Source organism: uncultured Tenacibaculum sp. (assembly GCF_947502995.1).
Taxonomy (GTDB): Bacteria; Bacteroidota; Bacteroidia; order Flavobacteriales; family Flavobacteriaceae; genus Polaribacter.
In genome coordinates this window covers 1-115,343 of sequence record NZ_CANNBW010000007.1, presented here as the reverse complement: position 1 = coordinate 115,343, position 115,343 = coordinate 1, and the positions used below count along the sequence as shown (strand labels likewise).

Genomic DNA, 115,343 nt, shown 5'->3' with positions numbered 1-115,343 from the left:
TAGAAGAAGCTAAAGAAATGGCACTTTCTGGATTAAAAGATTTTAATGATGGTTACGTAAATCAGCGTCCTTATGTTGAAAGCATGAGAGAGTTGTATTTAGAAGATTATGAGAACTTAATAAAAGACTTAACAAAATAAATACAGAGTGTAAAACATATGATTTTACACTCACTAAGGTCTAGGTTTAAAAAAATCTAAAAACCTAGTTATTATTAATGGCTTTACTTCTTAATAATTTAACCCCTTCGTGAATTAAGAAAAAAATAAAAGCATAACTGATAAAATTTATTGAAATAAATATCAGTGTTTCAAACTCAAATATGCGATCATTTTCTCCAACTCCAATTATATGGAACATATCCTTAATAATTTCAGGATAAAAAAGTAAAATGCCTGCTAACAAAAACAATATCAAACCGAAAACTTTCCTAAACATATTACAAGTTAAGTTTTTAGTTTTAATTTATAACAATATTTAAGGCAAGTACTATTAAAAGCATAGCTGAATTACAGTTATCTATAACTAAATAACATATAAGAATTCTTGTTTTTACAAAAAGGTAGATTCTCTTATAATTAAATTCGTTTGAATTTCAATGGATTTACTCGTTCCGAAGACTTCATTACTCTCAATTTCTCTTATCATTTGTTGCATGGCTAGCTTTCCAATCCTACCTCCTGGCTGATTTACAGTAGTAAGATTAGGTTCTATAATTGTTGAATGAGATGAGTTACTAAAACCTACAACTGCGATTTCATCTGGTATTTTTATAGCAAACTTTTTTAATGTTTTAATCACACCGATAGCAAAATCATCTGTAATACAGAAAATAGCGTCTGGTTTATCTTTTAAACATATTAGTTCTCTTGCCAATCGTTTTCCTTCATTAATTGATGAATCATCTGTACTTAAAATTAAACTCTCGTCAATTGGCAAATCGTGTTTTTTCAAGGTTTGCTTATAACCTTCAAATCGCTTTTCAGAATTATATGAATCTTCTCGTTCTTTAATAATTGCAATACGCTTCTTACCAATATTAACTAAATGTTCAACCGCATTTGCCGCCGCAGCAATCTCATCAATAACGACTTGAGTACAAGGAATTTTACTCGATACTTTATCAAACAGAATTAAAGGTCGTTTTTTTAGCGCAAGCAACATTGGAGAGATATCTCTAGTATGTTTAGATAAAGCCATCAAAATTCCTTCAACTCCAAATTGAAGCATTGTATTTAAAACGTCTTTTTCTTTCTCAGGATTATTATTTGTTTCCGCAATAATGGTTGTATAATTAGTTTTTTCAGACTCTAATAATATTCCTTTTAAAATTGTGGCTGTAAACGAATGAATAACACTTGGAACTATAATTCCTATAATATTTGTTTTCTGTTTTCGAAAACCTTTTGCAAGAATATTCGGTACATATTGTAATCGTTCTGCCTCTCTTTTTACTTTACGTTTTGTTTCTTCACTAATATCAATATGATCGTTTAAGGCTCTTGACACTGTTGAAATAGAAAGATTTAAACTCGTTGCAATTTGTTTTAATGTTGTCGTTTCTTTTTTCATGACGTAAATTTTAGATTAAATCTTTATGAAATATTCTTTTGCAAACGTTTGCGGTAACGTTTGCGTTAATTTTTCATAAAATTACAGTAAAAAAAATAAACATATAACAATATTTTTACTGTATTAGCAACTAATTCGTAGTTTTATGAAACAAATATTAATAGTATTATTGTCGTTTTATAGTTTTTCAACTTTTGCACAAACAACTATAAAAGGTACAGTAAAAGACAAACAGGGTGAACCAATCCCTGGAGTAAACATCATCTTAGAAGGCACAACTTCTGGTGCTTCTACAGATTTTGATGGAAATTTTACCTTGGTTACTTCTCTTACAGGTAAACAAACATTAAGAGCAAGTTTTGTAGGGTTTAAAGCTTTTACGGAAGTAATACAGTTAGACGGAACAACTATTCAAAAAGATATTATTCTTCAAGAAGGTGGAGATGTACTTGATGAAGTTGTACTTACCGCATCTAGTACTTTTAGATCGCAAAAAAACGCGCCTTTATCTATAACTTCTTTAAAACAAAAAGAAATTACAAAACTATCTGCCAATAGTCAGGCTGATATTATTAGAAGTGTTCCTGGTGTTACTGCCGAAGGTGGTGGTGGTGAAACTGCTACAAATGTATTTGTAAGAGGTTTACCTTCTGGCGGACAATATGTTTTTAATCCGTTACAATACGACGGAATGCCTTTAATGAGTACTTTCGGATTAAACTCATCTGCTCATGATGTTTATGCAAGACCAGATATTGGTTTTAAAGGATTTGAATTTGTTCGTGGTGGAGCAGCTGTATTATACGGTGCTGGATCTGTTGCTGGTATTTTAAATTACACAAGTAAAACAGGAGATACAGATGCAAATAACATCATCAATGTAGAATGGGCTAATAAAGGACGTGTAAAAACTGACTTTTATACTGGTGGTCGTTTAGGTGGAGAAGATTCTGACACATATTATGCTTTTACTGGATTTGTAAGATACGATGACGGTCCGATTGTAACAGGTTTGCCAACAAAAGGAGCGCAATTCAGAGGAAATATTAAAAAGAAATTCGAAAATGGTTCATTAACTGTTCATGGACAATACATCAACGATAATGCCCAATTCTTTTTACCATTACCTTTAGATGGTGCATCTCGATCTAGATTAACAGGAAACGATGGTGAAGAAGTTTTTCAGTTATTATCTGGTGAATTAGCAAATACTTCTTTTAGAACTCCAGGTGGAATTTATAACAGCCCAATTGAAGATGGAGTTTCTACAAAAGGTGGTTATGTACTTACCGATTTCAACTACAATTTTACTGATGATTTAAAATTTAAATCAAAAATAAGATTTGCAGAATATGAGCACAATTTTGCTTTATACATTGGAGGAAATGGCGCGAATAACAATCCTATCACTTTAAATGAATATGTAAATAATGTTGCTCCTGGGAATACTGGTTTTACAGCAACTTATCAAGGAAGTACAGTTCCTGTAAATGGTAACGATTTAGTACTTGACAATTTACATATCGATCGTTTACGTCCGATGACAGATTATGCAGGAGAAGCTGCAATTGTAAAGAAAATTAATACCGATAACGGAAGTCACTCTATTACTTTGGGAACTTTCTTAGCTCGTTCTGAAGCTGAAGATGTAAATTTTCAATATCGTGTTCTATCAGAATTCAATAACAATCCAAGATTAATCAATTTAAGTTATACAGATGGAGGCGGAAATAACGTCGTGTATTCTGAAGGTGGTTTATACAACAGAATTGGTATGACTTCAAATAGATTTTTAACGCAAAATAGAAGTGCGGTTTACATTACAGATGAAATGATATTTGATAGATGGCGTTTCGATGTTGGGTTCCGTTTAGAATCTACAGATGGTGTATTTAGTAATGGAAATATTATTGAAGAACAAGTTTACGACAATCCAGAATTAACTCCTGAACTTGCTAACGTAAGTTATGCAGATGGTAGTTTTACAAGAGCTTCTGTATCTGCTACAGATTGGGCAGTTTCTTTAGCAGGTTTGTATGAATTAAAAGAGAACGTAAACTTATATGCTAACTTCTCTAAAGGATATTTCTTTCCACAATTAAGAGGATTTGCTCCAATTTCAACTGGAGTAACAAACAGTAAGTACGATTCTGAACAAATCATTCAATTTGAAGCAGGAGCAAAATATGGAAGCGAAAAACTTTCTGGTTCTTTTGCTGCGTACTACGTAGGATTAAGTGATCGTATCAGAATTACTCAAGGTTTTAATGCTGGGCAATTAGTAGATTTAACGAGATCTTCTCAGAATACCGCTACGTTTGGTATTGAAGCAAACTGGGACTATAAATTCATTGAAAACTTAAGCTTCAGAGGAACTCTTACGTATCAAGATCATGAGATTACTGAAAATGTAGATGAAGATTTAGTAAATGGAGGAAGTACTTCAATTAATGAAGGTAATAAACTAGCAAGACAACCGAATTTTATTACCGCTTTAGGACTACACTACGATGACAAGAAATTTGATGGAGTATTCTCTTTAAACTATACAGGTAGCAAATTCGCAGCAGATAATAATAACGTTGAATTAGATCCGATTTCTATTGTAAGACTTGGAGCTGGATATACATTCGATTTAAACGAGAAAAGAGATAATTTACGTTTAGGATTCTCTGTATTCAACTTATTCGATACAGACGGAGTAACAGAAGGAGATCCAAGAAACGTTAACCAAGCTGGTGATGCAGAATTTTTCTTTGGTAGACCAATTTTACCAAGAAGATTATTCTTAACAGCAACCTTCAACTTTTAATCACACAATTTGTTAATAGTTTTTTTATAAAGCATTGGCTTAGCAACATCATTACCAACACATAAGCCAATGCTCTTTTACTAATTTTTATGAAAGATCAAAAACTTATCTCGAAAGCTCGAGAGATATTAAATAACAACTATCAGGAAAAAGGATTTACCATTCCTTGTCAGGGTTTATACCCTTTTCAGTGGAATTGGGATTCTGGATTTATAGCTATTGGTTTTGCTCATTTCGACATGGAAAAAGCCAAGAAAGAGATTAAAACACTAATTGATTCGCAATGGTCAAACGGATTTATACCACACATCATTTTTCATAATGAAAGTGACACCTATTTTCCTGGACCAGAATTTCATCAATCTAGTTTAAGTTCACTAGTTATTAATAAAGTTCCGACAACAGGAATGACACAACCACATGTTCTTGGTTTTACTCTAGAACGCATGTATCATATTGCTGAAAACAAAGAAAATATTACTGCATTTATTAAAACTACAATTGATGCCATTTATGATTATAGCTTATATTTTTATAAGCATCGAGATCCTTTAGATGAAGGATTGGTATACATTTATCATAACTGGGAATCAGGAACAGACAATTCTCCTATTTGGGATGATGTTTGGAATACTATGGAATCTCCAGAGTATAAATTTGAACGAAGAGATACAACTCATGTAGATGCTTCTCAAAGACCAAGTAATGAAGAATACAATCATTACTTACACATTATTGAAATAGCAAAAGCACATCATTACAATGATGAGAAAATCGCAGAGTTATCACCTTTCTTAATTCAAGATCCACTTTTTAATACAGTACTTATTGCTTCTAATCAATCTTTAATTCGTTTGTATGAATTAATTGGTGGAAACGAAAATAAAATAGCGACATTAAAACAACTTACAGAAAAATCTATTCAAAATTTTAATGATAAATTATACGATGAAGAACTAAAAGCGTACTGCCATTACGATCTAAGAAATAAAAAGTTATTACGTTATATTTCTTCTTCTTCTTTCGCGCCTTTATTTGCTGAAATTCCAGATCAAAAAAGAGCAGAAGAATTAGTTGGTACACTAATGGATAAATTTGGAAATGAAGATCAGTACATGTGTGCTTCTTTCGATCCAACTCACGAGCGTTATAAACCAAAACAATATTGGAGAGGTCCGGTTTGGATTAATTTAAACTGGTTATTATATCACGGATTGAATAAATACGGATACAATACTATTGCACAACGTGTAAAGGATGATTCTATTGAAATATTAGAGAAAAATGGATTTTACGAATATTTCGATGCAAGAAAAGAAGAACATAAAAACAATACAGCTGGATACGGAGGGAATAACTTTTCTTGGAGTGCAGCACTTTTAATAGATTTATTAAGCGAATAACAACTCTTAATCCCCTAACTTTATATACATGAACTGGCTAGATTATACACTTATTATCGTTTACCTCATTGCTTTTATGAGCATGGGATATTTTTTTAAAGAGAATAAAACCTCTAAAGATTATTTTTTAGGAGGTAAAAGTCTAGGTTGGTTCCCATTAAGCTTATCTACCATGGCTACACAATTATCTGCCATTAGTTTTATTTCAGCACCTGCGTTCGTCGGTTTAAAACAAGGTGGTGGTATGAAATGGCTAACGTTTGAATTTGGTGTGCCATTAGCCATGGTAGGTATTATGTTTTTTGTTATTCCCCCATTATATAAATCTGGAGTTGTTAGTGTTTATGAATATTTAGAAAAACGTTTTTCTGCTTCAACACGAAAACTTATCAGTTTGGTTTTTCAAATCAGTAGAGCCTTAGGTACCGGAGTTATGGTATTTACTATGGCACTAATTATTCAGGCTGTAGTTGGTATTAGTTTTCACCTTACTTTATTAATCATAAGTGTTGTTACACTTATTTATTCTTATCAAGGTGGAATGAAAGCTGTGGTTTGGGGAGATGCAATTCAAATGATTATCTTATTCCTAGGATTAATTATTTGTTTGAGTGTCGGATATTATATGATGAAAGATATTGGTCCGTTTAAAGGTTTTGATGCTTCTAGATTACAAGTTATAGAACTAGATAATTTAGGAATTTACAACAACGAAAATTACGGATTTTGGTCTATGCTTTTAGGTGGATTATTTTTATACTTATCGTATTACGGAACCGATCAAACTCAAGCACAACGTTTACTTTCTGCTAAAGATAGTTCTTCAATTAAAAAACTATTGGTAGCAAATGGTTTACTTCGTTTTCCTGTGGTCTTTGTGTATTGTGTTATGGGATTAATTATTGGTTATTTAGTAAATAACATTCCTGAATTTTATGACAGTATTGTTGCTACTACAAAAACTCATTATCCTGCTGAATACGCAAGAAACGGAATAAAACCTGATTTAATGATTCCTGTATTTATCACTAAATATTTACCAAACGGATTTATTGGAATTTTAATGATCGGAATTATGTCTGCCGCAATGTCTTCGTTAAGTTCTACAATCAATTCTTTAAGCGCTGTAACTATTGAAGATTTTTTCAATAGCAAAGGACAATTATCAGAGAAAAAATATCTTTTCACTTCTAAAATATTAGTTGTTTTTTGGGGCGCTGTTTGTATTCTGGCAGCTTATTTATTTGGGAACAGTCAAAGTACGGTTATTGAAATTATTAATTCCATTTCTTCTTTGTTTTACGGACCTATTTTAGCGGCTTTCATCTTAGCTATTTTCTTCAAAAAAGTAAATCATGTAGGAATGAATGTTGCCATTATAAGTTCAGTAATTATCAATCTAATTTTTAAATATCTTCCTGAAATCACTTACTTTATCTATCAAGGAAAATTCTATAATGGATCAGAAAATATTCATCAAGCATTAGCAAATATTGGTATTCAAAATGTTCCCGATTTATTCTGGATTTGGTATAACTTAACTGGTTTTGTAATTGCTGTAGTTTTAGCTGTACTTGTTAGTAGATTGACTCCAAAAGTACCTGCAAAACAAATGCAAAGTCAAACATACAGTATCAGTTTACAATCTGTATTAACTCGTGAAACAGGAATATTAGTAGGTTTCTTTGTGCTTATCATCATTTTTAGTGTATTTATTCCACAGCTTTTTAGCTAAAACCCTTTGTTATGCGTATTGTTATTGCCCCAGATAAATTTAAAGGTACACTCTCTTCGTTTGAGTTTTGTGATATCTTTAAAAACACATTACAAAACTTTGTTCATCGAGATAATATCAAACTACTTCCTTTAGCAGATGGAGGTGATGGTACTATTGATATTGCACAATATTACTTAGGTGGAAATTTGATGACCAAACAAGTAAAAAGTGCCTATTTGAACGAAATTGAAGCTAGCTATTTATATTCTGAAACTACAAAAACAGCGTTTATAGAAATGGCTGAAGCTTCAGGAATGAAAGCTTTAATTGGGGATGTTTTAAACGTTAAAAAAGCTAGTACATTTGGAACCGGTGAACTGATTATTGATGCTTTAGAAAAAGGAGCAGAAACAATTATTATCGGATTAGGCGGAAGTGCAACTAACGATTGTGGTATTGGAATGGCAACTGCTTTAGGATATGAGTTTTACGATGTAAAAGGAAATCCGGTCCATCCTATTGGAGAAAATCTTAATGAAATTGAAAAGGTTTCTTCCAAAAATATACATCCTAAATTACAAAACACCACATTTAAAATAGCTTGCGATGTTACCAATCCGTTATACGGACCTAATGGTGCTTCTCACGTGTATGCAAAACAAAAAGGAGCTTCAGAAAGTGATATTATACTCTTAGAAAACGGTATGATTCATTTATCAAAAGTTTTAGATGATCATTTTAATACTCAAACCCAAAAAATTGTAGGTGGCGGTGCGGCTGGTGGAATGGGTGTTGGGTGTCATATTTTTCTGAAAGGTGAGCTTATTTCTGGTATTAACCTGATCAAAGAACTAGCGAATTTTAATGAAGTAATTCAAGATGCTGATTGGATTATCACTGGTGAAGGAAAACTAGACGAACAGACTAAAAATGGAAAAACAATTCAAGGTATTTTACAAGCTAGAAACCTTTTAACCAAAGTCGCTGTATTCTGTGGTGAAATTTCATTGACTTCAGAGGAATTAAAACATTTCAAAATTGATTATGCGAAAGATATTATCAACATTGCCACAGATGTTAACGATGCTTTCGATCGTACAAAATTCTATCTAAAAGAATTAGCTGAAAAGTTTGTAGAAGATCAATTGTAAATAGTTAATAAACGTATACATTCTTCAAAAAACAGTACATTAGTTCAATAAATCTAATGTACTATGTATCGACTATCGCTTCTTTTAAGTTTACTATTCTCTTTTAACTTATTGGTAAACGCTCAAAATATTTCAGGAAAAAAACTATTAGAAAAAGCTATTAAATACCACGATCCAAACGGAAATTGGGAAACCTTTAAAGGAACGCTGCATATTACTATGACAACTCCTAATAATCCGAAAAGAGATAGTAAAATAGAAATAAATCTACCGAATCAGTTTTTTTCTGTAGAAGCAAAACGAGGCGAAAACACAACTAAATATACTGTAGAAAAGGAAAATTGTAAAATTGCTTTTAATGGTAATGAAAATCCTTCTGAAGCAATTCTTAAAGAACACAAATTGAGTTGTGACAGAGCAAATTTGTTTAAAAATTACTACACGTATTTATATGGTTTACCAATGAAGTTAAAAGATAATGGAACTATCATCGATGATAAAGTAGAAAAGAAAACCTTTAAAGGAAAAGAATATTTGGTTTTAAAAGCCACTTATGATGCTAACGTAGGAAAAGATACTTGGTATTTTTATTTCAATCCGAAAACCTATGCTATGGAAGTTTATCAGTTCTTTAAAGCGACTAAAGATAGTGGCGAATATATTTTACTTTCTGAAGAAGAGACTATTAATGGTATAAAAATGCCAAAAGTAAGAGCTTGGTACTACAATAAAAACGATGGTTATTTAGGAACAGATACTTTAATAAAGTAAATCTAACTTCTAAAAAAATAAATGAAGAGATTCTAAATGTTTTTTAAACATTTAGAATCTCTTTTTTATAGTTCCCTCCATTTATTATGATATATAAATCTAAAACGAACTATATATTTAATTCAAATTTAATCGCCATTAAATGTTTAACATTAACTTTTTCTCCGTCTAATTCCCCTGGAGAAAACTTAGGTAAAGCTTTTAATAATCGTTCTGCTTCTTGTTCTAACAATTTACCTCCAATAGGTCCTAAAGTCACAATGTTTTTCACTTCCCCTTTAGTATCAATAACAAAGCTACTCCATACAATTCCTTCAACATTATTATCTTTTAATGATTCTGGATATACTAAATTATCACTAACATAACTCTCTAAAGTCTCTGTAAAATCTCCTCTGTTTTGATTCGCTGATAATAAAACAGGTTCTAAAGTTGCTTCTCCAAGATAAATCTCTTTCGCTTTTACTTCTTTAACAGGTTCTTTCTTAGTTTTTAAATCACGTATATTCTTTCTTAAATTAGCATAGTATCTGTTATTTCTAATTCTTAAATATCTATTTCTTTTTGGTGCAATTTCTTCTTTCTTTTCTTCGACATGACATTTACTAATGCTGTTAAGTTCCATTAAAAGATCATCTCCAGAATCAGGACTAGTACAAACTTCATTCTGAGAAGTTGCTATAATACTTGATAAAATACTAAAACTTAAAATCAATATTCTTTTTAAAATCATAATAAAAGGTGTTTAATAGTAGTTAAAAATTTTAATGTTGCTATTCGTTAATTACTAACAACACCACAAATAACTTTCAATAACTCTTCTTATTAAAAAAAAGATAGGTGAGAGGGAAATTTGAGGGTTAAAAGGGAATAAATCAGGTTGAAAATTTCACTCAAACCCTTATTTATAGCGGTTTACGTTTTTACACTATTACATTTACCGTTTGTATTTCTATTTTACCACTTATCATATTTCGAACTTTAAAAGCATAAAAGATCTTTAGTTTAGCTGAAAAAATTTACTGATTATGATACGTTTACTTTTATTACTTTTTTTATTCTTTATTTCTAGTTTACTTTCCATTTTCGGACAATCAGAAAAAAGACCTCAAGATCCTGTAGCTCCATTTTCTTATCAAATAGAGAATGTAACTTTTAAAAGTGGAAAAGCAGATTTTAAATTGGCTGGAACTTTAACTTTACCAAAAGACAAAAAAAATCCACCAGTAGCGATTTTAATTTCTGGATCAGGACCACAAAATAGAAATAGCGAAATAAAGCAATTTAATCATCGTCCTTTTTTGGTATTATCGGATTACTTGACTAACAACGGAATTGCTGTATTGCGTTTTGATGATCGTGGAATTGCTGAATCTGAAGGAGAATTTAAAGGAGCAACGAGTCACGATTTTGCTGATGATGTTCTAGGAGCTATTGCTTTTTTAAAAACTAAAAAGAATATTGTTGACACTAATAAGATTGGGTTAATTGGTCATAGTGAAGGTTCTTTAATTGCTGCAATTACAGCTTCACAAAGTAAAGACTTAGCATTTGTAGTTTCTCTTGCTGGACCAGGAGTTGATGGCGCTGAAATTTTATTAACGCAATCGAGAAAAGCTATGGAACTTCAAAATGTACCTGCTGATTTTATCGATGCTAATGAAAAGTTAGCTGCGAAAATGTACGATATAACACAAAAAACTTCAGATTCTTTAACTATTGCTAAAGAAATTCATTCTTTTTTAGCTGAACAAAAGAAAGTAAATCCAAGTAGTCCGATATTAATGCAATTGACAAAACCTGTGATAGACGGTCAAATTAAAATGCTTACTTCTAAATGGATGTTGAACTTTATTAAAACAGATCCAAAAAATTATCTATCAAAAATTACTTGTCCATTTTTAGCATTAAACGGTTCAAAAGACATACAAGTTATTTCTCAATTAAATTTAAATGGTATTAAATCTGCTCTTCAAAAGGCTAAAAATAAAGATGCTGAGTTTGTTGAGTTAGATGGATTTAATCATTTATTTCAAAAAGCAAAAACAGGTAGTGTTCAAGAATATGCTACTATTGAAGAAACATTTTCTGAAGATGCAATGACAGTAATAAAAGACTGGATTTTAAAACGTTTTTAATTATAATAGTACCTTTACTTTAAGAAGTAAAACTTATGCAAAAAAGATCGCAACAATTACTTTTCTGGGCTCTACAAATTGTTGGTTGGGGAATTCCATCCTTTTTAAATGGTTATGGTAAATATCTTACCAGTTCAGATAGATTGACAAAAAAATACATTCTCATTGAGACTTTATTGTTCTTTCTTCTCGGAGTTTTCTGGAGTACAATATTTAGAAATTATATTAAAAGCTTTTTAGAATCGTTAGATACTTTAAAAAAGGAATCGATAAAAGTTGTTGTTGCTTATTTTACTTCTTCTATAGCTTATGCCGGATCATTAATCGGGTTATCTTATTTAGCATACAACTTAATTCATGAGAAAGCTTTAGATGCTAAAAACCACATTATGATGGTTTCTACATTTCTCAATATTTTCTTATTCATTCTTTTTTGGGCTTTATTTTACATCAGCATAAAAACAATTATAAATTCTAAAAAACGACGTATTGAATATTTACAATTACAGAGTTCTTTAAAAGACTCTCAACTAAATACTTTAAAAGGTCAAATTAATCCTCATTTTATGTTTAACAGCTTAAATAATATTCGTGGATTAATGTTAGAAGATGTAGAAAAAGCTAGAGATATGATTACTCGTTTATCGGAATTGCTTCGATATTCACTTTCTAAAAGTAGCGATAGTACGATTAAAGTTAAAGATGAATTACAAATGGTGAATAATTTTATAGAGCTTTCTTATATTCAGTTTGAAGATCGATTGACTTATAAAGAAAATGTAGATCAAAATTTATTAACTCAAGAAATTCCTCCAATGATTATTCAAATGTTAATTGAAAATGCAATTAAACATGGAATTTCTCAGCAGAAAAAAGGAGGAATTGTAACACTCGATATTTTTGAAGAAAGTAAAAACCTTTGTATTAAAGTAACTAATACTGGTCAGATTGAAAAAGGAAAATCGTCTACTAAAATCGGATTGAAAAATATTAGTGATCGTCTTCAAATCTTATACGGAAATAATGCAACTTTCAATTTAAATGAGACAGAAGATAAAGTAATTGCTCACGTAAAACTTCCGTTATGAAAACTACATTAAAAGCTATTATTGTTGAAGATTCTAGATTGGCTAGAAAAGAATTACAACTTTTATTAAAAGAGTATCAACATATTAAAGTAATTGGTGAAGCAGAAAATGTTGATGATGCTTTTGAAATGATAAACACAACTTTTCCTGATATTCTATTTCTAGATATTAATATGCCAGAAAAAGATGGATTTGAATTATTGGAAATGTTAGATGAAATTCCAAAAGTAATTTTTACCACAGCTTACGATGAATATGCTATAAAATCTTTTGAATACAATGCTTTCGATTATTTATTAAAGCCAATAAATAAAGATCGATTACAAAAAACTATAGATCGAATTGAAGTAGAAGAAAACGTAGAGAAAAACCTTAATAAACAATTCACCTTAACAAGTCAGGTTTTCTTGAAAGATGGTGAAGATTGTTGGATGGTAGCCATACAAGACATAACACTTTTTGAAATTGTTGGAAATTACACTCGCGTATATTTCAAAGACAAAAAACCTTTGATTTACAAATCGTTAAATAAAATAGAAAGTAGATTGCCTACAAACGCTTTTTTTAGAGTAAACAGACAACAGATTGTGAATTTAAATCATATTAAAAATGTAACTCCTTGGTTTAATGGGAAATTAAAATTCACTATGATAAATGCTACCGAAGTAGAAGTTTCTAGAAGACAATCTGTAAAGTTTAAACAAGAATTAGAATTATAATAAAGCTTTTACTTTATCAGGAAAATCTGTAAAACAACCATCAATATTAGCTTCAAAAAGCAATGTATTTACATGTTCTTCAAACGAAGAAAAATCCCCCAATTGATCTGCTCTAAACGTATATGCATGAACTTTTAAACCTAATTTATGAGCGTCTTCAACTAAAGAAGTGAATTGCCATTTTTCGTCAACTTTTTTATCAATTATTTGTTTATACCAAGGCCCAATTCCATCTGCATAAGTCGCAAAATGTTGTAGTTTTTTTGTTTCTTCAGGAAACTCTATCAGTTGAATTAAGAATAAATCAGATTTTAAATCTTTACGAACACGTTCTAACTCTTTAGCATCGAAACACTGAAAAATACATTTATCAGCTTTTGTTTTATAACCATAATCTGAAAGAATTTCTAAAGTTATTTTTGCAATATCTTTTCCGATTTCGTGATGAAATTCTGGATCTTTTATTTCAGGATAAATTCCAATATAATTACCTGTACTTTGATTTAAACCTTGGATTAACTCAATTTCTTGTTGAAATGAATGCAATCTAAAATTTCCTTTTCCTTTAGGAAAACGATTTGGATAGAATTGTTTTCCTGTTTTATGATCGAATCGCTCGCAAACATTCAGTTTTTGAATTTCTTCAAAAGTAAAATCGATTACATAAAATCGCCCATCTTCACGTTTTCTATCCGGAAATACTTCGGCAACATTGGTTACTTCATCTAAATGAATATCATGAATAACTACAGGAACATCATCTTTACTTAACACTAAGTCTTGTTCTATATAATCTGGTTGCATTGCGTAAGCCATAGCTTTAGCTTCCATTGTGTGTTCTGGTAAATATCCTGACGCTCCACGATGAGCTACAACAATTTTTTTCTCCATAGTTTTTGAAATTTGTTTTTCACTGGTTTTACATGAAAATAAGGCTAAAAATATTAGCGATAAACTAAAAAATTTCACAGTTTTATTTTTGTTTAGCATAAATGTAGCTCATATTTTGAATAAAAAAAACCTTTTCTAAAAATTAGAAAAGGCTCAATACTATTGCTTTGAAGATATAATTAACTATTTCCCATCTAAAAGTTGAATCAAAACAATTTATCTATTGATTAATTTTTTAAAGAATTCTAAAATTTCTTTTTTATATATAATTAACAATGCAATACAAGCTGATAAAATCACTAAAGCTAAACAAAACAATGTTCCTCCATCTCCCTCAACATTGGTTCCTATAACTAAAAAATGAGAAAAAACAGCACCTAAAATTATTCCTATTGATAGTAATAATCCTATAATTTTGGTTCTTGGTACTAAAAGTAAAATTGAAGTGATTAACTCTGCTATTCCAAGTCCTATTCTTCCAAAAGGTTCTAAACCTAAGCTTGAAAAAATATGAACTGAATCTGGGTGTGCTGTAAATTTAAAATACAGTGTTTGAATAAAAATAACAGCAATTAAAATCCGTAGTAACCACGATAGAGTAGTTTTAGAAATCATATTTTGTTTGTTTAAAATTCTACTTCTTTTTTACAGTACAATTTTAGACAAACCTTAAAATGTAAAATGTAAGCTACTTTACATTTTCAATAAATTTATTGATTTTACTGATATCTGGAATAGAAATTTCTTTTTGAGAGTAATTTAAAAAACCTTCTTCTTCCAACTCTTTAAATAAGGAAATTATAGTTTGACGAGATGCACAAATTAATTGAGCATAATCTTTTTGAGTAAGGTAGTTTGGTAAAGTATACGATGAAGATGTAATTTCTTCTTTTTCTATGAGCATATTTAACAACAGTACTAAACGTGATTTAGCATCTTTAAATAATAAATTGCGATAATTGTTTTGAATACTTTTATATCTGAAACCGATAAACTTGATATATTTAAGTGCAAAATCCGGCTTTTTTAATGTTAAATTCTCCAACCGTTCTTTTAAAAATGTACAGATAATTGCTTCTTCGGAAACTACTTTAAAAAAATTACTAACTTCCTCTGAACGTTCTAAATTTAAGTCTCCGAACAAATCTCCTTTTTGTAAAACATTAATTAAAGTTTCTTGACCTTGTTCACAAATACTAATCAGTTTGATTGTTCCTTTTTTTAAAAAATAAACACGTTCTTTTTCACTATAAGGAAGTTGAATAATTTCATTTTTCTTCGATTTATTAAAACGTTTTAAAATACATAAACCATCTATTTCTTCGTAACTTAAGTTTTTAAAAAGCTTATGTTTATGTAAATACCAGTATTTTAATTTTGAAGACATGATTGATAAAAAAATTACATTTTCTAATATTATTTGTAGTCGAACAAAAAGTTAAAAAATTGCAAAAATTTATTTTTTTATTTCAATGCTAAGCAGTAATTATACTAAAATATAGACTGTTCTGTTTCCGTCGTAAAAGCTTCTAAAAATTTCATTCCTCTATATGAGTTCCCTTTTTCATTCAATTTCGGACTCCAAACTGTAATACAATATTTATCTGGATAAATTGCTACAATTCCTCCTCCTACACCACTCTTTCCGGGTAAACCAACTCGAAAAGAAAATTCACCAGATTCATCGTAAAATCCACAAGTTTGCATAATTGCATTTACTCTTTTAGTTTTACTTAAACTTAATACTTTAGTTCCTTTTGATGTTGTAAAATTAGGATTAGCCAAAAACATAAATACTTTTGATAATTCTTGACAACTCATTTCAATTGCACAGATATGAAAATAAAAATCTAATACTTCTTCAGGTTCATTCTCTATATTTCCGAAAGATTTAATAAAATTACATAAAGCTTTGTTTCTGTAACCAACAGAAGCTTCAGATTTCGCAACTGCTTCAGAGTATCTAATTTCACTCGAACTGCATAATTCTCTAACTGCTGCTAAAAAATCTTCTTTAGGGTTTTCATAATAACTCACCAACATATCACAAATAACCATGGCGCCACTATTCATGAAAGGATTTCTAGGTATACCTGCATCAGATTCTAATTGAACAAGAGAATTAAAAGGCGTTCCAGAAGGTTCAACATCAACACCATCCCAAATTTTGTCTCCAAAAATTTGATACGCTATACTTAGCGACAAAACTTTTGAAATACTTTGAATTGAAAATTTTGTTTGCCAATTTCCTACACCATATTCTTCATTTTTTGTAGACAAGAAACAAACACCAAAGTTATCTGCATCAACCTTTGCTAATTCGGGAATATAAGTAGCAATACTTCCTTTATTCTCTTCTGATGCTATAGTTCTATACAAACTCTCTAAAACTTGTCTATAATCGATTGTTTTTTCTTCTAAACTCATTTGGCTCTTTTTAAAACTTTTTGGTAAGCCAATGTAAAACAATTTATTTGAGTTATAATTCGTGAAAGAAATACTTTTTAACTAAAAAAGACTGCTTTAAAAGCAGTCTTTTTTAAAATATAATGCGTTTTTAATTAGTACGCTCTTTTATTATTTCCTTCGTAGAAATTAATAAATGCTTCATTTACTACTCTATGACCTCCAGGCGTTGGGTAATCTCCTGTGAAATACCAATCTCCTTTATGATCTGGACAAGAATTATGTAAACCTTCTACTGTTTGATAAATAATTTCTACATCTGCATTTACTTCTTTCGTTTTTAACATTTCACCAATTTTTGCTGAAATTTGTTCATGTGTAAATGGAGCGTAAATTTCTTTTACAAAGTTTATTATGTCTTTATCTTCGTTTAATCTTTGAGCTTTACATTTTTCGTAAACTTCACCAACAATATGATATTGATCTGTTTCTTTTAATAATTCTAAAGCAGCCTTAAAAGCAATAAAGTCACCTATTTTAGCCATATCGATACCATAACAATCTGGGTAGCGAATTTGTGGCGCAGAAGAAACAACAACAATTTTCTTTGGTGATAAACGATCTAAAATTCTAATAATACTTTTCTTTAGTGTTGTTCCTCTAACAATACTATCATCAATGATTACTAAATTATCTGTAGGTTTAACTACACCATATGTTACATCGTAAACATGAGCTACTAAATCATCTCTACTATTATCATCTGTAATAAACGTTCTTAATTTAGCATCTTTAATTGCTATTTTTTCAAAACGTGGTCTTTCCGATAAAATTTCAGTTACTCTTTGAGCAGAAAGTTTTCCTCCACCTGCTAAAATCTCAGCAGTTTTCTGTTGATTTAATACATCTTCAGCAGCTTCCATCATTCCATAAAAAGAAGTTTCTGCTGTATTTGGAATGTAGGTAAAAACAGAATTTGAAATATCATCGTTAATAGACTTTAAAACTTCAGGAAACACAAATTTTCCTAAGTTTTTTCTTTCTTGATAAATATCTGCATCACTACCTCTAGAAAAGTAAATACGTTCGAAAGAACAAGATAATTTCTCGCGCTTTTTCATTACTTTTTCTATTGTAGTTTTTCCATTTTTCTTAATGATTAAAGCTTTACCTCTTGGTAATTCCTTTACTTCATCGATAGGAACATTAAATGTAGTTTGAATTACTGGTCTTTCTGAAGCTACAACTACTACTTCTTCATCTTCATACCAAAATGCTGGTCGAATTCCTGAAGGATCTCTTAATACAAAAGCATCTCCATGACCTAATAAACCTGCCATTGCATAACCACCATCCCAGTTTCTAGAAGAGCGTTTTAAAATTCTTTGAATATTTAAATGCTCTTCAATAAAAGGAGAAGCTTCTCTTTTATTAAACCCAGCTGCTTTTGCTTTCTTATAAGTATCTGCCACTTCATCTTCTAAGAAATGACCGATCTTTTCCATAACTGTAACTGTATCTGTAGCTTCTTTAGGATGTTGACCTAAAGTAATTAACTCTTTCATTAACTCTTTAGAGTTTGTCATGTTAAAGTTTCCTGCTACAATTAAATTTTTATGTTTCCAATTACTCTGACGTAAAAATGGATGTACATTTTCGATACTGTTTCCACCAAAAGTACCGTAACGAACGTGTCCTAAGAAAAGATTTCCGATATATGGCATGTTCTCTTCTTGCCAAGCTACATCATCTAATTTATCTTCGTTTTTCTCAAAAATATCATTGATTCTATTATTGATTTGACCAAAAATATCTTGAATTGGTTGATTTTTGTTTGAACGGATTCTACTAATATATCTCGTTCCTGGTTCAACATTGTATTTAATACTAGCTAAACCAGCACCATCTTGTCCACGATTATGTTGCTTTTCCATTAACAAGTATAACTTGTTTAAACCGTAAAAAGCTGTACCGTATTTTTCTTTATAAAATTGAAGCGGTTTCTTTAACCTAACTAATGCGATACCACATTCGTGCTTTAAAAAATCACTCATTATTCTTCTTTAAGTTGTGTTGTGTGTTTGAAACAAAAATCCGCGCAAAAAAGCGCGGATTTTCTATACTAATTCTATATTAAATTGTGTCAGTTTCTTAAAAGCTTCTAAACGATTTTGAACTTCATCTTTGGATAATTCTTCCATACGTTGTGTTCCAAATTTTTCAACACAGAAAGAAGCCAAATTAGATCCATAAATAATCGCGTTCTTCATGTTTTCGAAAGAGTAATTTCCTGTTTTAGATAAATATCCACAGAAACCTCCTGCAAAAGTATCTCCAGCTCCAGTTGGATCGTAAACTTCAGCTAATGGTAAAGCTGGGGCATAAAACATGTTATCGTCATTAAATAATAAAGCTCCGTGCTCTCCTTTTTTAATCACAACATATTTTGGTCCCATTTCGTGAATTTTCTTAGCAGCATTTACTAAAGAATATTCTCCACTTAATTGACGAGCTTCTTCATCGTTAATTGTAATTACATCAACTCTCTTTAACACTTCGTGTAAATCACTTAATGCAATATCCATCCAGAAATTCATTGTATCTAAAACAACTAATTTCGGACGCTCATTCATTTGATCTAAAACTGAAGCTTGTGTTAATGGATGTAAGTTTCCTAACATTACAACTTCAGCATCTTTAAATGCATCAGGTACAACTGGTGTAAAAGTTTCTAAAACATTTAGTTCTGTAACTAAAGTATCTCTAGAATTCATATCGTTGTGATATCTTCCACTCCAAAAGAATGTTTTACCATCTTTTACAATCTCGATACCAGTAGTATCAATTCCTTTGTTCTGCATCATATCTAAATATGATTGAGGAAAATCTCCTCCTACTACAGATACTACTCCTGTTTCTACTCCAAATTGTGAAGCTGCTAAACCAACAAAAGTTCCCGAACCTCCTAATATTTTGTCAGTTTTACCAAAAGGTGTCTCTATTGCATCAAAGGCAACAGTTCCAACCGCTAATAGTTTACCCATTTATTAATTTTTATCAGTAATTTTGCACAATAACTGTACAAAACAATTTGTAAAGTGCAAAAATAGTTCTAAAAAATGACTATCAAAGAAATACAAGAAGAAATTATTGATGAGTTTTCAATGTTTGAAGACTGGATGGAGCGATACGAGTATATTATCGAGTTAGGTAAATCGTTACCTCTTATTGCTGAAAACTATAAATTAGATGAAAATCTAATCAAAGGATGTCAATCGAAAGTTTGGATGCATTCTGAAATTAATGGTGACAAAATCACTTACACTGCCGACAGTGATGCTATTCTTACAAAAGGAATTGTAGCGTTATTATTACGTGTATATTCCGACCAAACTCCACAAGCAATACTTGAAGCTGACACAAAGTTTATTGATGAAATTGGATTAAAGGAACATTTAAGTCCGACTCGTGCGAACGGTTTAGTATCTATGGTAAAACAAATTAAAATGTATGCGATTGCTCAGCAATCAAAATTAACAAGCTAAAAATGACAGACGAACAATTAGAAGATTTAGGAGATAAAATCGTGAGAGTTTTAAAAACCATTTACGATCCAGAAATACCTGTAGATATATACGAGTTAGGATTAATTTATGATGTTTTTGTATCTGAAGAAAATGATGCTAAAATTTTAATGACATTAACATCGCCTAACTGCCCTGTTGCAGAAACGTTACCTGTAGAAGTAGAAGACAAGGTAAAAACATTAAAAGAAATTAATGACTGTGAAGTTGAAATTACTTTTGATCCTACTTGGACAAGAGAAATGATGAGTGAAGAAGCCAAATTAGAATTAGGAATGTTATAGTATGGCAGACGAAATAGTAAATAGAGTAGCCAACAGTAAACTAGTAACTTTTGATCTCGAAGATTATTATGTTGAAGGAAAGCGTGTGCTTTTTGATATTTCTGATTGGTTATTTGAAGGTTTATTACTTAAAGAAAAGGATTTTAGGGAACATGTAAAAAATCATGACTGGTCTCAGTACAATGGAGCTTATGTTGCTCTATACTGTGCAACTGATGCTATTATTCCTTCTTGGGCTTATCTTTTAGTTTCAACAGAATTAAATCAATTTGCGAAAAAAGTAGTCATTGGAAATTTAGAATTATTGGAAACAGTTCTTTTTTCAGAAATTATAAATACCTTATCTTTAGACACTTTTAAGGATAAACCTGTAATCATTAAAGGTTGTAGTAACAAACCAATTCCTGAAAGTGCATACCCTCTATTAATATCAAAAATTCAACCTGTAGCAAAATCCATCATGTACGGTGAGGCCTGTTCTACAGTTCCATTGTTTAAGAAGAAATAAATATTATTGTTTTTTATATGAGGAAAGTATTATTGTTTTTTTGTCTTAGTATAAGTTTTTTTCTTTTTTCTCAAGAAGATGAGAAAAAAAAGGATAGTATTCCAAAAAACTGGAACTTTAATACAAAAGTTACTTTTCTCTTAAATCAATCTACTTTTTCTAACTGGACAGCTGGTGGTGCAAACACTGTCGCTGGAAACATAAATATTGTCCAAGATTTAAATTACAAAAAAGATAATTGGAATTGGGATAATAAAATCACTTCCAATTATGGTTTAAGTTATGTAGATGATAAAGGAACTCGCAAAACAGATGATCGTTTAGAGTACAATACTCTGGTAGGTTATAAATCGAAAAACAATTGGTTTTTCTCATTTATTAGTAATTTAAGAACTCAATATACGAGAGGTTTCGATTATACTAAAGATCCGAAAGTTGTGATTTCTGATCCATTTTCTCCTGCCTATTTAAGTTTTGGACCAGGAATGTTATGGAAAAAATCTAAAACTAAATACGTAAACATTGCACCATCAACTTCACGTTTTACATTTGTATCCGATAAATTTTCTGGTAGTTTTGGTGTAGATGAGGGTAAAAACTCTAGCTTCAGTTTAGGTTTTAATCTTTCTTCTTATTACAAATTTGACTTGGCAAAAAATATTTCTATGGAAAACATTTTTGCTTTGTATTCTGATTATCTTGACAGACCTGAAAACATTGATATCGACTACCAAATCAACTTCTTAATGAAAATCAACAAGTATTTATCTACCAACTTAGGCTTCCACACTATTATTGATGACAATGCTTCAACTAGAGTTCAATTCAAGCAATTATTTGGACTAGGATTAAATTATGTTATATAATTTAGTGACTTTTTAGGTATATATTTGTCTTAAGTCTTTTAGAGACGAATATCATAAAATCAAAATAATTAAAAAACATGAAAAAATTAGTTATAGCTGTAGCTTTATTAATAAGTAATTTTTCATTTGCTCAAACTATTGAAGAGCTAAAAGCTGAAAAGTCAAAGAAAGCTGCTGAAGTTGCAAAATTGCAAGGTGAGGTAGATGCATTACAAGCAAAAATTGATGCTTTCCCAGGATGGAAGTTTAGTACTTTTGGAACTATTGGTGCTAATTTTTCTGGATTTAACGATTGGTTTTCTAATGCTGTACCTAACTCATCTGCAGGAAATATAGGTATTACTGTAAACGGTATTGCTAACTTAGATCGTGAAAAATATTTCTGGAGAAATTCTGCAAACTTAAATTTAGGTTGGGTTAAGATCGATGATAAAGATGATCCAAACGACGATACTAGATTTAGAGGAACTACAGATGTGTTTACAATTACTTCTCTTTATGGTTATAAGTTAAATAAAAACTTTGCTGTTTCTACATTAGGAGAATATAGAACATCTTTTATTGAAAACTTTAACGATCCAGGTTATTTAGATATCGGGGTTGGTGCAACTTGGACTCCTTTAAAAGAGTTAGTAGTAGTTGTGCATCCTATTAACTACAACTTTGTTTTTAGTAGCTCTGGTACAACTTTCGATTCTTCTTTAGGAGCAAAGATTGTTGCAGATTATAATAGAACTATTGGTAAATTTAAATTCAGATCTAACTTCTCTACATTCCAAAGTTATAAGTCTTCAGATTTATCAAACTGGACTTGGATAAACTCTTTAGGTTTCAACATTTGGAAAGGAATTGGAGTTGGTCTTGAAACAGGTTTAAGAAACAACAGACAAGAAACGTTTAACTCTCCATTAACTAGCTTTACTAGCTTAGAAAGTACTCCAACAACAATTCAATCATACTGGTTAGTTGGTTTAAGTTACGGATTCTAATATTAGAAATTAAACAAAATATAGGCCCCAAGATTTTATATCCTTGGGGTTTTTTTATTTTTACAAAAAATTTAAAAATGGGACTACTTTTTTTCTACGGAACAATTTCAATACTTTTTTCTTTTTTATGCTCTATTCTAGAAGCTGTATTATTAAGTGTTACACCTACTTTTGTTAACTTAAAAAAGAATGAAGGAAAATCTTTTGCAAACGGACTAGAAGAGTTAAAAAAAGATGTAGATAAACCTTTAATTGCGATTTTAACTTTAAATACAATAGCACATACAGTTGGAGCTATTTTAGTTGGTTCTCAAGCAGAAACAGTATTTAAAGGAGAAGAATCTACAGGTATTTTTAGTGGAGTATTTATTGTTTCTGCAATTATGACTATTTTAATCTTAGTTGCATCAGAAATTATTCCTAAAACTATCGGTGCTACTTACTGGAAATCTTTAGCTGGATTTACAACTACTACACTAAACATATTAATTACGATTTTAAAATACACTGGGATTATCTGGGTATTACAACTTTTCACTAAAATGTTTGGTAAAGGCGGACATGGAGAAAGTGTTTTAAGTAGAGAAGATTTTTCTGCAATGACAGAAATTGCTGAACAAGAAGGTGTTTTTCAAGAAAGTGAAAGTAAGGTAATTAAAAACATGCTTAACTTTAAAGAAGTTTCTGCAAAACATATTATGACTCCTCGTACTGTATTAAAAACTGCAGACGCATCTCAATCTATAAAATCTTTCTTCGACGAAAATGCTAATTTACGTTTTTCACGTATTCCTTTATATTCTGGAAGTAGTGACAATATAATTGGTTACTTTTTAAAAGATCAGTTATTAGAAGCGATAATAAGAGGTAAAGGAGAAGAGAAATTAGAAACAATTAAGAGGAACATTATTATTACGAAGAGAGATTTACCAATTCCTCAACTTTTCGAAAATTTAATTGAACAAAGAGAGCATATAGCTTTAGTTGTTGATGAATATGGCTCTGTTAGTGGTTTAGTTACTCAAGAAGATGTAATTGAAACGTTATTAGGTTTAGAAATAATGGATGAAAGTGATAATGTAGCTAACCTTCAAAACTTAGCTAGAAAAAGCTGGGAACAAAGAGCTAAAAGATTAGGAATTATAGAATAATAATTCATTTAAAAAAAGCATTCTACAAAGCACGATTATTTAAATAATGATCGTGTTTTTTTATGCCTGATTATTTCTTCGATAAATAAACACACTTTAAAAAGAATAAACATTAGTTTAATATCTGTTTAAAGCTAATATTAGACAGTTTTTATATTTAATTGTAGAATATCATAAAAAAGAAATTATAAACCTTTAAACCCTTTAAAAAGAAAAAGCCTATGCAAATTGCATAGGCTTTATATATGAGTAGTAGCTTGAATTAGCTATTAGTCGTTAATTATCCAAGAAATATAGTATAAACTACCAATGTTTCCTGTTCCTGGAGCAACTTGGAATTCTTTTCCTAATAAGTTAGTTCCTCCAATTTTGAATTTAGATTTGATAGATGGAATTCTATAATTTAATTGCGCATCTAATACTGTTCTTGCATCAACATTTCCTTTTACAAATGGAGAAACCCATCTGTATTTATCTAACCATCTTGCATTAACATTAAATCCAAAATTCTTGAAAAGATTATTGTTTCCGAATTGAGCTTTTACTGTGTGCTTAGGCGTATTAAAGTTTGGCTCAAAGAATCCGTTATCTTTATCATCAAAAGTAAAGTCAATAAAGCTATAGTTTAACCCTAAATCGAAACTTTCGAAGATTTTAGTAGATAAAGCAATACTTGCTCCAAAAGAGTTTACTCTAGATTTACTATTTGTTACAATATTAAATTCTTGAACTAATAATTCTCCTGAAGGACCTAAGTTTGTGAATGCATATTGTGCAAAAGCATCCCACACTAAAACTCCATCTACAATATTACCAGCTTGGATTAACGGATCAGCTAATTCTGCAGGTGTTAATTGTCTGTTTCCAAAAGGATAAACCTGACCTAATTTTGGAGTTACAATATCTTGGAAGAATACAAAGTCGTTATGGAAACTGTAGAAACCATTAACATCAATATTAATATTATTAGTATCTGTGATTCCAAACATACTTCTATAACCTAGTTCGATAGTTTGTACTTCTTCTGGTTTAATTTGTTCATATTCTGACTTTACATAAGTAAAATCTGTAAATACAGTTTCAGTAAGTAAAGAATTGTTGATGATATCATCTCCAGAAATTACACCGTCTATTACAGTAGGAACTCCTAAAACATTTAATGTAATATCTTGACCTATTGCAATTCTATCTAAGTTAGCTCTAGATGTTCCAACATTGATTTTTCTTCCTGGTTGGTTGAATAAATACTGCTCTTGAATTGTTGGGTTTCTAAAACCTGTTTGGAAAGATGCTCTAACAATATGGTTTTTATCTTCCCCTAAAGCATAGTTCACTGCAAAACGTGGTGAGTAATTTCCATCGAAATTCTGAGATTTATCGTAACGAATAGAAGCTGTTAACTTTAATCTATCGTCTAATAATTTCTTTTGAATTTGAGAGTAAACACCATATTCATTTACCGTAATAGGTTGCGTAGCATCATTAAAGATTGTTCCTTTAGAATCTGGATTATACTGTCTGAATGATCCTCCAACTTGAACATCTGCCCAATCGTTAATTAAGCTTGTAAAATTATAATTACCATCGATGTGAGAATAAGAACTTCTATCATAAATTCTACTACCACCTTCTGTAATTAAAGTAGATGTAATATTTTCGAATTCTGTTTTAAACCCATTACTTCCTGGTTGTAAAGTAAAGCTATCTGCATATTCTCTAGCACTTTGTAAAATATCTACGTCAGCTGTTAAATTATTAAAATCCACTCCAGCATTATTTAATCCAATTAAATAATCAACACCCCAGTTTCCTAGTGTATTTCCAGCAGAAGATCTTGCAGTAAGTAATGCTCCAGTGATATCTAAGTTATAAGATCTTCCAGCATCATTTCTTGTGTAGTAAGTTCTTACATAGAAATTATCTCCTTTTACTTCAAATTTAGATTGTCCTATATAATAATCTCTTTGAGAAAATCTTGAAGAGTTTCCTTGTAATAAGTTATTACCCATAGCTAATCTTGTTGCTAAAATTAACTCTAAAGATTCATCTTCAAATGGTCTATAATGGAAAGATGTAGAAAACTTTAAGTTTTTAGATTTATCATCCATTAATAAATCACGTTCAGCAAAACCAGTTCTGCTAACTCTTGCATCTTGTGGTAAATTAACATTAAAAAATCTACGTCCTATATCTTGAACACTAATACTGTTGTTAAATTCATCTCCATAAACATTAACACCATCATAATCTAGTGGTCTGAAGTCACCAATTATATTTACAATTTCATTAGAATCAATTAATTTACTATTCTGATCATTAGCTAACCATTCTGTAGCTTCAAAATAAGAGAAGTTTACTTTAGCTGCAAAAGACTCGCTAAACTTGTAAGCTAATCTTGCAGATAAATCGTAAAATAAATTATCACCTGCTAAATCTTGACTTGTATATCCTGTTTTAAATAATGTACTAATTCCTGTAAAATCAAAAGGATTCTTAGTATTCATTAACATGATACCGTTATATGCATTCGCTCCATATAAAGCAGAAGACGCACCTGGTAATACTTCAACATTATTAATATCTAATTCATTTACTCCAGAAAGGTTTCCAGCACTAAAGTTTAATGCAGGAGCAGCAGTATCCATTCCATCTACCATTTGTACAAATCTAGAATTACTGAAATCAGCAAAACCTCTTGTATTGATAGAATTAAATCCATAACTACCTGTTCTAGATTGAATACCTTTTAAGTTTGCTAAACCATCATAGAAAGAGTTAGATGTTGTCTTTCTAATATCTGTTAATCCAAATCTCTCAATAGTTACTGGAGATTCAATAATTCTTTCCGGAACTCTCGATGCAGATATTACAACCTGATCTAATAATAAGTTCTCTTTAAGAATTACATTAATTTTTTGTCCTACTCTTTCAACATCTACATATTCAGTTTGGTGACCAAACGCAGAAATTTCAATAGTTTGTGGTAAATCTCCTTTGATTGTAATTTCAAAATTACCACTGATATCAGATAAAGCAGAGTTTGATCCACTTGTTATCTTAGCGTTGTAAAATGGTTCTAAGTACTCATTATACACTACACCTTTTATCTTCACTTGTGCAAAAGTAGATATAGCACATAAAGTGAAGACAATCATCGCTAATTGTCTCTTCAACATTTTAATTGTATTAAGGATTGGAAATTATTCTTCTAATGAAAAGTTTATCGGGAAACCGTATTTAACAGCAACTGGCTTACCATCTTTTCTAGCAGGCTTGAACTTTGGTAATTTAGTTACTACTCTTTTAGCTTCTTCGTTTAAAATCTCAGCATTTTCTGGTCCTAAGGTTTTAATATTTTTAACCTCACCATTTTTGTCGATGATAAAACGCACCCATACTTCACCTTCTACTGTATTTCTTACAGCTTCGGCAGGATATCTGAAGTGCTTTTGAATGTGTAACATCATTTCTGTGTTAAAGCAATCAATCATTTCACCTTTTTTTGCTGAACCACAATCAGAAAAAGCAGGAATTTTATCAACTGTATTAAATCTATCTGCTTTTCTTACTTCTTCTTCAGATAAACTATTCGTTAAAGCAGCAATACTATTTGATGCTGATTTCTTTTTTAATGAAAGTTTACTTGAAATTCCAGAATTGTTTGCAATTGTAGAAATACCAGAAGAGTTTAAGTTACCAGCTCCAGAAACGGCTGTTTTCTTTCTAGATTCTCTTTTCTTTAAGAATCTTCTCTTAGAAGCAGAAACACGTACAGTGATCTGTCTACTTCTTTTATCTTTCTTATTCTTAGCAGGTTTAATCGAACATTTTGTAATACTATTCAGATCTTCTAATGTAGTTTCTTCAGGAGTATCACAAGTGTCCTGACTAAAACTATTAAGGGATAATAATAATACTACAAGTAAATAAAATTTTCTCATACTTTTAACATTTACTAATTTACTGTAGCAGTTGTTTGGTTCTTTCAGAGCGCAAAAGTACAGATATTTTTAAAAAAAAACAAAATATTTTGCTTTTTTGATATAGATAACAAAAAAAAAGAGAGGTAGTTACCTCTCTTTTTATGATTATTTCAATACTTCTTTTAGTTGTTGATAACCCAAGAAATGTAATATTGTGAACCAATACTTCCTGTTCCAGGAACACTGATGTAATCTTTACCTCCTAAGTTTGTACCTCCAACTTTAAATATAGATTTTAATGCTGGAATACCATAGTTTATTTGGGCATCTAAAACAGTTCTTGCCTCTACAATACCATCTATAAAGAACGACTCGTATAAAAATTCATCTTGCCAACGTGCATTAATATTAAAACCAAAGTTTTTAAATAATCTACTATGACCAAACTGAACTTTTACTTTATGTTTTGGTGTATTAAACGATTCTTTGAATTCTGGATCTTTTCCATCTGATTTAAAATCAGCAAAAGCATAATTAGCTCCAAAATCAAAACCATTGAAAACTTTAGTATTAAATCCTGCAGAAAAACCATATGTATCGATACTTGAATCGGTATTTGTACGAATTACATATCTTAAAATATCTTGATTACTAATTGCATCAATACCATTAGCAGGAGCTCCTGCTGGCACATCTGTTGAGTTTACGGTTCCGTAGAATGGAACAAAAACATCTTTTGTTGTAATAAAATCTGTATGTAAGTTATAAAAACCAACGATATCAAATTCAAAAAGATTATCAGCTAAATTCACAGCACCACGATAACCTAATTCGAATGAACGTACTAATTCAGGAGTTACAAAGTTTAATTCTGCTTTCTCTAAATCTGCTACGTTACCTGTTTGTGAAAATCTTTCAATAGATGTAGCTGTATACGAATTTGTAAACGCATCTACTCCTGATAAAGTTGTTGTATAGTTTGTAAATGCTCTTGAAGTAACTTCTGTTTGCTCTCTACTTAAGTTTTCTTCTACTGACCCTAAAAACACTCTATCTGCACCTAATTGTAAACCAATATACTGGTCTTGTGTTGTCGGGTTTCTAAATCCTGTCTGGAATGCAAATCTGAAGTTATGATCTCTTTTTTCTCCGGCAGCATAAGAAACTGAAAAACGAGGAGAGAAGTTACCATCAAAGTTATCCGATTTATCGTAACGAACAGTTCCTGTTAACTTTAAACGATCATCTAAAAGTTTTTTCTGTAGTTGAGTATAAAAACCAAAAGATCTGTAAGCGATTTCTCCATCATCATCCGTATAAATTTGTCCTCCAGAATCTAAGAAATACTTTCTATAACTTCCACCTACTTGAATATTTGCAAAATCTATATTATCTGCAAAATTGTAATTCGCATCAACATTTAAGAAACCTGAATTATCTACTAATCTTGCTCCTCCTTCACTTACTGATGTATTTGTGATATCATTAACTGCTGCGTTAAAAGCAGGAGTTCCTGGTTGTAGTCTATTTGCTTCTACTCTAGATCTAGCTTCTAAAGCAGCAGCTTCTACAGGTAATGGAGATGGATTAGAAGGACTAGGCGTTATTAACTGAAAAAATTCACTAGCAAATAGGCCATAATAATCTTCATTCCTTAACCATCTATTATTTAAAGAAATACCAGCTAACCTAGAGTCCCAAGTTCTTCCTGCATCATTTCTAGATAAATAACCTCTAACAAAATAGTTATTCCCTTTTACCTCTAATTTATATTGTTTAATAAATGCATCCTTTTGAATATATCTGTTACTTGCATGTAAGTAGTTATCTAATAAATTAAATTTAGAAGATAAGATAATTTCAGTATCATCTTTCCATGGTCTGAAATATAAACCTGCATCAAAAAGTAACGACTTTGCATCTGTATCACCTAATAATAAGTCTGCTTCTGAATACCCTTTTCTTGCAATATTAATTCCATTAAAAGCGGCCAATAAATTCGGATCAGTCACACCAGCAATTCTAGCAATTCTTGTTAAAGGTAAACTGATTTCATCTCCGTAAACATTTACACCATCATAATCTAATGCATTTTCATCAGGAGTTCCATCGATAATATCTCCACCTTGTCCTGTAGAATTTCTTTTATCATTAGCTAACCATTCTTCACCAGCACTATATGTAAAGTTTGCTTTAGCAGCAAAAGTGTCTGAAAACTTATGAGCTAAACGAATACCTACGTCATAGAATTGAGATTGTCCTCTTCCTTCTTGTGTTGTAACACCTGTTTTAAAATATGTACTAATTCCCCCATCATCAAAAGGATTCTTACTAGTCATTAATAAGATACCGTTGAAGGCGTTTGCTCCATATAATGCAGAAGCCGCACCTGGAAGAATCTCGACATTTTTAACATCTAATTCATTTAATCCAAATGTATTACCGAAAGAATAATCTAAGATTGGCACCGTAGTTTCTGCACCATCTACTAACTGAATAAAACGAACATTAAGTGTATTTGCAAAACCTCTATTAGAGTTTACAGTTTTTACATTGTAACTATCTGCTAATACATCAATTCCTTTTAAATTACCTAAACTTTCGTAAAAATTTACTGAAGGTGTATTTTTTATTTCATTTACACCTATTCTTTCAATAGTTACAGGAGATTCTATAACTCGTTCAGGTGTTCTCGAAGCAGAAACTACGACCTGATCTAAACCTAACGTTTCTTTTAAGATAACATTTAAATCATCATCTGCACTTGCTATTTGAATAGTTTCGGTTTGATAACCTACTAAAGATACTATTATTGTTACGGGGAACTTTTTTACCTTAACCACAAATTCACCATCAAAATTTGAACTTGTAGTTTTTCCTTCACTTGTTTTTACAGTTGCTCCAGGAAAAGGCTCTAAGTACTCATCGAATACTAAACCTTTAACTTCTGTCTGCGCCAACAAAAAATAACTGCTTAATACAAAAAGCAGCAAAAGTAATTTTTTGACCATTGCTTATAAATTTTGATTAATTGAATTTTATCTGAGAAGAAAGTTACTAAATTATTAGTTATCTTCTAAAGAAAAGTTAATAGGAAAACCATATTTTACAGATATCGCCTTTCCTGCTTTAGTTGCTGGTTTAAATTTAGGCAAGTTAGAAACTACTCTTATCGCTTCATCTTTAAGAATCTTACCACCTTTAGGACCTAAAGCTTTGATATTTGTAACATTACCATCTTTATCAATAATAAAACGTACCCAAACCTCACCTTGTAATTTATCTATCATTGCTTGATTCGGATAACTAAAGTGCTCTTGAATATGGCTTATCATTTCATTATTAAAACAATCTAGTTGATCTCCTCCTAATTCACTAGAACAATCAGGGAATGCAGGAATATTATCAACTGTACTAAATTTTTCAGCTTTACGAACTTCTTCTTTAGATAACGTATTTGTTAAAGCTGCTAAATTTGTTTTTAACTTTAATGTTTTAGAAATATCAGTTGGATTATTAACTGCAGAAATACCAGAACTATTTAAATTATTAGCTTCTGAAGCAGCTTGTTTTTTTCTCTTTTTTAAAAACCTCCTTTTTGGTGCAGAAACTCGAACAGAAATCTGTCTCGATTTTTTATCCTTACCATTTTTAGATGGTTTTACTGTACATTTAGTTATGCTATTTAAGTCCTCAATAGGACTTTCTGGAGTATCACATGTTTCATTACTGCCTTGACTAAAGACACTAAAAGAAAACGCAAAAGATGCTATATAAAAAAATTTTCTCATAAGTTGGGGAATTAAAACTTATTAAATAAAACTTAATAAGTTTACTAAAATCACACTATGTTCCACTTGCAAAAGTAAAAAAAAAATCCTATCGCTTAATTCGAAATTGATTTTTTATACTTTTTTGACCATTATTAATGTATTTTTTGCAATTTTCACATCAAAATTGGTTCTTAATATAAGAAATTGTTATATGGAAAGATTTTTGAATGAATTTTTACTACTTCATCATAAATAGTATCCTTAAAGTTTTCTATGTTTTCTTTTTCTACTGCAGAAATAAAACACGCTTTTTTCTCTAGATCGTTCATCCAAGTTTTCTTCCAATCTTCAATTGTGTAATGCTCTTTACCTTTAATAGTAACTAAATCATCTTCGTCAATTGTTTCATGTGTATAAGCATCGATTTTATTAAAAATCATAATCGTTGGCTTGTTAGCACTTTCTATTTCATCTAAAATTTTATTTACAGAAGCAATATGCTCTTCAAAGTTAGGATGAGAAATATCTACAACATGAACTAATAAATCTGCTTCTCTTACTTCATCAAGCGTAGATTTAAAAGATTCTACTAATTGTGTAGGTAATTTTCTAATGAAACCAACTGTATCTGTAAGTAAAAAAGGAACATTTTTAACCACAACTTTTCTTACAGTGGTATCTAATGTTGCAAAAAGTTTGTTTTCAGCAAAAACTTCACTTTTACTAATTAAGTTCATTAAGGTAGACTTACCAACATTTGTATAACCGACTAAAGCGACACGAACCATTTTACCTCTGTTCTTTCTTTGAACAGCCATTTGTTTATCTATGGTTTGTAACTTTTTCTTTAGTAAAGTTATTTTATCTCTAATAATACGACGGTCTGTTTCTATTTCAGTTTCTCCAGGACCTCTCATACCAATACCTCCTTTTTGTTTATCAAGGTGAGTCCACATTCGAGTTAATCTTGGTAATAAATATTCGTATTGAGCTAACTCTACTTGAGTTTTTGCAGAGCTAGTTTGAGCTCTATTAGCAAATATATCTAAGATAAGATTGGTTCTGTCTAAAATTTTACAATCTAAAACACGCTCTATATTTCTAAGCTGAGCAGGCGATAATTCATCATCAAAAACAGCTGTTCCTACTCCATTAGCATCAATGTAGGCTTTTACATCATCCAATTTTCCACTTCCAATAAAAGTTTTAGGATTTGGTTTATCTAGTTTTTGTAAAAAACGTTTTACAGGCACTCCACCCGCAGTGTGAGTTAAAAATTCTAACTCATCAAGATATTCGTTAGCTTTGTCTTCATCTTGATGTTGTGTAATTACACCTATTAAAACTACCTTTTCTGATATTGCTTCTCTCGTTTCTATCATAGAAGGCAAAAGTACAAAAAGTACATATTGTAAGTTCTATTTCTTTGTGCATTTGTAAATAAATGCTGGAGGAATATTTAGAGGTTCGAATTTTAAGCTTACATTTTCTTTTCCGAACAATTTTTTAAACTTTTTAAAATAGTCTAAACTATATTGAAATTGAACGAAATTTCCATTTGTATTTAATGCTTTGTAAGATTCGTCCAGAATATTTTTTGAAATTGGTTTTGGTATTATAGAAAGCGGAAGACTTGAAACAATACAATCTACATTTTTATACCCTTTCTTTTCAATTTCATCAATTATAAATTCAGCAGAAGTATTTAAAATAGTTAATTGTGGATGATTAATTTTCTGTAATTCTTGATAAAAAGTTTCATTGATTTCGAAACTAATTAAATGATTATTGGGTTTTAATTTTTTAAGGATATGTTTTGTTATAATTCCATTTCCAGCTCCTAACTCAACTATTAAATTAGTTTCATTAAAATTTATTCCTTTAAGCATTTTTTCTGCTAGGAATCTTGAGCTAGGTGTAATAGTTCCAGAAGTTTTAGCTGCTAGAACAGCTTCTTTAAAAAAATTAAGTTTCTTTCCCAAATACTATTTATTTTTTAAATTTATCAAAAAATTGCTAAGCAAATATGCGCTTTTTAAAGGATTTATTGGGTATTTTTTATCCTAATTTATGTTTAAATTGTGAAAATCTTCTGTTTTCCAACGAAATAATACTATGTAGTAACTGTAAAAATGAACTACCGATAGTTAACGAAAAAGATACTTTTATACCTGAATCTTTTTTGAACTTCGATTTAGAGAATTTTGAAGCTTTTCTATATTACAGGAAAGACAATATTACTCAAAAGCTAATTCATCAACTAAAATACAAGGAACGAGAAGATGTCGGTGTTTTTTTAGGTGAGTGGTTTAATCATGAGATTAAAAAAAGAAATTTATTTTCTGAAATTGATTATGTAATTCCTGTTCCTCTACATAAAAAAAAGTTAAAAATACGAGGCTATAATCAAGTTGATTCTTTTGCTAAATGTATTTCAAAAGGATTAAAAACGAATTTTAGTAATAAAAATTTAGTTCGAATTTCAAACACTAAAACGCAAACAAAAAAATCGAGATTCGAACGTTATAACGAGAGTTCATCTAAGTTTTCTTTAGTTGACACAAGTTTTTATGAAAACAAACATGTACTTCTTGTCGACGATGTAATTACCACTGGCGCAACTATTGAGTCTTGTGTTAAGGCTTTATTAAAAACCAAAAACATAAAAATAAGTGTTCTTACTATAGCTTATACACTGAAAGTCTAATAGTTTTTTTACTACTTTTGATTACGCTTAAAATTAGTTTTGTGAAACATTATAACCTTATATTTTTTCTTTTTAGTTTTAGTTTGATAATTAGTAGTTGTGCCAGAAAAGGAAGACCTGAAGGTGGCCCTAAAGATGAAGATGCACCAATATTAGTTTCGGCTGAACCTGCTTATGAAAGCTTAAATTTTAATGACGACAATATTCGTATTTATTTTGACGAATATATCGTACTTAAAGATTTAAATAAACAGTTAATTGTTTCTCCTCCTTTTAAAACGGCTCCTTTGATTACGCCACAAGGAACCCCAAGTAAATATATAAACATTAAGATTTTAGACACTTTAAAAGAAAACGCTACGTATACATTTAACTTTGGAAATGCTATACAAGACAATAATGAAAACAACCCTTTAGAAAACTTCAAATACATTTTTTCTACTGGAGATTTTATTGACTCACTAAGTATAAAAGGTGCTGTTAACGATATTACGATTAAAAAGCCTAAAAAAAACTATAGTGTTCTCTTATATAAAATTGATTCTACTTTTAACGATTCTATCGTTTATAAAAGCAAACCAGATTATGTAACCAAAACTTACGATTCTATTAATTATAAGTTTACAAATTTAGCTGAAGGAAAGTACTTTTTAATGGCTATAGATGAATCTACTTCTGATTATAAATTTAATTCTAGAACAGATAAAATTGGTTTTTATAACGATACTATTTCTCTACCTAAAGACAGTATGATCTCTTCTCCAATTGTACTTTTTAAAGAAATTCAACCTTATATATTCAAAAAAGCAAGAGAAGTAACTAAAGGAAAAATTCAATTTGCCTTCACAGGAAAACAAGAAGAAATGCAAGTAAAATTACTTTCTAAAGTTCCTGAAGATTTTATGTTTAAAACCGAATTTGAAAAAGACAAAGACACCTTAAATTTCTGGTATCATTCTGATACAAAAATAGATTCATTAGACTTTATAATTTCGGAAAAAACATCTGTAGATACAGCAACTGTTAAACTGAGAAAGAAAAAAATAGATTCTCTTTCGATTTCTTCAAATGTGAAAAGTATTTTACACTTAACAGATACACTTACTTTGATAACAAATAACCCTATTCGTGATTTTGACAGTTCTAAATTTTCTCTAGTCAACACTAGTGACACAACAGAAGTTGCTCATACACTAAAGATTATTTCTAACAATAAATTAGGAGTGTTTTTTAAGCAAAAAAAGAAAACTCCTTACAAACTTACCGCTTTACCTGAAGCACTAGTAGATATATTTAAAGTAAAATCTAAAGACACATTAAATTATCGTTTTGCTACAAAAGATATTGAGGATTATGGAAGTATTATTTTAACTATAAAAAAGGAAGTAAAACATCCTGTAATTATCCAATTACTAAAAGGCGATGAAGTGTATAAAAAACAAATTTTAAAAGCCTCTGGTAAAATTGAATTTAATTCATTAATTCCAGACACCTATTCTATTAGAGCAATTGTTGATGAAAATGATAATGGCATTTGGGATACTGGAAAGTACTTAGAAAAAAGACAACCAGAACGTATGATTTATTATCCAGACGATTTACCAGAATTAAGAGCAAATTGGATCTCTAATTTAACTTTTACTATAAAATAAAAAGAGAGGCTCAGAAAAAAGAGCCTCTATATATTAAGTAAGTTATTTAAAAGTGTTTCACTAAAGAGAAAAATCTAAATACAATTCGTAAGAAACCGCTACTGGTTTGCCATTTTTCTTAGCAGGCGCTACTTTTGATAATTTAGATATTAATTTCTCGCTGTAGTTAGTTAGAATATTATCTTTATTTTCTTCATTCGTTGCTTTAATATCTACAACTTTACCTTCTTTATTGATAACAAAATTTACAGTTATTTTACCTACTATTTCATTATCTATAGCTTCATCTGGATATTCGAAATTCTCTTGTATAAAATTACCGATTGCAACATTAAAACATCTTAAATTATTATCAGAATCTTCACAGTTTTTGAATACTGGAAGTTGATCTACATTTTGAAATGTAAACACTTTTTCTTCTGATTCTTTGATGTCAACATCACCAGATAATTTAATTTCTTTCTTATTATTTGAAATTCCTTTAGAAGAAATTGAATTCACTGCCTTAGCTAATTCTTTTCTTCTCTTTCTGAAGAAACGACTCTTTGAATTGTTAAACCCTAAAATAATATGTCTAGCAGATTGATTATTTTTCGATTTATCTTCTACTTTACATTTATTTATACTATTAAGGTCTTGAATAACAATGGTCTCTTGTTTCTCACAAGTTTTGTTAGATTGGGACGTTACCGTTAGCACATACAACAAGCATAAAAGCAACCAATGTAAATCTTTCATTTTAGGGGGGGATTTTTACTTGGTAATTAATAATATTGGGATTACTAAATTACATAAATTATGTTAAAAAACAAAAATAACTACATTATTTCTATTTTTTTAACGCAATCAAGTAGTTCTAATTATAAAATTTACAATAAACAGAAATTAACAAATAGATTTAATCTATTTGTTAACCTTAGCCCAAGTATCTCTTAAACCTACTGTTTTATTGAAAACTAAATGCTCTTTTGTAGCATCATCGTCAACATTAAAATATCCTAAACGTTGGAATTGAAATCTTTCTCCAATTTTAGAATTAACTAAACTTGGTTCAACAAAAGCATTGATAACTTTTAAAGAATCAGGATTCAAAAATTCCATAAAGTCTTTGTCTTTATGACCATCTGGAGCTTCATCAGAAAATAATCTATCATACACTCTAACTTCTGCAGAAACAGCATGTTTTTTAGATACCCAATGCAATGTTCCTTTTACCTTACGTTTACTTTCTTCAGTACCGCTTCCAGATTTACTTAAAGGATCATATGTACAGTGTATTTCTGTAATATTTCCATCATCGTCTTTCACACAACTTTCTCCTTTAATGATATAAGCGTTCTTTAAACGAACTTCTTTACCTAAGGCTAATCTGAAATACTTTCTATTTGCTTCTTCTTTAAAATCCTCTCTTTCTATGTATAATTCACGAGAAAAAGGAACTTCTCTAGAGCCAGCGTCTAATTCCGGATTATTCTCCGCAATAAGAATCTCCTCTTTATCTTCAGGATAATTAGTGATGACCAATTTCACTGGATTAAGAACTCCCATAACTCTATTTGCATTCTTATTTAAATCTTCTCTGATTTTAAACTCTAACAATGCAACATCGATTATATTTTCTCTTTTTGAAACCCCAACTGTTTCAATAAAGTTTCTGATAGAAGCTGGAGTATAACCTCTTCTACGTAAACCTGAAATTGTTGGCATTCTTGGATCATCCCAACCAGAAACAACTCCTTCTTCAACTAACTTAAGTAATTTACGCTTACTCATAATCGTATAACTTAAGTTTAATCTAGAAAACTCTCGCTGTTTAGGAACTAAAGGAAAATCGCTTTTACTGTACTCATAAACGTGATCTCTAAACCAGTTGTATAGATCACGATGTGGCTTGAATTCTAAAGAACATAAAGAGTGAGAAATTTGCTCTAAATAATCACTTTCACCGTGTGTCCAGTCGTACATAGGATAAATCACCCAATCGTTTCCTGTTCTGTGATGAGATTTCTTTAAAATTCTATACATCAATGGATCTCTTAATAACATATTAGGAGAAGCCATATCTATCTTTGCACGAAGTACATGTTCACCTTCTTCGAACTCACCATTTTTCATCTTTGTAAAAAGTTCTAAGTTCTCTTCTACAGTTCTATCTCTATACGGACTAGCAACACCTGGTTCTGTTGGTGTACCTTTTTGTTCTGCCATTTCTTCAGAAGTTTGGCTATCTACATAAGCTTTTCCGTCTTTAATTAGCTGAACTGCCCAATCGTATAATTGCTGGAAATAATCTGAAGAATAACATTCGTTTTCCCATTGATACCCTAACCAAGAAACATCTTTCTTAATTGCATCTACATACTCTTGCTCTTCTTTAGCTGGATTGGTATCGTCGAAACGTAAATTTACTGGAGCATTATATTTTTCTCCTAAACCAAAACTAATTCCTATAGCCTTTGTATGCCCAATATGAAGATATCCGTTAGGTTCTGGTGGAAATCGAAAACGTAGGTTTTCTTTTTTCATTCCATTAGTTAAATCCTCTTCTATGATTTGTTCAATAAAATTGAGTGATTTTTTTTCTTCTGACATTTTCAATACGATTAAAGAGCAAAAGTAATTATTTATAAAGAAAAAAAGCGGCAAAAACTTTTCGTTTTTACCGCTTTATATATTAGAGAATAATAAAATTCTATTCTAAAGTAAATGTGTTATTTAATGGATTAATATCTGCCATAAATCCATCTTTATTAATATCTATACTTTTTACAGGTTTAGAAGCCTCAAAAGTATATGTTGGATATGCCCACCCCCAATCTTTTAATAAAGTTGAAGAAGATGGTTTATTTCCTCTCATAATTTCTAATGGAATATTAAAAGATTCTTTTGTTCCATCTGTATATTCTACAACTACATCTAAAGGCATTGGCATTGCTCCAATTCTTTCTAAAGTAACTTCTTTCCCTTTTACAGTTTTAATTCCGTAATCGATAAAATTAGTTGTTTGACTCCATTCATTTAAGTACCAATCTAAATGAATTCCAGAAACTTTTTCTGCAACACGTTTAAAATCATTTGGTGTTGGATGTTTAAATGAAAATTGATTGTAATATTCTTTTAATGTTTTAGCTACATTATCTGAACCAATAACATATTCTAATTGGCTTAAGAAAATACTTCCTTTACTATAACTTCCAATACCATAAGCTCTATTAGTTTCATATCTATCTGCATGAGTAGATAATGGCTTTTCCATACCTGATTTTACTAAAAAACCATACCCTCTGTAGGAACCACTATTTGGGTTTACAGCACCTCTTCCTGTAATTTCATTCATGGCTTTGTTGGAAATGTACGTTGTAAAACCTTCATCCATCCATGGATGCTTACTCTCATTTGTTGCTAATAAAAATTGAAACCATGTGTGAGCTAACTCATGAGCAGTAACACCAAGTAAGCTTCCCCAAGGTCTTTGTCCTGTAATTAAAGTACATTGTGCATATTCCATTCCACCATCTCCACCTTGGATTACAGAGTATTGTTTGTATGGATACTGACCAATATGCTTACTGAAATATTTCATTAAATCAGCTGTTTTAGGCTGTAACTTCTTCCAGTTTTCAATAAACTTAGCATCTAATGTTTTCTTGTATAAAAAATGTAAATCAATCCCATTTTCCATCTTATAAATATCATGCTGATATTCTGGATCTGCAGCCCAAGTAAAATCGTGAATGTTTTTTCCTGAAAACTTCCACGTTAATTTCTTACCTTTTGGTAAACTTAAAGATTTATTCTTGTCCTCATAACCATGTCCAACTTCTTGAGGATTCAATAAATCTCCTGTACCACCAACTACATAATTCTTATCAATATGTAAAGTAACATCAAAATTACCCCAAACACCGTGAAATTCTCTAGCAATATATGGAGGTGTATGCCAACCTTCGAAATCATATTCTGCCATTTTAGGATACCATTGAGTCATTGATAATGCAACTCCTTCTTTACTATTTCTTCCAGATCTACGAATTTGTAAAGGAACTTGAGCATTAAATTCCATTTCGAAAGTTGCTTTTTCTCCAGATTTAATTGGAGTATTTAAAGTAACTTCTAAAATAGTTCCTACAATTTCATAAGAAACTTTTTTTCCGTTTTGGCGTAAAGAACTTACTTTAATAAAACCTATTTCATTAGGTTGTAATTTGGCAATTCTACTTACAGTTTTTACATCTTCAGAAGTTCCAATTTTCTCTACCATTCTTCCATCTGGATCTTCGATCGTATGTAAACGAGCATCCATTTGAGAATTTGGTTGAAAAGCATTGAAATACAAATGATAAAATACTTTATTTAGTTCATCTGGTGAATTATTTGTGTAAACAAGTTTTTGTTTTCCTTTATATTGATATGTTTTTACATCCATATCAATGTCCATAGTATAATCTGCTTGTTGTTGCCAATAGTTACTTTTTGAACTCGATGTATTTTGAGCGTAACTAGCACAAGAAATCAATCCAGCACATAAAATGAAATGAAAAATTTTTCTCATTATATAATTTAGTTATTATTAAAAAAAGAGCATTGTTAATGCTCTTTTTGGTTTTTATTATTTGTTTGCTTTTACTAGTTTGTCTGCCATAACTAAAGCGTTGTAAGCATTAACTACACGACCTGAAACAGATAAATCTGCAAAAGGAACTAATTCTCCATCAGGCTTTTCACGTGATTGTGAACCTGGCTTCACTACATCCATATTAATTTTAGTCCCAGAATTCATAATAATTCTCTTTACCTGACTAGCAGATAACTGTGGATAATATGAACGAATTAAAGCTGCAACACCTGCAGTAGAAGGAGATGCCATTGAAGTACCACTAATAGATTCGTAAGTACTTTCTGGGAACGTTGAATAAATTGCTACTCCTGGTGCAAAAACATCTACATTCTTTTTTCCATAATTAGAAAAACCAGCTGGTAAATCTTTATTATAATTAGCACTCATTGCTCCAACTGTAAGGAAATTATCTGAAATTTCATTAATTAAATCTGGCGCATCATTAGGAAATGATTTTTCAACATCAATATTTTTTCCATCGTTTCCAGCCGCATTAACGATTAATACATCTTTGTCTGCCGCATATCTAATTGCATCGTAAACCCATTCTTTATTTGGTGAAAAAGCCTTACCAAAACTTGTATTGATAACTTTTGCTCCGTTATCTACAGCATAACGAATCCCTAAAGCTACGTCTTTATCATATTCATCTCCATCAGAAACAGATCTAACAGCCATGATTTTTACATTAGTAGCAACACCATTCATTCCTTTTCCATTATTTCTGGTAGCAGCAATAATACCTGAAACGTGAGAACCGTGTGACTCATCCTTTTCTGAATGACCAGTTTTTCCGTTTCCATATCCTGGTTTATCATTAATGTCGTAAGCATTATCTCCAACTACTGTTCTATAATCTTTTTTAAGATTATCTCCACTAATAGTTTTTTCTGCTTTTTTGATTCCTTTTTTTAATTCTTTTTGAATCCCCGACATAGTTCTACCATTTGCTTTTACAAAACCAATAGCAACACCAATAGCTTGTTTTAACTCATCACTAGGATTTTGAATAGCTTCAACTTCTTCAAAAGTATAATCATCTTTCTTTAAGTGATCTTTTAAAGCCTTGTCTGCAAATAATATTCCTGATAAGTAATTTTGATAATTAAACTTAGTCTCTTTAGCTTCCTTAATTTTTTCTTCCTGAAAAGCTTTAACCTCAGCTAAAGTTGCAGGATCTGCAACACTAGGTTTCATTAAGATACGCTCGTACTCTAAGTGTTCTGTATAAGAATCACCTAAGAAGTTCCATCCATGAATATCATCTACATATCCATTATTATCATCATCTTTTCCATTACCAGCTATTTCACCTTTATTAATCCAAGCTACATCTTTTAAATCTTCATGATTTAAATCTGTTCCACTATCAACAACTCCTACAACAACTTCTACACCTTTCTTTCCTTTTAAGAATTCATAAGCTTTATTCACACTCATTCCTGGAATAGAATCTGTAGCTAAATCTAAATGTTGCCAGTTTTGCTTTTCTACTTTAGTTAATTCTGCTTTTTTAGCAGGAATTAAAACTTCATTATTTACTCCCGCTGGGATAATTATTTTCTTAATATTAGCCGTTGAAGAACAACTTGCTAAACCAACTAAAACGATTGAAGATAAAATAGGTTTGTATACTCTCATTCTCATTTCTCTCTTAATTAAATATCTCTCTAAATTTGTAAGTTTCTTTTAATCGGACTCCTTTTTCAGTATGTTTTACAGTGATAACTTCGTTATGAGCATCGTGCTCTAAGAAAAGTAAATATTCGTTATCTGCTGCTTCTGTTAAAAATGCTTCTTTTTCTTTTAGCGTAAGCAATGGTCTTGTATCGTAACCCATTACGTAAGGTAATGGAATATGACCTGCGGTTGGTAGTAAATCTGCCATAAAAACAATGGTTTTATCTTTATATTGGATTTTAGGCAGCATCTGTTTCTCTGTGTGACCATCTTTAAATAACACATCGAAACCTACGTAATCTTTTGCATTTAAATGTAGGAAGTTTAATTGACCACTTTCTTCAATTGGGAGTATGTTTTCTGATAGAAATGAGGCTTTTTCTCTTGAATTGGGATTAACAGCCCAATCCCAATGACGACTATTACTCCAAAACCTTGCATTTTTAAATGCAGGTTCGAAACCTGTTCGATCTTTATTCCATTGAATAGCTCCTCCACAATGATCAAAATGTAAATGTGTTAAAAACACATCTGTTATATCATCTCTATGAAAACCTAATTCAGCTAGGGATTTGTCCAAAGAAAAATCTCCAAACAAATAATAATAACCAAAAAATTTATCAGACTGTTTGTTTCCAATACCTGTATCGATTAAAGTAAGTCTATCTCCGTCTTCTATTAAAAGACATCGCATCGACATATCGATCATATTATTTGCATCTGCTGAGTTTGTTCTTTGCCATAAAGACTTTGGAACAACACCAAACATTGCTCCACCATCTAATTTAAAATTTCCGGTTTCGATTGGGTAAATACGCATGAAAACAAAGATGCGAAAAATTAACGAGTTAACTCGTTAATAATATCGTAATACTGTAATAAACCTAAGGTAACTTATATAGCAGGTAAAATTTAACTTATAATCCTTCTTTTTCTAACAGATAACCTATGGTAAAGTTTGTTTCCCAGTCGAAAATAAAATTTTGACAACCAGTAGCATCTACGATAGCTTTGTAAATAGTTAGTCCTGATTCAATTTTTTTACCTTTTTCTTCTTTTACTTTATCGAACTTTCTAATGTTTGATGAAAGCACTGTATAGCGTTCCTCTTCTTTTCTGAATTCTTTGGCCAATTGAAAAGGTATACCTCCGATTAAAAAACAGAATTTTCTATTTTCCTCTGGAACTAATGTTGCAACTTCTTTTACATCATTATATACAACATCATCTTCAGTTCCTTTTTGATGATATTTACTACCATGAGTTTCTTTGCCAATTAACTTACCGTTTTCTACAAAGGAAATTTTAGTGTTCCCTGAACCTAAATCGACTACAAAAGCATTCTTTTTAAATGCTTCAGGTAAAATCGCTTTTAAACTATATATTGCTTCCTCTTTTGGTGAAATTTCCTTAATAACATGTGCTCTTTTCTTTAATTCTTCAATTATTAGTTGAGTAACTTCTTCTTTTAAAGCTCCTGAACTCACCACGAAATTAATATGTTCTTTGGCAACACCTAAAGCTTCAATTTTTGTTAAGAACTTATTTAGCTTTCTATCTATTTCGTCAGTAGTTGTCATTGCCTCTGCAATTAAACTTTTTCCGTAAGCAGCTTCTTTTAATTTCCAGTTTTTATTTTCATCAATTTCAACTATGAAATAATTAAAGCCTGAAGTTCCTAATTCAACAACTCCTTTTAAAATTCCATTTTTGGGTAATTTTGCTGTATAACTAAATTTAATCTTTTCTTCTTCTTTTTTATTGTTATTACATGAAAAACAAAAAAACAAAAAAGTAGAAATACATAGGGATTTTAAAAAGTTCATTTGATAATTGGCTTACTTAATAACTCTCTACAAAAATAAAAAAACATCTTAATCTGAAATCTTAAGATGCTCACTGTTTACTATTTTGTAATTAAATAACTCTATTTATCTAATAAAACTGGAATATGCTTTTGTGTATTGTATAATTTAAATTCTGTGATATCAGCTGGCATATTTAAACCATGTTCTATAATTGTATTTTTAACATTTTTTACCACATCACTTTTCACTTCTAAGGCACCGCGCTTATATTCCATTGTTTTTGTCCAAAACAAAATTTTAAGATTGACAGTACTTACACCTAAAGAATCTACAGTAACAAAACATTTATGTTCATTGGTATCTATTACTCCAGAGGTATTCGTTACTGCTTTAATTACAACATCTTTTGCTAAATCGATATCATCATCATAGTCTATACCCACAATAAAATCAGAACGATAATAACCATCTTCAGTATAATTAAAAACAGGTTTTTTAATGATATCGCTATTAGGTATATACACATCTCTTCCGTCAAAAGTTTTAAGTTTAGAATGTCTAAACTCCATTGTTTTTACCTTTCCAAATATATCTCCAATTAGAACTGTATCGTTTACATTAAAAGGTCTATTAAATGATAATATTACACCTGAAATAAAATTTTCGCCTATATCTTTAAACGCAAAACCTATAATTACAGCTGAGGCTCCTGCTGCTGTTAAAAATCCACTTGCAATATGACCTAAACCTGCTGTATTTAATGCAAATATTACAGTTAACAATACTAATCCATATTTTATAGTTTTTCCTAAGAAATTAGTTATTAAAGGATCTTTTGTTCGTATAGAAATCGTCTTTTTAAAAAATGATGATATAAAATTAGATAACAAAAAACCTATTATTACAATTAAAACAGCAACGATAATTCCTGGAACATGCGTTAGAAATTCATTCCAATAATCTGCTATTGCGGTTTTGATTGTATCAAGTGTATTATTTAAGTTCATATGTGTTTAGTATTTGTAAAGATTTAGTAAGTAATAATTAAAATTTTAGGTTGAAATATGTGTTTTTACCTAATTTATGCCACTTATTTAGCCTTTACACATGCCTTGAACTTCCTCTTACTAATGAGAAAATAAATAAGATTATAAAAATTAAGAATAGAACTTTAGCAATTCCTGTTGCTGCTCCTGCGATTCCTGAAAAACCTAAGATTCCAGCGATTATTGCAATAATTATAAAGGTTAATGACCATCGTAACATAATATATAGTTTTTAAGATTAATACTTGTTATTACGGCAAAGTTAGGATCGTTATCCTCTAATTCTTAGCTCATATAAAATTGATCTTAACTCAAAAGACTTAAGGGAAATGAGTCAATGTTAAAAGCATATGAACAAAAAAACACTTTTAATTCGCTGTAATTTTGTGTCATAATCAAAACTAATAACATTATGAAACAAGGTAGAGAAGATTTTAAAATCTTTAAAAAGAACACAAAAAATAAAAGTAAAAACTATATTTTCCAGAATAACAAAGCAACAAGATCTGGATTTTACATTTTAACAAGTTTATTAATTATAGGGTTAACTATGGTTATAATTTCGGGTGTTATTATTTAAGAAGTATTAAATGATTTATAGCTTATCTAATACATCAAACTTATCTTCTTTGGTTGAGACTTTGGGTTTACCATTTAAATATCCAATACTTTATAAACCAAGACTTAAAATTGAAGGGTACAAAGAGCAATCATTATCTATAATAACTATTGAAGAACCAGATTTAATTACACAGGGGATTTGGGGAATTTTACCTCATAATTATGAAGGAAGTTGGAAAAAATTTCAACGGTTAAAAAACACATTGCATGTTCATAAAAATGAACTTCGAAATAACAATCTTTATAATGAAGCATTGGAAAAAAGAAGATGTTTAATAATTGTAACTGGATTTTATGCCTACTATTTGAATAATAATAGTATTACAAATTTCTTAATAGAAAAAGACACGCAAAAACCGTTTTACTTAGCAGGAATTTACAATATTTTAGAAGATGGTTTTGTTACTTGTAGCGTAATAAACACTGATGCAGATGAATCTTTAGATTCAATAAATAATTTACATAAAGTAATACCTTTGCAAATACCTGAAATTTTTAAAGCTATTTGGTTACATAAAAAATCAACGATAGAAGAGATCGATTATATTCTTTCTAAACCCTATGTAACAAAATTTAAAATTCAAGAAATAGTTTCTTACTCGTAATTTCATTTTTAAAAATCGAGCTTAAGAAACTATTTTTTTATGCAACTTTTATATCTGCTTCTTTTTTATTTTTTAAAAATTCACTCGGACTAATATTATATTTTCTTTTAAAGATTTTTGAAAAATAACTTCTACTACTAAAACCTATAGTATAAACGATTTGTGAAATGTTTAAATCTGTAGTATTCATTAAATCTCTTGCTTTTTCTAATCGTACATGACGAACATACTCTATTACAGTTCTGGTATACAACAACTTAAAACCCTCTTGTAATTTAGCTTGTGTTAAACCACATTCTAATGCCAAGTCTTCAACAGAATAATCTATAGAAACATTTTTTAAAATTTTTGTTGCTGTTTTTCTCACTATACTTAACTCCTTTTTAGTTAGTGATGAATTCGGTTTTTTATTTAAAGCTACATCTTTATTATGTTGTAAAATATGTTCTGATAAGATTTGATACACTATACCTTCTTTTATCAACATTCGTATCATTCCTTTTTGCTTAACCTTATCGAATTGCTTAATTAAGTTTGCTAATTTTAAATTATAAGTTCCAAAGTAAGCAAAAACACTTTCGTGTTGCTGATCGTGAAAAACATTATATAACTTCTGATTTAAAATTGCTCCATCATTCAAACGTTTCTTCAAAAACAGCACTCTACTCACTTGAATTAAATGAATATGAATTTTTACATTTTTTTCAAAATAACCATAATTATAACCTCCTTCTTTGCTAGTAATAATTACAGATTGAAATTGCTCTATTTTCCTTTTTTTATTTTCTTTTTCAAATCGATGAAAACAAAATCCTTCTGAGGCATATGTGAAATGAATAGGGTTATACTCAGATGCATCCATGACCAATGTGATATCATCTAAAAAAGTAATATCATATTCTAAAACACTGGCGCCCCACTCAAAATTAATAAATGTAATTTTTCCTTGAGCAATATCATTATCAACTTGAAGTATATATTCACCCCAACGTTCAATAATTTTTCCGCCAATAGCATCTCTAATTTGTCTTACAGTACCTTCTGTGCTACTAGCTGTTATATTTATTGTTTTCATAGTATAATTATACAGAGTAAAGTTAACAAAAATCAGTAGAAAAAAGTAAATGAGCTAAGACTTACTTTATATGAGCTAAGCTTACACAAGCTCTTCCTGTAATTTTGTAGTGTAAGAAATTAACATATATAAAATGAACAATATTAAAAAGATAATCTTAGGAACTTTTCTACTTATAACATCATCGTTAACAGCACAAACTATAGCTAAAAATGCTATTGGTTTAAGGCTTGGTGATAATGATGGATTTGGAGGAGAAATTTCCTACCAACGCTATTTATCTGATAATAATAGATTAGAGTTTGACTTAGGTCTTAGAGATTCTAATAATGTCGAAGCTTTTAAATTAGTAGGATTATACCAATGGGTTCAACCTATCGACAAAAATTTTAATTGGTACGTAGGTGCTGGTGGTGGATTAGGATCTTTTAGTACTCCTAATAATAATGGAGTTTTTGCTCTTATTGCCGGAGATTTAGGTATAGAATATAACTTCAAAATTCCGCTTTTAATTTCATTAGATATTAGACCAGAACTTGGGTTTAATGATAATTATAGTGATGACCTAGATTTAGATATAGCATTAGGACTGAGATATCAATTTTAATGAAAAACATTAACCTTCAAAAAACAAAAACATGAACAAAATAATAAAACTGATATTCATTTTGGCAGGAGTAGTATTTCTTGTCTACGGAGGATATCAACTCATAAAACCAGAGTCTTCAGTTGATTTAGGTATCGCTGAATTTGAAACTCAAAATAACAACAACGCATATGTCGTATTAGGTATTGGTTTATCTATTCTGTTATTAGGTTTAATTGTAAATAGAAAACAAGCTTAACTAGTTCGATTTTATTTACTGTAGATGTTAAAAAGTAAGCATCTTAAAAGCAAATTACTTTTCATTTAAAAAAAAGAATATTATGTATAGTTATACACAAGAAGTAGCCAGTCAATTAAACGGATTATTAATGAAGAATTACGATGCTGAAAAAGGATATCAAACTGCAGCAGAAAATGTAGATAGTGATGTATTAACAAGTTTATTTGAAAGAAAAGCCAAGGAACGTAAAAAATTCGGAAATGAATTAAAAGAAGAAATTAGATTATTTGGACGATTGCCACAAGACAACGGAAGTAATTTAGGAACAATACACAGAGCTTGGATGGACACTAAAGCATTTTTCTCTTTAGATAATGATAAATCAATATTAGAAGAAGCTATTCGTGGAGAAAAAGCTTCCATTAAAGAGTACAATGAAGTAATTAACTCAAAAGAGCATTTACCAAAATCAACTTCTGAAATGTTGAAAAGTCAAAGAAATTCAATTTTAGACGATACAGTATTAATAAAAAAATTAGAAGAAATAAAGTAGTCTTTTTAAACTATCTTTTAAATAAAAGTCCACCAATATGTATAGCATACATACTGGTGGACTTTTAATGTTTTAAATCCAATAAAAAACCGATTGTAAAATTAGCATCCCAATCAAAAACTACAATTTCTGAGTTTGTTGCATTGTTAATCGCATTAAAAATATTTACTCCACTTCTAATTTTTGCTCCTTTCCTATCTATAACATCTTGATAAACTTTAATATTCGTATCCAGTAGAGTATATCGTTCTTTATCTTTTCGCAATTTCTTTGCTAATTGATACGGAACACCTCCAATAATAAAGTATTGTTTTCTTTTTTGCTCTGGTATGTTTTTAGCGACCTCATTTACTTCATTATACACCTTTTTATCATCAAGATTATTTTGAAAGTACTTTGCACCATATGTTTCTTTACTTATAATTGATTTATTTTCAACATAAGATATTTTTGTATTACCCGAACCTATGTCAACTACAAATGCTGTATCCTCAAAATTTTTCGGCATTACAGCTTTTAAAGCATATTGTCCTTCTTCTTCTGCTGTAACTACATTAACATTATAACCTAAATCTTTTAATTCTTTTTTAATAGTTTGAGTAATACTTTTTTTATCTGCCCCAGAACTCACTACAAAATGAACATCTTTAGAATCTACACCAAAATCGATAATCTTTTTTATGTAAGATTTTAGTTTTGAACTAACTTCTTTTGTGTTTGTATTACTTTCTAATATCGAACTATTTCCGTACTCTTTATTTTTAATCTCCCAGTTTTTATCTTTATCAACATTAATTATAAAAGAATTGAAACCAGAAGCTCCTAATTCTACTACAGCATTAAGTTTTCCGTTTACAGGCTTTATGGGTTGATATGTAAATTCTTTTTTGACAAGACTAGTATCAATTGATTGATTTAATACTTTTTGAGAAGTTTTTAAAACTGTTTTTATTTCTTTCTTTTCTGATTTACATGAAAAGAAAAATAATACCAACAGAGTTACAAATATTGCTTTTTTCATCTTTTATAAAGTTGGGGTAAGTTCAACAAAAATATAACTCAATTCTATTATTTAATTTCAATATTGATACAATTTCTAAAAAAGAACTTAGCCTCTATTATACAAACATTTAAAACTCTAAATTAAGAAGATGTTACTTCATTATTTTTATAAAAAGAAACTCCAGCCAATTTAATTGACTGGAGAAATAATCCCAAATTAATACATAGAATGAATCAACGTTATTCTAAAAACTATTACATTTTTGATTCAACACCTACGCTTATAGTTATTGAGGTTGGATATTTACCTCTATTAAATTGTAACCTCCTCTTGGATCACCAAACCATGTCACACCAGGTGAACTATTAATTGCTCCTTTACCAAACTGCACATCGTTTAATGTAGCTACTCTTCTAATTAAATTGTCGCTATCGGCTGCTCCTGTATTTGCTCCAGATTGTCTTGGTGCTTGATTAGCTCCAAATCCAACTTCTTCATCAGCTTCAGTTCCTGCATCAAAAAGATAAGTTTCATCACTTTCAGAAGTACCAGAGAAAGCTGTTCCATTTTCATCGAATAAAGCAACTCCATTATTATTGTAGCTAATAAACCAGTCGTTAGTATCTACTAACATTGTTCCAAATCCTAATTTATAATCTAAACCTTGTGGAACTTCAATTGTGAATGTTAACGATTCACCTGGTTTTACCGGAGCAGTTTCGTTGCTCTTAGCTACTGGAAGACCTAAACCTTTTAAATATTCGTAAGCAACTTGGTTATTTCCATCTTCAGCAATTTCTTCTAAACCACTAGATGTTTTTGCTTGCTCTCCTTGAATAAACCAAGGATCTTTAGTTGTACTAAATGCATACAATACTGCTGGAGAAAACACTGTATATGAAGAAGATAAACGTAATGGAGCTCCTTGAGAACCTGTTGCGTTAAACCATTGATATAATGGCATTGGATCACCTGCTTCTGCAATTTCTTTTAATCCATATCCTCTATCTGGTTGTCCTACTGTAAATAAAGGTGCGTTTTGTGCATGTAATACAGCTAAACCTGGAGTAAGTACAATTGGTGTACTTCCTGAAGCTCCTACTAAATTGGTTAATGTTAAAGTAAAATATCTTGTTGAACTATCGTAAGCTAATTCTGTTCTTAAATAAGGTGTCACATCATTTTTCACCACACGAACTGTGTTATCATCATCTGGACTTCCAGCTGTTCCTCCATTAGGTTCAGTTGCTATTGTTGCTGGATCTTCTTCTTCTGTTCCTGCATCCCATAAATAAATCTGATCACTAATATCTCCTGTCACAGCACTTCCGCTTGCATCGAAAAGATCTATTCCTGTCATTCTTGGTGCAAAAAACCAATCGTTAGTAGCAGCAGACATTGAAGCGAAACTCAATTTAGTTCCTGGTACTGCTTTGAATTTTACAGAATAACTTCCATTCACATTAGTTACTGGACCTGGATTTGTAGCTCCTGTTGGTGTATTAAAAACGTGTGTTCCCAAATAATTAATCTTGTTTGTAATTGTTACAGTAAATCTTGTTTTTGCAGCTTCAGCAGCATTTCCTCTACCAAAAGTTGGATTTACAGCTTCTTTCCAATCTGAAATCGCATCCCCTTCTCCATCGTAAGCTAAACTATAACTCTCTAATCTTACTTGAGGAACAAAATCACCTGCTGTCCAAATTCCTGCAGCAACTGCTACATTTTCTCTTGCGCTACCTGAAGCTCCCCATTGAACAAAATCTAAAATTGCATCTGGATTCGTAAATGCATTTGAAGCATAAAAACCTAATCCTGCACTTTCACTTAACTGATCCCAGCTTACTACTAAAAACTCACTTGGATTTAACTGTGCAGATCCACTTACAACCGTAGCATTTTTTACTTGTAAATACTGACCTGGCCCTAAACATAACCAATAGTCACTAACATCTACAGCTACATCTCCGTTATTCCATAATTCGATTAACTTATCTTTTCCGTAATTAACCTCATTAATTATAACAGAACGAACATCATCTTGTGGTGGCATAACAACATTTTGTGCTCCAAAAGTAACTTCTGTAGTTTCTGCCCAATTCATAACTCCATTACCTTCTCCATCATAAACGATACTATTGTCTTCACTTTTTACAACAGGAACAAAATCACCTGCTGTCCAGATTCCTGCAGAAGCAGCAATGTTTTCTCTAGCAGAACCAGAATCACCATACTGAACAAAGTCTATAATTGCATCTGGATTTGTAAACTCATTTGTTGAATATAATCCTAACCCGCCTTTATCATCTGGCAAATTGTAACTTACTACTAAGTATTCACCTGCAGGAATTGTTGTATTTCCTGATTCTGGAGTTAAATCTCCTATTTTTTGATACGCTCCAGGACCTAAACAAAGCCAATATTCGCTAATATCTGCTTCTTCAGTTCCTCTATTATAGATCTCTATAAGATCTTTAGTTCCTTGATATTTAATTTCATTAAATACTACATCTTTATTTGCTGTAGTCGGAGGATTTCCATTATCTGGTTGGCTAACTTCTTCGTCATCGTTACATGACACGACTAACAACAACATTGTTAGTATAAAATAATTAATTGTTTTCATGTTAAATAATACTTTTACTGGTTTACACCACAAAAGTATTTTAAGACACTGCTAGCTAAATCATTAAATAGAGTTAGAGGGAAATAAAATGGGTTAAAAAGGAAAAAAAACCTTTGAAAGAAATAAGAAAACCCAATAAAATAGGCGATTTATAAAATTAGATATTAAAAAAAGAAACTCTTAAAAAACAATAACACAACCTATTTCTAGATTGTGTTATCTTAACTGTTAAATCTTGCTAGCCATTAAATAAAAACATTTGTCCCCCAACTTAGCTTTTAGCGACTACAGATTTAATATAATTCAAAGATATATTAATGCTTTTAATGAAACATTTAAAAATGTTACATTTATTATGAATGGGTTAAAAAACCTGATTATCTGCAAGTTTAATGTTATAAAAAGATAATTATGTAACATTTTTAGTTATAAAAAAAGTCTCAATATATTAAATATTGAGACTTTTGAGGTGTCGAGCGGATTCGAACCGCTGTAGATGGTGTTGCAGACCACTGCCTAGCCACTCGGCCACGACACCTTTTGTGAGAGTGCAAATTTAAACTTTTTCTTTTTAGTGGCAAGTATTTTTTAACTTTTACGCACTTCTGATAGCATAATTGTTACTTCTCCCACATTTCCACCTATTGGTGGATTGATTTTTGACACACTAATTTCAGCTTCGTCCACCAAAGGTATTTCATCAAAAATTCGATCTAACATCCTCTGAGCCACCTGCTCTAACAATTTAGATCGTTTATTCATTTCTTCTTTAGCTATTTTATTTAAGTGTACATAATCGATCGTATCACTTAATTCATCAGTTTTTGCAGAAAGTGTTAAATTTCCCTTAACTTCTATATCAACTCTATATTCTGACCCTATTTTTGCCTCTTCTTCTAAACATCCGTGGTTCGTAAAGATCTTAATATTCGTTACTTTTATTACTCCCATTTATTTAATTTCAAATGTTTTTATTGCATTACCCATTTTCACCTTATACTTTCCTTTAGGTAAATATGTTTTTCCATTTTTCGCTGCATTCAATACAGCTTCTTTATTTACTTTTTTATAATTTTTTAATCCTCCTTTACTAAAACTTACATCAAACTTCGCTTCATTAAACCCTTTAGACGTTTCAATTTTAAACGAATTTACTACAATATCTCCATTATAAATCGTGAAAGTTGCATCTTTATTTGTATTTGAAAAGTACGGAATTGTAATACTTGGTGTATAAGGTTGTAACCATTTACTCCAAGAACTTCCCCATCTTCCACTTTTTCTAATATTGTTTATGGTAAATATTTGATCGCTTTTATTTGAAATCGCTTCAGAATACTCTTGTAATGGTTTAATATTTGCCTTGTATAAACTTCTTCCGTGTGTACCTACTATCAAATGTTTTGCTTTTGGCTGAACTACTAAATCATGTACAGCTACATTAGGTAAGTTTTTGTTGAAAATTTCCCAAGATTTTCCTGAATCAAAAGAAACATATAAACCATTATCTGTTCCTAAGTATAATAAGTTCTCATAGTCTGAATCTTCTTTTATTACATTTACTGGTGATGCTGGAATATTATTAGCAATGTTTTTCCAAGATTTCCCATAGTCATCAGAAACATAAACATAAGTTGTAAAATCATCCCAACGATATCCATTTAAGGTTACATATACTCGTTCTTTTTTATGTTTAGAAGCAATAACTCTACTTACCCATAAATCTTTTGGAAGTGTGTTTGAAATATTCTCCCAACTTCCTCCTCCATTTTTAGTGATATGTACCAATCCATCATCTGAACCTACATATAATACACCAAATTGAAACGGACTTTCATTAATTGTAGTTAATGTTCCGTAAGCAACATTTCCTTTTTTTCCACCTTGAGTTAAATCATCAGAAATCGTTTCCCAGTCGTCTCCTTGATTTAGAGATCGGTGTAATTTGTTTCCTCCTAGATATAAAATATCTTGATTATGTTTAGATAATAATATTGGTGTTTGCCAATTAAAACGATACGGATTCTCACCTAAAGTATGTTTCGGTTGAATGTATTTTCTACCTCCATTTTCTCTGTTTAGTCTGAAATAATTCCCAAATTGAAATCCTGTATATACGATATTTGGATTTCTATCATCCACTTGCACTTGCATTCCATCTCCACCCATAATTGATTCGTATGGATTTTTTCCTGATTGATGCCAAGTTTTATTGATTTGTGTATTGTGATTTGCTACCCAAACACCGTTATCTTGTAATCCGCCATAAACATTATACGATTTCTGATTATCTGCATAAATTGCATAAAACTGTCCAACTGGTGGTGTATTTAATTTTAACCAACTTTCACCATCATCGTAAGAAATATTTAACCCACCATCATTTCCATCAATTAAATGGCCTTGAACTTTTGAATTCACCCAAAGTGCTTGATGATCAGCGTGCACATTTTCTCTACTAATTGATGTAAAGGTTTTCCCTCCATCTTTTGACTTTAAAATTGGAACACCTAAAACATAAATTCCATTTTTATCTTGCGGATCTACTCGAATTTCTCCAAAATAATATCCGTAAGAATAATAAATATCATCTAAATATCCATCGTGCGTTTTCTTCCAAGATTTCCCCCCATTTGTTGTTTTGAAAACTTCTGCTCCAACTACAGGTGTGTCAAATAACAATGAATTTGCATTTTCTAAATACTTGGCTAGATCAATAGGTTTTACAGATCCAGATCGCACCATTTGTTTTACGTTGTCTGCTCTATATTTCTCTTGAAATCCGTTTGTTTTTAAATAACTATTTAGCTTTTTATCTGATAATTTTAAAAATTCGTCCGTAGACATTTTCTTAAAATCATCTTTTGTTAATGCTTTTGAATCACTTTTTTGTTTTCCATCCTTCTTTCTTCTAAATTGATTATCATGAAAAGCATACACCGTATTTTCATCATAAACTGCCAAACCTATTCTTCCAACTCCATCTCCATTTGGAAACCCATTGTTTTCAGAAATTTTTTCCCAAGTATTACCTCCATCAGTAGATTTATAAATTGCAGAGTTTTTGCCATCACCATCAAAATTCCAAGCTTTACGTTCTCTTTCCCAAGAAGCAGCATATAATGTATTGAAGTTATTCGGAGCTTGTTGCACATCGATAATTCCTGTATCATCATTTACAAATAATGTTCTATTCCATGTTTTTCCTCCATCGGTAGTTTTATAAATCCCTCTTTCGTTGTTTGGAGAATACAAATGACCTAAAACTCCAACAACAACTTCATTAGGATTATTTGGGTTAATTAATATTCTACCAATGTGATGTGAATCGTGTAATCCTACATTTGTCCATGTTTTACCTTTGTCAGTAGATTTTAAAATTCCTATTCCAGCATAAGAAGAACGTGACGAATTATTTTCTCCTGTTCCTACCCAAATTGTTCCATTTTTCCAATCTACAGCAATATCACCAATGTTTTGAGTTGGTGCATTATCTAAAACTGGCGTAAATGTATTTCCATTATTATTTGTATACCATAAACCTCCAGAAGCATATCCAACGTAAAACTCAACTGTATTATCTGGATTTACGTCTATGTCTACAACTCTACCGCTCATTACAGTCGGACCAATATTTTCAAAAGGAATATTCTTTACTAATGAATTTTTAGCCATTATTGCTTTTTGCTGAAGTGCATCTTGAACAATACTGGCTTTTGTCGGATTTTGTTGTGAAAATACTGTAATTCCTACAAACAGGAATACGAAAAGGATTTGTTTCATTTGGTTTGGATTTATAAAGTAGTATCAAAAATAAAAAATACTTTCCATTTTAATTTTGATTAGATTTGTGTAAAAAGCATCTTCATGAATATTTTTATTTTATCAGTTAGTGAAAATATATATTCTACAAAACGAATATATGACGAAGCTGTTAAACGTGGACATGATGTTAGTGTAATTAATCATAACAAATGTTCTATAAAACTTAGTGGCGGTAAAAGAGAAATTATTTATGAGGGAGAAAATATTATTGACGAGCCTGATGTAATTATTCCTAGAATTGGTGCTTCGGTAACTCGACATGGAGCTGCAATTGTTAAAGAATTTGAAATGCATGGTGTATACAGTACAGCAAGATCTTTAGGTATACTCAGAGCTCAAAATAAAGTAAGAACTCTTCAAATTATGAACAGAAAAGGAATTCCAATTCCTGATACTGTTTTTTCTGTAAATCCTGAAAACATTAAAGAACAAATAGAATTACTTGGTGGTGCACCAGTAATTATTAAAATGCAAGAAGGAACTCAAGGAATGGGGGTAATGTTGGCAGAAAGTAAAAAATCTGCAAAGTCTATTATTGATACTTTTTACAGAATGAATATGAGTATTTTGCTTCAAGAATTCATTAAAGAAAGTAATAGCGAAGATATTCGTGTATTTGTAGTTGGTGACAAAATTGTTTCTTCTATGAAAAGAAAAGGTTTAGATGATGATTTTAGATCGAATATTCATAGAGGCGGAACAGCTACAAAAGCTGATTTAACAAATCAAGAACGAATTATGGCGATAAAAGCGGCTGGTTACTTAGGTTTACCTATTGCTGGCGTAGATTTAATCCGTTCGAAACGCGGTCCATTATTGATTGAGGTAAATTCAACTCCTGGATTACAAGGAATTGAAGCCTACACAAAAGTTAATGTCGCTGAAGAAATTATAAAATATTTAGAGAAAAAATGTTCGACAAAGAATTCAAGAATGAGGAGATAGTTATTCGTGGAGAACGAATTTCTTTAGGAGAATCAAAATTGATAAAAATCCCTGTAGACAGATTACCTACAGGAACTTTAATAGAAATTCCAGTATATATTTTTAACGGAAAAGAACCTGGTCCAACTATTTTATTACAAGGTGGGTTGCATGGCGACGAGACCAACAGTATCGAATTGGTAAGGCGTATGTTAATTGACAAATCGTATAAAATTCATAGAGGTTGTGTAATCGTTGTTCCACTATTGAACATATTTGGATTTTTAGATTTTTCTAGAGAGTTACACGGAAAAGATGTAAACAGAAGTTTTCCAGGTTCTACAAAAGGGTCTTTAGCAAGTAGATTAGCATATTATCTTATGAAAGAGATTACTAAAAATGTTGATTTTGCTATCGATTATCATACTGGTGGAGCTCAACGTAGTAATTACGCGCAAATTAGATATACACCACAAGACGAACGTGGAAAAGCTTTAGCTGATATTTTTAATGCTCCGTTCAAATTTGGTTCTAAACTTATTCCTAAATCTTTCAGAAATGAATGTTTTAAACACGAAATTCCTGTAATTGTTTACGAAGGTGGAGAATCGTTACGATTAAACGAATTTGCTATTAACCAAGGAATTTACGGAACATTAAGAGTACTTCGTTATTTCAATATGATTGATGAAGCTATAGAAATTCCTTTACAAAACGATGCTGTAGAAATTATTAAAAAGAGTTGGTTACGTGCTCGAGCAGCTGGCATTTTTAATCCGAAAGTTAAAAATGGAGCATCCGTTAAAAAAGGAGAAATTGTGGGCTTTATTATGGATACTTATGGTGAAACAAAATTCTCTGTAAAATCGCCTAAAGATGGTTATATCATAGCTAAAAACAACTTTCCTGTTGTGAACCTTGGAGATCCTTTATTCCATATCGGAAATACACAACCACTTGTTTATTAGATAGTTTTTTGTTAATTTAATTCAACATTAATTACAAAAAATCAAAAAAATGACTGAAATTATTATTAGCCTTTTAACAGGTGCCGTTGGCGGAAACATAGCTGGAGCCTTATTAAAAAAGTTTTCAATGGGAACATTGTGGAATTCTGTAGTTGGAATTTTAGGAGGAGGACTTGGTGGTCAAATATTAAGTTCTTTAGGTTTAGATATTGGTGGTATCTTAGGCAGTATAGCCGGAGGTACAGCAGGAGGAGGTGTATTAATGGTTATTATTGGAATTATTAAAAATGCGATTAAGAAATAACGTATTGTAATTCCAACAAGAATATCAAAAAAAGCATCTAAAACTAATTTAGGTGCTTTTTTCATTTACAAAATCTATAAACAGTACCTTTGCAACCGATAAAGGAATAAAACTTAATTTATTCCTATACACATATTTATGACATTTGAATCACTAGGGTTAAAGAAAGAGCTTTTAAAAGCAATTGAAGAAAAAGGATATGTAAACCCATCCCCAATACAAGAAAAAGCAATACCAGTAATTTTAAAAGGTAATGATGTACTAGCATCGGCACAAACAGGAACAGGAAAAACCGCTGGTTTTACATTACCTATATTGCAAATAATAACAGATACTAAAAATCCGAAATTTAGACCAATACGTGCGCTAATATTAACTCCAACCAGAGAATTAGCTGCTCAGATTTACGATAATGTTCGAGATTATAGCAAACATCTTAATATTAAGTCGACTGTAATTTTTGGAGGTGTAAAACCTAAAAAACAAATTGCAACGATAAGAAATGGTATAGATGTATTAGTTGCCACACCAGGAAGATTATTAGATTTACATGACCAAAAAGCATTATCACTAAAAAGAATAGACATTCTAATTCTAGACGAAGCAGATAGAATGTTAGATATGGGCTTTGTTAGAGATATTAAAAAAATTATAGCTCTACTTCCTGAAAAACGCCAAAACTTACTTTTTTCTGCTACTTTTTCTAAAGAAATAAAAGCCTTAGCTAAAGGGATTTTAACAGATCCTGTTCTAGTTGAAGCTGCTCCTGAGAATACAACTGCGGAAATGGTTAAGCAAAAGATATATCGTGTTCCAAAAAGTAGAAAAGCAGCCATGGTGACGCAATTAATTTCTGATGGTAAATGGAATCAAGTACTTATTTTCACACGAACTAAACATGGAGCAAATAGACTAGCTGAAAAACTACAGAAAAGAGATATTTCTTCTGCTGCAATCCATGGAAATAAAAGTCAAAGCGCAAGAGTAAAAGCTTTAAAAGGATTTAAAGAAAATACTGTTCGTGTTTTGGTAGCTACTGATATTGCTGCTAGAGGATTAGATATTCCTTTATTACCTCATGTGATTAACTATGAATTACCTAATGTTCCTGAAGATTATGTACATAGAATTGGTAGAACTGGTAGAGCTGGTGCAAGCGGAGAAGCTATATCTTTAGTTTCTGACGAAGAATTAGACTACGTTAAAAACATTGAGAAATTATTAAAGCAAAAGCTAAAAATTGTTGAATTAGAAGGTTTTGATCTTACGCCAACCGAACAACCTCAACAGAAGAAAACTTCCAAAGAAAACAACAACAACTCAAAGCCAAGTAAAAAGAATCAAACAAGAAGAAATTTTCGATCTAAAAAGAAATCCGATAATAGTAAGGAAGGTAACTCCAATACTCCTCGAAAAAACAGAAACAACTTTAAAAGAAAACCGAAAAACAATAACAGAAAAAAATCTTAAAAAACCCTGTTTTTAAATTCATTAATTATTGATCAAATAGTATTTTTAAACCAAAATGTTTAGCATCAGCATAATCAGAAAAATAGAATGAGTTTAAAAATCTATTTAAAAGAAATTATAAACGACGAATCACTTGATATTCATGTCAATGAAATCGTTGATGCTTTCGAAGAAAAAACTCTTTCTAAAAACGAACTGTTTGTTAAAGAAGGTGCTATTTGTGATTATTTCTGTTTTATTGAAAGTGGGATTCTTCAACATTACATAACTATTGATGGTGAAGAAAAAACAACATATTTAGCCTTAAAAAACACATGTACATCGGCTTTAAAAAGCTTTTTACATCAAAAACCTTCACGAAAAAACATCAAAGCTTTAAGTGAAGTGAAATTACAAGTCCTTTCTATTCAGCAATTCAATCATCTTTTAAAAAACAATAAAGCTTTCTTTTTATTCTATTATAAACTAATTGAAAATCAAATATTTTTAATCGACGACTATAGAATCAATCTTCTGACACTTTCACCAGAAGATCGTTATCAAAAATTATTAGCTAACGATCCTGAATTACTTAAAAGTATTCCCTTACATTATTTAGCTTCCTTTTTAGGAATATCGAAAAGACACATGAGTAGAATTCGTAAAAAAGTAAAATAGCGCCATTTGGCTTTAGCATATCGTTTTTTCTTTGGTTATTTTTGGGAATATTAACGTATAAACACTAAATCTAAATGAAATATCTTCCTATAAATAAAGACCTATTTATAAAGAATAGAAAAAACTTTATGGCTCAAATGAAGCCAAACAGTTTAGCTGTTTTTAATTCTAATGATATTTATCCTGTAAGCGCAGATTCTACTTTACCTTTTGAACAACACAGAGATATTTTCTTTTTAAGTGGTGTAGACCAAGAAGAAAGTATTTTAATTGTTTATCCAGATTGTCCTAAAGAAAGCTTACGAGAAGTTTTATTCTTAAGGGAAACGAACGAACATATTGCTGTTTGGGAAGGTGAAAAGCTCAACAAAGAAAGAGCTTTTGAAACAAGTGGCGTTAAAACCGTTTTTTGGTTACAAGATTTAGAAAAAGTATTAGCCGAAATGATGGCGTATGCAGACACTGTTTATATTAACACCAACGAACACTACAGAGCTAAAATAGAAACTGAAACTCGTGAAGCTCGTTTTACAAAATGGTTATTAGCAAAATATCCAGCACACAGTGTTGCTAAGAGTAATCCTATTTTACAACGTTTACGTTCTGTAAAAGATCAAATTGAAATCGATTTAATTCAGAAAGCATGTAATATTACTGAAAAAGGTTTCCGTAGAATTTTAGGTTTTGTAAAACCAGGCGTTTGGGAATATGAAATTGAAGCTGAATTTGCTCATGAATTTTTAAGAAATCGTTCTAAAGGATTTGCTTACACTCCAATTATTGCTAGCGGAAGTAACGCAAATGTATTACACTACATTGAAAACAACCAACAATGTAAAGATGGTGATTTAATTCTTTTTGATGTTGCTGCAGAATATGCAAATTATGCGAGTGATATGAGTAGAACAATTCCTGTTTCTGGTCGTTATACAGATCGTCAAAAAGATGTGTACAATGCTGTAAACAGAGTTAAAAATGAAGCTACAAAAATGTTAGTACCTGGAGCAATTTGGGCAGACTACCATGTTGAAGTTGGTAAATTAATGACTTCTGAATTATTAGGTTTAGGATTATTAGACAAAGCTGATGTTCAGAACGAAAATCCAGATTGGCCAGCTTATAAAAAATATTTCATGCACGGAACTTCTCATCATATGGGATTAGACACACATGATTATGGTTTATTACACGAACCAATCCAAGCAAATATGGTATTTACTGTTGAACCAGGAATTTATCTTCCAGATGAAGGTTTCGGAATTCGTTTAGAAGATGACGTAGTTGTTCAAGAATCAGGAGAACCATTAAACCTAATGAAGAATATTCCTATCGAAGTAGAGGAAATCGAAGATTTAATGAATCAATAAAAATAGTTGTCAAGTCGAGCGCAGTCGAGACTTTAAAATCCACATGTTACTTTACTAAAAACGTCTCGACTGTGCTCGAAGTGACATTTTCAATTTTTTTCATACTTTTACCAAAATTGCACACTGAAAATCAAATTGCTATATATTCATGTTACAACACGTAAACCTGAAAAATATCTTGTTTTTAGATATTGAAACGGTTCCTCAATATGAACATTGGAATGATGTTCCTGAGGAAACACAAGAATTGTACGGGTTAAAAACTCGTTACCAAAGAAAAGAAGAAGTTACTGCTGAACAATTTTACCACAGAGCCGGTATTTGGGCTGAATTTGGTAGAATTATCTGTATTTCTGTCGGCTATTTTATCGAAAAGAATAAAAAATTACAGCTCCGTATTACTTCTTTCAAAAATGAAAGTGAGTATGCATTACTCAAAAACTTTAAAAATCTGCTTGATAATCATTTCAAACAAGAAAAACATATTCTCTGCGCGCACAACGGAAAAGAATTTGACTTTCCATACATTGCCAGAAGAATGATTATTAACAATATTAAGCTTCCAAAAAAGCTAAATTTAGTGGGTAAAAAACCTTGGGAAGTTCCGCATTTAGATACTTTAGAGTTATGGAAGTTTGGCGATTATAAACATTATACATCTTTAAAACTTTTAACGCATATTCTTGGCGTTCCATCTCCTAAAGAAGACATTGATGGTTCCGAAGTGTATCAGGTATATTATCAAGAAAATGATTTAAATCGAATTGTGCGTTATTGTGAAAACGACACTGTGGCTGTTGCACAACTCGTATTACGTTTTTTGAATTTACCTATTTTAGATCATCAAAATATTATTAGTGTATAAATGGAAACTAAAGAACCTATACTTTTAATTTTAGATTTAGATGAAACCTTAATTCATGCTACAGAAAAGAAATTGACTATTCCACATGATTTTGAATATGCTGATTATTTCGTGTATAAGCGTCCGTTTTTAAATGAGTTTTTAGATTTCGTGAATCAACATTTCAAACTAGCTGTTTGGTCTTCTGCAGACGACAAATATGTGAATGATATTGTTGAAACTATTCGTCCTGAAACTATAAACTTCGAGTTTGTTTGGGCAAGAACTCGTTGTACAGTTCGAAGAGATTACGACTTAGATCGATATGTTTACGAAAAAAGGTTAAAGAAAATTAAAAAACAAGGTTTTACTTTAGAACGTGCCTTAATTGTTGATGATTCTCCTGAAAAGACCAAAGACAACTTTGGAAATGCGATTTATATCAATCCATTTGAAGGAAATTTAGCTGATGACGAACTAAAAAAACTAACTGATTTTCTGATAAAAATAAAAGATGTAGAAAATGTAAGAACATTTGAAAAAAGAGGCTGGAGAAATACAATTGACACACAATGATCATAAGATTTTTTCATTTCTTAAAAATGCTTTCTTATATGGTTTTTCTGAAAATTGTTAAAATACATATTCAATCCTGTTAAATTAAAAACAACTAAGTTGCATTAAAAACTTTGTCTTTTATATTTGCTCTATTTCAAATAATCATTATACTAAAAATTTAATCATGAATAAATTACCAGTTACCGTATTAAGTGGTTTTCTTGGAGCAGGAAAAACAACATTATTAAATCATATTTTACACAATAAAGAAGGATTAAAAGTAGCAGTAATTGTTAACGACATGAGTGAAGTTAACGTTGATGCTCAATTTATTGAAAACGAAAATACACTTTCTAGAACGGAAGAAAAACTCGTTGAAATGTCTAACGGTTGTATTTGTTGTACATTGCGAGAGGATTTAATGGTTGAAGTAGAAAAGCTTGCCGCTCAAAAGAAATTCGACTACTTAATTATTGAAAGTACCGGTATTAGTGAGCCAATTCCTGTTGCTCAAACTTTTTCTTTCGAAAGTGAAGATGGCACAATCGATTTAAGCAGATTTAGTTACATCGATACTATGGTAACCGTTGTAGATGCCTTTAACTTTTTGAAAGATTTTTCTAGCTCTGATTATTTAGTAACTAGAGAACTTACCAATATTGACGGTGACGATAGAACTATTGTAAATCTTTTGACAGATCAAATAGAGTTTGCTAATATTATTTTGATCAACAAAACCGATTTAGTTTCAAAAGAAAGTTTAGAAGAATTAAAGGCTATTATTCATAGTTTAAATCCAGAAGCAAAAATCATAACAACTAGTCAATCAAAAGTGGACTTAAATGAGGTTATTAACACCAACTTATTTGATTACAAAAAAGCTGAGGCTTCTGCTGGTTGGATTAAAGAATTAGAAAACGAACATGTTCCTGAAACTGAAGAATACGGAATTGGTTCTTTTGTATTTAGAAGTACAAAACCATTTCATCCACAGCGTTTTCTAGAATATTTAAATTTGAAATTTCCACAGAATGTTATCCGAAGTAAAGGACTATTTTGGTTAGCTTCGCGAAGAAATCAAGCTTTAATTTGGAGTTCTGCTGGAGGTTCTTGTAAAGCTGATAGTGCTGGCGTTTGGTGGGCAAGTATGCCATTTGCTGAAAGAATTAATTATGCTACTTTTACCGAAAATAGAGTTCAAATAGAAAAAAACTGGGATGCTGATTTTGGAGATAGAAAAACTGAACTTGTTTTTATAGGACAGCAACTACAAAAAAAAGAAATGATTGCTGATTTACAAGATTGTTTACTTACAGATCAAGAGATAGAATTATGGAAAAACCACTTGTTTACTCAAGAAGATCAATGGCCAATACAATATCTTCAATAGATTTAAAGCTAAAACATGATTAAAACTGAAAATCTAACTTTTCAATATCAAAAAGAAAATAAATTATTTAGCTTTCCTGATATCAACTTAAAAGCTCAAGAAAACTTATTAATTCTTGGGAAATCTGGTATTGGGAAAACTACATTTTTACATTTGTTAGCAGGTTTATTACAACCAATACAAGGAAATGTGACCATAGCAGAATCTAACATAAACAAACTATCTAACAACAAACTAGATCAGTTTAGAGGTAAAAACATTGGTCTTGTTTTTCAAAAGAAACATGCCATAACCTCTTTAAGTGTTTTAAAAAACATAAAAGCTCGTCTTTTTTTTAGTAAATCAAAAGTAAAAGACAGTGATATTGATACAATTCTAAATCAACTAGAAATAGGAGTATTAAAGCACAAAAAAGTAAATGAGCTTAGTGAAGGTCAGTTACAAAGATTAAGTATAGCTATGGCGGTTATTCATAAACCAAAAATCATTTTAGCAGATGAACCTACATCTAGTTTAGATGATGACAGTTGTAAAATTGTTATCAAATTACTGAAAGAACAAGCAAAACAAGCTCAAGCAAACTTAATTGTAATTACACATGATGAAAGGATAAAACATCATTTTCAAAATCAAATTACGTTATCATGAATGTTTGGAAGATTAGTTTACAAAACATAAAGTCTAAACCTTTATATACATTTTTAAGTGTTTTTACTTTGGCTTTAAGTGTCGCACTACTATTAGGTATTCAACAATTAAAATCATCTTTTGAGCATCAAATAGAAAATAATTTAGCTGGTATAGATTTAGTTGTTGGTGCTAAAGGAAGTCCTTTACAATTGGTTTTAGCTTCTGTATTACATATTGATAATCCTACTGGAAATATATCGTACAAGGAAGCAAAAAAAATTGGAAAAAATCCAATGATAAAAACAGCAGTTCCAATTTCTTACGGAGATAATTATAAAGGATACAAAATTGTTGGTACTACTGATGATTTTTTAAAATTATATAACGCCGAATTAGAAAAAGGCACTACTACAAAAAAGAGTTTAGAAGTAGTTATTGGCGCTACAATTGTTGAAAAACTAAAACTTTCAATTGGTGATACTTTCTTAAGTTCTCATGGTTTAGTTGAAAATGAAATTGATGTTCATGATGATAAATTTACCGTAGTAGGAATTTTAAAACCTACATATCAAGTAATAGATAGATTAATTATAACGAATCTAGAAAGTATTTGGGATGTTCATGATCATGAGGAAACACATGCTGATGAAAATCATGAGAAGCATACAAACTTTGTAGAAGTTTCTCATACAAATCACCAAGAAGAAGATCACAATCAAAACGATCATGATGAACATCAAGAAACTGAACACAAAGATCATAAGCATAAATCTTCCGAAGAAGATAAAGAGATAACGTCTTTATTAATTTCATTTAAAAATCCTGTTGCACTTTTAACAATGCCAAGAAAAATCAATGAAAGTACGAATATGCAGGCCGCTCTACCTAAATATGAACTTGATAAGCTCTATAATTATACAGGAATAGGCTTTAAAACGATTAATTGGATTGCTTATTTAATTTTGATCATTTCTGGGATGATTATTTTTGTAAGTCTTTATAAAATGGTAAAAGAAAGATCATTCGATTTAGCCCTTTTAAGGACTTATGGAGCTAGTAATTTTCAACTAGTTAAAATGATGATTTATGAAGGTTTTTTAGTTGTTATTTCTGCTTTTATTATTGGAGTACTACTTGTGAAAATAGTCTTAAAATTTGCATTCAATCTCGATCAATCTGGTTATCAAGGTATTTTAAAAACATTATCTTTTGGTGATATTTTCTCAATAGGAATAGTTATTGTTAGTTTTGTACTTGTTGCAATTGGCTTATCTATATATCCTATTGTTACCATGAATGTTTCTAAAATTTTATCAAATGAGAAATAGTATTGTTTTATTTGCCTTTCTTTTTACCAGTATATTTTCATTCAGTCAACAAAAAGTAACTTGGAATGATTTATCAAAAGTAACTTTTACCGAAAAATACTATCCAAAGTATGATGATAACTTTTTACTACCTAAGTTTTCAGAATCTGTTAAAAATCTAGAAGGTAAAGTAATAACAATAACAGGCTACTTCTTAAGTTTAGATCCGAACGCAAAAATTTATATTTTATCTAAAGGTCCAATGTCTTCTTGCTTTTTTTGTGGTGTTGGCGGACCAGAAACAGCTGTAGAATTACAATTCGACACAAAACAGAAATATAAAACAGATACAATCGTAACTGTTACAGGAACATTAAGTTTAAATGATTCTGATGTAGAACATTTTAATTATATACTTAGTGATTGTACTGTAAAAATTGAAGAATAAATTTAATCAACTAAATAATATCAGCATGAGATTATTCTATGCGTTTTGTTTTTTACTCGTGTTTACATCATGTAAACAAAATGAGCAACACCTAACAAAAATAACAGCTAAAAATATTGTACTTGATAGTACAATTCAAAATGCTCAGCAAATTAACGATGCTGTTTCTCCTTACAAAGAGAAACTGATCAAAGAAATGCAACAGGTTCTTAGCTATACTCCTAAAGATTTGGTGAAAAATGACGGAGAAATGCAAAGTTCTTTAGGAAATATAATGGCGGATCTTAGCATAGAATTAAGCAATCCTATACATAAAGAAAAAACAGGAAAAAACATTGATTTTGCCATGTTAAACAATGGTGGAATTCGTTCTATTATTTCTGCTGGAAATATTACAAAAGAAGATGCTTTTAAATTAATGCCTTTTGAAAATGAACTTGTAGCTGTAGAGCTTTCAGGAGATAAAATGATAGCGTTAATAAAGTATTTTATTGAAAACAAAAAAGCACACCCTTTGTCAAAAAACATAGCTTTAACCATTAAAGGAAATGATTATGATCTGAAAATAAATGGTGAAACATTCGATAAAAATAAAACATACACTGTAGTTACTTCAGATTATTTGCAAAGTGGAGGAGATAAAATGACTTTCTTTAAAAACCCTAAAAGATTAACCAAATTAGGGTATAAATTAAGAACTGCAATAATTGATTATTTTAAAAAGGTAGATACTATTCATGCTACTATTGATAACCGTGTAATTATTAAATAATGAAAAGAAGAAATTTTATTAAACAAGTAGGAGGAGCTTCTGCATTAGCTATGGTTGGCGGATTAACTTTACCTTCATTTACAGAAAAAAAGCAGCGTCATATCACAATTTTACACACTAATGACACGCATAGTCATATAGAACCTTTTAAACCAAGTCATAGAAGACATGCTAATAAAGGTGGCGTAGCAAGAAGAGCAACATTAGTAGAACAAGTTCGAAAAGAAAATCCAAACACATTACTCTTAGATGCTGGAGACATTTTTCAAGGAACACCATACTTTAATTACTTTGGAGGTGAACTTGAATTCAAATTAATGAGTATGTTAAAATACGATGTGGCAACTTTAGGTAATCACGATTTTGACAATTCTATCGATGGGTTTTATAAACAATTACCTAATGCAAAATTCGATTTTGTTTGTGCTAATTATGATTTTAAAAATACCGTTTTAGATACTCATGTTAAACCTTATAAAATCATAATTAAAGACGGTATTAAGATTGGAATTTTCGGACTAGGAATTGAGTTAAATGGACTTGTTGATAAGCGTTTATACAAAGAAACATTATATCTAAATCCTACAGAAATTGCTCAAGACATTACCAATGAATTAAAAGAAAAACAAAAATGTGATTTAGTCATATGTTTATCGCATTTAGGTTATTACTATAAAAGAGAGCCTAATAAAATATCTGATTTAAACTTAGCTAAAGCTACTAAAAACATAGATTTAATTATTGGTGGACATACACATACATTTTTACCGAAACCTACAATTGTTAAGAACATTGATGATAAAAATATGCTGATAAATCAGGTTGGAGCTTATGGTATTAACGTAGGAAGAGTAGATTTTTACTTCGATGAGAATAAGAATAAAACTGCAAAAGGAACTACTATTCTGGTGTAAATCATAACACTCTTTCTTTTAACGCAACACTGTTGCTTTTAATTTGTTTTTTTCTATATTTGAAAATAATAGTTGTAAGCTATTATAAGGTCAAATCATGAAAAAGACATTATCTATATTTTTAATTGTTTTATGTATTATCTCATGTAATAGAATAAAACCAGAAACAAGAGTTATATCAAAAACAGATAAAGATTCACTTTTAGTTATTGGTATTCCTAAAGTTGGCTGCCATAATTGCCAAAAAGTTGTTGAAGGTGGTTTAGTTGATATTAAAGGTATAAAACAAACCATATTGAACTTACATACCAAGGAAGTATCAATTGTTTATAATCCTGAAATTACTAATTCTAACACGCTAGAAAACAAGGTAAAAAACTTAGCTCAAAAGATACCTTGTAAATAATTAAGATTATGAAAAAGTTTAAAATTACTTTCTTTCTAATTGGAATATTTCTTGTTTTTTCATCATTTAATCATCCATTAAAAATTACAGCTTCTCTTATTGAATATAATGCCAATGAGAAAAAAATTAGAGTTGAATGTAAAGTCTTTGTTGATGATTTTTTACAAAGTATGGGTAGACCCATGAATGTAAATCATTTGAACGAAAAAGATATAGCAGACATAGAAAAATACTTTAACGAGTATTATGTTATCACTGTAAACGATCAAAAATTTAACTTTAATTACGATAGTTCTTATTTTCAAAAAGCTCTTAACGTGTTAACTATTAAGTTCAACGAAAGTGATCTAGTAGTAAAAAAAGGTCATATTTTAAAAGTTAAAAACACATTGCTTTTTGATGTTTTCGGATTCTTACAATCTAATAGAATGGAACTACGATTTCCTCCTTTCTTTAAATCATCGTACTTCGAGAGTACTAAAGTTAAAGATTCTCTAACCTATACTTTTTAATATTTTAAATTTATCATGAATAACTTCACTACGTTCTTTGTTAGTGGTTGGCACCATATTGTAGATATAAATGCTTACGATCATCTCTTATTTGTAATGACATTATGTGCTGCATTTAAACTGAAAGAATGGAAACAAATATTAGTAATCATTACTGCTTTTACCGTTGGACATAGTATAACATTAGTAATAAGCTCTTTAGGTTACATACCAGATAATCCTAAAATTATTGATTTACTTATTCCTTTTACCATCATGATTACTGCAATAAGCAACATAAGAAATTATGGCAAAGAAGGTGTTTTTTCAAATAAAAATGTAAAATATGTTATTGCTTTAATATTTGGTTTAATTCACGGATTAGCCTTTGCGTCTAACTTTAAAGTTATGATGTTTAATGATAATATTATAAAACCTTTATTTGCATTTAACCTAGGTATCGAAGTTGGACAACTTTTCATTGTCGCTATTTTTACTTTAATGTTATTTGCTTATTCTAAAATCTTAAAAGGAGAGCATTTAAAATGGAACATTTTTGTTTCTGGAGCTGGTTTTGGAATAGCTGCAACAATTTTTATTGGAGCGCTTTCTTAAAGAAAAAGATAATTTATAGCATAAACTAAAAACAATAAAATTAACTTTTTATTGTTTTTCTTTTTTGTAAGTTTTTCCTTTACATAATTGTTTATGAATTATAATACTATGAAAAATATAGCTGTCTTACTTTTCTTTTCTACGTTCTTTTTCAGTTGTCAGAAAAAAACTTCGCCTTTTAATATTGGTGATTATGTGCAATTAAAAATTGAAAACTTTGAATACGAAGGAAAAAACCTTCAATTTGTTAGTACAGAATTAGTTAAAACTGACGACAGTATTAGTACTAAAATTAACAGAACACCTCGAAGGTATGAATATTTACTAACTAACAAAATTTCAATAGATTCTGTGTCAAAAGTACTACCAGACAGTATAAAAGCTAATGCAATTTTTTCTTCTCAATTAGAGAATAAAAAATTCAAAAGCTATTTTTATAAAACATTCTATAACAAAAACGAAAAGGAAACTTTCACTAAAAAAGAATTAATGAAAATTGCTTCTAAATTCTTCTTGTCTGAAAAAAAGGGAAATATTTATAGCACTAAAATTTGTGTTGGAATTAATGGTTTAAAAGAGATTGAATTACAACATAAAGATTTCACTTTATTAGAAGCTATAGTTTATGAAGCCATTTTCGAACGTTTAATGAACGAAAACATAAAAGAGACTCCTGAGTTTATGAATAGTTTAGAAAAGCATCGTAGCGAAGCTATAAGATCGATAAATGAAACCACCAGAGATTCTCTACTACATGTAAAAAACTTAGTATTTAGTGCTATGGAAAAAGATAAAGCACTAGAAGAACATCTTTTAAATTATATAGAAGTCAATCAACATAATTTAGCAATAGTTATTGAATAAAGCACCTATTTATACTTACAAATAGGTATTGTTATTCTATTAGATTACTGTAATCTTTATAGCTTTATTAATTAAACCTATATGCAAAGTAAATCTCAACTATTTGTTCCTTCAGATCTTACAAACAAAAAAGAGCAAATTTTAAACTACTATAAAAATCAATATTCATTTGAAGAATGTAAAGCGTTTATTTATGGTGGAATAAACATCACTGTTTTATTTAATGAAATTCTTTTTGAAATAATTGATGAAGAAAATTTAATTGTTAATGTACAATTATTAGGAAATCATCATAAGAACCTTAAAATTAACAACATTTCATTTAGACAATTAACTGTAGAATCATCAAACAACTTTTTAGAAAACCCTAAAAAAGGTTGGAAAAACTTAAGCACACAACAACGTTTAGAAATTTGTCAACAAGAACTATCGAGATGGAGTCTCATTCTTAAAGAAAACAATGTCATTTTTGGGAAAGCTGCTATAGAAAACCATGAAGAATTTAGTCATATAGAAATAATTAATAATTGTACTACCAGTGAAGGGTTTGAACTAAAATTAAAATTAAACAACGAACTATATCATGGCTCTTTTAATATGCCATGTTCTGTTTATAACAAACTTTGTGAAATTCAAGCGGGATCTCATGCTAAACAAGGTTGGTATGTAAATTGGGATAGAACAAATATGAAAATTGAAAAAGATCATGGTTTAATAGATCATACAACATATCCGCATCAAGAGAATAATCCAGCATTTTCTCAAATATACTGGGAAGCCGAAGCACATACCAGATCATCTGTAAAAATAGATTTAGATATCTATAGAACAGTTCTTAATACGATCTCTTCTGGTAACATAACTATTAACTTTGGAGAGATAAATTATAATAGGTGGGATGAAGTTTTAGGTAACGGAAACGAATACTACACAAAACCTCATGTTAGAAAATTAATAGGTGATAAAGTTACATTTCAATTTAAAGAACCTCCTGTAACTTATGAGGAATTATATAACGATTCTTATAATTTACTTCTACCTCTTTTTCTTCAAAACGGACTATATGATATTACTTCTTTAAAAGAAAAAGATCATTACTCTCAATTAGCTCATGTTAACTCTTTTCAATTATTAGAATTAGAAAACCAATTACATGAAATCGTTCTTGTTAATGTAAATGCTAATGACAGAGAATTACATAAAATTGTTCTTGGAAATATTGATATAAATTCAATTCCAGAATACCCAAATTTCCTCACAATCGATCGTTTTTGCTTTTCTCCTCGTCCAACAAAATCATATTATGATAAAAATTGGAAACCTTCTTCTATTATAAACCAAGAAAACACCATGTATTCTTTTCTTTTAACAAATGAAAATTCATTTATTCAACCTGAAGGATGGGGAATAGAACGTGCAATTCTTTCCAAGAATAATGGGAATATTGTGATCGATTTAATCAGTTACGAAAGAATACTTCCGCTTTGGCAAGGAGAACTAAATATGAATCAAGAAAATGTATAAAATTTAAAACTCATTTTTTATAATTCTTTCATACTCAAATCTTAGTCGATTATGATTAAAAATGAACCCTTTATGACTTTTTAACTCAATTAAACACGTGTTTTTTAGAACTTTAAACATCATTAATAACCAAAACACGTATGGAAACTCAAACGCAAAAAACTGTAGTAGTTCCAATTGGAACACATGAACACGCCCCTGTAGTTGCTAAATTAAAGCAAATTCTTTCTGAAGATGTAAGAATGACTGCTGCTTTAGAAGCTTCTTTACTCGTTGCTTCAACTGAAGCTAAAGAAAAGTTAAACTCAGATTTATATCATGCAATTGATAATGTTTTTCAAGGAAATGGATGGCCAACAACTGTTGAAGCTTATTTAGATTATTTAGATTTATATGTTCGTTTAGTTCCTAACGAAAGTAACGATCCAAACTATCCGAATGCTTGGAAAAGTAACGATCAAAAAAATGGATACAATCAGAAAGTATATGATTTATTATGCCAATCTTACTGGTTAATTGATCAGAAAGTTCCTGGAACAGAATTAACAATGCAAAGCTTTGAAAAATTTGCGAATTGGTTGGTAGATTTTGCACAAGCTTGGGGTAATTTCTTAGATACAGAAGCTTCTTTAACTAAAGAAAGTTTACAATCGTTTAAATACGATACCATGTATAATTTTCCATTATACGCTAAAAACGAAAAAACTTGGAAAACATTTAATGAATTCTTTTACAGAGAGTTTAATGATGCAGACCCAGAAACAGGAATAAGTCCTTTACGTCCAATTACAGCGCCTAATGATAATACTGTAATTACATCACCTGCAGACTGTACTTACAAACAATTTTATCCAATCGATAACAACGGAAATGTTTTAGATGAAAAAGGTGTTGAAACCAAAGTTTCTTTAAAAGGAACTCATACTATTGGAACTGTTGATCAACTTTTAGAATTTAGTAAATATAGTGATGATTTTTATGGAGGAACATTCGTGCATTATTTCTTAAGTCCTTTCGATTATCACCGTTTTCACACACCTGTAAGTGGAGAAATCTTAGAAATTATTCCTGTACAAGGACAAGTATTTTTAAATGTTGAATTACAAGAAAACGGACAATGGGATGCTCCAGATGGTGCCGAAGATGGTTACGAATTTAACCAAGCCAGAGGTATTGTAATTATGGATGCAGGGCCAGAAGTTGGTAAAGTAGCTATTTTACCTATTGGAATGTGCCAAGTTTCTGGTGTAGACATGTACACAGAATTACAAGGAAAAACGGTTGTTAAAGGACAAGAATTTGGAAAATTCAGATTTGGTGGTTCAGATATTATTATGTTATTCCAAAAACCACCAGCAGATATTTATATGTATAAAAACGACCCCGGACATAACCCTATCCATTTTCAATACGGACAAGCTTCTGTATTGTTTAATAAATAATACTTACGTTTTATATGAATTGAAAAGAAGGTCTAAAGACCTTCTTTTTTATTTTTTGTACTCTCAAAATCTTTTTTGATAGTGTTTTCAAGGGTTTTGTAAGTAACTAAATAAAGATTTCTACTGTCTTTTGCTAAAACAATTCAAACGATAGACATATGAAATCAGTAGTTAAAAAATGGATATTAGGTATTTTCTCAATCATCTTACTCGTCGATTTTGGTGTATACTTTCACTTTCAATCAGAAATAAATCATGTTTTAGGTGCTCACACTGAAATTATAGATACTTCACAATTCAAAACAATTTCAGGAAAATTAGCAATAACAAATGTGAATATTCTCAGTACAAATTCAGAAGTTATGATTCCTAATCAAACGGTTTTAGTAGAAGATAAAAAAATCATTGCTATTCATTCAGATAGCATTCCTGTAGCTAACGATTTTCATAAAATTGACGGACACAACAAATACTTAATTCCTGGATTAATTGATTCTCATGTGCATTTAAAGAAAAGTAAAAACGACTTACTACTTTATATCGCCAATGGGATTACTCATGTGGGAGAAATGACAGGAATGAAAGAGCATTTTGAATATCAAAAAGAAATTGATAACGGAGCTATCGGACCAAATATTTATATCGCTTCACCCAAACTTAGTAGCCAAAAAGGAATGAAAGCTAACTTTAGAAGTTGGATGGAAAGACGTCATCAAAATTATACCACTCCAAAAGCAGCAAGAAAAGCGGTTCATTATTATAAAAACAAAGGTTATAAAGCCATTAAGTTAAGCTCCGATCTTAACAAAACGAATTATTATGCAGTTATAGATGAAGCTAAAAAAATAAACATTCCTGTTATTGGACATTTACCTATTCCTATTACTCTTGAGGAACTTTATACTTCTGGTCAATCACAATTATCACATGTAGAATCTATTACCTATGCTTCTATGTTAAGCTACGGACGAATTACTTCTAAAAATGCAGATGATTTTCTTAAACATTTAGAAGGGAAAGCAGATCATATTGCTGTAAAATTACAAGAGAATAATATTACAATATCCACTACAGTTGCTACAAATAAAAGTGTGGCTAAACAAGCTTTTCATTTAGCAGATTACCTTAAAACTATTGCTTTAGAATATCAAAATCCGGGTTGGGTTGAAGGTTCATCTATTTCGAAAGGATGGCTTCCTGGAAACAATTCATATGAATACTCTAGTGATCTTACAGAAAAACAAAAAACTGAAGTTAACGCCTATCTAAAAACATTTACAAAAGCTCTAGATATCGTTACAAAAGCATTAGTACGAAATAATGTAGTAATTACAGCCGGTACAGATGCAAATGGAGCAGCTGGAGCTGTTCCTGGTTTTTCATTACACGAAGAACTGGTTACACTTAGTGAAATCGGTTTAACAAATGCAGAAATATTAAAAGCTACAACTTCCGCAACAGCAGATTGGATGAATGAAACTACTGGAAAAATTGAAGTTGATTATCGCGCAGATTTAGTACTTCTAAATAAAAATCCGCTAGAAAACATAAGAAATTCACAAAGTATAGAAGCTGTAATTACCAATGGAAAATATCTAAATCGATTGGCATTAAACAACATTTTAAAAGCTGTGAAAAACGCTAACAATAGAAGTAGAAAAATAAACATAGACAAGTATTTAAAATAGACATATGAGAACTAAAAAAATTATCAAAAGAACACTTTTAAGCATTCTTTTACTACTAATCGTATTTTTCGTTTATTTAGTAGTTCCAAGAGTTAGTAATCCAAATCCAAAATATCAAACAAGATTAACTTATGGAAAACCTCTTCCTCAAGAAATTCGAAATGTATTAACACCTAAAACAAAACCTTCAAGAACACGCTCGATAGTTATTCTGAAAAATGAAAAGATTATTTATGAATACGGTCCTACAGATAAAATCATGAATACAGCATCTATTCGAAAATCCATTTTAGGCTTATTATATGGAATTGCAGTTGACGAAGGCTTAATTAATATTCATAAAACATTAGATGAGCTTAAAATCGATGAAATTGTTCCTTTAACAAAGCAAGAAAAAACAGCTACAATACAAGATCTTTTAATGTTTAAATCTGGTATATTTTTACCTTCACAAGGAGAACACGATTCGCAAATAACAGATAGACCCAAAAGAGAAAGTCATGCTCCTGGAACTTATTTTTTCTCAAATAATTTCGATGCAAATGCTTTAGGAACCATTTTTACACAGGAAACCAAAATGTCTATCGGAAGTTTTATGGAAAAATATTTAGCAAAACCTATGGGTTTACAAGATTTTTCTGAAAACAATGTGATTGTTGGCGCTCCTTGGTTTTTACCTAAAAAACCATCAAAACATAAACAATATTATTTGTTTTTAAGCACAAGAGATTTAGCTAGAATTGGTGCAATGGTTGCTAATGAAGGTGTTTGGAACGGGAAACAAATTGTATCTAAAACATGGATTAAAAAAAGTATAACCTCACACAGTAATTTAAAGGAAAACCACATTAACTATGGCCGTTACGATGGCTTTGGTTATCAATGGTGGATTGATTCTAATACAGAAACAGTATGGTCTGACGGTTATGGAGAACGTTTCTTAATGATAAACCCAAAACAAAACTTAGTACTTACCGAACAAAATTTTACAGGTAATTCATTGTTATCAACTGGACTTTGGTTAAAAAACAGAAATATGGACTCCAGTATAAAAAACTTAATAAAAGCTCATAAAATGATTGTAAAACAATAATTACAAATAGGTTTTTTGGTGTTAACTAACTTATTTTGTAGATTTAAGCTTTAAAAATTGCACTCCTAAAACCAAACTATGAAAACTAAATATTTAGTAATTGCCTTATTAAGTTTCATTATAAATGCTTGTGATAATAATGATGTACTTATAGAACAAACTGATCGTTGTGGAGAGAGCTTAAGAACTTTTTACGGAAACGTTTATTTAAAAACGCAAAAAGAAGTAGATGACTTTGATAGTCAAAGCTATACCAGTATAATGGGAGGTGGTTTAATTATTATGGAAGATCCTGAAACAGAAGATCCTATTATCGATTTAGATAATCGATTTGAATGTCTTAGAGTTATCGAAAGAGGAGTTGATATTAAGCAAAATTTAAGTTTAAAGAGTATTAATAATTTTTTACAAAATGTAACTTCTTTAAAATATCTTTTCATACGCGAAAACCCTTCACTTGAAAAAATTATCGGTTTTAATAAACTTATTAATGTAAATGGCCTTTTAATTAATGATACTCAAATTAAAAACCTTAATTCTTGTTTTTCTAAAGTAACATCAACAGAAAGAATACAAATTAAAAATAATGAGAACTTACAAAGTTTAGAAGGTCTTAGTCAACTTAATGAAACTTCTCATATAAGAATAAGTTACAATAATTCATTAGAAAATTTAAAGGGCTTTCTTGAAAAAATTGAAACTGTAGCTACTTTAACAATTAACAATAACGATAAAATTGTAGATTTAAAAGGACTTAATAGTATTAAAAGCATTAATATTCTAGAAATATCATCTAATAAAAATTTAAAAAACTTATCTGGTTTAAGTGCTACTTCAATTAGAGAAAGGATATATGTTAACTCAAATGAAAAGTTAGAAAATATAGATGCTCTTTCTTTAAATGAAAACAATATATTACGTCAAATTCGAATCTACAAGAACACATCTTTAACAACTATTAAAGGTTTAAAATCAATCACTAAAACAAATGGTTTAAGTATAACTGAAAATCATAGTTTGATAAACCTTGATGGTTTAGATAATTTAAACCAAGTTGGTGAATATGTTCGAGAAGGCATTTATATTCAAAAAAACGATTCTTTAGAAAACATTAATGCTTTATCAAATATCGTTTCTGTTGAAAATATAGTTATTTCTCAAAATCCTAAATTGAATAATTTTTGTAGTATTCAGAATCTTATTTCCACAAATTCATTTTCATTTTTTGAAATATATAGAAATGCACATAATCCTTCTTTAGCTGATTTCAATAACGGTCGCTGTAGTTTATAAAACAAGACCATTTAATGCACTAAAAAACACCCAAACAATTTATTAGTTCCTCTTTATTATTTTCACTGAAAACAGGGGGAAACACTTCGGTTAAAAAAAACATATTTGCTTCTTAAAAATGTGATGAAAGAATGATAGCACAAGCAAATATTTTAAATACAGATTATAACAGAGATTGGATACATTTTATACAATGGTATCAAAATCTATTATTTAGTATCCAAGAAGATACTGTTTTAGATATTTGGGATGCTAATTTCAAAAAAATAACCTCAATACAACTAGGAAGAAGATTTTACGAACCTAGTTTTCAATTTGTAGATCAAAAGTTATTATTAAAAGACAATTTTGGAAATAAATTAGTAATTATAGATTTTGAGAACATTGAAAATCCAACTGTAGTACTACAAAAAACAGAAAATGGATTTATAAAAGGAGCTTGTATTGCTCGAAATAAATTATACATCCAAATATCAGAGAATCATAAAGACAAAACTCATTTCAATTTTCAAGTCTCAAATATTCCAACTTTAGAAAATCCAAATCCAGAAATTAACTATGTAATTCCTGTAACCGAAGACGATGTTTACAATAGTGCATTCTATACTCAGGTTGTAAAAGACACCATATACTGGATGAATCAAAATTCAATTTTTGTTATGGACATTACAAATCCGGATGATCCACAAAAAATAGCAGCTAAAAAGATTGTAGATAATGGTATTGGATATCCTGTATTACTTACTGATAACCGAATGCTAGTTTTAGAAATTGGAGGCGATGCTTGGATTGCTGTAAATCATTTTGACATTTCTAATAACAATATCAAAAAAATATCAAAAGGAATATTGAAAAACCACTGTATTAGAGGTTGGGAATTAATAGATCAAACACTTTACATTATTCATTTAGATTTCAAAAGAATCAATAAAGAAAGAAAATACAAAACGTATATCAGTAGTATTGATGTAAGCGGAAATCCAACCATAAATTACACCAAAGAATTACCAATTATAGAAGTATATGGTGAAGATAGTTCAACTATTTATGGTTGCTATCGTACTGGTGAGAGTTTAATTCTAATTCAAGGTAATGGAGAAATCCATGAAGTTTCAATAAAAAAAATTAACAACAGCTAATAATTAAGACTATGAATACAAATGAATTAATAGATAGATCTTTATTTTATTCCCTTAGAAAACAATGGAACAAAGCTTTAGATTTTGCAGAACAAGCATTAGCTAAAGATCCAGAAAGTTTCTTGGCACATAAAAGATTGAGCTTATGTCTTTGGTATACTGATAAAAAAGAAGAAGCTATAGCTAGTATGCACAAATCGCTAGAGTTTTATCCGGAATTTTCCAGCGCACATTATAATCTCGCTTGTTTTTATGCACAGCAAGAAGACAAGGAAAAAATGTTACATCATTTGAATCAAGCCATCGCTTTAGAAGAGTATACAGATTATCGTCAAATGGCTAAAGATGATGGAGATTTTCGTGGATATAGAAAAGATGATGATTTTTTAGCTATTGTAAATGCAGATAACGAGAAAAAAGATCTTATCATTGCTACTTTATCTGGAGAAGACTACGAAACTATTTCCCATCTATTACTAAAAATAGAACGTGAAATTCCTGTATCAATAATTGAATGGGAAGATTATTATGGCGATGATGAGACAACACTTCCTTATTTATTAGCATCCAAATGGGATAAAATTAGCGAAGAGGCTTTGTATCATGTATTTAAAATAGTCTCTCAAAATCTAGACGCTGAAGATTTTACTGGACTTGTACCATTATGTCACGCCATAAAAAATAGAATTCCTGCCAACTACAATAACTTTATTATTGAAGCATGGAAAAAAAAGTATAGCTACATGGATGCGAAGCATCTAAGTCGTTTAGATAGAAATTTTTTAACCTTAATTGCTGAGCTTCCTGTAGAAATCTTTGCAGATGTTTTAATATGGGCATTGGATTCTCACGGAAAAGATGCTTTAGAAGATTATGAAGAACTTTGTGGCATCGCACTACAAGATTTACCTGAAAATCACGAGGCTCACGATGCTCTAATCAATAGTATTGATACTCTCATGCATGACAATCAATATCAAGATGAAAACATCAGTGATAAAAAACAACGACTTGTTTTAAGCATGGCTCCTCCTCCATTAAAATACCCTGAAGGTATCGAGAATTTAAGAGATAAATTACAATTTCGATTTAAACAAGACCATCCATATCACATTATTAACGGAGCAGCTGGATTAGCAAGACACTACGATTTTATTCATTTAGTAAAACCTAGATTACCAGAAATAGCTAATCTTGCTAACCTAAATATACTGTCTCCTGAATTAAGGTTAGAGGCTATTTCCGAAGTTTTAGCCAAAATAGGAAGCAAAGAAGAGATTGCTTTATTGTCTCCTTGTTTACAAGATAAATCGTATCAACTTTTAAAAACTGTTGGTCAACTTTTTTATGAACATGAAATCGTAGCAGAAGAAGCTTCTGAAGCAGTCGATTATTTGATTGCAAGTACTCAAATTGAAGATATAGATGCCTACGAACTTCATGATGTTATTGTTGCTTTGCGTTGGTTTAAAGACGAACGTATTACAGATATACTTTTAAACTTTTTAGATTACGAAAGAGAGCTTGTAGCAAGAGAAGCTTTAAAAGGTTTAGGAACACAAAAAGCAGAAAAGGCTATTCCTAAAATTATCAATCAGTTTAAAAGTGGGTATCCGCAGTGCGTTTCTGCTGCTGCACAAGCATTGAATAACATAGGAGGAATTGCACATTTAGAATTAGAAAAAAGAAGCAATTTTGATATAGTTATGGCTAGAGCACAAAAAAACCCGCGTTGGGCAACTAGAGCTCTCTCCTACTTCCGTGTAGATGGAATGGATATTGATTTGGTAGCGCTTCTAAAAACAAACAAAGAAAATGAAGCTTACGCACACATTACCCAAGCGATTGCTAAACGAGGAACCCAAACTATATTTCCAGATTTACTTGCTATTGGTTTAGATACGTTTAATTCTAGAAACATTGGAGGAAGAAATTTCGTTTTAATGTTTAATACTATCATCAGAAATACAACGGATAACCCTAATGAAGAAATCATAAATCAATGTAAAGAAGTACTTGTAAATACAGATACAGAAGATATTACAGCATTCATAAACATTCTTGAAAGAGATGGAGATTATGCTCGTTTAAAATATCCTAGTGAAGAGGAACAAACTATTATTGATGCCTTTGTAAAACAATATGCTGAGACTTTAGAAAATAGTGATTTAATCAACGTTTTATTTACCGCTAAATATTATTCTTAATGAACTATTACGTACTATTCGCCGATTTAAGGGTTAAAGGATTAGCTACGGTTACTACTGTACCCAACAATGTAGATCTATTAAACACTATGTCTGGATTAGAACAGGCGGATTATAGAGATAAATTACTGAGACTTACTTTAAGTACTGGGAGTGGCAGTTTTCGTGGTCACTTGATGGGAGGAATATTACCATTATTTCATACCGATTTATTAAACGCTCTAAAAGAGTTTGGAGTGAATAATTATCAGTCTCAACCCACAGAAATGTTAGATCCAGCAACAAATGTAATAGAATACGGCTATCATTTAACAAATATTATTGGATTAAAAGCTTGTGTTGAGGGGTATGATTGGAGTGCAAAACCATGGGATAGACCTGCAAGAATTGAATATTTCCAAATTGACTCAACTAAAACAGATAATCTAGCTATATTCAGATTGAAAGAACAACCTAATTTGATCATTATCAATCAAAAATTAAGAGATTTTCTAATTGAAAAAGAAATGGTTGCAATAAGAATGATTCCTACTGAAGAATTTAATTCCTTAATGTAAAAATACCATGAAGCATGAAGAAACGACTTTTTATACCTTTAATTTTTATTTTTAGTCTCTCAAACTTTGCTCAAAAAAATAAAATGACTTTGAATAAAGATCAACTTATTATTCAAGCGAATACAATTTTGGCTACTAAATATCCAAACTTTCGTTTCAATGCTTCATTGTATGAAATTTCTGCATGGAGAAATTCTCAAAAGATGGTTGTTTACTATAAACGAATTATCAAATTTGTTCCTCTTGGTAACAAAGAACAAGACTTAACATATGACTTTGAAGTAAATCTAACTTCTAAAAGTGTTGCTCCTTTTGACTTTTTTGGTGCAGAAAAATTATATCATCCAAACAAAGAAGATCAAAAGAAAATTGATTTTGTGGTAAAAGCTTTCAATTTACCACACTCTGGATTTGACACTAAAATTGTAGAAGAACCAACTATGTATGCTATTTATTTAGATAATGAAGTAGCTTTTGGTCAATATTACATTGATAAAACTACAGGTAAAGAGTGTTTAGAATCTATTGAAGGAAGCTATGCACCAATACCTGATGATATGAAATTACTAGATAAAGACCCTTTAATTGAGATTAAAGAATAGCGCCATCATCTTTTTGTTTGTAATTATTTAATTAGCTGATTTTATCACAGAAAAGCTAATGAAATGAAAAAGACAGACAAATCAAAACACAATATTTGTATTGCCGCTATCAAACGAAGCACCATTAAACCTTACGATTATAAGTTTACTAAATTTTATGAATCTAATGAAGAATTCGCTTATTCAGGCATGGATATTAATTTGAAAGAAAATGAGTTAATTATTTGTTCAACAGTTGTGAATGCAAACAATTATAGTATTTTAACAACTCAACAATTAATTACAAATAAAAATAACGTGTTAATCAGTGGTCAACTCAAAAATTCAAAACATAAAAAATCGGGAATGTTTAAATCAATAAAAGATGACTTTGTCTTCGGTTCTATTACTCTTGAAAATGGTTCAGATGTAGAATATTTTATTGAAACAGGAAAAGCTGCTATGATTATGGTTAACGGAATTAAAACATTGATTAATATCCAGTAAAAAAACACACTTTCTAAAACAAATAAAACCTTTGTTTTTTACTAAAACATACTTTTTTCTTACCAAATTTTTACTGCATTCTCATCTTAACTTTGTACAGTAATATAAAATAAAGGCTTACCTCAACAATTTTAAAATGATCGCTGTAAGTCTTTGGATATTGCAAAATATCCTAAAACAAATTTAATAGTAAGAAAAATGATAAATAACAATGCACTCGCACAAGCTCGTGCGCTCACTTTACCTTCACGTGAAGCTATGCTAAAACGTGATGCATCTGTTTCAGAGTTTTGGAATAACAATAGAAAGTTACTTGAAGATGCTTGGGTAGCATGGGAAATCGAAAATAAAGATAATCTATTAGTCCCTGACGAAACATTACTTGACCCTAAATTAAGAAAGGTAATTAATGATGCTTGGGAAAACCCAGAAAAGGAAAATGCAGTTACCGATTTATGGGAAGAAATTATTCCTGGAGTTTATACCGTTCAGTTTTTTGATGTTGAGCGTTTAGCAGAATTTCGTAATTATTTAGAAGCAGTTGTGAATTCACAAATTCCCGCGCGTCCTCCATACGGAATTCAATTAAACCGTTACGGAATTATGCTTGATCAGCGTTCAGATGGTCATCTTGCTGCTCCTAATTTTCAAGCGTTTTATAATGAGATTATGGATCGTTACATGCGTCCGGTTGCTCGTTTGTTATTAGGAACTTATGGATATGACAACCAAACTTTTGGTTTTTCAATTCAATATAATCCTGATAAGGATAAAGATTTGCATCCGCATACTGATGCTTCGTCAGCAACATTAAATATCAATATTAATTTACCAGATGAAAAATTCACAGGTTCACAAGTAGATTTTCATGATAAATCTACAGGAAAAGTTGTACGTACTGTTTTCGAACCTGGCAAAGCCATAATTCACCGTGGTAATGTTCCACATGCTACACATCCAATCACAAGCGGACAACGTAATAATTTAGTTGTATGGTTGTATGGCGATCGTATGCAAATTCCTAGAGGAAATGCAAGTAGCTACGGTAATTTTGGAAATTCAGTATCAAATGATAATACACCAGAAAACATAACTGACGAACAACGTTGGAGTATACCAAAGACTCCAAAAGATACTTTTGCTCCTTTTTAAAAAGTTAAAAAGAATCATCAAATAATAAAAGCGGATTAATTATTTACATTCAAAATTAACGATACTCATAAACTGAATGCTTTTAATCCGCTTTCTTTTTGTTCTCAAATAGCATATTTGAGAAAATTATCCTTCGAAAAATTGTATCTTCAAGAAAAGTTAGACTTACAAAAATGCAAGAACTTTTAAGTTATATCCGTACAATTTCTCCTCTGAAAACTCAAACTTTATTAGAATTACAACAATGTTTTAAACCTTTATCACTTAAAAAAGGTGAACTCTTTGTTAAAGAAGGAGAATACGCACAACAAATCGGATTCTTAAAAACAGGAATTGTAAGAGCATTTTTCTTAAATGAAAAAGGAAAAGAATACACCAAACAGTTCTTTACAAAATCATCTATTATCGGCGCATATTCTTCTTTAATTACCAAACAACCAAATAAAATAGCTCAACAAGCTTTAACCGATTGTGAAATTTTAGTCGCGAACTTTAATGAAATTGAAAAATTGTATGTAAAGTTCCATGATTTAGAACGATTAGGTAGAAAAATAGCCGAGTTTTACTTTTTAGAAAAAGAACAAAAGGAGATAGAAATGGCTTTATTAGATGGAAAAAAAAGATATGTATTAATGCGTAAAAAATTTCCAACTATAGAAACTATTGTTCCACAATATCATATCACTTCATATTTAGGAATCTCAGCTACACAATTAAGTAGAATTCGAAGAAACTTAAGTAAACCTTAATTTTTTTACATATGTAAATGCAACAAAACTAGAATGTAGTGAAATTTGAATCTGTTCAAAAATTTTTTCACATGAATCGCATTTTATATCTTTTACTGCTATAAGCATTTTTTCAGTCTTTTTAGGAAGTCAAATTACTGAAGGTTGTCTATTGATTACTTATTGGAAAACTTTGCCTAAAACGGATTTTTATGAGTATTACGCCAAGTTCGGACCAGTGATTAACAGTTTTTATACAATACTTACAATTGTAGCTGTGTGTATACCCATCACACTTAGTTTTTATTGTTATCGTAAAAAATCATCTGCTCTAAAAACAGCACTTACTTCGACATTTTTTTCACTTTTAGTTATCGTAGTTTTCTATGTATACTTTAAACCTACAAACACACAATTTTACGAAGCTGTTTTTAATAGCGATCAATTAAAAATTGTTTTACAAGATTGGGAAAATTGGCATTGGTTACGTGTATTTTTCGAATGTATGTCATTACTATTTCTCATTATTTCTTTCCATGTACTACAATATCAAAACAATACATCAAATATTTAACCCACCTAAAAATCCCCATAACTAAGTATTGACTCGGAAATACAACTACCATAGTTTTACGATTCAAACTTAATAATATGAGAAATCTATTTTACTTTATTTTAATTTGTTTTAGTCTTGTTGCTTGTACAAAAGACGATGACGGATCAGTAACTTTTAATTTCACTTATACTTTTAGTCCGAATTCAGCAGACGATTCAGAATCTATTTCTGCTGTTTTAGTTTACGATAAAGATGGAAATGATATTGGTGGATCTGAATTAGCTCTTCTCACAGGAATAAAATCTGGTGAAACCAAAAGTGTAGATGTAACAGTTGATCGCGGTGGAATTTTACAATTCTCTGGAGCAACAAAAGATGGTTTTAAAAGAGTTTTTACAGATACTGAAGTTACCGACGGTGCCAGTGTAAATTGGAATTCTGCTGAAAATGTTGCACGTGTAAATTCTGATGCAGGAAGCGATGGTGATAGTGGAAATACAGACAATTGTAGTACTTGGGTTGAAGAAACTGGAGCTTGTTTATCTGCAACTAGTAGTGGAGGAAATTCATTACCTGGGGTTCGTAAACGTTGGTGTAAAGAAGATTTAGGAAATGGTAGTTTTAAATATACCGTGATTTTTGAACCTATTAACGGAGGAATTGATGAAGGTTTTGCATTTTATCAACGTGTAAGAATTGTAACAGAATGGGAAACATTCGAATTAACTCCTGCTCAATTTAATAGCCAAGGCGGATTTACATCTTCTCACAATTCTAATGTAGATGCAGATTCTTTAACGTTTTTTATTGAGTGTGTACAATAATTTTATCTTACATAACACATGATATTAAGTGCAAAACATTAAGTTTTGCACTTTTTTCTTATTAAAACGCTACGTTTTTATCGTTTAACCAAAAAAAACATCCATTCTCTTTTAGCAAAAAAGAGAGTTTAAAAAGTTAAAGTTTGCTATTAGTACACAGAAAATTTAAAAAAACATAGTAACATTTTTTTCTCCCGTGAAACGTCTAAATATAATGGAGAAAAAAAGATCCGAACACTCCCGAAAACAAAGTAGGACATATTAAAAAAACAAAATGAAAAAAAATTTAAAAAACTTGCTACTTAGTTTAACCGCAATGGCCTTCCTATTTACAAGTTGCTCCGACGAAGATTCTTCAAATGAATTAAATAATGAAAATTTAAAAACTAACAACATACAATCAAAAACACCTCTAGTACAACAAAACAATAATACTGTACTTTACGATAATTTACCTTTTAAAGACTCAAATGTGTTCTCTGAATTCGTAGTACAAGGAAATAAATGGAATAAAAATAATCTTACTTATTATTACGATAACGGAACTGCAGACATAGTGAATGACCTAGAAAAAAATGCTATAAGAGAAGCTTTTGATTTGTGGGCTGCTGTTACACCTCTTACATTCACAGAAGTGTACGGAACTAACGCTGATATAATTATTCATTTTGGAGAACGTGAACATGGAGATGGTTATCCTTTTGACGGTGTTGGGGGAGTATTAGCTCATGCTTTTTATCCACCTCCAAATTCCGGAAGTTTGGCAGGAGATATGCATTTTGATGATTCTGAAACATGGACTTTATCTCTTAGATCTTTACCTTCTAACCCAAGAGATTTGGTTACTGTAGCTGCACATGAAATCGGACATTCTTTAGGTTTAAGACATTCTGATGTTCCTGGAGCTTTAATGTACCCTTTTTATAATGGTTCACATAGGTTTTTAGATGACGACGACATTAATGGTATCCAATCAATTTATGGTTCAAATTTTAATTTGTCAGTTTGGACAAACAGTTTTACAACGAATACTAGATGGAATAACACTAACCGTGTAAGAACTTTAGCCGATGTAAATGGTGATGGAAAAGCTGATATTGTTGGTTTTGGTGATGCCAGTGTTTATGTAGCTTTATCTAATGGAAATGGTTTCAATACTGCTCAAACTTGGACAAATAGTTTCACAACAAACTCTGGTTGGAATAATACTAATCGTGTAAGAACTTTAGCTGATGTAAATGGTGATGGAAAAGCTGATATTGTTGGTTTTGGTGATGATAAAGTTTATGTAGCTGTATCTAATGGAAATAGATTCAATACTGCTCAAGCTTGGACGAATAGTTTCACAACGAATTCTGGTTGGAATAACACTAATCGTGTAAGAACTTTAGCGGATGTAAACGGTGATGGAAAAGCTGATATTGTTGGTTTCGGAGATGATAAAGTTTATGTAGCTTTATCTAACGGAAATGGATTCAATACTGCTCAAGCTTGGACGAATAGTTTCACAACAAACTCTGGTTGGAATAATAGTAATCGTGTAAGAACTTTAGCGGATGTGAATGGTGATGGAAAAGCTGATATTGTTGGTTTCGGTGATGATAAAGTTTATGTAGCTGTATCTAATGGAAATAGATTCAATACTGCTCAAGCTTGGACGAATAGTTTCACAACGAACTCTGGTTGGAATAATATTAACCGTGTAAGAACTTTAGCCGATGTAGATGGTAATGGGGAAGCTGATATTGTCGGTTTTGGTGATGATAAAGTTTATATAACACGATCTAAAGGAAGGAGCTTTAGTACTCCTCAAGATTGGACAAATAGTTTCACAACAAATTCTGGTTGGAATAATATTAGCCGTGTAAGAACTTTGGCCGATGTAAATGGTGATGGGAAAGCTGATATTGTCGGTTTTGGTGATGCCAGTGTTTACGTTTTAATAAATACATATCCTTTTTAATTAAAAATTGAAAGTTACATTTGCTAACGATATTTGTAATATCTCATTAAGTGCAAAACATTAAGTTTTGCACTTTTCTTTTATATTCGTTTTTAATATGAAAATAATGATCTTCGGAGCTACAGGCACAGGAAAAACTACACTTGCAGCTGAATTTGCCAAAAGAACTGGATTTACACATCTTGATTCGGATGATTATTATTGGAGAAAAACCAATCCTCCTTTTCAAGAAAAAGTACCAATACTTGAGCGAAACCAAAATATAAAAGTAGATTTTCATCAGTTTGAAAATGTTATTATCAGTGGTTCTATGATAAGTTGGGATGAATCGTGGAAAAAAGCTTTTAATTTGGTTGTTTTTTAACCTTAGAAAACTCAGAAAGGTTAGCACGATTAAAAGAACGAGAAGTAGAACGTTATGGTGATAAATTATTAACTGATAACATAATTAAACAAACTTCTAAGGAATTTTTGATTTGGGCAAACCAATATGAAAACCTTAATTTTAATGAAACTACAAAACAAACTCATATCAATTGGTTACAAGAAGTCGATGGTAAAATACTCGAACTAAACGGAGCCGATGCACTTCACCAAAATGTACAAGCTATCATTAATGAAATTTAGCTTACAAAAAGCAACGCTTAACACCTTTCTTTTTTGCTTAACTCTTTTTTATTCGCTACATTTAACTCTGAAAAAGTTAAAGAAATAAATCAATACTCTTATTCCAATACATTTTCTTAAAATTAAATTAAAAATAGAATTCGAATTGCTTATATACAGCTAAGTAGTAAAATATATTTACTATTGGTTAAGCTATATGGAATTATACGTAAGCTGACAAAAACTAAGCACAAATGAAATACGGATATACAATAATTTATGTTGAGGACGTAAAAGAAACCATTGAATTTTATGAAAAGGTATTTGGATTTCAGCAGAAGTTTGTAACACCTGAAAATGATTATGGAGAATTGATTTCGGGAGAAACAACAATTGCTTTTGCTTCAGTTGAATTAGGGAATTCCAATTTCAAAAAAGGATTTGTAAAAACGAACAGAACTGAAAAACCATTCGGTGTGGAAATGGTATTCGTTACTGAAAATATTGAATCGGATTTTAAAAAAGCACTAGAAATGGGAGCGATTGAATTTGAAGCATTGACTGAAAAACCTTGGGGACAAAAAGTAGGTTATGTAAGAGACAATAACGGATTTTTAATTGAAATATGTACACCAATTAAAACGGAATAAAAATAAAAATATAAAAACACCTGAATTGAATACCGAAAAAATCAAAACAGTTCTTTGTATTCCAGGTAATTGGAATAGTAGAGAGGAAATAGTTAATTCTATCGCTAAAGAGAATTTAAATCAATTTATTTTTGCTGGTATGGTTTTACTGAACCTCAAAACTAATAAAGGATTTGAATTAGAAATTTGTGAAAGAGATGAAAGAATGAAAACATCTTTCAAATATGCTGGAATGATAAATCAACTATCAGAAGAATATTTAGATGAAATAGACCAACATAACTTTGTCATTTATTTATCAGGAGAAACTGGAAATTTAGAAAGTGCGAAAGAAATTGCAGAAGCAGGAAAAGCTATTTTAAAATCTGGAGGAACTGGAATAAAAGTTGAATCTGCAGGTAAAGCATTTAACAAAAAACATTGGATAGATTTATTAACAAATTATGAAGAGTCAAATCTCTATGAAATGTTTGTTTTAGACGCTATAGCTAATAAAAATGGAAACATATATTCTTGTGGAATGCATAATTTAGGATTAAAGGATACAATAATTATTGGAGAAGAATTTGACAATGCAATTACACTAATGAAAACTTTTAATTATTTCAATTTAATGGACAAGCCAGAACTTAAAGAAAATGACACGTTTTCGCCAAGAGAAGACTGGCCGAGTTTTATAATAACTGAAGAAAAGAACCAACCATATGGTGGAAACGAACTTTTTGAAAATAAGTTCGGAATGTGGAGTTTAGAAAAAGCCAGCAGGTAATACGGTGTATAAAACATAACTAAAAATGCTAAGCTGATAAGTTTGTGCATATTTAGAAAGGTCGTCAAATCGTTGATTTAGCTTTTAAAAATGAATAAATTAAAAATAAAATGTTTTGGCTCAGTGCAAACTTGAGAATTTATTACTCTCTATTGCCCTACATGCCATATATAAACCCGTTATTAAACAATTATAAATCTATGTTAAAGAAATTATTTAAAAACAAAAGTTTCCACCAATTATGAAAAAAATACTTCAAATAACAATCTTTCTATTTTCAATCGGAATTTTTGCTTGTACTTGTGAAGACCCGAATGTTACCGAAAAGTTTATCGAATCTGATTTTGTTGCAAAAGCTAGAATTGTAAAAAACTATAAAAACGAAAGTTCAAAAGAACTTTACAAAGCTGATATTGTAATTAGTGAACTATTCAAAGGAAATGAATTAAAATCCATCTATATTGCTGGAAGAAGTGATGGAGGAATTGGAAGTTCTTGTGCCATTTTTATTCCCGAGAATACTGAATTAATAGTCTATGCTCGAAAAAACAAAGATGGAAAATATAGTGTTGGAATGTGTTCTGGCTTACTATATCTAAACAAACGGAACTTAAAAAGACAAAAAAGAGAGTTAGATATTTTAAAAATGTTTAAATCCAAGAATATTGATTTTACTAATAAAATAAATTATAGAGAAAAAGCAAAACTTCACAAAGATTTAGAACAATTTAAAGGAATTGAACTTGAAAAAAGTTATGGTATTTATGAAATAACTTTTGAATCTGATTTAACTATTAGCAATGTTACAGAAATTAGTGGTTTTGGAAATCTAGTTGATCAAAAACTAATAAAAATTATAAAAAATACCGAATGGTCGAGTTTCGATAAAGGAATTAAAGACAAAGTACCTGATAACAGTAAATTATTAATCGGAATTTATTTTTATCCGAAAGAAAAAGGAAATCCAAGTTTTTTGAGTCAATATTATCACTAAATAACTAGTTGTAACACGGTATATAAAAATAACGGTTTGAGTGATAAAACGAAAAGTTTGTAATTAAAAATCCACTACTAATCACACACTTGGCCGTTCAACCTAATTAAAGTTAAAATGAAAATTAATAGATTAAAAAAAGTTATAATTTTTACATTTCTATTTAGTTTAGTTCTTATAATTTTTGACTTATATTTTTTACGAGGATTCACTTCTTCATATTATATCTACGAAAGGAAAGTTGATATTAAAAAAACAAAATTTCTAATCGAAAAAAAAGAAAATGGAATTTATAGTTTTACTTTTAAAAACAACTCGATTATACCCAAATATTTCTTGTTTTATAGAGAAGGAAAAGTGTTTTTAAATGGTTTAGATACTATTTTCTTTTATGGAAATAGAGCTAGAGTTATTAATAAAAAAAACACCTTTAAAATTAACTTAATGTTTGGATGTGGAAATGGTTTAGGACTGTCTTCAATTAATCCTTATGAAAAGTTCCAGAAGTATTATAGTTATGAGGAAATTTTAAATGAACTAAGCCATTTAAGAATGATAAGTGATGATCAAAATAAAGATTTACTTTATGGTGAAAACTTATTTTCAAATGAAGAAAAAATGATTTTAAATCCGAAAAGTAAATTGAATAAAAAAGACTCTCTAGAAGTTCAATTTTATTACGGTTTATATTCAGTTGGAGAAAATAAACAATACCCTGTTAAATCTAATTCAATAAAAATTGGGTATCTAGACTTAATTGAAAATTATATTGAAAAAGAACTAAAATATCGAAATGAATATAACTAATTACGACACTATATAAACAAATCAAAATGTCAGATTTTATTTTAAAGTTTTGGCCCGAAGAAAATATTCAAACCGATAAAACTGAAAAAATTAAAAATCAGTTTAAAGAAAAATTAATTATTGGAGAAGAATCTGATTTTTTTGGTAAACCTGCATTTAAAGGAGGAGATAAACTAAGTGAGTATTTTGAGCCTAAATGGGAGTCAGCACCAAAATATTTCTCTACTTTATTCTTAACAATATCTAAATCGGATTATGGAGTTGAACAGGGTACTGAAGATTTTGAATATATTGAAAGGAAAAATGTTATTTCTTTGTTAGGAGCTGATGGAACTGTGGAAAGTTGGACAGAAATGTGTTCTAAACTTGAAAAAATAACTGGTGATAAATACAAAGGAAACTGGGAATTATTGTAAAAACTAGCTACAGCAAAATTTATAAAACCACACCTAAAATGCATAATCGTAGGTTTGGTATATTTAATTCTTAAAAAGAAAAACAAATTAAAAAATACTACTTGAAAAAAAATATTTACTTAATAATTACAATTCTAATTTTATGTTCTTGTAAAAACAGTAACATAAATGACTCTACATACAAAAACTCAGAATACATATTTTATAAAAAAAATGGACAATTAGGTTATTGGCAAAAAGTAGTTAATAACTCAGACTTCAAATATGAAAAAGGCCTAATTAATGTTTTTTTTGATAATGGTAATCCATTTGCAGAAATAGAAATCTTAGATGGTTTACCGAATAGAATTGAGAAATTCTTTGATAAGGAAACAACTAAACTAATAAAAACTGTCTGGATTAAAAACAACGAAGAATACAACAGAACATACGAGAATGGTTATTACAAACATTTTCGTTCAGCAAAAGGAAAAATAATTATCGAAGAAGGTTTAGTTGAAAAAAAATTACAACAAGGCTTATGGAAAAGATATTGGTACAAAAGTGGAAATATTAGGGAAACTGTCCATTTTAAAAACGGAAAACTTCACGGTGAAAGAAAATTTTATTGGGAAAATGGGAATTTAAAGTCCTCAGCTAACTGGGTTTTGGGCAAACAATCTGGACGAGGATTATTTTATTATGAAAATGGAAATTTAGAAGAGTCAAATTATAGATTCAATGAAAAACTTCACGGAGAATATAAAACTTATTATGATGATAAAACATTAAAAACACATTGTAATTATTGGAATAACCAAACTTTAGACACTTGTAGAACTTATTATCCCAATGGAATTTTAAAAAAAATAGAATTATATAAGTTAGATACAATTAATCTTACTTCATATGGCAAAGTTTATTTTTATTATGAGAATGGAAATCTTAAACTGGAAACTGAAGTGAAAGATTACAAACCAGATGGAATATCAAAATATTATGATGAAGAAGGAAAGTTAATCAAAATTATGACTTTTGAAAAAGGTGTGAAAATAGACTCTAAATCAAAATAAACTACACATAACAATAGCTATAATTAATACGGATTTGATATTTAAAGAAAAAATAATTTTAAGCTTCATAATATTAATTCAAGTTACTTCTTTTTATGCTCAAACTAATTTTTTTGTTTTAGCAAAAAACGGTTTGAATGTTAGACTTGACTCTAACTTAAACTCAAAGAAAATAGGAAAGTTTAATTACGCAGAAAAAATAAAATTATTAGAAATAACAGATAAGTATTTTGAAGTAAAGGATAATGGAAAAATTATAAAAGGACAATGGTATAAAGTAACAGGAAAATCTAATACCAAAGAAATTATTACAGGTTATGTTTTTAGTGTTTTTTTAACTAAACCTAAACAAAAAGATATCTTTGAGTTTATTCTTTATGATGATAACTACGACAATTTTTATTTCACAGCAAAAAAAGAAAAAAGTACATCTAGTTTTATTACAAATGGTGAAGAAATAAATTTCTTAAGAGGTGATATTATTGAAATAGAATGGGAAGAAGTAATAATTAAAAGCGCCGGAGACGAAGGTGTAAAAGAATTAAATAATCGATTACTTAAAGTTAAAAAAATTAAAAACGGCATTGTTTCAAACTTCCGAAAGAATTATAAGAAAAAAATTAAATATTATTACACAGATAATTATTCGCAATGGTACTTGGATTATATCTATTTAAATATTGAATATTATATAGCTAATTCAAAAAATAAGTTAATTAGAGACTTCATCAAGAAAAAGGAACAATTAGAATATTCAATAGAAAATAGACGTAGAAATGGTATAAACTATTTGGTCATTGGAATAAGTCATACATCTGAATTTAAGACATCATATTTACAATGGTTGTATTATAATGAGAAGAATAAAAAATTATACGAATACAATCTGTCAAATGATAAATTGATTGAATTTAAATACTAAAAAATGTGCATTAATAGTGAAAAATTAACGTTTTGTACTTGTTCAGAAAAGCAAGTCAAGTCATCTGATAATTACGAATCTGAAATTTATTACACTTGGCTTCTTACTTCCTTTATAGGCTATAAAAAGTCTAAATTAATAGGTAAGATTTTAATGCCATCAAAAGATTTAGGAAAAGGATTAACATTACATAGAATTCTAGAAATGCTTAATGCTAACTTAAGCTATTTTGACTTTGATTATCATCCAAAGGAATTAGATTCTTTTCAAATTAGAAATAATTTAAAACACCCTTTTTATGAGTATTTTAGTGTTATTTATAAAGATGGTTTTTGGCAAGAAGGTAATAACCCAGCTTTTGTCTCTTTAACTAAAACCATAGCAGAAGGGAAAATTTTAAAAGAAGTTACTGAACCAGAAAAAACAAGTAATTGGATAGTATCTCAAAATAAACTTTCCATGAGCCAATTATTCGACAAACTATTATCCGAAAAAGATATTACAAATCAATGGCGATTCATTAATGCTTTGGTAAATAGATTTCCTAAAGAATCTTTTCAAAAAGCTTATAGTTTATGCAGATCCAACTCTAAAACTGATAAAATTTACGGATTTCGTTTAATGTATAAATTGTATGAATCTGAATATAATTTAGAGCAAGTAAAATCTTTTCTTCTTAAAAAAATAGCATCCGAAAATGACAAAGAGATTCTTGAAATTCTAATTTTCTCTTTAAAATCAAACCTATCTTTACTTAAAGATGAAGAAATAAAAAGTTTACTATCATTAAAAGAAAGAAGTGATTATTTTAAAATTGTACTAGCAGATGAGCTTATCAACTATAATCATGAACTTATTATTGATTTTTTTGTAGAACTATGCAGAGATAAAAATCTAGGTGTAAAGCAAAAAGCGATTATAAATTTAAGTTATAAAAACGATTTCAATACGCCAAAAGTTAGAAAAGTGTTATGGGAAAATGTAGAAAATCAAAATAAAGAGGTAAAACAACATTCTATTTATGGACTTGCCTTGCGAAAAGATCATAAAATAAGGTCAGTTTTAGAAAAAGAACTTCAACATCTTAACAATAGTAATTCTCTTATTTTAGATGCTATTGAAGAACTAGGAAATAAAAAAATGAAGCCGCTTTTAAAATCCAAATTAGAACAATTAAACGATGATGATAAATATCTTTCAGAATTACTGATAGAGGTAATTGAAAGTATGTAATAGACTTTTCAAATAATTAAAAAATGAACTACCACACTGAAGAAGAATTAATCGTTATTGAAGAGTTTAAATCGAATAAAGGAGAGCTTGTTATTTTTTATCGAAAAAATGGATCAATGATAAAAAAAAGCTCTTCTTTCTCCTCTACATTTTCTAAACTAATTCGTAAAGGAGTAATACAACAAGTAGCTTCAGGAGATTTTGGATGGGTAAAATATCACTTAAAAGAAATGAATAAAAAATCAGTTGTTTAAATTCATTACATATTTTACAACTGATTTTTTATTTACTAACTTTAGTAATTAAACCAGACTCCTAATAAAACCGAACTATGAGTACTCACGCTGATAAAACACAAGAGTATAAAAAAAAATCAATTGTAAATAAAAAAGAAAGTAGCACGCCTACTTTTCAATTAAAAAACAATAGATCTGAAGCTAATACACAAAAAAAACAGCAGGAAAATGTTGATAATAGTGTACAAACTCAGCAAACTGCTCAAATGCAATCAATAGCAAACGATTATACTACAGATCAACAAACTACTATTCAAAAAAAAGAAAATAATACAGGTTTACCAGATAATTTAAAAACAGGAATGGAAAACCTATCTGGAATGTCACTCGATCATGTTAAGGTACATTACAATTCACCAAAACCTGCAACTGTTCAAGCACACGCATATGCTCAAGGAAGTGAAATTCATTTGGCTAGTGGTCAAGAAAAACACTTACCTCATGAGTTAGGTCATGTTGTACAACAAATGGAAGGTCGCGTAAAACCTACTACTAGTGTGAATGGTGTAGCTGTAAACGATAGTGCAAGTTTAGAAAACGAAGCCACTGTAATGGGAAACAAAGCATTAAGTAGCGAAAATACAAATACGATACAAACCAGATCGCTTAGTACAAACAACACTAAAAATAAACCTGTACAACAACAAGCGAAAGTTATTCAACGACAAATAATGAGTAACGCTACTTGGGAAGCAAATTGTATTAATAAAGTACCAAGTGCAATGATTACTGCCGATCTTATATTTGCGACGACAGCATTAGATGATTTTCATAAAAACCCATCAATAACAGATTTAGAAAAAATTATTAAATACACAACATCTTGGATAGAATGGCATAGAGCCGAATTACCATCTGGTTTAGATGAAGCACTTGATACAGTTGGTTTTTTAAAAACAACTGCCGAAATGGAAAAAAAAGCCATGGAAAAAGCTGCTACAAAAGCTACTACCATAAATGCGATTATTGGTGAGTTAACCGAAACAAGCGGTAAAGCAGGAGCAGATGAATTATTTGCGAAGTTTATGAAATACGGACAAAACCACTGGAAGTATGTTACAAAAGGTGCTGACGTTTTAGGTGGTGATAAAAGTGCTGCTTGCGGAAGTTTTGCTGCTGCTTTTAGTTCTTTATTGAAGTCTACAGATATTGATGAAAGTTCTAGAGTTATTTTAATCGAACAAAATTTTATTACTGGTAAACTACCTGCTACATTTATAGATCCTTCTTGTCCTGGAAACGTTAAAATTGGTGCTGGTAATTATGCAGATGAAAGAAAATTCTTTTTTAGCAAACACTGGATTGTACAAACTAAATTTGGTACATATGACCCAACAAATGGAACAGAAGCACCCGCATCTGTATGGCAAAAAGGGTTTAAAGAAACTGAAAAAGGAATTTGGAAAAACAGTAGTTATCAATTACAATTGACAGACAAAAACCATATGACTGGTGGTGGTTATGTATTAACCAAACTATAATTTTTTATAATATTATTGGAAAGGATTTTTAACCTATGAAAATAAACGATTTTAAACTCGAGCGTTATTTTGCACAACATGAGTTTACGGCAAAGTATTTACTATCTAGTTCTGATTGCGACGGTTATGAATTGAATTATATACTAGAAAACGCTTCTAATGAAGAACTAAAACTTTGGGAAAATTTAAAATTAGGATATACTGAAAGTGAAGGCAATCCACTTTTACGAGAAGCTATACTCCAACATTACAATTTAAATTCTATAGAAAATGTTGTCGTGGCAACACCTGGTGAATTAAATTTCATCAGTATGAATGTTTTATTAAATGCAACAGATCATGCTATTACAGTTTCACCATGTTACCAATCGTTATCAGAAGTGGTGAAATCTATTCATTGTGAACTTTCATTTTGGAAACCTAATTCTGAAGATTGGACTTTCAACACGGAAGATTTAGAAAAACTCATTCAGAAAAACACCAAACTGATTATTCTAAATTTCCCGCATAATCCTACAGGAAGTTATTTAACCAAACATCAACTAAACGAAATAGTTGCTATTGCTAGAAAGCACGATATCTATATCTTTTCAGATGAAATGTATCATAAATTGATTCATGGTGATACTGAAGAATTACACCCCATTTGTGATCTTTACGAAAAAGGGATTAGTCTTTGGGGAACATCAAAAACTTTTGGTTTAGCTGGTTTACGAACAGGTTGGCTAGTAAGTCAAGACAAATCTTTTTTACAGAAAGTTGTAGCTTTTAAAGATTACCTAAGTATTTGTAATAGTGCGCCTAGTGAAATTTTATCCATAATGGCTTTGAATAATATCAACTCGTTTTTAGAGCCAAATCTTAAAAAAATCAATAGTAATATTACTGTTTTTAGTGAGTTTGTTGATCAGCAAGAAGTAATCACAAACTTTGTTCCGCCAAAAGCAGGCTCTACATCTTTTGTACAGCTTAATATTGATAATTCTGCTTTAGAATTTAGTAATATACTGGTAAAAGAAACTGGAATTATGACCGTTCCTTCGGAAATGTTTGAATACGAAGGTAAATACATAAGAATAGGATTTGGAAGGGCTAATTTCGCTGAAATTATAGCGGTTTTAGATCATTATTTGAAAACTAATTGATGAAATATTATATATTCACTTCTCGACTCTAATCGAAGTGACACATAAAGCCAAAACTCAAAAATAAAATTGTTAAGTAAAAATAATATAGAAAAACTTGAAGCTCAAGGGCTTCATCTCACCTGTAATCATAAAAGATGCTTCATTATTAAGAAACCAGAAATTCTAGGAAATTCAATTCCAAATTATTCTACGATTCCCGCTATAATATTGGATAATGATGGTAAAACTAAATCAGAAATTTCATCTGATTGCCCAGCTCTAATGCTCTGGTTTTTAAAAAATCAATATCAATTGGTTTGTTCAAATTGGGTTCCAGGTCCAGGACCTGGAGATTTTAGCCTTGATTTTGAAAATGAAGAAGCTGTTGTTGATTTTATTGAGTCTTATTATTTTGGAGACAATACATATTTTAAAGAACTATTAGAATACGAATTGAATAAAAGATAAAAGCACTATTGTTAAACCAAACGGAGTCAATTATTTTTTCTCCAATACATCCGATAATACCAACAAGGTATGTGTATCACCAAATGGCATTAATTGATCAATTAATTGTTGTAAGTGCAACTGGTTTTTAAGCATTGCTTTTACATGTAAGTTCTGATTTCCAGTAATTCTGTGTGCTTTTTTAATTTCTGGGATCGTTGGAATTGCATCTAAAAACGAACGAAGTTTTCCGTGAAACACTTTTACCAAAATAAACACCTCTAAATCGTAGCCCAATTGAGAATGATCAATTTCAATCGTGTATTTTTTAATTAAACCTACATCTTCCATTTTTAAAATACGTTCTCTTGCCGCAGATGCAGATAGATTAATTAAACGTCCTATTTCCGCAAAAGAAAGTCGTGCATCTTTTTCTAAAGCTTTTAAAATTTGCGCATCTATATTATCAATCATAAGTAAATCTTTAAAATTACACATCATTCAGAAGTAAATTTACAAAAACACAAATGATTACATTTTTACAACTATCCTAAAAATTAGAAATTTGTAAAAAAAGAAGATGAGCATTGTAATCTGTTTTAACAATAAAGATCCGAAACCTTGGCAAGAAACTTTACAAACTAAGTTGCCAGATACTGCTATTGAGATTTATCCAAATGTAACTGATTCAAAAGCTGTTACTTTTGCTTTGTGTTGGAAACCTGAGCCAAATAGTTTAGCACAATTTCCAAATGTAAAAGTCGTACAATCTGTCGGAGCTTCAGTAGAACACATAATTCAAAGTCAGGATTTAGCTTCAAATTGTACAGTAACAAGAATTGTAGATAATCGATTGTCTGAAGATATGTTCGAGTTTATTTTAACAGGTGTTTTATCTCATTTAAAACGTTTTGCTGAATATCAGAAAGCTCAAAAAGAAAAGCAATGGCAACAAAAACCGTATAAAACTATTCAAAATACTAGCATTGGAATTTTAGGTTTAGGGAAAATCGGAACTCATGTTGCTACAAAATTAGCGCAAGTTGGATTTACAGTAAAGGCTTGGTCGAGATCAGAAAAAACATTACAAAATGTGACTTGTTTTCATGGAAATGAAGGTTTGGCTGATGTACTAAAAAACATAGATGTTTTAATCAATATTCTACCATTAACTTCAGCAACAGAAAATATTCTAAATCTTAAACATCTTTCACAACTAAATAAAAATGGATATTTAATTAATGTTGGACGCGGAGAACATTTAGTTGAAAATGATTTACTTACGTTATTAAACAATCAACATTTATCAGGTGCTTTACTCGATGTTTTTCGAACTGAACCTTTACCTGAGAATCACCCATTTTGGGAACACAAGAATATTAACATAACACCACATATTGCTGCTATCACCAATATTGAAACAGCTTCGGATATTGTGGTTACCAATTACAAAAACTTGTTAAACGAAAAAGAACTCATTAATGTAGTTTCAATAGAAAAAGGATATTAATTATGAACAGATTCCATTTTGCATTTAAAGTTAAAGATATTCAAAGTACACATGAATTTTATCATGAAATTTTAAACTGTACTATCGGACGGCAAACCGAATATTGGATTGATTTTGATTTTTTCGGACATCAATTGTCTGCTCATATTTCTAAAAATATTCCGGAATTGGATTACTGTGGAAAAGTGGATAATGTAAAAGTTCCAATTCCTCATTTTGGTTGTATTGTAAAAGATCATGAGTTTGAATTCATTAAAAATGCATTACAATCTCACAATATTGAATTTATTATACCACCACAAACAAGATATGCAGGAACTCGTGGTGAACAGAAAACTATGTTTGTTTTAGATTTCAGTAACAATCCGATCGAATTTAAGAGTTTTAAAAACGAAGAAGAGATTTTCTAAGCCGATAGATAAAGTTTGCTTAAAAACGGTTTAGTTTTAAAGCTAAACCGTTTTTAAACAAACAATTTTATCAATTATCTATAATGCTTCAACTTCTGCTCCTATTGCAGCTTCTTGAACATTAATAAAAGGATCCCAAGTATAATAACCTACTACATCTCCAGAAAAATTATCTATTACTTGAAAAGACCAGTCATACTGAATATTACTTCCTAATGATAAGACAGAACTAGTCCAAGAAGAGCACATGTAAGCTCCTGCTGAAGGAGTTGTTGCTGAGTTCAAACTGTTATAATATGTAAGTGCTGGTGTAGACTTTAAAACAGGATCTGTAATTTGTTTATTTATTCCAGCACTTTTAAATTTATATAAAATACAACTGAAAGATTTATTCTGTTGACCTGAAATTAAACCTGTAGATGGATCTGTTATTGTCCAACGTAAAGTATCTCCAATATTTGCTTTAATTGATAACTCTGATTTTCCTTGATTATTGCAAGCATACTGCCCATCACAAATCATAAATACAAATGAATCTGAGTCACTCCAACCACCTAAACCTGTAGGATTATCAAGAGTTCCTGGCTTTAAGCCTTTTTTCATTAAACCATTAGTGTCTATTACACATAAAATATCTATTGTTGCCATAATTCGTTTTTATTAAAAATTGGTTTCCTACTCTATTTATAAAGGTTTTTCGGATTCTACCTCTGTGATAAAAATGAATGGTAGCTACTTAATCAAATATTTTAATTTCGATCACATTATAAAGTTCAGTAATTAATACGTTAACTTTTTAAAAAAAGGGATAGAAGCTAATTTTTCGTTCATTAAATACTGAAATACTATACATGAAATTTTAAAAACATTTATAAAAATCCCCTAATCAGGGGATTTTTCTCTTTCTGAAGTTTAGTATTTTTATCAAAATATAGTATTGTTTTTTCTTTTAAAAAAAACCTAATAAACACTATTCCTATTAAAACTATGAATACGAAACACCTTGCTCAGTTCAACATTATTAAACTAAAAGATGAGTTAGACTCTCCAATCATTAAAGAATTTAGAGATTTTCTTGCTCCTGTGAATTTGCTTGCTGAAGAAAGTGAAGGCTTTGTTTGGAGACTTAAAGATGAAAGTGGCGAAAATGCAACAGATATAGAAACTCCTTACGAAGACAAACTAATCTTTGTTAACATGTCTGTTTGGGAAAACTATGACTTTTTACGCGATTATACTTATAAAACTGTTCATAGTTATTTTCTTAAAAACCGAAAAAAATGGTCTAACGAAATAGAAGGACACAAAGCTGTAATGTGGTATATCGAAAAAGGTCATATTCCTACACTTACTGAAGCTAAAGAAAAATTAGATTTACTAAATAAAAACGGATCAAGCGTAGAAGCTTTTAACATGGTTAATATTTACAATCAAAATGGTGAACTATATAAAAAGTAACAAATGAAAATTGAAAGAAATTAGGCATCAAAAAAGATGAAATCGAATACTCTTATTTTCAAAAAGTGAAATCATAATTACTTTTTTGTTTGTACGTCTTTATTTTTCTACTTTTAACCATGAAAAAAGATAAAGAAATAGTTTAATCCTCCTGTTCCTTTTTATTTTTCTAAAAACCAGAACAATCATTAGTAAAAACTATGAAAAATACAGTTTTTGTATTATTAGTATTGATGCTTTATTCGTGTTCAACAAGAATTAAATCAACAATTAGTAATACGAGTTTTAATGCATTAGAAAAAACTCAAGAAATAATTATTTTAGAAAAAGGTAAACTTCCTGAAAGATCTATTTTTATTGGTGATCTTAAAATTGGTGATAGTGGATTTACTGTAGATTGTGACTATAATAAAGTAATGAACGACGCCAAAATTGCTGCTAGAAAAGCAGGTGGAAATATCATAGAAATTATAGAATTAAAAGATCCTAATTTTGGAAGTACATGTTATCGTCTTAAAGCAAAAATTTATAGAAATTTTGACGCTGAAAAACTCTCGCCTATTGTACAAGAATTCAAGGAACGTAACAAATCTCGACTTCCAATAAATGCCGATTACGCAAAAGTTTATTTTTATAGACCTTCACTTGTAATAGGTTCTCTTATTGGGTATAAAATTCGAGTAAATAAAGATTCTGTAGTTTGTAGAGTTAGAAACGGAGAAAAGTGTGAATTAACCATCACTGATTTCAGAAAACATAAATTCTGGGCTAAAATAGATACAAAAGATTCTATTGTTTTAGATGTTAAAAGAGGACAAGAATATTTTGTGAGATGCTCTGTTGGACTTGGTGTATTTGCTGGAAAACCAGAATTGAACCTTATGGAAAACCATAAAGCAATTGAGGAATTTGAAAAAATGAAAAATTAACTCGAAAAGAAAAATGAAAAATTTATTGCTATCTATACTTACTTTAGGACAAAAAAGTAGTCAGAAAATTATTGATATTACAAACTTACAATCTACTGAGGGATTTATTGACATTCCACTTTCAATTACTGATCGTCAAGAGGCGAATACTTATTTTGAATACACAGTTAGTGCAATTTTAAATAAAGAAAAAATTGGAATTACAATTCGTTTAAAAAAAGATATTCCTCCTGGTTTTGTGAATGGTGAACCTAAAAATATGTTTTTAAAAGAAGGAATTCAGTTTGTTTCTAAAGGAAAAGAAAGCGATGCTTTATTACAGTTTTTGTCTGACAAATATGAACTGAACAATACAAACCTTGTTTTAAAAGACACACAAACATTTACCTGTGCCAATCTAAATCAAGAACCTCCGAATTATCATGACAATAAAAGTAGATTTAAAATTTTCTTAGAAAATGAAGAAGATCATGCTGAGCTTTTTGTGAATTTTGACTTTGCTAAAAACAGAGTTTACTTCAATGAAAAGGATTTTGATTATCGTGAACCTCTTATCAAATTATTGAAAAAGTAACGTTGTAAATGACGAAGCAAATAGGAGATATTTTAATTTTTGAAGGTGAAACATATCACATCAAAGATTATATACTAGAGAGTTTTTTTAAAGGAAATCCGAAATTAAAGAAATTCCACTCTTCAAATACTGCTTTAACAAGAGGTTATGTTGGTAATTTTTCTGTGGAAAATGAAAAACTAAAAGTTACTGATATTCGAATCTTTGATGGAAACACAGTTAATTTAAAACTGAAATCGATTTTTAAAAATGTTTTTAAAGGTAAAACTGATTGCGACTGGTTTTCTGGTTTTATCAGAATAGATAATTACAATGAATATCAAAGTAAAAAAGAAGATCAAAAATACACTCTTTTAGAATTTCACAAAGGAAATTATATTGGTAAACGAAGTTTTAATTATCTAGATTTTCAAAGTTTTAAAGCACTACAATTCAAACAATTTAAAACAACTGAAGAATACAAAAAATTAAAGGAAAACATCACAAAAACCTTAGGCAGTGAATATCAAGCAGACACTTTAATTCTCAAAAATATTCTAAAGTTCATTTAAAAAAGCTTCTACACTTTTACTCTTCCATTTTCATAGATAGTTCGAACCAGCGCTCTTCTTTGGTTTCTAAATCTTCTATGATTTGTTGAAGTTCTACAGATTTATCGTTAATATCTTCTGAAGCTATCTCTCCATTAGCAAATTGTGCTTCGATTTGCTCTTTTTTCTTTTGCAGTTTTTCAATATCAATCTCTAAAACACCGAACTCACGCTTCTCATTATAACTTAATTTTCCTTTTTGAGGCGTTTTTTCGCGTTTTACAGCTTCTTTCTTTTCTGTTTTAGGTTCTGGGGTCTTAGAATCTTCATAAGCTCTAAAATCAGAGTAATTCCCAGGGAAATTCTCCACTACTCCATTTCCTCTAAAAACAAATAGAGAATCTACAATTTTATCCATAAAATAGCGGTCGTGAGAAACTACCATTAAATTTCCAGGATAATCTAATAAGAAGTTTTCTAAAACATTTAGTGTTACCACATCTAAATCGTTTGTTGGCTCATCGAGAATTAAGAAATTCGGATTCTGAATTAATACCGCACACAAATACAAACGCTTCTGCTCTCCTCCACTTAACTTTTCTACAAAATCGTATTGCTTTTTTCTGTCGAATAAAAATCGTTCTAGTAATTGTGCAGCAGAAATTCTTCTTCCTTTCGTTAACGGAATTTCTTCACCGAACTCTTTAATCACTTCAATGACCTTCTGCCCTTCTTTAATATTGATTCCTTTTTGGGTGTAATATCCAAACTTTACCGTTTCTCCAACTACAATTTTTCCGCCGTCTAATGGTAATTGTTTCGTTAAGATATTTAAGAACGATGATTTTCCTGTTCCGTTTTTTCCAATGATTCCAATACGCTCTCCTTTTTTAAACACATACTCAAAACCATCTAGAATTACTTTTTCATCAAAAGATTTTTTCAGTTTATGTAATTCTACAATCTTGCTCCCCAAACGTTCCATATTAATTTCTAACTGAACTTCGTGTTCTTTTCTACGCTGGTGTGCTTTTTGCTTAATTTCGAAAAAATCATCAATTCGAGATTTAGATTTTGTCGTTCTTGCTTTTGGTTGACGACGCATCCAATCTAATTCTTTCTTATATAAACTTTTTGCTTTACTAAGATTTGTCGCTTCTAAAGCTTTTCGTTCTTCTTTATTCTGAAGATAATACGAATAGTTTCCTTTGTATTTATAAAGCTGTCCGTTATCTAATTCAATAATCTCATTACACACACGCTCTAAAAAATAGCGATCGTGTGTTACCATGAATAAGGTAATTTTTTCTCTAGAAAAGAATGCTTCTAACCATTCAATCATTTCTAAATCTAAATGGTTGGTTGGCTCATCTAAGATTAATAAATCTGGTTTATTAATTAAGATAATTGCTAAAGCTAAACGTTTACGTTGTCCTCCAGAAAGTGAACCTACTTTTTGTTGTAGATTATCTAACTTTAGTTTCGATAAAATTTGCTTGTATTGTGTTTCAAAATCCCATGCATTGTGTTGATCCATTAAATCGAATGCTTTTTGATAAGCTTCGGCATCATCTGGATTTTGTAAAGCTGCTTCGTATTGCTGAATAATTGGAAGAATTTTATTTTCTGTAGCGAAAATTGTTTCTTCTATTGTTTGATTTGCATCAAAATTATGTTCCTGAGATAAATACGCAATATGAATTCCTTTTCTACTGATAACCTGACCTGAATCTGGCGTATCTTTTCCTGCAACAATATTTAAAATTGATGTTTTACCACTTCCATTTTTAGCTACAAAAGCTATTTTCTGATCTTTATTAATTCCAAAAGATAAATCTTCAAACAAAACGCGCTCTCCATAAGCTTTGGAAATATTTTCTACAGTAAGGTAATTCATGAATTTCTAAATAAAAGACAAATGTAATGATTTCAATAGCGATAAAAACAAAGAGACCGTTTTAAAAAACGGTCTCTTCTTCATTCAAAAATAGTACAATTATCTAATAACAAAACGTTTCTTCGTTTGTGTATATTCATTTGTTAAATTCAAAATGTAAACTCCAGGAGTTAATGTATTCGTATCTATGATACGATTGTTTAAGTTTCCTTTCTTTACAGTTTGACCTAGCATATTAATTACTGCATAGTTAGTAGTTGATAAATCTGAATTATCTGAAGATAATATTTCTAATACATTTCCTTTAGCTACTGGATTTGGTGCTAATGTTAATGTTGCTAATGTATTTTCATCTTGATCTCCTAACACATCGATTCTTGCTCCAAATTCTACAACTGTTCTAGATGAAGAACAAGAAGTTTCATAAATTTTCACATTAGAGAATGTAGAATTATTTCCAGAACCAGCATCGTTGTCGTTAATAAATACTAAACGATCCATGTTTCCTGTATATGAATCTCCAACAGGAATTACATATGTTTTAGTTCCACCAGCATAATTATCGTAATTCGTTACACCATAGTTTTGTGTTCCATGAACTTTAAAATATCTACTTGATGTTAATGAATTATCATTTTCAAAACCAACTCCATGAATTTCTCCTTGAGAAGTACTGCTGAAATCAAATTCGATAACAGTATTTGGAGTTACCGTATAGTTTAATGCGATATACTTCCAAGTATTGTTTGTTAATGTTAATGAATTTCCACCTGAACCTACAGATGCATTTCCAGCAGAATCTTGATTAGAGAAAGAAGATAATGTGTAATCATTAAAGTTTAATGTATCACAACCAGGATCTGGATTAGAACCACCAGAAGTAATATTTACAGTATAATCTTCTACCTCTCCATAAGTAAATGTTTCACAAGAAGTTGGTACGCCGTTATATTTCATAGAAACACGCATCCTTGTTGCTCCTTCAGCAGCACCAGCAGGAACAGTGAAGCTTCCTGTTACAGGAGTATTTCTAGTTGCTGATTGAGTCCAAACAGTTTCTCCACTATCAGCAAAATCACCATCTTGATTATAATCGATAAACACTGCATATCCTTCAGCGTAAACAGTTCCAGTCCAAGTTGGCGTAATTGTAATTGAAGCAGAAGAAGATTTACTTAAGTTAGTCGAAATTGAAGTAAAATCAGAATATCCATTTCCACTTCCAGAAGCGTTATTAATACTTCCTAAAGTTACATTTCCAATATATTCATCATTAACATTATTTCCTTGAGAAGAACAATAGTTAATTTGAACTGCTGTAGTTGTAAAGTTAACAGAAGTACTATAAGAAGAATTTCCTGAAGAACATTTACTACGTACTTGAACTTCATATTGTGTTGAAGCTGATAAACCAGAAATTGCTGCAGAGTTTGCTGAAACAGTAACTACTGTCCAAGAAGAAGTTCCTGTTGCACGATATCTTACATCGTAAGTAGCACCTGTAACTTCATTCCAATTTACTGTTGCCCCTGAAGAAGAAATTCCAGAAACTGAAACTCCAGTTGGTGTTGTTGCATTACAAGCAACTGGTGTAAATTTATCAGATAAAGCTAAACTTCTTCTAGATCCTCCCGCTTCTAGAACTGCTCTCATTCTGTTTTTTTGTCCTGATGTAAATAAGTTCATACATCCATCATCTGAATAATCCATATAGTTTTCTACCATATCTTCAGAACCACAAGAAGTATTACCAGTAGCACAACCATAGTTTGCTCCACCAGCATTTGGTGTATCAGAAACAAAATCATCTACACTACAACCCCCGTCACCCCAAATGTGACGTAAGTTTAAAAAGTGTCCAACTTCATGTGTTGTTGTTCTACCTTTATCAAAAGGAGCAGATAAATAAAATCCAGAACCTTTATCTGAACTACCAAAATATTGTGGGCTCATTACAACTCCATCGGTAGAAGCACTACCTCCTGGAAATTGTGCATATCCTAAAATTCCTCCACCAATATTACATACCCACATGTTTAAATACTCTGAAGTATCCCATGGACTAACACCTCCTTGAGCAGACGATTTCATTGCATCGTTTGTTCCCCAAGAAGTTCTTGTTGATGATTTTCTAGTAATACCGTTTGTTGGATTTCCGTTAGGATCGATAGCAGCTAATTGGAATTCTATTTGTGTGTCTGCTGCTTGAGACCACTTGTTTGTAGCATCTGAATTTGTTCTTCTAAAATCTTCGTTTAGTACATCTATTTGTGATTGAATTTGAGCATCACTAATATTTTCTTGTGAATTACTATAAATAATGTGTACTACAACAGGAATTGTGATAATATCACCGTCTATTCTTCCTTGTAATCCTGAAAGCTGACGCAACTTGTTTTGTGTGAAGTTTTCAATTTGTTGCATTCTTTGCTTTAGTTGGGGGTCATTTGATTGTCTGAATTCTAGGTTGTCCATAGAATGACAATTCCTTCTTTGTTGCGAAAACATTATTCCAGCAACAAGCAGAAACAAAAAAGTAATTTTTTTCATTGTTTTTTAAAGGGTTTAATGGTTTATACTAGATAATTAAGTTGAGTGGAGATGTGGGAGGTAACTCAATTATCTAATTTTTTGCGGAGCTAAAATAGCAAAAACCAAAGCAAAACCAAACAAAATGTTAATTTTTTGTTTAATTCTCAACAATAGAGTTAAAATAATAATCAATCAATTAAAAGAATGTTTGTATAAAAAACTAAGCCCAAGCTTACGCTTGGGCTTAGTTAACAATATAGGGGATTATCCATGTTTTATTCTTTTACCACTTTGGTAATAAATGATTTTTGACCATCATTAATTTCTAAAACATAAATGCCTTGATTCAATTTAGATACATTTATTTGACTTGTTTCATTTAAACTTCCTGATTTAACAACCTGACCGATTGTATTTACAATCTTATAAGAAGCTAAACTCATTGATTTATTATTTGTTGAAATTTGTAAGAAATCACGAACTGGATTCGGATATGCTTTTAATGTTAAAGCTGGCTCGTTACCTAATTCTTGTGCTGCTATTACATTACCATCTATTCTTGTAGTAGCTCCACTAGCAACAATATTAATTGTATAGTCTTCCACTTCTCCATCAGCAAAAGTTTCACAAGCTGTTTGAGCAGCATCATATTTCATAGAAACACGCATTCTTGTTTGTCCTAAAACTGCACTTGCAGGAACAGTAACTGTAGCTGATAAATTATCTGCGCTTGACGAAGATCCTGAAACCACTTTTTCACTATCTTCAAATGTTCCGTTTCTGTTGAAATCAATCCAAACTGCCCAGAATTCTGTGTAAGCTGTTCCACTAAATCCAGCACTAACAACCATGTTATTTGTACTACCTTGTGCTAAAGTTCCAACCTGAGCTGTAAAATCTGAATACCCACTTCCTGCAGCAGTTGCATTAGCAATTCCACCTAACTCAACATTATCAATCCATTCGAATTGAGTTCTATTACTACTAGAAGAACAATAAGAAACTGGAGCTGGAGTATTATCTACAGTTGTAAATGATACAGAACCAGCAGCAGACAAGTTTCCTGCAGCATCTTTTGCTCTTACTGAAATTGTATAAGATGTTCCTGCATTTAAACCTGTTAAATTAGCAGAAGTACCTGTAACAGTTCCTAAACTAGAAGAACCTTGAAATATTTCGTAATTAGTTACGGCAACATTATCTGTAGAAGCAGACCAACTTACAGTAGCAGTTGTTTCTGTAATACTAGAAACCTGAACATTTGATGGTGTAGAAGGCGATTGCGTATCTGCTGTTGAACCTCCACCAGTAGTTACCGATAAATTATCTACAGCGATATCACTAGACCAACCATTACCAGTTGTACCAACTATTCTTAGTTTAACTTTTCCTCCTAAGTATGCACTTAAGTTTACAGAAACTGAATTCCACTGGTTTCCTTTATTACCTGAATCAGACCATATATCTGTCCAAGTAGAAGATCCACTTTTTAATGCTTGAACTTTTAATGAACCTACATTAGTACCATACATATGGTTTTCAAAAGAGAACGTTGCTGCAGATTTTCCTGCTAAATCAAAACATCCACTTTCTAAAATAGCTGTTGCATTAGATCCTATTTGACCAGCACTACTATTAGAAGAAGCCTCTAAAAATAAGTAACTTGAACCTTGTGCAGCAGATATTGGACCTGTATTATTAGAAGGTGTACTTCCTGTAGTTCTTACCCAGTTACCATCATCTCCAGTAGCTTGTGTCCATCCATCACCAGATTCAAAACTTTCACTATATGGAAAAGAAGAAATTGTTGAAGAACAAGTATCACCTGTTGGAGGATTTGTTGTTCCTCCATTAGTTTTATCTGATAAAGCTAATGTACGTCTTGCACCACCAGCTTGTAAATATGTATGCATTCTGTCTCTTTGACCTGCAGTAAATAAATTCATACAAGAATCATCAGAGTAATCCATGTAATTTTGAATCATATCTTCTGAACCACAAGAAGTATGACCTGTAACACATCCATAGTTTGGAGCATCAGACTCTGGAGTATCAGAAACGAAATCATCAACACCACAAGCACCGTCTCCCCAAATGTGACGTAGCCCAAAATAGTGACCAACTTCGTGAGTAGTAGTTCTACCTCCATCAAATGGAGCCTGAGCTGTTCCTGTTGTTCCAAAATATTGATCTGCCATTACAACACCATCAGTTGAAGCATCCGTATCCCAAGGAAATTGAGCAAAACCTAAAATTGTTGCTGTACCAGTATTTGTATTTCTTATTAAATTATCTACAATCCACATGTTTAAATACTCAGAAGTATTCCATGGATCTACTCCACCATCTGCAGATCTTTTAAGTTCGTCTCCTTCACCTAAAGTTAAGTTCCATGTAGATTTAGTTACTTGTTTTCTAGTAATACCTGTTGTTGGATTTCCATTAGGATCTACCTCAGCTAAGTAAAATTCTATTTTAGTATCAGCAGCTTGAGACCACTTATTTGTTCTGTCTGCATTTGTTCTACGGAAATCTGCATTTAAAACATCTAACTGTGACTGAATCTGAGCATTACTAATATTATTTGAATTATTTGTATATAATACGTGAACTACTACCGGAATTTGATATACATCTCCAACAATTCTTCCTTGAAGATTTTTCATCATCGCAACTCTTTGTTGCGTAAACGATTCCATCTCTAGCATTTTTCTTTCTAAACTAGGATTATTCTTCATTTTTTCTTCGAAAAGATCTGAAGCACTACAATTTCGCTTAACAGGTGTTTGAGAGTAAATGGTAGTAGAAGCCAAGAGCATTCCTACCAAAATTAAAGTAATTTTGTTTTTCATCTAAAGGGTTTTAATGGTTTTAAAATTTTCGTAAAAAAAAATGTGGGTTATTGTTGATTTTGAAAACTTACAACTACTTTTTACGAAAACGGAGGCCGAAAATATATTTTCGATAGAATAAAAACAAACATTTATTAAAAAAGTTAAGAAATCAACACTAATTATTAATATATGTTAACAAAAAGTTATTTCAAAATTGAAAACCCAAGCTAAGCTTGGGTTTTAACTAAATAATTAAAAAAGGGGATTATCTTTTAACTATTCTGGTTTGAAATTTTTTCTGGCCATCGTAAAATTCTAATATATAAACACCTAAACTTAAATCTGAAACGTCTATTTTTAAGCTATTCATCTTTTCTTTTCGAATTACTTGACCAGTAGCATTTATAATATTGTATGAAACAATCTCTTGCTCTTGTTTTTCATCTACAATAACATTAACATGATTAACAGTTGGGTTAGGGTATGTTGTTATTTTTAGTTCTTCCACTTCACCTATTTCAGATGCTCCTGTGATATCTGCTTCTTCGATATTTGCTTCATTAGAGTCGATAATATTAATTGTATAATCTTCAACCTCTCCTTCTGTAAAAAACTCACAAGCCGATTGCATCGTTTTGTATTTCATAGATACACGCATTCTAGTTTTACCAAGTAAAGCTGATGAAGGAATATACACCATATCAAATAAATTTTCTCCACTTGAAGAAGAACCACAAACGACTTTTTCATCATCATCAAATGAACCGTCTTGATTGAAATCAATCCAAATTGACCAAAATTCTGTATAACTAAAGTTCAAAAAACCTGCACTAACTACAATCGGAGTCACTTCTCCCCTAATTAAATCGGTTTCTAATGAAGTATAATCTGCATAACCATTATTAGAGTTAGAATAATTAGATATTGATCCTATTTCTACTTTATCTATCCATTCGTAAGTTGATTTTTTTCCTCTAGAATCACAGTAACTTATTTCTTCTTTTAAAGTTGAAACCAAAATTTCTGAAGATTCTGATGTATTCCCTGAACAATCTCTTGTTTTAATAGAGAATTTATAATCTGTCGCAGGCTCTAAACCATCTACTAAAATCAATGGGTGCTCTACCATTTTAAGATATTCATTATTCAAGTAAACTTCATATCCCTTTACTTCCACGTCGTCGCTAGCTTTATCCCAACTTAAAGTTACCTCTTTTGGTTTTACTTCTAATGCTATAATATTTTCAGGAGTAGAAGGCGCATTTGTGTCATGATGTGCTCCATGGATATTCAAAGTATAATCTTCAACTTCTCCATAATCAAAAACTTCACAATTTTCTGGAGTTCCATTATACTTCATAACTACTCTCATTCTTGTTTCTCCCATTGAAGCCGATTCAGGAACAACAAAACTTCCATTAATTAAAGGTTTTGATGTTTTACCTACAGTAAAAACCTTTTCTCCTTGATCATTAAAGTCTCCATCTTGATTGTAATCTACAAAAACAGCATAACCGCACTCGTAATTAACTTCAGTTAACCATTCTGGTGTTAATTCGATATACACTTCATGAGTCTTAAGAACCTTAGCATAATTTGAAGTAAAGTCGGAATAACCAGTTCCACCCTCAGAACTATTATTTATGTTTCCAATTACGACTTTTGCTAAATAGAGTTCATTAGTAGTTTCTGCTTTAGATACACAATACTTGTCTTTAGTATCTGTTACAAATTTCACTGATTCACTAAAAGATGATTCATTGGTTGCACAGGTACTTTTTACTTGTACTTCATATTCAGAGTTATCTTTTAAATCTCTTAATAAAATCGATGTTTGTAATGCAAAAGTTTCATTCCATTTTTCTGATCCTATTAAACGATATCTTACTATATAAGATGCTCTTTTAACTTCATCCCAAGAAACAAGAACCTCAGTAGACTTTAATTCTGAAACAATTACATTTTTAGGGGTAAATAAATCAGTTGTTATTGTATCAAATTTATTAGATGTAGCTAAACCATGCCTAAATCCTCCTTCCATTAAAACAGCATGCATTCTAGCTCTTTGTCCAGATGTGAAAATACTCATACAAGTATCATCTGAATAATCCATAAAATTTTCTACCATATCTTCTGATCCACAAGATGCAGTTCCTACTTGACAACCATAGTTAGGGCCGTTAGATTCTGGTGTATCATCGACTAAATCATCTGATCCACAACTTTTACTATTACCCCAAACATGACGTAGATTAAAGAAATGTCCTATTTCATGTGTGGCAGTTCTACCTTTATCAAAAGGTGGATTTAAATAAAAGCCATCTCCTTTGTCTGAAGATCCGAAGTACTTAGGACTAATTACAACACCATCTGTGCTTGCTTTACCACCTGGGTATTGTGCATATCCTAATATTCCGTTTGAGATGTTACAAACCCATATATTTAAATACTCAACTGTATTCCATGGGTCTACTCCACCAGATTCAGAATTTTTCATGAGATCTTGATAACTCCAAGATGTTTTTGAACTTGATTTTCTAGTAATTCCTTTAGTAGAATTACCATTTGGATCTACCGAAGCTAACTGAAATCTTATGCCTGTATCTGCAGCTTGAGGCCATTTATCAGTTAAATAAGGATTGGTTTTTCCAAAATCTTCATTCAATACATCTATTTGAGATTGAACTTGATCGTCACTAATATTCTCTAATTCATTATTGTAGATAATGTGTACTACGACTGGAATAGTGATAGGTTCGTCTGATTGTTTATTCTGAAACCTTTCCATTCGCTGTATTCTCATTTGAGTTTGATACTCAATCAGATCCATTTTGTTCTGGATCTCGGGGGTCTTTTGTTTTCTGTACTCTAGACTTTCGTCTGAATAACAGGCTCTTCTTTCCTGCGAAATGCTTGTTATAGAAAGAAGAATCGTCAGTAGTAATAAGAACGTATTCTTCATGTCCTCTCGTGTTAAGGGGGGTTACACAATTGATTAGAAATCTAATCCTCTTGAGGAAGGGGGATACCAATAAAGATACTCATAGGTTAGTTAGAGTTTCATTATAAATATAGCAAAAAGTTACGTTGAAAACTATTATTTATTGAAAAACAGGGGTTTATCCTGTTTATTGTTAAATATGAGTCGTCCTAAAATAGGTTGACAGTTTTAAAAAGTATTATTTAAACCAGAGAAGCTAGCTTCTCTGGTTTTTTGTTGTGTATAAAATTAGGAGTTTTCATATTCAAACTCAAATGTGGTCTCAAATTATTATAAACATGTATTGATTGTTC

At 30.3% G+C, this 115,343-nt stretch carries 107 protein-coding genes and 1 tRNA gene (1 of these 108 running past the window's edge); 74 read left to right on the top strand and 34 right to left on the bottom strand.

Annotation, left to right across the window (positions count from 1 at the left end; genetic code table 11):
* Positions 1 to 140, top strand: partial view of a tetratricopeptide repeat protein gene (locus Q1A46_RS07370; RefSeq protein ID WP_299676051.1) — the 3' portion only. It extends 619 nt beyond the left edge of the window; 140 of the gene's 759 nt are visible here — the last part of the coding sequence; its start codon lies off the left edge, out of view; the stop codon is at positions 138 to 140.
* Between the two features lie 412 nt (positions 141 to 552).
* On the opposite strand, the gene Q1A46_RS07365 is transcribed toward Q1A46_RS07370, so the two are convergent.
* Positions 553 to 1,572 (bottom strand): LacI family DNA-binding transcriptional regulator, encoded by a 1,020-nt coding sequence (locus tag Q1A46_RS07365; RefSeq protein WP_299676048.1) that lies wholly within the window; start codon positions 1,570 to 1,572, stop codon positions 553 to 555.
* A gap of 145 nt (positions 1,573 to 1,717) precedes the next feature.
* Between Q1A46_RS07365 and Q1A46_RS07360 the strand changes: the two genes are divergently transcribed.
* The 5 genes from Q1A46_RS07360 to Q1A46_RS07340 all read left to right on the top strand — a co-directional run bounded on the left by Q1A46_RS07360 (position 1,718) and on the right by Q1A46_RS07340 (position 9,426).
* Complete coding sequence (locus Q1A46_RS07360) at positions 1,718 to 4,384, top strand: TonB-dependent receptor domain-containing protein (protein WP_299676045.1); 2,667 nt, start codon at positions 1,718 to 1,720, stop codon at positions 4,382 to 4,384.
* Between the two features lie 89 nt (positions 4,385 to 4,473).
* Positions 4,474 to 5,787, top strand: a complete 1,314-nt coding sequence (locus tag Q1A46_RS07355; protein WP_299676042.1) for a trehalase family glycosidase — start codon at positions 4,474 to 4,476, stop codon at positions 5,785 to 5,787.
* 28 nt (positions 5,788 to 5,815) lie between these two features.
* Positions 5,816 to 7,522, top strand: a complete 1,707-nt coding sequence (locus Q1A46_RS07350; protein WP_299676040.1) for a sodium/solute symporter — start codon at positions 5,816 to 5,818, stop codon at positions 7,520 to 7,522.
* 11 nt (positions 7,523 to 7,533) lie between these two features.
* Positions 7,534 to 8,655 (top strand): glycerate kinase, encoded by a 1,122-nt coding sequence (locus Q1A46_RS07345; protein WP_299676037.1) that lies wholly within the window; start codon positions 7,534 to 7,536, stop codon positions 8,653 to 8,655.
* A 63-nt stretch (positions 8,656 to 8,718) separates the two neighbouring features.
* Positions 8,719 to 9,426 (top strand): DUF6503 family protein, encoded by a 708-nt coding sequence (locus tag Q1A46_RS07340; protein WP_299676034.1) that lies wholly within the window; start codon positions 8,719 to 8,721, stop codon positions 9,424 to 9,426.
* A gap of 109 nt (positions 9,427 to 9,535) precedes the next feature.
* On the opposite strand, the gene Q1A46_RS07335 is transcribed toward Q1A46_RS07340, so the two are convergent.
* Positions 9,536 to 10,159 (bottom strand): energy transducer TonB, encoded by a 624-nt coding sequence (locus Q1A46_RS07335; RefSeq protein WP_299676031.1) that lies wholly within the window; start codon positions 10,157 to 10,159, stop codon positions 9,536 to 9,538.
* 295 nt (positions 10,160 to 10,454) lie between these two features.
* Between Q1A46_RS07335 and Q1A46_RS07330 the strand changes: the two genes are divergently transcribed.
* The 3 genes from Q1A46_RS07330 to Q1A46_RS07320 are packed head-to-tail and all read left to right on the top strand — an operon-like array spanning position 10,455 to position 13,371.
* Positions 10,455 to 11,564 carry a S9 family peptidase gene (locus Q1A46_RS07330; RefSeq protein WP_299676028.1) on the top strand — a complete coding sequence of 370 codons (1,110 nt, stop codon included), beginning with the start codon at positions 10,455 to 10,457 and terminating at the stop codon, positions 11,562 to 11,564.
* Between the two features lie 35 nt (positions 11,565 to 11,599).
* Positions 11,600 to 12,652, top strand: coding sequence for a sensor histidine kinase (locus tag Q1A46_RS07325; protein ID WP_299676025.1), 1,053 nt, complete (start codon positions 11,600 to 11,602; stop codon positions 12,650 to 12,652).
* Entirely contained in the window at positions 12,649 to 13,371 is a 723-nt protein-coding gene (locus tag Q1A46_RS07320) for a LytTR family DNA-binding domain-containing protein (protein WP_299676022.1), read from the top strand. Before Q1A46_RS07325 ends, Q1A46_RS07320 begins: the two co-directional genes overlap by 4 nt.
* On the opposite strand, the gene glpQ is transcribed toward Q1A46_RS07320, so the two are convergent.
* From glpQ to Q1A46_RS07290, 6 genes are all read right to left on the bottom strand, one after another.
* Complete coding sequence (glpQ, locus tag Q1A46_RS07315) at positions 13,366 to 14,361, bottom strand: glycerophosphodiester phosphodiesterase (RefSeq protein WP_299676019.1); 996 nt, start codon at positions 14,359 to 14,361, stop codon at positions 13,366 to 13,368. The genes Q1A46_RS07320 and glpQ overlap by 6 nt on opposite strands.
* Before the next feature lie 117 nt (positions 14,362 to 14,478).
* Positions 14,479 to 14,877, bottom strand: coding sequence for a DoxX family protein (locus tag Q1A46_RS07310; protein ID WP_299676016.1), 399 nt, complete (start codon positions 14,875 to 14,877; stop codon positions 14,479 to 14,481).
* A gap of 73 nt (positions 14,878 to 14,950) precedes the next feature.
* On the bottom strand, positions 14,951 to 15,649 hold the full coding sequence (locus Q1A46_RS07305) for a Crp/Fnr family transcriptional regulator (RefSeq protein WP_299676013.1): 699 nt from the start codon (positions 15,647 to 15,649) through the stop codon (positions 14,951 to 14,953).
* Between the two features lie 104 nt (positions 15,650 to 15,753).
* Entirely contained in the window at positions 15,754 to 16,668 is a 915-nt protein-coding gene (locus Q1A46_RS07300) for a glutaminase (RefSeq protein WP_299676264.1), read from the bottom strand.
* 155 nt (positions 16,669 to 16,823) lie between these two features.
* On the bottom strand, positions 16,824 to 18,722 hold the full coding sequence (locus tag Q1A46_RS07295) for an amidophosphoribosyltransferase (RefSeq protein WP_299676010.1): 1,899 nt from the start codon (positions 18,720 to 18,722) through the stop codon (positions 16,824 to 16,826).
* Between the two features lie 63 nt (positions 18,723 to 18,785).
* A complete protein-coding gene (locus Q1A46_RS07290) occupies positions 18,786 to 19,712 on the bottom strand; it encodes a PfkB family carbohydrate kinase (RefSeq protein ID WP_299676007.1) in 927 nt (308 codons plus the stop codon).
* Positions 19,713 to 19,787: 75 nt separating this feature from the next.
* Between Q1A46_RS07290 and Q1A46_RS07285 the strand changes: the two genes are divergently transcribed.
* The 6 genes from Q1A46_RS07285 to Q1A46_RS07260 all read left to right on the top strand — a co-directional run bounded on the left by Q1A46_RS07285 (position 19,788) and on the right by Q1A46_RS07260 (position 24,050).
* On the top strand, positions 19,788 to 20,213 hold the full coding sequence (locus Q1A46_RS07285) for a SufE family protein (RefSeq protein ID WP_299676004.1): 426 nt from the start codon (positions 19,788 to 19,790) through the stop codon (positions 20,211 to 20,213).
* A gap of 2 nt (positions 20,214 to 20,215) precedes the next feature.
* Complete coding sequence (locus tag Q1A46_RS07280; protein WP_299619492.1) at positions 20,216 to 20,536, top strand: DUF59 domain-containing protein; 321 nt, start codon at positions 20,216 to 20,218, stop codon at positions 20,534 to 20,536.
* 1 nt (position 20,537) lies between these two features.
* On the top strand, positions 20,538 to 21,044 hold the full coding sequence (locus tag Q1A46_RS07275; RefSeq protein WP_299676001.1) for a DUF2480 family protein: 507 nt from the start codon (positions 20,538 to 20,540) through the stop codon (positions 21,042 to 21,044).
* Positions 21,045 to 21,061: 17 nt separating this feature from the next.
* Positions 21,062 to 21,910 carry a DUF3078 domain-containing protein gene (locus Q1A46_RS07270; RefSeq protein WP_299675998.1) on the top strand — a complete coding sequence of 283 codons (849 nt, stop codon included), beginning with the start codon at positions 21,062 to 21,064 and terminating at the stop codon, positions 21,908 to 21,910.
* A 77-nt stretch (positions 21,911 to 21,987) separates the two neighbouring features.
* The gene (locus Q1A46_RS07265) at positions 21,988 to 22,899 is read left to right on the top strand and encodes a DUF3078 domain-containing protein (RefSeq protein ID WP_299675995.1); all 912 of its coding nucleotides are present in this window, start codon (positions 21,988 to 21,990) and stop codon (positions 22,897 to 22,899) included.
* 77 nt (positions 22,900 to 22,976) lie between these two features.
* The gene (locus tag Q1A46_RS07260; protein WP_299675992.1) at positions 22,977 to 24,050 is read left to right on the top strand and encodes a CNNM domain-containing protein; all 1,074 of its coding nucleotides are present in this window, start codon (positions 22,977 to 22,979) and stop codon (positions 24,048 to 24,050) included.
* A gap of 269 nt (positions 24,051 to 24,319) precedes the next feature.
* On the opposite strand, the gene Q1A46_RS07255 is transcribed toward Q1A46_RS07260, so the two are convergent.
* The 6 genes from Q1A46_RS07255 to Q1A46_RS07230 all read right to left on the bottom strand — a co-directional run bounded on the left by Q1A46_RS07255 (position 24,320) and on the right by Q1A46_RS07230 (position 33,728).
* A complete protein-coding gene (locus Q1A46_RS07255) occupies positions 24,320 to 27,226 on the bottom strand; it encodes a TonB-dependent receptor domain-containing protein (protein WP_299675989.1) in 2,907 nt (968 codons plus the stop codon).
* Between the two features lie 24 nt (positions 27,227 to 27,250).
* Positions 27,251 to 27,991: an energy transducer TonB gene (locus tag Q1A46_RS07250; RefSeq protein ID WP_299675986.1), complete on the bottom strand. Its 741-nt coding sequence runs from the start codon at positions 27,989 to 27,991 to the stop codon at positions 27,251 to 27,253.
* 164 nt (positions 27,992 to 28,155) lie between these two features.
* A complete protein-coding gene (locus tag Q1A46_RS07245; protein ID WP_299675983.1) occupies positions 28,156 to 30,933 on the bottom strand; it encodes a TonB-dependent receptor in 2,778 nt (925 codons plus the stop codon).
* 105 nt (positions 30,934 to 31,038) lie between these two features.
* Positions 31,039 to 31,764: an energy transducer TonB gene (locus Q1A46_RS07240; protein WP_299675979.1), complete on the bottom strand. Its 726-nt coding sequence runs from the start codon at positions 31,762 to 31,764 to the stop codon at positions 31,039 to 31,041.
* Between the two features lie 173 nt (positions 31,765 to 31,937).
* Entirely contained in the window at positions 31,938 to 33,128 is a 1,191-nt protein-coding gene (gene hflX, locus Q1A46_RS07235) for a GTPase HflX (protein WP_299675976.1), read from the bottom strand.
* 36 nt (positions 33,129 to 33,164) lie between these two features.
* On the bottom strand, positions 33,165 to 33,728 hold the full coding sequence (locus tag Q1A46_RS07230) for a class I SAM-dependent methyltransferase (protein WP_299675973.1): 564 nt from the start codon (positions 33,726 to 33,728) through the stop codon (positions 33,165 to 33,167).
* Between the two features lie 200 nt (positions 33,729 to 33,928).
* Here Q1A46_RS07230 and Q1A46_RS07225 point away from each other — a divergent pair, with 200 nt between their 5' ends.
* Positions 33,929 to 34,453, top strand: coding sequence for a ComF family protein (locus Q1A46_RS07225; RefSeq protein ID WP_299675969.1), 525 nt, complete (start codon positions 33,929 to 33,931; stop codon positions 34,451 to 34,453).
* Positions 34,454 to 34,494: 41 nt separating this feature from the next.
* Positions 34,495 to 36,105: an Ig-like domain-containing protein gene (locus tag Q1A46_RS07220; RefSeq protein WP_299675966.1), complete on the top strand. Its 1,611-nt coding sequence runs from the start codon at positions 34,495 to 34,497 to the stop codon at positions 36,103 to 36,105.
* A 60-nt stretch (positions 36,106 to 36,165) separates the two neighbouring features.
* Here Q1A46_RS07220 and Q1A46_RS07215 read toward each other — a convergent pair whose 3' ends face one another.
* The 8 genes from Q1A46_RS07215 to Q1A46_RS07180 all read right to left on the bottom strand — a co-directional run bounded on the left by Q1A46_RS07215 (position 36,166) and on the right by Q1A46_RS07180 (position 45,477).
* The gene (locus tag Q1A46_RS07215; RefSeq protein ID WP_299675963.1) at positions 36,166 to 36,843 is read right to left on the bottom strand and encodes an energy transducer TonB; all 678 of its coding nucleotides are present in this window, start codon (positions 36,841 to 36,843) and stop codon (positions 36,166 to 36,168) included.
* A 165-nt stretch (positions 36,844 to 37,008) separates the two neighbouring features.
* Positions 37,009 to 38,697 (bottom strand): glutamine--tRNA ligase/YqeY domain fusion protein, encoded by a 1,689-nt coding sequence (locus Q1A46_RS07210; RefSeq protein ID WP_299675960.1) that lies wholly within the window; start codon positions 38,695 to 38,697, stop codon positions 37,009 to 37,011.
* Between the two features lie 100 nt (positions 38,698 to 38,797).
* Positions 38,798 to 40,657, bottom strand: a complete 1,860-nt coding sequence (locus Q1A46_RS07205; protein ID WP_299675957.1) for a M1 family metallopeptidase — start codon at positions 40,655 to 40,657, stop codon at positions 38,798 to 38,800.
* A 57-nt stretch (positions 40,658 to 40,714) separates the two neighbouring features.
* The gene (locus Q1A46_RS07200; protein ID WP_299675954.1) at positions 40,715 to 42,370 is read right to left on the bottom strand and encodes a S8 family peptidase; all 1,656 of its coding nucleotides are present in this window, start codon (positions 42,368 to 42,370) and stop codon (positions 40,715 to 40,717) included.
* A 7-nt stretch (positions 42,371 to 42,377) separates the two neighbouring features.
* The gene (locus tag Q1A46_RS07195) at positions 42,378 to 43,223 is read right to left on the bottom strand and encodes an MBL fold metallo-hydrolase (protein WP_299675951.1); all 846 of its coding nucleotides are present in this window, start codon (positions 43,221 to 43,223) and stop codon (positions 42,378 to 42,380) included.
* A gap of 97 nt (positions 43,224 to 43,320) precedes the next feature.
* Positions 43,321 to 44,229: an ROK family protein gene (locus tag Q1A46_RS07190; RefSeq protein ID WP_299675948.1), complete on the bottom strand. Its 909-nt coding sequence runs from the start codon at positions 44,227 to 44,229 to the stop codon at positions 43,321 to 43,323.
* 101 nt (positions 44,230 to 44,330) lie between these two features.
* Positions 44,331 to 45,218, bottom strand: coding sequence for a mechanosensitive ion channel family protein (locus Q1A46_RS07185; RefSeq protein WP_299675946.1), 888 nt, complete (start codon positions 45,216 to 45,218; stop codon positions 44,331 to 44,333).
* Positions 45,219 to 45,312: 94 nt separating this feature from the next.
* Complete coding sequence (locus Q1A46_RS07180; protein ID WP_299675943.1) at positions 45,313 to 45,477, bottom strand: DUF1328 domain-containing protein; 165 nt, start codon at positions 45,475 to 45,477, stop codon at positions 45,313 to 45,315.
* A gap of 192 nt (positions 45,478 to 45,669) precedes the next feature.
* Here Q1A46_RS07180 and Q1A46_RS07175 point away from each other — a divergent pair, with 192 nt between their 5' ends.
* Both Q1A46_RS07175 and Q1A46_RS07170 read left to right on the top strand, forming a co-directional pair.
* Positions 45,670 to 45,837: a hypothetical protein gene (locus Q1A46_RS07175; RefSeq protein WP_299675940.1), complete on the top strand. Its 168-nt coding sequence runs from the start codon at positions 45,670 to 45,672 to the stop codon at positions 45,835 to 45,837.
* A 10-nt stretch (positions 45,838 to 45,847) separates the two neighbouring features.
* A complete protein-coding gene (locus Q1A46_RS07170) occupies positions 45,848 to 46,483 on the top strand; it encodes an SOS response-associated peptidase family protein (RefSeq protein WP_299675938.1) in 636 nt (211 codons plus the stop codon).
* 37 nt (positions 46,484 to 46,520) lie between these two features.
* Here Q1A46_RS07170 and Q1A46_RS07165 read toward each other — a convergent pair whose 3' ends face one another.
* Complete coding sequence (locus Q1A46_RS07165) at positions 46,521 to 47,558, bottom strand: response regulator transcription factor (RefSeq protein WP_299675934.1); 1,038 nt, start codon at positions 47,556 to 47,558, stop codon at positions 46,521 to 46,523.
* Positions 47,559 to 47,691: 133 nt separating this feature from the next.
* Here Q1A46_RS07165 and Q1A46_RS07160 point away from each other — a divergent pair, with 133 nt between their 5' ends.
* From Q1A46_RS07160 to Q1A46_RS07150, 3 genes are all read left to right on the top strand, one after another.
* Complete coding sequence (locus Q1A46_RS07160) at positions 47,692 to 48,165, top strand: hypothetical protein (RefSeq protein WP_299675931.1); 474 nt, start codon at positions 47,692 to 47,694, stop codon at positions 48,163 to 48,165.
* Between the two features lie 31 nt (positions 48,166 to 48,196).
* Complete coding sequence (locus Q1A46_RS07155) at positions 48,197 to 48,403, top strand: hypothetical protein (protein ID WP_299675928.1); 207 nt, start codon at positions 48,197 to 48,199, stop codon at positions 48,401 to 48,403.
* Between the two features lie 82 nt (positions 48,404 to 48,485).
* Positions 48,486 to 48,938, top strand: coding sequence for a PA2169 family four-helix-bundle protein (locus tag Q1A46_RS07150; protein WP_299675925.1), 453 nt, complete (start codon positions 48,486 to 48,488; stop codon positions 48,936 to 48,938).
* Between the two features lie 64 nt (positions 48,939 to 49,002).
* On the opposite strand, the gene Q1A46_RS07145 is transcribed toward Q1A46_RS07150, so the two are convergent.
* From Q1A46_RS07145 to Q1A46_RS07125, 5 genes are all read right to left on the bottom strand, one after another.
* Positions 49,003 to 49,959, bottom strand: coding sequence for a hypothetical protein (locus Q1A46_RS07145; protein WP_299675922.1), 957 nt, complete (start codon positions 49,957 to 49,959; stop codon positions 49,003 to 49,005).
* Between the two features lie 268 nt (positions 49,960 to 50,227).
* Positions 50,228 to 52,567: a spondin domain-containing protein gene (locus tag Q1A46_RS07140; RefSeq protein ID WP_299675920.1), complete on the bottom strand. Its 2,340-nt coding sequence runs from the start codon at positions 52,565 to 52,567 to the stop codon at positions 50,228 to 50,230.
* 467 nt (positions 52,568 to 53,034) lie between these two features.
* A tRNA-Cys gene (locus Q1A46_RS07135) sits at positions 53,035 to 53,105 on the bottom strand.
* 50 nt (positions 53,106 to 53,155) lie between these two features.
* The gene (gene folB, locus Q1A46_RS07130) at positions 53,156 to 53,518 is read right to left on the bottom strand and encodes a dihydroneopterin aldolase (RefSeq protein ID WP_095068779.1); all 363 of its coding nucleotides are present in this window, start codon (positions 53,516 to 53,518) and stop codon (positions 53,156 to 53,158) included.
* A complete protein-coding gene (locus Q1A46_RS07125) occupies positions 53,519 to 56,350 on the bottom strand; it encodes a glycosyl hydrolase (RefSeq protein ID WP_299675910.1) in 2,832 nt (943 codons plus the stop codon). It lies immediately after the preceding gene.
* Between the two features lie 84 nt (positions 56,351 to 56,434).
* Between Q1A46_RS07125 and Q1A46_RS07120 the strand changes: the two genes are divergently transcribed.
* The 46 genes from Q1A46_RS07120 to Q1A46_RS06895 all read left to right on the top strand — a co-directional run bounded on the left by Q1A46_RS07120 (position 56,435) and on the right by Q1A46_RS06895 (position 99,396).
* On the top strand, positions 56,435 to 57,337 hold the full coding sequence (locus Q1A46_RS07120) for a RimK family alpha-L-glutamate ligase (protein ID WP_299675907.1): 903 nt from the start codon (positions 56,435 to 56,437) through the stop codon (positions 57,335 to 57,337).
* Complete coding sequence (locus Q1A46_RS07115; protein WP_299675904.1) at positions 57,304 to 58,284, top strand: succinylglutamate desuccinylase/aspartoacylase family protein; 981 nt, start codon at positions 57,304 to 57,306, stop codon at positions 58,282 to 58,284. Before Q1A46_RS07120 ends, Q1A46_RS07115 begins: the two co-directional genes overlap by 34 nt.
* 49 nt (positions 58,285 to 58,333) lie before the next feature.
* On the top strand, positions 58,334 to 58,588 hold the full coding sequence (locus Q1A46_RS07110) for a hypothetical protein (protein WP_299675901.1): 255 nt from the start codon (positions 58,334 to 58,336) through the stop codon (positions 58,586 to 58,588).
* A gap of 138 nt (positions 58,589 to 58,726) precedes the next feature.
* Positions 58,727 to 60,058 (top strand): DEAD/DEAH box helicase, encoded by a 1,332-nt coding sequence (locus tag Q1A46_RS07105; protein WP_299675898.1) that lies wholly within the window; start codon positions 58,727 to 58,729, stop codon positions 60,056 to 60,058.
* An 87-nt stretch (positions 60,059 to 60,145) separates the two neighbouring features.
* Positions 60,146 to 60,715, top strand: coding sequence for a Crp/Fnr family transcriptional regulator (locus tag Q1A46_RS07100; RefSeq protein ID WP_299675895.1), 570 nt, complete (start codon positions 60,146 to 60,148; stop codon positions 60,713 to 60,715).
* Between the two features lie 74 nt (positions 60,716 to 60,789).
* Complete coding sequence (locus Q1A46_RS07095) at positions 60,790 to 62,082, top strand: aminopeptidase P family protein (protein ID WP_299675892.1); 1,293 nt, start codon at positions 60,790 to 60,792, stop codon at positions 62,080 to 62,082.
* Positions 62,083 to 62,230: 148 nt separating this feature from the next.
* A complete protein-coding gene (locus Q1A46_RS07090; RefSeq protein ID WP_299675889.1) occupies positions 62,231 to 62,947 on the top strand; it encodes a 3'-5' exonuclease in 717 nt (238 codons plus the stop codon).
* Positions 62,948 to 63,502, top strand: coding sequence for an NIF family HAD-type phosphatase (locus Q1A46_RS07085; RefSeq protein ID WP_299675886.1), 555 nt, complete (start codon positions 62,948 to 62,950; stop codon positions 63,500 to 63,502). It abuts the gene before it with no gap.
* A 166-nt stretch (positions 63,503 to 63,668) separates the two neighbouring features.
* Positions 63,669 to 64,874, top strand: a complete 1,206-nt coding sequence (locus Q1A46_RS07080; protein ID WP_299675883.1) for a GTP-binding protein — start codon at positions 63,669 to 63,671, stop codon at positions 64,872 to 64,874.
* Between the two features lie 15 nt (positions 64,875 to 64,889).
* Positions 64,890 to 65,522, top strand: coding sequence for an ABC transporter ATP-binding protein (locus tag Q1A46_RS07075; protein ID WP_299675881.1), 633 nt, complete (start codon positions 64,890 to 64,892; stop codon positions 65,520 to 65,522).
* Positions 65,519 to 66,832, top strand: a complete 1,314-nt coding sequence (locus Q1A46_RS07070) for an ABC transporter permease (RefSeq protein WP_299675879.1) — start codon at positions 65,519 to 65,521, stop codon at positions 66,830 to 66,832. The genes Q1A46_RS07075 and Q1A46_RS07070 overlap by 4 nt, the downstream gene beginning before the upstream one ends.
* Positions 66,822 to 67,259 carry a hypothetical protein gene (locus Q1A46_RS07065; protein ID WP_299675876.1) on the top strand — a complete coding sequence of 146 codons (438 nt, stop codon included), beginning with the start codon at positions 66,822 to 66,824 and terminating at the stop codon, positions 67,257 to 67,259. Before Q1A46_RS07070 ends, Q1A46_RS07065 begins: the two co-directional genes overlap by 11 nt.
* A 25-nt stretch (positions 67,260 to 67,284) precedes the next feature.
* The gene (locus tag Q1A46_RS07060) at positions 67,285 to 68,031 is read left to right on the top strand and encodes a 5'-nucleotidase C-terminal domain-containing protein (protein WP_299675873.1); all 747 of its coding nucleotides are present in this window, start codon (positions 67,285 to 67,287) and stop codon (positions 68,029 to 68,031) included.
* Positions 68,031 to 68,945: a bifunctional UDP-sugar hydrolase/5'-nucleotidase gene (locus Q1A46_RS07055; protein WP_299675870.1), complete on the top strand. Its 915-nt coding sequence runs from the start codon at positions 68,031 to 68,033 to the stop codon at positions 68,943 to 68,945. The genes Q1A46_RS07060 and Q1A46_RS07055 overlap by 1 nt, the downstream gene beginning before the upstream one ends.
* A gap of 97 nt (positions 68,946 to 69,042) precedes the next feature.
* Entirely contained in the window at positions 69,043 to 69,351 is a 309-nt protein-coding gene (locus Q1A46_RS07050) for a heavy-metal-associated domain-containing protein (RefSeq protein ID WP_299675866.1), read from the top strand.
* Positions 69,352 to 69,359: 8 nt separating this feature from the next.
* Entirely contained in the window at positions 69,360 to 69,863 is a 504-nt protein-coding gene (locus Q1A46_RS07045; RefSeq protein WP_299675863.1) for a DUF6702 family protein, read from the top strand.
* Between the two features lie 15 nt (positions 69,864 to 69,878).
* Positions 69,879 to 70,457, top strand: coding sequence for a HupE/UreJ family protein (locus Q1A46_RS07040; RefSeq protein WP_299675860.1), 579 nt, complete (start codon positions 69,879 to 69,881; stop codon positions 70,455 to 70,457).
* A gap of 108 nt (positions 70,458 to 70,565) precedes the next feature.
* On the top strand, positions 70,566 to 71,321 hold the full coding sequence (locus Q1A46_RS07035) for a hypothetical protein (RefSeq protein ID WP_299675857.1): 756 nt from the start codon (positions 70,566 to 70,568) through the stop codon (positions 71,319 to 71,321).
* An 81-nt stretch (positions 71,322 to 71,402) separates the two neighbouring features.
* On the top strand, positions 71,403 to 72,845 hold the full coding sequence (locus tag Q1A46_RS07030; RefSeq protein WP_299675854.1) for a hypothetical protein: 1,443 nt from the start codon (positions 71,403 to 71,405) through the stop codon (positions 72,843 to 72,845).
* Between the two features lie 140 nt (positions 72,846 to 72,985).
* Positions 72,986 to 74,287 carry a phosphatidylserine decarboxylase gene (locus Q1A46_RS07025; RefSeq protein WP_095068762.1) on the top strand — a complete coding sequence of 434 codons (1,302 nt, stop codon included), beginning with the start codon at positions 72,986 to 72,988 and terminating at the stop codon, positions 74,285 to 74,287.
* Between the two features lie 158 nt (positions 74,288 to 74,445).
* The gene (locus Q1A46_RS07020; RefSeq protein ID WP_299675848.1) at positions 74,446 to 75,975 is read left to right on the top strand and encodes an amidohydrolase family protein; all 1,530 of its coding nucleotides are present in this window, start codon (positions 74,446 to 74,448) and stop codon (positions 75,973 to 75,975) included.
* A 4-nt stretch (positions 75,976 to 75,979) separates the two neighbouring features.
* Positions 75,980 to 77,068 carry a serine hydrolase gene (locus Q1A46_RS07015; RefSeq protein ID WP_299675845.1) on the top strand — a complete coding sequence of 363 codons (1,089 nt, stop codon included), beginning with the start codon at positions 75,980 to 75,982 and terminating at the stop codon, positions 77,066 to 77,068.
* 78 nt (positions 77,069 to 77,146) lie between these two features.
* A complete protein-coding gene (locus Q1A46_RS07010; protein WP_299675842.1) occupies positions 77,147 to 78,361 on the top strand; it encodes a hypothetical protein in 1,215 nt (404 codons plus the stop codon).
* 131 nt (positions 78,362 to 78,492) lie between these two features.
* Positions 78,493 to 79,500, top strand: coding sequence for a hypothetical protein (locus Q1A46_RS07005; RefSeq protein WP_299675839.1), 1,008 nt, complete (start codon positions 78,493 to 78,495; stop codon positions 79,498 to 79,500).
* Positions 79,501 to 79,511: 11 nt separating this feature from the next.
* Entirely contained in the window at positions 79,512 to 81,707 is a 2,196-nt protein-coding gene (locus tag Q1A46_RS07000) for a hypothetical protein (RefSeq protein ID WP_299675836.1), read from the top strand.
* Positions 81,707 to 82,264: a hypothetical protein gene (locus Q1A46_RS06995; protein ID WP_299675833.1), complete on the top strand. Its 558-nt coding sequence runs from the start codon at positions 81,707 to 81,709 to the stop codon at positions 82,262 to 82,264. The genes Q1A46_RS07000 and Q1A46_RS06995 overlap by 1 nt, the downstream gene beginning before the upstream one ends.
* A gap of 83 nt (positions 82,265 to 82,347) precedes the next feature.
* On the top strand, positions 82,348 to 82,866 hold the full coding sequence (locus Q1A46_RS06990) for a hypothetical protein (protein WP_299675830.1): 519 nt from the start codon (positions 82,348 to 82,350) through the stop codon (positions 82,864 to 82,866).
* A gap of 63 nt (positions 82,867 to 82,929) precedes the next feature.
* The gene (locus Q1A46_RS06985) at positions 82,930 to 83,352 is read left to right on the top strand and encodes a hypothetical protein (protein WP_299675827.1); all 423 of its coding nucleotides are present in this window, start codon (positions 82,930 to 82,932) and stop codon (positions 83,350 to 83,352) included.
* Positions 83,353 to 83,550: 198 nt separating this feature from the next.
* The gene (locus Q1A46_RS06980; RefSeq protein WP_299675824.1) at positions 83,551 to 84,504 is read left to right on the top strand and encodes a 2OG-Fe(II) oxygenase; all 954 of its coding nucleotides are present in this window, start codon (positions 83,551 to 83,553) and stop codon (positions 84,502 to 84,504) included.
* A gap of 173 nt (positions 84,505 to 84,677) precedes the next feature.
* Complete coding sequence (locus Q1A46_RS06975; protein ID WP_299675821.1) at positions 84,678 to 85,253, top strand: Crp/Fnr family transcriptional regulator; 576 nt, start codon at positions 84,678 to 84,680, stop codon at positions 85,251 to 85,253.
* 630 nt (positions 85,254 to 85,883) lie between these two features.
* Positions 85,884 to 86,612 carry a hypothetical protein gene (locus Q1A46_RS06970; protein WP_299675818.1) on the top strand — a complete coding sequence of 243 codons (729 nt, stop codon included), beginning with the start codon at positions 85,884 to 85,886 and terminating at the stop codon, positions 86,610 to 86,612.
* Positions 86,613 to 86,886: 274 nt separating this feature from the next.
* Positions 86,887 to 88,575, top strand: coding sequence for a matrixin family metalloprotease (locus tag Q1A46_RS06965; RefSeq protein ID WP_299675815.1), 1,689 nt, complete (start codon positions 86,887 to 86,889; stop codon positions 88,573 to 88,575).
* A 97-nt stretch (positions 88,576 to 88,672) separates the two neighbouring features.
* Positions 88,673 to 88,939, top strand: coding sequence for an AAA family ATPase (locus Q1A46_RS06960; protein WP_299675812.1), 267 nt, complete (start codon positions 88,673 to 88,675; stop codon positions 88,937 to 88,939).
* A 107-nt stretch (positions 88,940 to 89,046) separates the two neighbouring features.
* Positions 89,047 to 89,202, top strand: coding sequence for a hypothetical protein (locus tag Q1A46_RS06955; protein ID WP_299675810.1), 156 nt, complete (start codon positions 89,047 to 89,049; stop codon positions 89,200 to 89,202).
* Positions 89,203 to 89,435: 233 nt separating this feature from the next.
* The gene (locus tag Q1A46_RS06950) at positions 89,436 to 89,831 is read left to right on the top strand and encodes a VOC family protein (RefSeq protein ID WP_299675807.1); all 396 of its coding nucleotides are present in this window, start codon (positions 89,436 to 89,438) and stop codon (positions 89,829 to 89,831) included.
* Positions 89,832 to 89,856: 25 nt separating this feature from the next.
* Positions 89,857 to 90,600 carry a hypothetical protein gene (locus tag Q1A46_RS06945; protein WP_299675803.1) on the top strand — a complete coding sequence of 248 codons (744 nt, stop codon included), beginning with the start codon at positions 89,857 to 89,859 and terminating at the stop codon, positions 90,598 to 90,600.
* A gap of 241 nt (positions 90,601 to 90,841) precedes the next feature.
* Positions 90,842 to 91,594, top strand: coding sequence for a hypothetical protein (locus tag Q1A46_RS06940; RefSeq protein WP_299675800.1), 753 nt, complete (start codon positions 90,842 to 90,844; stop codon positions 91,592 to 91,594).
* A 117-nt stretch (positions 91,595 to 91,711) separates the two neighbouring features.
* Positions 91,712 to 92,401 carry a hypothetical protein gene (locus tag Q1A46_RS06935; protein ID WP_299675797.1) on the top strand — a complete coding sequence of 230 codons (690 nt, stop codon included), beginning with the start codon at positions 91,712 to 91,714 and terminating at the stop codon, positions 92,399 to 92,401.
* Positions 92,402 to 92,427: 26 nt separating this feature from the next.
* Entirely contained in the window at positions 92,428 to 92,817 is a 390-nt protein-coding gene (locus tag Q1A46_RS06930) for a hypothetical protein (RefSeq protein WP_299675794.1), read from the top strand.
* Positions 92,818 to 92,918: 101 nt separating this feature from the next.
* Positions 92,919 to 93,869: a toxin-antitoxin system YwqK family antitoxin gene (locus tag Q1A46_RS06925; RefSeq protein WP_299675791.1), complete on the top strand. Its 951-nt coding sequence runs from the start codon at positions 92,919 to 92,921 to the stop codon at positions 93,867 to 93,869.
* A 133-nt stretch (positions 93,870 to 94,002) separates the two neighbouring features.
* Positions 94,003 to 94,791: an SH3 domain-containing protein gene (locus tag Q1A46_RS06920; RefSeq protein ID WP_299675788.1), complete on the top strand. Its 789-nt coding sequence runs from the start codon at positions 94,003 to 94,005 to the stop codon at positions 94,789 to 94,791.
* A gap of 3 nt (positions 94,792 to 94,794) precedes the next feature.
* The gene (locus Q1A46_RS06915) at positions 94,795 to 96,024 is read left to right on the top strand and encodes a hypothetical protein (protein WP_299675785.1); all 1,230 of its coding nucleotides are present in this window, start codon (positions 94,795 to 94,797) and stop codon (positions 96,022 to 96,024) included.
* A gap of 23 nt (positions 96,025 to 96,047) precedes the next feature.
* Entirely contained in the window at positions 96,048 to 96,278 is a 231-nt protein-coding gene (locus tag Q1A46_RS06910) for a hypothetical protein (RefSeq protein WP_299675782.1), read from the top strand.
* Between the two features lie 77 nt (positions 96,279 to 96,355).
* Positions 96,356 to 97,801, top strand: coding sequence for a DUF4157 domain-containing protein (locus Q1A46_RS06905; protein ID WP_299675779.1), 1,446 nt, complete (start codon positions 96,356 to 96,358; stop codon positions 97,799 to 97,801).
* 35 nt (positions 97,802 to 97,836) lie between these two features.
* On the top strand, positions 97,837 to 98,946 hold the full coding sequence (locus Q1A46_RS06900) for an aminotransferase class I/II-fold pyridoxal phosphate-dependent enzyme (protein ID WP_299675776.1): 1,110 nt from the start codon (positions 97,837 to 97,839) through the stop codon (positions 98,944 to 98,946).
* A gap of 69 nt (positions 98,947 to 99,015) precedes the next feature.
* Complete coding sequence (locus Q1A46_RS06895) at positions 99,016 to 99,396, top strand: hypothetical protein (RefSeq protein WP_299675773.1); 381 nt, start codon at positions 99,016 to 99,018, stop codon at positions 99,394 to 99,396.
* Positions 99,397 to 99,426: 30 nt separating this feature from the next.
* On the opposite strand, the gene Q1A46_RS06890 is transcribed toward Q1A46_RS06895, so the two are convergent.
* The gene (locus Q1A46_RS06890) at positions 99,427 to 99,849 is read right to left on the bottom strand and encodes an Lrp/AsnC family transcriptional regulator (protein WP_299675771.1); all 423 of its coding nucleotides are present in this window, start codon (positions 99,847 to 99,849) and stop codon (positions 99,427 to 99,429) included.
* Between the two features lie 106 nt (positions 99,850 to 99,955).
* Here Q1A46_RS06890 and Q1A46_RS06885 point away from each other — a divergent pair, with 106 nt between their 5' ends.
* Both Q1A46_RS06885 and Q1A46_RS06880 read left to right on the top strand, forming a co-directional pair.
* On the top strand, positions 99,956 to 100,885 hold the full coding sequence (locus tag Q1A46_RS06885; RefSeq protein WP_299675769.1) for a glyoxylate/hydroxypyruvate reductase A: 930 nt from the start codon (positions 99,956 to 99,958) through the stop codon (positions 100,883 to 100,885).
* 2 nt (positions 100,886 to 100,887) lie between these two features.
* A complete protein-coding gene (locus Q1A46_RS06880; RefSeq protein ID WP_299675767.1) occupies positions 100,888 to 101,295 on the top strand; it encodes a VOC family protein in 408 nt (135 codons plus the stop codon).
* Positions 101,296 to 101,373: 78 nt separating this feature from the next.
* Here the strand turns inward: Q1A46_RS06880 and Q1A46_RS06875 are convergent, their stop codons facing one another.
* Complete coding sequence (locus tag Q1A46_RS06875) at positions 101,374 to 101,943, bottom strand: AidA/PixA family protein (RefSeq protein WP_299675765.1); 570 nt, start codon at positions 101,941 to 101,943, stop codon at positions 101,374 to 101,376.
* Between the two features lie 339 nt (positions 101,944 to 102,282).
* Here Q1A46_RS06875 and Q1A46_RS06870 point away from each other — a divergent pair, with 339 nt between their 5' ends.
* The 4 genes from Q1A46_RS06870 (at position 102,283) to Q1A46_RS06855 (ending at position 104,807) form a co-directional block, all read left to right on the top strand.
* The gene (locus Q1A46_RS06870; protein WP_299675763.1) at positions 102,283 to 102,753 is read left to right on the top strand and encodes a DUF3291 domain-containing protein; all 471 of its coding nucleotides are present in this window, start codon (positions 102,283 to 102,285) and stop codon (positions 102,751 to 102,753) included.
* A 200-nt stretch (positions 102,754 to 102,953) separates the two neighbouring features.
* Positions 102,954 to 103,682: a hypothetical protein gene (locus Q1A46_RS06865; protein WP_299675761.1), complete on the top strand. Its 729-nt coding sequence runs from the start codon at positions 102,954 to 102,956 to the stop codon at positions 103,680 to 103,682.
* Positions 103,683 to 103,695: 13 nt separating this feature from the next.
* Positions 103,696 to 104,256 carry a hypothetical protein gene (locus Q1A46_RS06860; RefSeq protein ID WP_299675758.1) on the top strand — a complete coding sequence of 187 codons (561 nt, stop codon included), beginning with the start codon at positions 103,696 to 103,698 and terminating at the stop codon, positions 104,254 to 104,256.
* 8 nt (positions 104,257 to 104,264) lie between these two features.
* Positions 104,265 to 104,807: a hypothetical protein gene (locus Q1A46_RS06855; RefSeq protein WP_299675755.1), complete on the top strand. Its 543-nt coding sequence runs from the start codon at positions 104,265 to 104,267 to the stop codon at positions 104,805 to 104,807.
* Between the two features lie 16 nt (positions 104,808 to 104,823).
* Here Q1A46_RS06855 and Q1A46_RS06850 read toward each other — a convergent pair whose 3' ends face one another.
* The 4 genes from Q1A46_RS06850 to Q1A46_RS06835 all read right to left on the bottom strand — a co-directional run bounded on the left by Q1A46_RS06850 (position 104,824) and on the right by Q1A46_RS06835 (position 114,837).
* Positions 104,824 to 106,683, bottom strand: coding sequence for an ABC-F family ATP-binding cassette domain-containing protein (locus Q1A46_RS06850; RefSeq protein WP_299675751.1), 1,860 nt, complete (start codon positions 106,681 to 106,683; stop codon positions 104,824 to 104,826).
* Between the two features lie 99 nt (positions 106,684 to 106,782).
* A complete protein-coding gene (locus Q1A46_RS06845; protein ID WP_299675748.1) occupies positions 106,783 to 109,233 on the bottom strand; it encodes a GEVED domain-containing protein in 2,451 nt (816 codons plus the stop codon).
* Positions 109,234 to 109,490: 257 nt separating this feature from the next.
* Positions 109,491 to 112,067 (bottom strand): GEVED domain-containing protein, encoded by a 2,577-nt coding sequence (locus Q1A46_RS06840; protein ID WP_299675745.1) that lies wholly within the window; start codon positions 112,065 to 112,067, stop codon positions 109,491 to 109,493.
* 247 nt (positions 112,068 to 112,314) lie between these two features.
* The gene (locus Q1A46_RS06835) at positions 112,315 to 114,837 is read right to left on the bottom strand and encodes a GEVED domain-containing protein (protein ID WP_299675742.1); all 2,523 of its coding nucleotides are present in this window, start codon (positions 114,835 to 114,837) and stop codon (positions 112,315 to 112,317) included.
* Between the last annotated feature and the right edge of the window lie 506 nt (positions 114,838 to 115,343).

Bases quoted from the DNA above. Each gene is read 5' to 3' on its own strand.
- Q1A46_RS06985 (WP_299675827.1), top strand. From the start codon at position 82,930: ATGAAAAAGACAGACAAATCAAAACACAATATTTGTATTGCCGCTATC.
- Q1A46_RS07020 (WP_299675848.1), top strand. From the start codon at position 74,446: ATGAAATCAGTAGTTAAAAAATGGATATTAGGTATTTTCTCAATCATC.
- Q1A46_RS07095 (WP_299675892.1), top strand. From the start codon at position 60,790: ATGAAATATCTTCCTATAAATAAAGACCTATTTATAAAGAATAGAAAA.
- Q1A46_RS06845 (WP_299675748.1), bottom strand. From the start codon at position 109,233: ATGAAAAAAATTACTTTTTTGTTTCTGCTTGTTGCTGGAATAATGTTT.
- Q1A46_RS07055 (WP_299675870.1), top strand. From the start codon at position 68,031: ATGAAAAGAAGAAATTTTATTAAACAAGTAGGAGGAGCTTCTGCATTA.
- Q1A46_RS06870 (WP_299675763.1), top strand. From the start codon at position 102,283: ATGAATACGAAACACCTTGCTCAGTTCAACATTATTAAACTAAAAGAT.
- Q1A46_RS07200 (WP_299675954.1), bottom strand. From the start codon at position 42,370: ATGAGAATGAGAGTATACAAACCTATTTTATCTTCAATCGTTTTAGTT.
- Q1A46_RS07145 (WP_299675922.1), bottom strand. From the start codon at position 49,959: ATGAAAAAAGCAATATTTGTAACTCTGTTGGTATTATTTTTCTTTTCA.
- Q1A46_RS06975 (WP_299675821.1), top strand. From the start codon at position 84,678: ATGCAAGAACTTTTAAGTTATATCCGTACAATTTCTCCTCTGAAAACT.
- folB (WP_095068779.1), bottom strand. From the start codon at position 53,518: ATGGGAGTAATAAAAGTAACGAATATTAAGATCTTTACGAACCACGGA.
- Q1A46_RS06890 (WP_299675771.1), bottom strand. From the start codon at position 99,849: ATGATTGATAATATAGATGCGCAAATTTTAAAAGCTTTAGAAAAAGAT.
- Q1A46_RS07325 (WP_299676025.1), top strand. From the start codon at position 11,600: ATGCAAAAAAGATCGCAACAATTACTTTTCTGGGCTCTACAAATTGTT.
- Q1A46_RS07075 (WP_299675881.1), top strand. From the start codon at position 64,890: ATGATTAAAACTGAAAATCTAACTTTTCAATATCAAAAAGAAAATAAA.
- Q1A46_RS07090 (WP_299675889.1), top strand. From the start codon at position 62,231: ATGTTACAACACGTAAACCTGAAAAATATCTTGTTTTTAGATATTGAA.
- Q1A46_RS07155 (WP_299675928.1), top strand. From the start codon at position 48,197: ATGAACAAAATAATAAAACTGATATTCATTTTGGCAGGAGTAGTATTT.
- Q1A46_RS06980 (WP_299675824.1), top strand. From the start codon at position 83,551: ATGATAAATAACAATGCACTCGCACAAGCTCGTGCGCTCACTTTACCT.
- Q1A46_RS07080 (WP_299675883.1), top strand. From the start codon at position 63,669: ATGAATAAATTACCAGTTACCGTATTAAGTGGTTTTCTTGGAGCAGGA.
- Q1A46_RS06850 (WP_299675751.1), bottom strand. From the start codon at position 106,683: ATGAATTACCTTACTGTAGAAAATATTTCCAAAGCTTATGGAGAGCGC.
- Q1A46_RS07355 (WP_299676042.1), top strand. From the start codon at position 4,474: ATGAAAGATCAAAAACTTATCTCGAAAGCTCGAGAGATATTAAATAAC.
- Q1A46_RS07180 (WP_299675943.1), bottom strand. From the start codon at position 45,477: ATGTTACGATGGTCATTAACCTTTATAATTATTGCAATAATCGCTGGA.
- Q1A46_RS07085 (WP_299675886.1), top strand. From the start codon at position 62,948: ATGGAAACTAAAGAACCTATACTTTTAATTTTAGATTTAGATGAAACC.
- Q1A46_RS07305 (WP_299676013.1), bottom strand. From the start codon at position 15,649: ATGTCTTCAAAATTAAAATACTGGTATTTACATAAACATAAGCTTTTT.
- Q1A46_RS07005 (WP_299675839.1), top strand. From the start codon at position 78,493: ATGATAGCACAAGCAAATATTTTAAATACAGATTATAACAGAGATTGG.
- Q1A46_RS06990 (WP_299675830.1), top strand. From the start codon at position 82,348: ATGACTTTGAATAAAGATCAACTTATTATTCAAGCGAATACAATTTTG.
- Q1A46_RS07335 (WP_299676031.1), bottom strand. From the start codon at position 10,159: ATGATTTTAAAAAGAATATTGATTTTAAGTTTTAGTATTTTATCAAGT.
- Q1A46_RS07210 (WP_299675960.1), bottom strand. From the start codon at position 38,697: ATGTCAGAAGAAAAAAAATCACTCAATTTTATTGAACAAATCATAGAA.
- Q1A46_RS07275 (WP_299676001.1), top strand. From the start codon at position 20,538: ATGGCAGACGAAATAGTAAATAGAGTAGCCAACAGTAAACTAGTAACT.
- Q1A46_RS06930 (WP_299675794.1), top strand. From the start codon at position 92,428: ATGTCAGATTTTATTTTAAAGTTTTGGCCCGAAGAAAATATTCAAACC.
- Q1A46_RS07255 (WP_299675989.1), bottom strand. From the start codon at position 27,226: ATGTTGAAGAGACAATTAGCGATGATTGTCTTCACTTTATGTGCTATA.
- Q1A46_RS06900 (WP_299675776.1), top strand. From the start codon at position 97,837: ATGAAAATAAACGATTTTAAACTCGAGCGTTATTTTGCACAACATGAG.
- Q1A46_RS07000 (WP_299675836.1), top strand. From the start codon at position 79,512: ATGAATACAAATGAATTAATAGATAGATCTTTATTTTATTCCCTTAGA.
- Q1A46_RS07290 (WP_299676007.1), bottom strand. From the start codon at position 19,712: ATGGGTAAACTATTAGCGGTTGGAACTGTTGCCTTTGATGCAATAGAG.
- Q1A46_RS06860 (WP_299675758.1), top strand. From the start codon at position 103,696: ATGAAAAATTTATTGCTATCTATACTTACTTTAGGACAAAAAAGTAGT.
- Q1A46_RS07295 (WP_299676010.1), bottom strand. From the start codon at position 18,722: ATGAGTGATTTTTTAAAGCACGAATGTGGTATCGCATTAGTTAGGTTA.
- Q1A46_RS07350 (WP_299676040.1), top strand. From the start codon at position 5,816: ATGAACTGGCTAGATTATACACTTATTATCGTTTACCTCATTGCTTTT.
- Q1A46_RS07140 (WP_299675920.1), bottom strand. From the start codon at position 52,567: ATGAAAACAATTAATTATTTTATACTAACAATGTTGTTGTTAGTCGTG.
- Q1A46_RS06970 (WP_299675818.1), top strand. From the start codon at position 85,884: ATGAGAAATCTATTTTACTTTATTTTAATTTGTTTTAGTCTTGTTGCT.
- Q1A46_RS07060 (WP_299675873.1), top strand. From the start codon at position 67,285: ATGAGATTATTCTATGCGTTTTGTTTTTTACTCGTGTTTACATCATGT.
- Q1A46_RS07160 (WP_299675931.1), top strand. From the start codon at position 47,692: ATGAACAATATTAAAAAGATAATCTTAGGAACTTTTCTACTTATAACA.
- Q1A46_RS07365 (WP_299676048.1), bottom strand. From the start codon at position 1,572: ATGAAAAAAGAAACGACAACATTAAAACAAATTGCAACGAGTTTAAAT.
- Q1A46_RS07285 (WP_299676004.1), top strand. From the start codon at position 19,788: ATGACTATCAAAGAAATACAAGAAGAAATTATTGATGAGTTTTCAATG.
- Q1A46_RS07320 (WP_299676022.1), top strand. From the start codon at position 12,649: ATGAAAACTACATTAAAAGCTATTATTGTTGAAGATTCTAGATTGGCT.
- Q1A46_RS07345 (WP_299676037.1), top strand. From the start codon at position 7,534: ATGCGTATTGTTATTGCCCCAGATAAATTTAAAGGTACACTCTCTTCG.
- Q1A46_RS07330 (WP_299676028.1), top strand. From the start codon at position 10,455: ATGATACGTTTACTTTTATTACTTTTTTTATTCTTTATTTCTAGTTTA.
- hflX (WP_299675976.1), bottom strand. From the start codon at position 33,128: ATGATAGAAACGAGAGAAGCAATATCAGAAAAGGTAGTTTTAATAGGT.
- Q1A46_RS07150 (WP_299675925.1), top strand. From the start codon at position 48,486: ATGTATAGTTATACACAAGAAGTAGCCAGTCAATTAAACGGATTATTA.
- Q1A46_RS07190 (WP_299675948.1), bottom strand. From the start codon at position 44,229: ATGAACTTTTTAAAATCCCTATGTATTTCTACTTTTTTGTTTTTTTGT.
- Q1A46_RS06865 (WP_299675761.1), top strand. From the start codon at position 102,954: ATGAAAAATACAGTTTTTGTATTATTAGTATTGATGCTTTATTCGTGT.
- Q1A46_RS07185 (WP_299675946.1), bottom strand. From the start codon at position 45,218: ATGAACTTAAATAATACACTTGATACAATCAAAACCGCAATAGCAGAT.
- Q1A46_RS07310 (WP_299676016.1), bottom strand. From the start codon at position 14,877: ATGATTTCTAAAACTACTCTATCGTGGTTACTACGGATTTTAATTGCT.
- Q1A46_RS07045 (WP_299675863.1), top strand. From the start codon at position 69,360: ATGAAAAAGTTTAAAATTACTTTCTTTCTAATTGGAATATTTCTTGTT.
- Q1A46_RS07070 (WP_299675879.1), top strand. From the start codon at position 65,519: ATGAATGTTTGGAAGATTAGTTTACAAAACATAAAGTCTAAACCTTTA.
- Q1A46_RS06910 (WP_299675782.1), top strand. From the start codon at position 96,048: ATGAACTACCACACTGAAGAAGAATTAATCGTTATTGAAGAGTTTAAA.
- Q1A46_RS07015 (WP_299675845.1), top strand. From the start codon at position 75,980: ATGAGAACTAAAAAAATTATCAAAAGAACACTTTTAAGCATTCTTTTA.
- Q1A46_RS07065 (WP_299675876.1), top strand. From the start codon at position 66,822: ATGAGAAATAGTATTGTTTTATTTGCCTTTCTTTTTACCAGTATATTT.
- Q1A46_RS07105 (WP_299675898.1), top strand. From the start codon at position 58,727: ATGACATTTGAATCACTAGGGTTAAAGAAAGAGCTTTTAAAAGCAATT.
- Q1A46_RS07360 (WP_299676045.1), top strand. From the start codon at position 1,718: ATGAAACAAATATTAATAGTATTATTGTCGTTTTATAGTTTTTCAACT.
- Q1A46_RS06880 (WP_299675767.1), top strand. From the start codon at position 100,888: ATGAACAGATTCCATTTTGCATTTAAAGTTAAAGATATTCAAAGTACA.
- Q1A46_RS07265 (WP_299675995.1), top strand. From the start codon at position 21,988: ATGAAAAAATTAGTTATAGCTGTAGCTTTATTAATAAGTAATTTTTCA.
- Q1A46_RS06940 (WP_299675800.1), top strand. From the start codon at position 90,842: ATGAAAAAAATACTTCAAATAACAATCTTTCTATTTTCAATCGGAATT.
- Q1A46_RS07250 (WP_299675986.1), bottom strand. From the start codon at position 27,991: ATGAGAAAATTTTATTTACTTGTAGTATTATTATTATCCCTTAATAGT.
- Q1A46_RS07120 (WP_299675907.1), top strand. From the start codon at position 56,435: ATGAATATTTTTATTTTATCAGTTAGTGAAAATATATATTCTACAAAA.
- Q1A46_RS07340 (WP_299676034.1), top strand. From the start codon at position 8,719: ATGTATCGACTATCGCTTCTTTTAAGTTTACTATTCTCTTTTAACTTA.
- Q1A46_RS07025 (WP_095068762.1), top strand. From the start codon at position 72,986: ATGGAAACTCAAACGCAAAAAACTGTAGTAGTTCCAATTGGAACACAT.
- Q1A46_RS07040 (WP_299675860.1), top strand. From the start codon at position 69,879: ATGAATAACTTCACTACGTTCTTTGTTAGTGGTTGGCACCATATTGTA.
- Q1A46_RS07205 (WP_299675957.1), bottom strand. From the start codon at position 40,657: ATGAGAAAAATTTTTCATTTCATTTTATGTGCTGGATTGATTTCTTGT.
- Q1A46_RS07240 (WP_299675979.1), bottom strand. From the start codon at position 31,764: ATGAGAAAATTTTTTTATATAGCATCTTTTGCGTTTTCTTTTAGTGTC.
- Q1A46_RS07030 (WP_299675854.1), top strand. From the start codon at position 71,403: ATGCAAAGTAAATCTCAACTATTTGTTCCTTCAGATCTTACAAACAAA.
- Q1A46_RS06960 (WP_299675812.1), top strand. From the start codon at position 88,673: ATGAAAATAATGATCTTCGGAGCTACAGGCACAGGAAAAACTACACTT.
- Q1A46_RS06835 (WP_299675742.1), bottom strand. From the start codon at position 114,837: ATGGAAAGGTTTCAGAATAAACAATCAGACGAACCTATCACTATTCCA.
- Q1A46_RS06875 (WP_299675765.1), bottom strand. From the start codon at position 101,943: ATGGCAACAATAGATATTTTATGTGTAATAGACACTAATGGTTTAATG.
- glpQ (WP_299676019.1), bottom strand. From the start codon at position 14,361: ATGCTAAACAAAAATAAAACTGTGAAATTTTTTAGTTTATCGCTAATA.
- Q1A46_RS07260 (WP_299675992.1), top strand. From the start codon at position 22,977: ATGGGACTACTTTTTTTCTACGGAACAATTTCAATACTTTTTTCTTTT.
- Q1A46_RS07215 (WP_299675963.1), bottom strand. From the start codon at position 36,843: ATGAAAGATTTACATTGGTTGCTTTTATGCTTGTTGTATGTGCTAACG.
- Q1A46_RS06950 (WP_299675807.1), top strand. From the start codon at position 89,436: ATGAAATACGGATATACAATAATTTATGTTGAGGACGTAAAAGAAACC.
- Q1A46_RS07115 (WP_299675904.1), top strand. From the start codon at position 57,304: ATGTTCGACAAAGAATTCAAGAATGAGGAGATAGTTATTCGTGGAGAA.
- Q1A46_RS07010 (WP_299675842.1), top strand. From the start codon at position 77,147: ATGAAAACTAAATATTTAGTAATTGCCTTATTAAGTTTCATTATAAAT.
- Q1A46_RS06885 (WP_299675769.1), top strand. From the start codon at position 99,956: ATGAGCATTGTAATCTGTTTTAACAATAAAGATCCGAAACCTTGGCAA.
- Q1A46_RS06965 (WP_299675815.1), top strand. From the start codon at position 86,887: ATGAAAAAAAATTTAAAAAACTTGCTACTTAGTTTAACCGCAATGGCC.
- Q1A46_RS07175 (WP_299675940.1), top strand. From the start codon at position 45,670: ATGAAACAAGGTAGAGAAGATTTTAAAATCTTTAAAAAGAACACAAAA.
- Q1A46_RS06935 (WP_299675797.1), top strand. From the start codon at position 91,712: ATGAAAATTAATAGATTAAAAAAAGTTATAATTTTTACATTTCTATTT.
- Q1A46_RS06995 (WP_299675833.1), top strand. From the start codon at position 81,707: ATGAACTATTACGTACTATTCGCCGATTTAAGGGTTAAAGGATTAGCT.
- Q1A46_RS06855 (WP_299675755.1), top strand. From the start codon at position 104,265: ATGACGAAGCAAATAGGAGATATTTTAATTTTTGAAGGTGAAACATAT.
- Q1A46_RS07165 (WP_299675934.1), bottom strand. From the start codon at position 47,558: ATGAAAACAATAAATATAACAGCTAGTAGCACAGAAGGTACTGTAAGA.
- Q1A46_RS07270 (WP_299675998.1), top strand. From the start codon at position 21,062: ATGAGGAAAGTATTATTGTTTTTTTGTCTTAGTATAAGTTTTTTTCTT.
- Q1A46_RS07110 (WP_299675901.1), top strand. From the start codon at position 58,334: ATGACTGAAATTATTATTAGCCTTTTAACAGGTGCCGTTGGCGGAAAC.
- Q1A46_RS06905 (WP_299675779.1), top strand. From the start codon at position 96,356: ATGAGTACTCACGCTGATAAAACACAAGAGTATAAAAAAAAATCAATT.
- Q1A46_RS07195 (WP_299675951.1), bottom strand. From the start codon at position 43,223: ATGCGTATTTACCCAATCGAAACCGGAAATTTTAAATTAGATGGTGGA.
- Q1A46_RS07170 (WP_299675938.1), top strand. From the start codon at position 45,848: ATGATTTATAGCTTATCTAATACATCAAACTTATCTTCTTTGGTTGAG.
- Q1A46_RS07100 (WP_299675895.1), top strand. From the start codon at position 60,146: ATGAGTTTAAAAATCTATTTAAAAGAAATTATAAACGACGAATCACTT.
- Q1A46_RS07280 (WP_299619492.1), top strand. From the start codon at position 20,216: ATGACAGACGAACAATTAGAAGATTTAGGAGATAAAATCGTGAGAGTT.
- Q1A46_RS06915 (WP_299675785.1), top strand. From the start codon at position 94,795: ATGTGCATTAATAGTGAAAAATTAACGTTTTGTACTTGTTCAGAAAAG.
- Q1A46_RS06840 (WP_299675745.1), bottom strand. From the start codon at position 112,067: ATGAAAAACAAAATTACTTTAATTTTGGTAGGAATGCTCTTGGCTTCT.
- Q1A46_RS07125 (WP_299675910.1), bottom strand. From the start codon at position 56,350: ATGAAACAAATCCTTTTCGTATTCCTGTTTGTAGGAATTACAGTATTT.
- Q1A46_RS07035 (WP_299675857.1), top strand. From the start codon at position 70,566: ATGAAAAATATAGCTGTCTTACTTTTCTTTTCTACGTTCTTTTTCAGT.
- Q1A46_RS07050 (WP_299675866.1), top strand. From the start codon at position 69,043: ATGAAAAAGACATTATCTATATTTTTAATTGTTTTATGTATTATCTCA.